The organism is Ruegeria sp. HKCCA6707 (assembly GCF_013033515.1).
In the GTDB taxonomy this organism is placed as follows: Bacteria; Pseudomonadota; Alphaproteobacteria; order Rhodobacterales; family Rhodobacteraceae; genus Ruegeria.
On the sequence record NZ_WQEG01000011.1, the window covers coordinates 1 to 94,546 of the forward strand.

101 protein-coding genes are annotated in these 94,546 nt (G+C 57.5%); 58 read left to right on the plus strand and 43 right to left on the minus strand.

The features are described 5' to 3' along the window. Positions 1-264: 264 nt before the first annotated feature. The gene (locus tag GOW40_RS19065; protein WP_171097763.1) at positions 265-675 is read left to right on the plus strand and encodes an ester cyclase; all 411 of its coding nucleotides are present in this window, start codon (positions 265-267) and stop codon (positions 673-675) included. A 119-nt stretch (positions 676-794) separates the two neighbouring features. Here GOW40_RS19065 and ilvD read toward each other — a convergent pair whose 3' ends face one another. After that, entirely contained in the window at positions 795-2,627 is a 1,833-nt protein-coding gene (gene ilvD / locus GOW40_RS19070; RefSeq protein WP_171097765.1) for a dihydroxy-acid dehydratase, read from the minus strand. Between the two features lie 107 nt (positions 2,628-2,734). Between ilvD and GOW40_RS19075 the strand changes: the two genes are divergently transcribed. The 4 genes from GOW40_RS19075 to GOW40_RS19090 all read left to right on the plus strand — a co-directional run bounded on the left by GOW40_RS19075 (position 2,735) and on the right by GOW40_RS19090 (position 5,682). After that, entirely contained in the window at positions 2,735-3,316 is a 582-nt protein-coding gene (locus tag GOW40_RS19075) for a helix-turn-helix domain-containing protein (RefSeq protein ID WP_171133556.1), read from the plus strand. Next, on the plus strand, positions 3,300-3,572 hold the full coding sequence (locus tag GOW40_RS19080; protein WP_171133557.1) for a hypothetical protein: 273 nt from the start codon (positions 3,300-3,302) through the stop codon (positions 3,570-3,572). Before GOW40_RS19075 ends, GOW40_RS19080 begins: the two co-directional genes overlap by 17 nt. Positions 3,573-3,643: 71 nt before the next feature. Further along, the gene (gene sseA / locus GOW40_RS19085) at positions 3,644-4,498 is read left to right on the plus strand and encodes a 3-mercaptopyruvate sulfurtransferase (protein WP_171133558.1); all 855 of its coding nucleotides are present in this window, start codon (positions 3,644-3,646) and stop codon (positions 4,496-4,498) included. After that, a complete protein-coding gene (locus GOW40_RS19090; protein WP_171133559.1) occupies positions 4,498-5,682 on the plus strand; it encodes an amino acid aminotransferase in 1,185 nt (394 codons plus the stop codon). Before sseA ends, GOW40_RS19090 begins: the two co-directional genes overlap by 1 nt. A gap of 74 nt (positions 5,683-5,756) precedes the next feature. On the opposite strand, the gene GOW40_RS19095 is transcribed toward GOW40_RS19090, so the two are convergent. The 3 genes from GOW40_RS19095 to GOW40_RS19105 all read right to left on the minus strand — a co-directional run bounded on the left by GOW40_RS19095 (position 5,757) and on the right by GOW40_RS19105 (position 8,267). After that, complete coding sequence (locus GOW40_RS19095; RefSeq protein WP_171136455.1) at positions 5,757-6,446, minus strand: aspartate/glutamate racemase family protein; 690 nt, start codon at positions 6,444-6,446, stop codon at positions 5,757-5,759. Positions 6,447-6,583: 137 nt separating this feature from the next. Next, complete coding sequence (locus GOW40_RS19100; protein WP_171133561.1) at positions 6,584-7,894, minus strand: ammonium transporter; 1,311 nt, start codon at positions 7,892-7,894, stop codon at positions 6,584-6,586. A 34-nt stretch (positions 7,895-7,928) separates the two neighbouring features. Beyond that, positions 7,929-8,267 (minus strand): P-II family nitrogen regulator, encoded by a 339-nt coding sequence (locus GOW40_RS19105; RefSeq protein ID WP_039525370.1) that lies wholly within the window; start codon positions 8,265-8,267, stop codon positions 7,929-7,931. 259 nt (positions 8,268-8,526) lie between these two features. Here GOW40_RS19105 and GOW40_RS19110 point away from each other — a divergent pair, with 259 nt between their 5' ends. Then, positions 8,527-10,710 (plus strand): transglycosylase domain-containing protein, encoded by a 2,184-nt coding sequence (locus GOW40_RS19110; protein ID WP_171133562.1) that lies wholly within the window; start codon positions 8,527-8,529, stop codon positions 10,708-10,710. Between the two features lie 83 nt (positions 10,711-10,793). On the opposite strand, the gene leuB is transcribed toward GOW40_RS19110, so the two are convergent. Next, entirely contained in the window at positions 10,794-11,897 is a 1,104-nt protein-coding gene (leuB, locus tag GOW40_RS19115) for a 3-isopropylmalate dehydrogenase (protein WP_171133563.1), read from the minus strand. A gap of 90 nt (positions 11,898-11,987) precedes the next feature. Here leuB and GOW40_RS19120 point away from each other — a divergent pair, with 90 nt between their 5' ends. Then, the gene (locus GOW40_RS19120) at positions 11,988-12,515 is read left to right on the plus strand and encodes a redoxin domain-containing protein (protein ID WP_171133564.1); all 528 of its coding nucleotides are present in this window, start codon (positions 11,988-11,990) and stop codon (positions 12,513-12,515) included. A gap of 74 nt (positions 12,516-12,589) precedes the next feature. On the opposite strand, the gene GOW40_RS19125 is transcribed toward GOW40_RS19120, so the two are convergent. Continuing rightward, positions 12,590-13,525 carry a hydrogen peroxide-inducible genes activator gene (locus GOW40_RS19125; RefSeq protein ID WP_171133565.1) on the minus strand — a complete coding sequence of 312 codons (936 nt, stop codon included), beginning with the start codon at positions 13,523-13,525 and terminating at the stop codon, positions 12,590-12,592. Positions 13,526-13,629: 104 nt separating this feature from the next. Here GOW40_RS19125 and katG point away from each other — a divergent pair, with 104 nt between their 5' ends. Further along, entirely contained in the window at positions 13,630-15,810 is a 2,181-nt protein-coding gene (gene katG, locus GOW40_RS19130; RefSeq protein ID WP_171133566.1) for a catalase/peroxidase HPI, read from the plus strand. 77 nt (positions 15,811-15,887) lie between these two features. Here katG and GOW40_RS19135 read toward each other — a convergent pair whose 3' ends face one another. From GOW40_RS19135 to GOW40_RS19170, 8 genes are all read right to left on the minus strand, one after another. Next, positions 15,888-16,913, minus strand: coding sequence for an endonuclease/exonuclease/phosphatase family protein (locus tag GOW40_RS19135; RefSeq protein WP_171136456.1), 1,026 nt, complete (start codon positions 16,911-16,913; stop codon positions 15,888-15,890). Continuing rightward, positions 16,910-17,725 carry a hypothetical protein gene (locus GOW40_RS19140; RefSeq protein ID WP_254444515.1) on the minus strand — a complete coding sequence of 272 codons (816 nt, stop codon included), beginning with the start codon at positions 17,723-17,725 and terminating at the stop codon, positions 16,910-16,912. Before GOW40_RS19140 ends, GOW40_RS19135 begins: the two co-directional genes overlap by 4 nt. A gap of 342 nt (positions 17,726-18,067) precedes the next feature. Next, positions 18,068-18,673 carry a 3-isopropylmalate dehydratase small subunit gene (leuD, locus tag GOW40_RS19145; protein WP_171097792.1) on the minus strand — a complete coding sequence of 202 codons (606 nt, stop codon included), beginning with the start codon at positions 18,671-18,673 and terminating at the stop codon, positions 18,068-18,070. Positions 18,674-18,715: 42 nt separating this feature from the next. Next, positions 18,716-19,270: an HdeD family acid-resistance protein gene (locus GOW40_RS19150; RefSeq protein ID WP_171133569.1), complete on the minus strand. Its 555-nt coding sequence runs from the start codon at positions 19,268-19,270 to the stop codon at positions 18,716-18,718. 36 nt (positions 19,271-19,306) lie between these two features. Beyond that, the gene (gene leuC / locus GOW40_RS19155) at positions 19,307-20,710 is read right to left on the minus strand and encodes a 3-isopropylmalate dehydratase large subunit (protein ID WP_171133570.1); all 1,404 of its coding nucleotides are present in this window, start codon (positions 20,708-20,710) and stop codon (positions 19,307-19,309) included. A gap of 47 nt (positions 20,711-20,757) precedes the next feature. After that, complete coding sequence (locus tag GOW40_RS19160) at positions 20,758-20,865, minus strand: isopropylmalate isomerase (RefSeq protein ID WP_171097797.1); 108 nt, start codon at positions 20,863-20,865, stop codon at positions 20,758-20,760. Between the two features lie 12 nt (positions 20,866-20,877). Next, entirely contained in the window at positions 20,878-21,120 is a 243-nt protein-coding gene (locus tag GOW40_RS19165) for a helix-turn-helix transcriptional regulator (RefSeq protein ID WP_171097799.1), read from the minus strand. Continuing rightward, on the minus strand, positions 21,120-21,626 hold the full coding sequence (locus tag GOW40_RS19170; RefSeq protein WP_171097801.1) for a DUF2975 domain-containing protein: 507 nt from the start codon (positions 21,624-21,626) through the stop codon (positions 21,120-21,122). The genes GOW40_RS19165 and GOW40_RS19170 overlap by 1 nt, the downstream gene beginning before the upstream one ends. 65 nt (positions 21,627-21,691) lie before the next feature. On the opposite strand from GOW40_RS19170, the gene GOW40_RS19175 reads away from it, so the two are divergent. The 4 genes from GOW40_RS19175 (at position 21,692) to GOW40_RS19190 (ending at position 23,745) form a co-directional block, all read left to right on the plus strand. Then, positions 21,692-22,225 (plus strand): hypothetical protein, encoded by a 534-nt coding sequence (locus GOW40_RS19175; protein WP_171133571.1) that lies wholly within the window; start codon positions 21,692-21,694, stop codon positions 22,223-22,225. Between the two features lie 155 nt (positions 22,226-22,380). Further along, positions 22,381-22,743 (plus strand): ribosome silencing factor, encoded by a 363-nt coding sequence (gene rsfS / locus GOW40_RS19180; RefSeq protein WP_171097805.1) that lies wholly within the window; start codon positions 22,381-22,383, stop codon positions 22,741-22,743. A 44-nt stretch (positions 22,744-22,787) separates the two neighbouring features. Further along, positions 22,788-23,258, plus strand: coding sequence for a 23S rRNA (pseudouridine(1915)-N(3))-methyltransferase RlmH (gene rlmH / locus GOW40_RS19185; protein WP_171133572.1), 471 nt, complete (start codon positions 22,788-22,790; stop codon positions 23,256-23,258). 1 nt (position 23,259) lies between these two features. Then, positions 23,260-23,745, plus strand: coding sequence for a flavodoxin family protein (locus GOW40_RS19190; RefSeq protein WP_171133573.1), 486 nt, complete (start codon positions 23,260-23,262; stop codon positions 23,743-23,745). Between the two features lie 3 nt (positions 23,746-23,748). Here the strand turns inward: GOW40_RS19190 and GOW40_RS19195 are convergent, their stop codons facing one another. Both GOW40_RS19195 and GOW40_RS19200 read right to left on the minus strand, forming a co-directional pair. Continuing rightward, entirely contained in the window at positions 23,749-24,096 is a 348-nt protein-coding gene (locus GOW40_RS19195; RefSeq protein WP_171133574.1) for a hypothetical protein, read from the minus strand. 35 nt (positions 24,097-24,131) lie between these two features. Further along, complete coding sequence (locus tag GOW40_RS19200) at positions 24,132-24,842, minus strand: DUF599 domain-containing protein (protein WP_171097813.1); 711 nt, start codon at positions 24,840-24,842, stop codon at positions 24,132-24,134. Positions 24,843-24,924: 82 nt separating this feature from the next. Here GOW40_RS19200 and GOW40_RS19205 point away from each other — a divergent pair, with 82 nt between their 5' ends. The 7 genes from GOW40_RS19205 (at position 24,925) to GOW40_RS19235 (ending at position 31,867) form a co-directional block, all read left to right on the plus strand. Beyond that, positions 24,925-26,364: an FAD-linked oxidase C-terminal domain-containing protein gene (locus GOW40_RS19205; RefSeq protein ID WP_171136457.1), complete on the plus strand. Its 1,440-nt coding sequence runs from the start codon at positions 24,925-24,927 to the stop codon at positions 26,362-26,364. Between the two features lie 63 nt (positions 26,365-26,427). Continuing rightward, positions 26,428-27,528, plus strand: a complete 1,101-nt coding sequence (glcE, locus tag GOW40_RS19210) for a glycolate oxidase subunit GlcE (protein ID WP_171231125.1) — start codon at positions 26,428-26,430, stop codon at positions 27,526-27,528. Positions 27,529-27,532: 4 nt separating this feature from the next. Next, positions 27,533-28,855 (plus strand): glycolate oxidase subunit GlcF, encoded by a 1,323-nt coding sequence (glcF, locus tag GOW40_RS19215; protein WP_171133577.1) that lies wholly within the window; start codon positions 27,533-27,535, stop codon positions 28,853-28,855. Between the two features lie 132 nt (positions 28,856-28,987). After that, the gene (locus tag GOW40_RS19220) at positions 28,988-29,728 is read left to right on the plus strand and encodes a serine protease (RefSeq protein WP_171097822.1); all 741 of its coding nucleotides are present in this window, start codon (positions 28,988-28,990) and stop codon (positions 29,726-29,728) included. 23 nt (positions 29,729-29,751) lie between these two features. Continuing rightward, a complete protein-coding gene (locus GOW40_RS19225; RefSeq protein WP_254444516.1) occupies positions 29,752-30,534 on the plus strand; it encodes a serine protease in 783 nt (260 codons plus the stop codon). A gap of 121 nt (positions 30,535-30,655) precedes the next feature. Next, entirely contained in the window at positions 30,656-31,123 is a 468-nt protein-coding gene (locus tag GOW40_RS19230) for an Hsp20 family protein (protein WP_171097826.1), read from the plus strand. 306 nt (positions 31,124-31,429) lie between these two features. Further along, on the plus strand, positions 31,430-31,867 hold the full coding sequence (locus tag GOW40_RS19235; RefSeq protein ID WP_171133578.1) for a CBS domain-containing protein: 438 nt from the start codon (positions 31,430-31,432) through the stop codon (positions 31,865-31,867). Here the strand turns inward: GOW40_RS19235 and GOW40_RS19240 are convergent. The 3 genes from GOW40_RS19240 to GOW40_RS19250 form a co-directional block, all read right to left on the minus strand. Then, positions 31,845-33,095 (minus strand): Hsp70 family protein, encoded by a 1,251-nt coding sequence (locus tag GOW40_RS19240; protein ID WP_171133629.1) that lies wholly within the window; start codon positions 33,093-33,095, stop codon positions 31,845-31,847. The genes GOW40_RS19235 and GOW40_RS19240 overlap by 23 nt on opposite strands. Before the next feature lie 113 nt (positions 33,096-33,208). Then, a complete protein-coding gene (locus tag GOW40_RS19245) occupies positions 33,209-34,195 on the minus strand; it encodes a hypothetical protein (protein ID WP_371731873.1) in 987 nt (328 codons plus the stop codon). A 342-nt stretch (positions 34,196-34,537) separates the two neighbouring features. Further along, complete coding sequence (locus tag GOW40_RS19250; RefSeq protein WP_171231127.1) at positions 34,538-36,721, minus strand: esterase-like activity of phytase family protein; 2,184 nt, start codon at positions 36,719-36,721, stop codon at positions 34,538-34,540. 266 nt (positions 36,722-36,987) lie between these two features. Here GOW40_RS19250 and GOW40_RS19255 point away from each other — a divergent pair, with 266 nt between their 5' ends. From GOW40_RS19255 to GOW40_RS19295, 9 genes are all read left to right on the plus strand, one after another. Beyond that, positions 36,988-38,067, plus strand: a complete 1,080-nt coding sequence (locus GOW40_RS19255) for a hypothetical protein (protein WP_171133581.1) — start codon at positions 36,988-36,990, stop codon at positions 38,065-38,067. A gap of 278 nt (positions 38,068-38,345) precedes the next feature. Next, on the plus strand, positions 38,346-39,464 hold the full coding sequence (locus GOW40_RS19260) for a hypothetical protein (protein ID WP_171133582.1): 1,119 nt from the start codon (positions 38,346-38,348) through the stop codon (positions 39,462-39,464). 57 nt (positions 39,465-39,521) lie between these two features. Continuing rightward, positions 39,522-41,453, plus strand: coding sequence for an ATP-binding protein (locus GOW40_RS19265; RefSeq protein ID WP_171133583.1), 1,932 nt, complete (start codon positions 39,522-39,524; stop codon positions 41,451-41,453). Positions 41,454-41,554: 101 nt separating this feature from the next. Beyond that, positions 41,555-41,785, plus strand: a complete 231-nt coding sequence (locus tag GOW40_RS19270; protein ID WP_171133584.1) for a hypothetical protein — start codon at positions 41,555-41,557, stop codon at positions 41,783-41,785. Then, the gene (locus tag GOW40_RS19275; protein WP_171133585.1) at positions 41,782-42,078 is read left to right on the plus strand and encodes a hypothetical protein; all 297 of its coding nucleotides are present in this window, start codon (positions 41,782-41,784) and stop codon (positions 42,076-42,078) included. The genes GOW40_RS19270 and GOW40_RS19275 overlap by 4 nt, the downstream gene beginning before the upstream one ends. A gap of 39 nt (positions 42,079-42,117) precedes the next feature. Beyond that, a complete protein-coding gene (locus GOW40_RS19280) occupies positions 42,118-42,453 on the plus strand; it encodes a hypothetical protein (protein WP_171231128.1) in 336 nt (111 codons plus the stop codon). Next, positions 42,450-43,787, plus strand: coding sequence for a DUF6638 family protein (locus GOW40_RS19285; RefSeq protein WP_171133587.1), 1,338 nt, complete (start codon positions 42,450-42,452; stop codon positions 43,785-43,787). Before GOW40_RS19280 ends, GOW40_RS19285 begins: the two co-directional genes overlap by 4 nt. Before the next feature lies 1 nt (position 43,788). Beyond that, entirely contained in the window at positions 43,789-44,055 is a 267-nt protein-coding gene (locus tag GOW40_RS19290) for a hypothetical protein (RefSeq protein ID WP_171097844.1), read from the plus strand. 10 nt (positions 44,056-44,065) lie between these two features. After that, a complete protein-coding gene (locus GOW40_RS19295; protein ID WP_171133588.1) occupies positions 44,066-44,710 on the plus strand; it encodes a DUF1523 family protein in 645 nt (214 codons plus the stop codon). Between the two features lie 38 nt (positions 44,711-44,748). On the opposite strand, the gene GOW40_RS19300 is transcribed toward GOW40_RS19295, so the two are convergent. The 4 genes from GOW40_RS19300 to GOW40_RS19315 all read right to left on the minus strand — a co-directional run bounded on the left by GOW40_RS19300 (position 44,749) and on the right by GOW40_RS19315 (position 48,440). Further along, on the minus strand, positions 44,749-45,846 hold the full coding sequence (locus GOW40_RS19300; RefSeq protein ID WP_171133589.1) for a flagellar basal body P-ring protein FlgI: 1,098 nt from the start codon (positions 45,844-45,846) through the stop codon (positions 44,749-44,751). Next, positions 45,843-46,565: a transglycosylase SLT domain-containing protein gene (locus GOW40_RS19305; protein ID WP_171136461.1), complete on the minus strand. Its 723-nt coding sequence runs from the start codon at positions 46,563-46,565 to the stop codon at positions 45,843-45,845. The genes GOW40_RS19300 and GOW40_RS19305 overlap by 4 nt, the downstream gene beginning before the upstream one ends. 72 nt (positions 46,566-46,637) lie before the next feature. Continuing rightward, on the minus strand, positions 46,638-47,066 hold the full coding sequence (locus GOW40_RS19310; protein ID WP_171133591.1) for an Lrp/AsnC family transcriptional regulator: 429 nt from the start codon (positions 47,064-47,066) through the stop codon (positions 46,638-46,640). 54 nt (positions 47,067-47,120) lie between these two features. After that, a complete protein-coding gene (locus GOW40_RS19315; protein WP_171133592.1) occupies positions 47,121-48,440 on the minus strand; it encodes an MFS transporter in 1,320 nt (439 codons plus the stop codon). 168 nt (positions 48,441-48,608) lie between these two features. On the opposite strand from GOW40_RS19315, the gene GOW40_RS19320 reads away from it, so the two are divergent. The 7 genes from GOW40_RS19320 to GOW40_RS19350 all read left to right on the plus strand — a co-directional run bounded on the left by GOW40_RS19320 (position 48,609) and on the right by GOW40_RS19350 (position 53,398). Next, positions 48,609-49,223 carry a ribonuclease D gene (locus GOW40_RS19320; protein ID WP_171097855.1) on the plus strand — a complete coding sequence of 205 codons (615 nt, stop codon included), beginning with the start codon at positions 48,609-48,611 and terminating at the stop codon, positions 49,221-49,223. After that, positions 49,220-50,188 carry an SIS domain-containing protein gene (locus tag GOW40_RS19325; RefSeq protein ID WP_171231129.1) on the plus strand — a complete coding sequence of 323 codons (969 nt, stop codon included), beginning with the start codon at positions 49,220-49,222 and terminating at the stop codon, positions 50,186-50,188. Before GOW40_RS19320 ends, GOW40_RS19325 begins: the two co-directional genes overlap by 4 nt. Continuing rightward, positions 50,188-50,799: an LPS export ABC transporter periplasmic protein LptC gene (gene lptC / locus GOW40_RS19330; protein ID WP_254444517.1), complete on the plus strand. Its 612-nt coding sequence runs from the start codon at positions 50,188-50,190 to the stop codon at positions 50,797-50,799. Before GOW40_RS19325 ends, lptC begins: the two co-directional genes overlap by 1 nt. A gap of 3 nt (positions 50,800-50,802) precedes the next feature. Next, on the plus strand, positions 50,803-51,297 hold the full coding sequence (locus GOW40_RS19335; protein WP_171133594.1) for an LptA/OstA family protein: 495 nt from the start codon (positions 50,803-50,805) through the stop codon (positions 51,295-51,297). After that, entirely contained in the window at positions 51,297-52,055 is a 759-nt protein-coding gene (gene lptB, locus GOW40_RS19340) for an LPS export ABC transporter ATP-binding protein (protein WP_171133595.1), read from the plus strand. Before GOW40_RS19335 ends, lptB begins: the two co-directional genes overlap by 1 nt. A 253-nt stretch (positions 52,056-52,308) precedes the next feature. Continuing rightward, the gene (gene hpf, locus GOW40_RS19345) at positions 52,309-52,872 is read left to right on the plus strand and encodes a ribosome hibernation-promoting factor, HPF/YfiA family (protein ID WP_171097863.1); all 564 of its coding nucleotides are present in this window, start codon (positions 52,309-52,311) and stop codon (positions 52,870-52,872) included. A 61-nt stretch (positions 52,873-52,933) separates the two neighbouring features. Next, positions 52,934-53,398: a PTS sugar transporter subunit IIA gene (locus tag GOW40_RS19350; protein ID WP_171133596.1), complete on the plus strand. Its 465-nt coding sequence runs from the start codon at positions 52,934-52,936 to the stop codon at positions 53,396-53,398. A gap of 51 nt (positions 53,399-53,449) precedes the next feature. On the opposite strand, the gene GOW40_RS19355 is transcribed toward GOW40_RS19350, so the two are convergent. Continuing rightward, positions 53,450-53,965 (minus strand): CAP domain-containing protein, encoded by a 516-nt coding sequence (locus tag GOW40_RS19355; protein WP_171097867.1) that lies wholly within the window; start codon positions 53,963-53,965, stop codon positions 53,450-53,452. Positions 53,966-54,135: 170 nt separating this feature from the next. Between GOW40_RS19355 and GOW40_RS19360 the strand changes: the two genes are divergently transcribed. Both GOW40_RS19360 and GOW40_RS19365 read left to right on the plus strand, forming a co-directional pair. After that, positions 54,136-54,735, plus strand: a complete 600-nt coding sequence (locus tag GOW40_RS19360) for a L,D-transpeptidase (protein WP_171133597.1) — start codon at positions 54,136-54,138, stop codon at positions 54,733-54,735. Between the two features lie 139 nt (positions 54,736-54,874). Continuing rightward, positions 54,875-55,057, plus strand: coding sequence for a hypothetical protein (locus tag GOW40_RS19365; protein ID WP_171097871.1), 183 nt, complete (start codon positions 54,875-54,877; stop codon positions 55,055-55,057). Between the two features lie 65 nt (positions 55,058-55,122). On the opposite strand, the gene hemH is transcribed toward GOW40_RS19365, so the two are convergent. Both hemH and GOW40_RS19375 read right to left on the minus strand, forming a co-directional pair. Beyond that, positions 55,123-56,172: a ferrochelatase gene (gene hemH / locus GOW40_RS19370; protein ID WP_171133598.1), complete on the minus strand. Its 1,050-nt coding sequence runs from the start codon at positions 56,170-56,172 to the stop codon at positions 55,123-55,125. Between the two features lie 57 nt (positions 56,173-56,229). Further along, entirely contained in the window at positions 56,230-57,060 is an 831-nt protein-coding gene (locus tag GOW40_RS19375; RefSeq protein ID WP_171133599.1) for a methyltransferase domain-containing protein, read from the minus strand. Between GOW40_RS19375 and GOW40_RS19380 the strand changes: the two genes are divergently transcribed. Genes GOW40_RS19380 through GOW40_RS19395 form a run of 4 tightly spaced genes read left to right on the plus strand, consistent with a single transcriptional unit; the run spans position 57,041 to position 59,386 of the window. Beyond that, positions 57,041-57,805 carry a ComF family protein gene (locus GOW40_RS19380; protein WP_254444518.1) on the plus strand — a complete coding sequence of 255 codons (765 nt, stop codon included), beginning with the start codon at positions 57,041-57,043 and terminating at the stop codon, positions 57,803-57,805. The genes GOW40_RS19375 and GOW40_RS19380 overlap by 20 nt on opposite strands. 38 nt (positions 57,806-57,843) lie before the next feature. Beyond that, the gene (gene grxC, locus GOW40_RS19385; RefSeq protein WP_171133600.1) at positions 57,844-58,101 is read left to right on the plus strand and encodes a glutaredoxin 3; all 258 of its coding nucleotides are present in this window, start codon (positions 57,844-57,846) and stop codon (positions 58,099-58,101) included. Then, the gene (locus tag GOW40_RS19390) at positions 58,101-58,931 is read left to right on the plus strand and encodes a carbon-nitrogen hydrolase family protein (RefSeq protein ID WP_171133601.1); all 831 of its coding nucleotides are present in this window, start codon (positions 58,101-58,103) and stop codon (positions 58,929-58,931) included. The genes grxC and GOW40_RS19390 overlap by 1 nt, the downstream gene beginning before the upstream one ends. Before the next feature lie 14 nt (positions 58,932-58,945). Further along, on the plus strand, positions 58,946-59,386 hold the full coding sequence (locus GOW40_RS19395; protein WP_171133602.1) for a MarR family winged helix-turn-helix transcriptional regulator: 441 nt from the start codon (positions 58,946-58,948) through the stop codon (positions 59,384-59,386). Between the two features lie 2 nt (positions 59,387-59,388). On the opposite strand, the gene ubiG is transcribed toward GOW40_RS19395, so the two are convergent. Further along, complete coding sequence (ubiG, locus tag GOW40_RS19400) at positions 59,389-60,135, minus strand: bifunctional 2-polyprenyl-6-hydroxyphenol methylase/3-demethylubiquinol 3-O-methyltransferase UbiG (RefSeq protein ID WP_171133603.1); 747 nt, start codon at positions 60,133-60,135, stop codon at positions 59,389-59,391. A 48-nt stretch (positions 60,136-60,183) separates the two neighbouring features. On the opposite strand from ubiG, the gene pip reads away from it, so the two are divergent. From pip to infB, 6 genes are all read left to right on the plus strand, one after another. Next, positions 60,184-61,161 (plus strand): prolyl aminopeptidase, encoded by a 978-nt coding sequence (pip, locus tag GOW40_RS19405; protein ID WP_171133604.1) that lies wholly within the window; start codon positions 60,184-60,186, stop codon positions 61,159-61,161. Further along, positions 61,158-61,979, plus strand: coding sequence for an ABC transporter substrate-binding protein (locus GOW40_RS19410; protein ID WP_171133605.1), 822 nt, complete (start codon positions 61,158-61,160; stop codon positions 61,977-61,979). Before pip ends, GOW40_RS19410 begins: the two co-directional genes overlap by 4 nt. A gap of 174 nt (positions 61,980-62,153) precedes the next feature. Beyond that, positions 62,154-62,744, plus strand: a complete 591-nt coding sequence (rimP, locus tag GOW40_RS19415) for a ribosome maturation factor RimP (protein ID WP_170386826.1) — start codon at positions 62,154-62,156, stop codon at positions 62,742-62,744. Continuing rightward, on the plus strand, positions 62,744-64,357 hold the full coding sequence (nusA, locus tag GOW40_RS19420; protein ID WP_171133606.1) for a transcription termination factor NusA: 1,614 nt from the start codon (positions 62,744-62,746) through the stop codon (positions 64,355-64,357). Before rimP ends, nusA begins: the two co-directional genes overlap by 1 nt. Before the next feature lie 22 nt (positions 64,358-64,379). Then, positions 64,380-65,003, plus strand: a complete 624-nt coding sequence (locus tag GOW40_RS19425) for an RNA-binding protein (RefSeq protein ID WP_171133607.1) — start codon at positions 64,380-64,382, stop codon at positions 65,001-65,003. A gap of 8 nt (positions 65,004-65,011) precedes the next feature. After that, the gene (gene infB / locus GOW40_RS19430; RefSeq protein WP_171133608.1) at positions 65,012-67,486 is read left to right on the plus strand and encodes a translation initiation factor IF-2; all 2,475 of its coding nucleotides are present in this window, start codon (positions 65,012-65,014) and stop codon (positions 67,484-67,486) included. 204 nt (positions 67,487-67,690) lie between these two features. Here infB and GOW40_RS19435 read toward each other — a convergent pair whose 3' ends face one another. From GOW40_RS19435 to GOW40_RS19445, 3 genes are all read right to left on the minus strand, one after another. Next, complete coding sequence (locus tag GOW40_RS19435; RefSeq protein WP_171133609.1) at positions 67,691-68,176, minus strand: GNAT family N-acetyltransferase; 486 nt, start codon at positions 68,174-68,176, stop codon at positions 67,691-67,693. Between the two features lie 9 nt (positions 68,177-68,185). After that, positions 68,186-69,139, minus strand: coding sequence for a homocysteine S-methyltransferase family protein (locus GOW40_RS19440; protein ID WP_171231130.1), 954 nt, complete (start codon positions 69,137-69,139; stop codon positions 68,186-68,188). 181 nt (positions 69,140-69,320) lie between these two features. Next, positions 69,321-70,760 (minus strand): aldehyde dehydrogenase family protein, encoded by a 1,440-nt coding sequence (locus tag GOW40_RS19445; protein WP_171133611.1) that lies wholly within the window; start codon positions 70,758-70,760, stop codon positions 69,321-69,323. Positions 70,761-70,982: 222 nt separating this feature from the next. Here GOW40_RS19445 and GOW40_RS19450 point away from each other — a divergent pair, with 222 nt between their 5' ends. Next, on the plus strand, positions 70,983-71,633 hold the full coding sequence (locus tag GOW40_RS19450) for a peroxiredoxin (protein WP_171097899.1): 651 nt from the start codon (positions 70,983-70,985) through the stop codon (positions 71,631-71,633). A 73-nt stretch (positions 71,634-71,706) separates the two neighbouring features. On the opposite strand, the gene GOW40_RS19455 is transcribed toward GOW40_RS19450, so the two are convergent. From GOW40_RS19455 to GOW40_RS19500, 10 genes are all read right to left on the minus strand, one after another. Beyond that, positions 71,707-72,450 (minus strand): glycosyltransferase family 25 protein, encoded by a 744-nt coding sequence (locus tag GOW40_RS19455; protein ID WP_371731874.1) that lies wholly within the window; start codon positions 72,448-72,450, stop codon positions 71,707-71,709. Between the two features lie 42 nt (positions 72,451-72,492). Next, positions 72,493-73,182, minus strand: a complete 690-nt coding sequence (locus GOW40_RS19460; RefSeq protein ID WP_171133613.1) for an outer membrane protein — start codon at positions 73,180-73,182, stop codon at positions 72,493-72,495. Between the two features lie 154 nt (positions 73,183-73,336). Then, positions 73,337-73,831 (minus strand): LuxR C-terminal-related transcriptional regulator, encoded by a 495-nt coding sequence (locus GOW40_RS19465; protein WP_171133614.1) that lies wholly within the window; start codon positions 73,829-73,831, stop codon positions 73,337-73,339. A 23-nt stretch (positions 73,832-73,854) separates the two neighbouring features. Next, positions 73,855-74,127 carry a PepSY domain-containing protein gene (locus GOW40_RS19470; RefSeq protein WP_171133615.1) on the minus strand — a complete coding sequence of 91 codons (273 nt, stop codon included), beginning with the start codon at positions 74,125-74,127 and terminating at the stop codon, positions 73,855-73,857. 265 nt (positions 74,128-74,392) lie between these two features. Further along, positions 74,393-74,947: a putative glycolipid-binding domain-containing protein gene (locus tag GOW40_RS19475; protein ID WP_171231131.1), complete on the minus strand. Its 555-nt coding sequence runs from the start codon at positions 74,945-74,947 to the stop codon at positions 74,393-74,395. 167 nt (positions 74,948-75,114) lie between these two features. Further along, entirely contained in the window at positions 75,115-75,942 is an 828-nt protein-coding gene (locus GOW40_RS19480) for an alpha/beta hydrolase (protein ID WP_171133617.1), read from the minus strand. A gap of 72 nt (positions 75,943-76,014) precedes the next feature. After that, positions 76,015-77,043: an L-threonine 3-dehydrogenase gene (tdh, locus tag GOW40_RS19485; RefSeq protein WP_171133631.1), complete on the minus strand. Its 1,029-nt coding sequence runs from the start codon at positions 77,041-77,043 to the stop codon at positions 76,015-76,017. Between the two features lie 19 nt (positions 77,044-77,062). Beyond that, positions 77,063-78,013, minus strand: a complete 951-nt coding sequence (locus tag GOW40_RS19490; RefSeq protein ID WP_171231132.1) for a cysteine synthase family protein — start codon at positions 78,011-78,013, stop codon at positions 77,063-77,065. Next, positions 78,010-79,197: a glycine C-acetyltransferase gene (locus tag GOW40_RS19495; protein WP_171133619.1), complete on the minus strand. Its 1,188-nt coding sequence runs from the start codon at positions 79,195-79,197 to the stop codon at positions 78,010-78,012. Before GOW40_RS19495 ends, GOW40_RS19490 begins: the two co-directional genes overlap by 4 nt. A gap of 109 nt (positions 79,198-79,306) precedes the next feature. After that, a complete protein-coding gene (locus tag GOW40_RS19500; RefSeq protein WP_171097917.1) occupies positions 79,307-79,873 on the minus strand; it encodes a helix-turn-helix domain-containing protein in 567 nt (188 codons plus the stop codon). A 111-nt stretch (positions 79,874-79,984) separates the two neighbouring features. On the opposite strand from GOW40_RS19500, the gene GOW40_RS19505 reads away from it, so the two are divergent. Further along, positions 79,985-81,160: an acetyl-CoA C-acyltransferase family protein gene (locus GOW40_RS19505; RefSeq protein WP_171133620.1), complete on the plus strand. Its 1,176-nt coding sequence runs from the start codon at positions 79,985-79,987 to the stop codon at positions 81,158-81,160. Between the two features lie 98 nt (positions 81,161-81,258). On the opposite strand, the gene ubiB is transcribed toward GOW40_RS19505, so the two are convergent. Beyond that, positions 81,259-82,788 carry a 2-polyprenylphenol 6-hydroxylase gene (gene ubiB / locus GOW40_RS19510; RefSeq protein WP_171133621.1) on the minus strand — a complete coding sequence of 510 codons (1,530 nt, stop codon included), beginning with the start codon at positions 82,786-82,788 and terminating at the stop codon, positions 81,259-81,261. Continuing rightward, complete coding sequence (ubiE, locus tag GOW40_RS19515) at positions 82,789-83,541, minus strand: bifunctional demethylmenaquinone methyltransferase/2-methoxy-6-polyprenyl-1,4-benzoquinol methylase UbiE (protein WP_171133622.1); 753 nt, start codon at positions 83,539-83,541, stop codon at positions 82,789-82,791. An 86-nt stretch (positions 83,542-83,627) separates the two neighbouring features. Here ubiE and mutM point away from each other — a divergent pair, with 86 nt between their 5' ends. The 7 genes from mutM (at position 83,628) to recF (ending at position 90,236) form a co-directional block, all read left to right on the plus strand. Next, on the plus strand, positions 83,628-84,479 hold the full coding sequence (mutM, locus tag GOW40_RS19520; RefSeq protein WP_171133623.1) for a bifunctional DNA-formamidopyrimidine glycosylase/DNA-(apurinic or apyrimidinic site) lyase: 852 nt from the start codon (positions 83,628-83,630) through the stop codon (positions 84,477-84,479). A 66-nt stretch (positions 84,480-84,545) separates the two neighbouring features. After that, a complete protein-coding gene (locus GOW40_RS19525; protein WP_171097926.1) occupies positions 84,546-85,322 on the plus strand; it encodes an enoyl-CoA hydratase in 777 nt (258 codons plus the stop codon). Between the two features lie 229 nt (positions 85,323-85,551). Continuing rightward, the gene (rpsT, locus tag GOW40_RS19530) at positions 85,552-85,815 is read left to right on the plus strand and encodes a 30S ribosomal protein S20 (protein WP_171097928.1); all 264 of its coding nucleotides are present in this window, start codon (positions 85,552-85,554) and stop codon (positions 85,813-85,815) included. Positions 85,816-86,008: 193 nt separating this feature from the next. Further along, on the plus strand, positions 86,009-86,200 hold the full coding sequence (locus GOW40_RS22075) for a hypothetical protein (protein WP_217352328.1): 192 nt from the start codon (positions 86,009-86,011) through the stop codon (positions 86,198-86,200). Between the two features lie 151 nt (positions 86,201-86,351). Further along, positions 86,352-87,728 (plus strand): chromosomal replication initiator protein DnaA, encoded by a 1,377-nt coding sequence (dnaA, locus tag GOW40_RS19535; RefSeq protein ID WP_171133624.1) that lies wholly within the window; start codon positions 86,352-86,354, stop codon positions 87,726-87,728. A 229-nt stretch (positions 87,729-87,957) separates the two neighbouring features. Further along, positions 87,958-89,079, plus strand: a complete 1,122-nt coding sequence (gene dnaN / locus GOW40_RS19540) for a DNA polymerase III subunit beta (RefSeq protein WP_171133625.1) — start codon at positions 87,958-87,960, stop codon at positions 89,077-89,079. Between the two features lie 59 nt (positions 89,080-89,138). Further along, positions 89,139-90,236 (plus strand): DNA replication/repair protein RecF, encoded by a 1,098-nt coding sequence (gene recF / locus GOW40_RS19545; RefSeq protein WP_171133626.1) that lies wholly within the window; start codon positions 89,139-89,141, stop codon positions 90,234-90,236. Here the strand turns inward: recF and GOW40_RS19550 are convergent. After that, positions 90,233-90,799 carry a carboxymuconolactone decarboxylase family protein gene (locus GOW40_RS19550; RefSeq protein ID WP_171136463.1) on the minus strand — a complete coding sequence of 189 codons (567 nt, stop codon included), beginning with the start codon at positions 90,797-90,799 and terminating at the stop codon, positions 90,233-90,235. The genes recF and GOW40_RS19550 overlap by 4 nt on opposite strands. Before the next feature lie 99 nt (positions 90,800-90,898). Between GOW40_RS19550 and GOW40_RS19555 the strand changes: the two genes are divergently transcribed. Together GOW40_RS19555 and gyrB are read left to right on the plus strand one after the other, a co-directional pair. Further along, positions 90,899-91,471 (plus strand): TetR/AcrR family transcriptional regulator, encoded by a 573-nt coding sequence (locus GOW40_RS19555; RefSeq protein WP_171097939.1) that lies wholly within the window; start codon positions 90,899-90,901, stop codon positions 91,469-91,471. A gap of 102 nt (positions 91,472-91,573) precedes the next feature. Further along, positions 91,574-93,991, plus strand: coding sequence for a DNA topoisomerase (ATP-hydrolyzing) subunit B (gyrB, locus tag GOW40_RS19560; protein ID WP_171133628.1), 2,418 nt, complete (start codon positions 91,574-91,576; stop codon positions 93,989-93,991). The last annotated feature ends 555 nt before the right edge of the window (positions 93,992-94,546 follow it).

Below are 94,546 nucleotides of genomic sequence, written 5' to 3' on the forward strand. Positions count from 1 at the left end.
AACACTCCATCTTTGCTCTCAAAGTGAAGTGTTGCGGCGATCCATTGAGACCGCCCCGCAAAGCAGACATTCGCCGCGATTTGGCGAACGTTTACACGAGCCCAAAGCGGTCTTTGCAATGTTCAGATTGGAACCTTTCCCATCGGCACGTTAGCAATGTGTAGCCTCTAGTTTTTGGGCATACGACCGACTTTCGTGTACACTCGCCACACTGCTCTGTCGAAAAGCTGAATAAAGCAATCAACTTCCTTGGGGGGAGAAACTATGTCAATCGAAACGACCGCACGAGAATTTTTTGAGGCTTGCGAGACTGGTAAGGGTTGGGAAGGGTGCAAAGGCTATTGCCATGAAGACGCTACATTCTCTGCTCAGGCAGATGCGTTAGCTGACGTACCTACGCTGGAGGGGTATGCGGAGTGGATGAAGGGTTTGCTGACACCCGTCCCAGATGGTCACTACGAGTTGAAGTCATTCTCGACCGATGCAGATCGTGGCGTTGTAACAGCATTTGCCGTGTTTCACGGAACCCACTCGGTAGACGGGCCAGTGCCCGCGACCGGAAATAAGGTTGCGGCAGATTACGTCTATGCGATGGAGTTTGACGGTGACAAAATTAAGCACATGACCAAGATTTGGAATGACGTTCACTCGTTAAAGCAACTCGGCTGGGCATAACCGCTGTAGGATGATTTGTGCGTAAGCGGCCTGAATTGGCGGTGGCCCCTTTGTCCGCACAGCAGAACAAAAAACAGCCCACCGGGTAGGTGGGCTGTTTTTGTTGAGCGGTTACTTACTCAAAGTTGACGCACGGCTCCTTTCGCGGCGCTGGTGGTCAACTTGGCGTAGGCTTTCAGCGCTGTCGACACTTTGCGCTTGCGGGGCTCTGCCGGTTCCCAGCCTTTTGCGTCCTGCTCGGCGCGGCGGGTGGCCAGCTCTTCCTCGGACACCGCCAAGTGGATCGTGCGGTTGGGGATGTCGATCTCGATCCGGTCGCCGTTTTTGACCAACCCGATCTCACCGCCTTCGGCCGCCTCGGGTGAGACATGGCCGATCGACAGGCCCGATGTACCCCCCGAGAAACGCCCATCCGTCAGTAGGGCACAGGCTTTGCCCAGGCCTTTGGATTTCAGGTATGACGTCGGATACAGCATTTCCTGCATCCCCGGACCACCGCGTGGGCCCTCATAGCGGATCACCACCACGTCGCCCTCTTTGACCTTGCCGGTCAGGATGTCATTGACCGCCTGATCCTGGCTTTCGCACACATAGGCCGAGCCGGTGAATTTCAGGATGTTCTCATCAACGCCTGCGGTTTTTACGATACAGCCGTCGCGCGCTATGTTGCCGAAGAGAACCGCCAGACCACCATCCTGGCTGAAGGCGTGTTCTTTCGCACGGATCACGCCGGTTTCGCGGTCTGTATCCAGCTCTTTGTACCGGTTCGACTGGCTGAAGGCCTGCGTTGTCCGCACACCGCCGGGCGCGGCTTTGAACAGATCCTGCGCCTTTGGGTTGTTGGCAACCTTGATGTCCCAATTGGCAATCGCCTCACCCATGGTGGCCGAATGGACGGTGCAGCAGTCTTCATGCAGAAGGCCTGCGCGGCTCAGTTCACCGAGGATCGAGAAGATGCCGCCGGCGCGGTGGACGTCTTCCATATGTACGTTCTCGGTATTGGGCGCGACCTTGCAGAGGCACGGAACCTGTCGGCTGAGCCGGTCCATATCGGACATGGTGAAATCGACACCGCCCTCGCTGGCGATGGCCAGCAGATGCAGCACCGTGTTGGTTGAACCACCCATGGCGATATCCAGGCTCATTGCGTTTTCAAACGCGTCAAACGTGGCGATCTCGCGGGGCAGGAACCCTTTTTCGTCCAGCTCATAATGCCGCTTGGTGATCTCGACGATGCGGCGACCGGCCTCCAGGAACAGCTCTTTGCGGTCGGAATGAGTCGCCAGGGTCGAACCGTTGCCGGGCAGCGCCAGACCCAGCGCCTCGGCCAGGCAGTTCATAGAGTTCGCCGTGAACATGCCCGAGCACGACCCGCAAGTCGGGCAGGCGTTTTCCTCGATATGCTTGACCTGTTCGTCGGTGTATTTGTCATCTGCTGCGGCGACCATCGCGTCGACCAGATCGATCTTTTTGACATCCAGATCGGCGATGTCGATCTTACCTGCCTCCATCGGTCCACCCGAGACAAAAATCGCTGGGATGTTCAGGCGCATGGCGGCCATCAACATACCCGGCGTGATCTTGTCGCAGTTCGAGATACAGACCATCGCATCAGCACAATGGGCGTTGACCATATATTCGACCGAATCCGCGATCACTTCCCGCGAGGGCAGGGAATAGAGCATACCGTCATGGCCCATGGCGATCCCGTCATCCACCGCAATCGTGTTGAATTCCTTGGCCACACCGCCTGCGGCCTCAACCTCGCGCGCGACCATCTGGCCCAGATCTTTCAGGTGCACGTGGCCGGGGACAAATTGGGTGAACGAGTTGACGATAGCGATGATCGGCTTGCCGAAATCGTCATCGCCCATACCAGTGGCGCGCCACAGGCCACGCGCGCCCGCCATGTTGCGGCCATGGGTAGAGGTTCTGGATCTGTACAATGGCATGATGCTGTTTCCCTTTTGCCTCGGGTTGCATGTTCGAAGGATTGTGCGTTATAGCGCACGTATCACATGTGCGCTATAACGCACAAGAGGATTCGGAAGGCCGGGATATGGCACCAGACGAGATTACACTGAAACTTCGGGACGTGCGGGCCGCATCGGGGTTGAGCCTGTCGAAAGTGGCCGAGATGACGGGTGTCAGCAAAGCGATGCTAGGCCAGATCGAACGCGGTGAATCCAGCCCGACCATCGCGACGCTTTGGAAGATTGCCAAAGGGTTTCAATTGCCGCTGAGCGCTTTGATCGGGCCATCGGCGCTGCGTGATCCGGCCAATTCGGGCGTGTTCCAGACAGTGACCTTCCCCGGCAGTATCGAGGTCAAGATTGTCTTTCCTTTTGATCCCGCACTTGGCGCCGAAACCTTTCACGTCCAGCTTGCTCCGAACCAAAGCCACGAGTCGCCGCCTCATGCAGCAGGGGTGACCGAAGAGGTCTTTGTGCTGAGCGGTCACCTGGAAATCCTGCGCAATGGCGACTGGCTGCCCTTGCAAACCGGCCAGGGCCTGCGCTTTGCCGCGGATCAGCCGCATGGCTACCGCGCCGGAGCAGACGGGGCTGCGTTCCTCAACATGCATCACTATGCGCAAAACCCTGAGGTTTCTGAACGGGTATCCCATGACCGCACTGCTTGACAGCCTGACTATCGTGGACGCCATCGGCTCTTTCGGGGCGCTGATCGTGGTTGCAGCCTATTTCGCGACGCAGATGCGGATGATGAACTCCGACGATCTGGCCTTTCCGGTGGTGAATCTGCTGGGCTCGGTGCTGATCGTCTATTCGCTGGTCTACAACTTCAATCTGGCCTCGATGCTGATCGAAGGGTTCTGGATTCTGATCAGCATTGTCGGGATCGTGCAGCATTTCAGGTTGCGCCGGTCGGCAGAATAGGCGCTATCCAGCCTTGAACCACCATGCCGCCGGGTATAGGGAAAATTCAAGCTCGCTTAGGAGATGCTAAGATGCAGGATGATCCCAAAACCCTTGTATCCACGGATTGGCTGGCCGCTCATATGAAAGACCCGGATCTGCGGATTTTGGATGGGTCGTGGTACCTGCCGTCGCAGAACCGTGACGCCAAAGCCGAATATGATGCGGGCCATATCCCGGGTGCGCGGTTTTTTGATATCGACGATATATCCGACCACCGTTCGGACCTGCCGCATATGGCGCCTCCGGTGGAAAAGTTCATGTCGCGGCTGCGCGCGATGGGTGTGGGCGACGGGCATCAGGTGGTGGTCTATGACGGGGCCGGGTTGATGTCAGCTGCGCGGGTTTGGTGGTTGTTCCGCCTGATGGGGCAGGAGAACATTGCTGTTCTTGATGGCGGGCTGCCCAAATGGCAAGCTGAGGGGCGTGAGATCGAAGATCTGCCGCCCGTTATCCGCGACCGCCACATGACGGTGCGGGTTCAAAACCATCTGGTGCGCGATGTCACTCAGGTCTCGGCTGCGTCCAAACTGGCGGATCACGAGATCATCGATGCGCGCGCCGCCGCGCGTTTTGCCGGTACCACGCCCGAGCCGCGCGAAGGGTTGCGTTCGGGCCATATTCCCGGGTCACGCAACGTACCCTTTACCGATTTGCTGAATAAGGACGCGACGATGAAGTCGCGCGACGCGTGCCGCGCCGTTTTTGAGGCTGCTGGCGTTGATCTGTCGAAACCCGCCATCACCTCTTGCGGGTCGGGCGTGACCGCCGCGATCCTCAGCCTTGCGCTGGAACGCATGGGCAAGAAAGACCATTCGCTTTATGACGGCTCCTGGGCGGAATGGGGTGCCTTCCCGACCCTGCCCGTCGCAACCGGAGAGACCTGATGTTCGAGAACCTCAAACCGCAGCCCGCCGACAAGATCCTGGCTCTGATGCAGATGTATCGCGAAGACCCGCGAGACCAGAAGATTGATCTGGGTGTTGGTGTCTACAAAAACGCCGAGGGCGTGACCCCGGTGATGCGCGCGGTCAAAGCCGCCGAGAAACGTATTTGGGAAGAGCAGGACAGCAAAGCCTATACCGGTCTGGCCGGTGATCCGGCTTTTGCAGACGCAATGATCGGCCTGATCCTGGGCAGCGCGGTTCCGCGCGCCAATATCGCCGCTGTGGCAACCCCCGGCGGTACCGGCGCATGTCGTCAGGCGTTCGAGATGATCCGGATGGCCAACGCGTCTGCGCGCGTATTTGTGTCGAACCCGACATGGCCCAACCACCTTTCGATCCTGAACTATCTGGGTATCGAGACGGTTCAATACCGCTATTTCGACAGCGAAACCCGCGGCGTTGATTTCGACGGTATGATTGCCGATCTGAAGACGGCCGAGCCCGGCGACGTGGTCCTGCTTCATGGATGCTGCCACAACCCTACGGGTGCCAACCTGAACATGGTGCAGTGGCAAGAAGTTGTGAACATCATCAACGCGCAAGGCCTCGTGGCGATGATCGACATCGCCTATCAAGGCTTTGGCGACGGGCTGGAGGAAGACGCGCAAGCAACCCGTCTGGTGGCCTCATCCGTCAGCCGCTGCCTGATCGCGGCGTCCTGTTCGAAGAACTTTGGCGTCTACCGTGAGCGCACGGGTCTGTTGATGGCCATCAGCGACAAAGCCGAAGAAACAGCGCTGAGTCAAGGCACGCTGGCGTTTCTCAACCGCCAGAATTATTCCTTTCCGCCCGATCACGGCGCACGGGTCGTGACCACGATCCTGAACGATGATGCCTTGCGCGCCGATTGGGCTACTGAGTTGGAAGAAGTGCGTCTTTCCATGCTGGGGCTGCGTCAACAACTGGCCGATGAGCTGCAACGTCTCAGCGGGTCCGACCGGTTTGGATTTGTTGCCCAACATCGCGGCATGTTCTCACGCCTCGGTGCAGCCCCGGAACTGGTTGAGCAGCTGCGTAACGAACATGGTATCTACATGGTCGGCGACAGCCGGTTGAACATAGCGGGTCTGAACGCAAATACCGTGCCGATACTGGCGCAGGCGATCGTCGACGTTGGCGTCTGAGACACTGGCGAGAAACACAAAAGGCTGCGCGAAACCCGCAGCCTTTTTTGTCGCGATAAGATGAAGACCTGATCCTAGGCCAAGGCCATTTCCAAGGCCTTTGCGCAGTGAATGCGTGTGGTGTCGAAAACCGGGTAGGAAACGTTTTCGGGGTTCAGCAGCATTCCAACTTCGGTACAGCCAAGGATCAGGCTGTCTGCTCCGGCGTCAGACAGACGTTGCGCAATCTCGACATAGGCGGTTTTGCTGTCCTCTGTAACAATGTCTTTGCACAGCTCTTCGTAAATGATGCGGTGCGTGGTGTTTTGATCGGCTTCGGTGGGCAAAACAGGCGTCAACCCAGCCGCATGCAGACGATCGGTGTAAAAACTCTGTTGCATTGTGAAGGCCGTTGCCATCAGGCCAGGAGACGTCAGGCCCGCGGATTGGATAGCGTCCGCTGTGGCGTCGGCAATATGCACAAAGGGAATGGAAACGCTGTCCATCATCTGATCGGCCAGCTTGTGCATCGTGTTGGTTGCAAGCACCAGAAGATCTGCACCACCCCGTTCCAGTGCCTGGGCTTCGCGATTCAGAATGTTACCGGCGCCGTCCCAGTCGCCCTTGCTTTGCAGAACCGCAATTTCAGCGAAATCCAGTGACCGGATCAAAAGCTGAGGGGAATGCAGACCGCCAAGACGCTGCCGGGTCAGATCGCAGAGCAGGCGATAGTAGATTTGTGTCGAGGCAGCGGACATGCCGCCGAGAATACCGATTGTTTTCACCCAGACCTCCCGAACCCGCACAATCGCGGTACTTCTGAGATGTCGCGGACTGCTGATCCGGTCAAGCAGCAGTATTGTATCAAACACAAAAAAGCCGGGCGCGAACGCCCGGCTTTCGGATCTTGATGGATCAGCTCTTAGCCTTTGGAGAACTCGGGGTAGGCTTCCATACCCAGCTCTGCCATATCCAGACCGTTGATCTCGTCCTCTTCGCTGACGCGGATGCCCATTGTGGCCTTCAGGATGGTCCACAGGATCAGTGCGCCGACAAAGGTGAAGACACCGTATGCAACGATACCGGTCAGCTGCGTAACCAGGCTGGCTTCGCCATAGAAGATCACGGCGATGGTGCCCCAGATACCGGCACACAGGTGAACCGGGATCGCGCCCACAACGTCGTCGATCTTGAACTTGTCCAGCATCGGGACCGCGAGGACCACGATGATACCGCCCACAGCTCCGATCCACAGTGCACCGAACAGGGTCGGGGCAAGCGGTTCAGCTGTGATCGACACCAGGCCAGCCAGAGCGCCGTTCAGCACCATGGTGAGGTCAGGCTTTTTGTACATGATCTGGGTCATCAGCAGGGCTGCAACAGCACCGGATGCGGCGGCCATGTTGGTGTTGGCAAAGATGCGCGACACGTCGGATACGTCACCCACGGTGCCCATCGCCAGCTGCGAGCCGCCGTTGAAGCCGAACCACCCCAGCCACAGGATGAATGTACCCAGTGTGGCCAGTGCCAGATTCGAACCGGGCATCGGGTGTACTTTGCCGTCTTTGTACTTGCCGATACGCGGGCCAAGGATCAGACAGCCCGCCAGAGCCGCCCAGCCGCCGACCGAGTGCACGATGGTCGAACCGGCGAAATCCGAGAAGCCAGCTTCGGACAGCCAGCCACCGCCCCACTGCCAGGAGCCCGAGATCGGGTACATGATGCCTGTCAGCACAACGACGAAGATCAGGAAGGGCCACAGCTTGATACGCTCGGCCACGGCACCCGATACGATCGACGCGGTTGCAGCGACAAAGACCAGCTGGAAGAAAAAGTCCGAGCCGATCGAAGCGTAGTCCAGAGCAGCCTCGGCAGGGTCAACACCAACCGGATCAAGCACGGTTGGACCGCCAAGGGCAAAGAACCCGTTGAAGTCGCCCGGATACATCGTGTTGAAGCCGACCAGCCAGTACATGATGGCGGCAATGGAAAACAGCGCGATGTTCTTGGTCATCTGCATGGCCACGTTCTTGGAACGCACCAAGCCACCTTCCAGCATGGCAAAGCCTGCCGCCATGAAGAAGACCAGGAAACCCGCCATCAGGAACAGCAGGGTGGTAAAGATATATTGGGTATGCAGCGCGGCCTCGCCCTCGGCAGCCTCTTGCGCCAGACCCATCTGCGGCAGCGCAACGATCGCAGCGGCAGGGATGAGTGATTTCATCAGGTTCATTGTCAGTCCTCGAATGATGTGAGTTCGGGGCGCTTTACAGCGCTTCCTCGTTGGTTTCCCCGGTCCGCACGCGCAGTGCCTGCTCGACATCGAGGACAAAAATCTTGCCGTCGCCGATCTTGCCGGTCTTGGCGGTGTTGGTGATGGTCTCGACGATCTGGTCGGCCATGGTCGCGGGTACCACGATTTCGAGTTTGATCTTCGGCACGAAATTCACAGCGTATTCAGCGCCGCGATAGATTTCGGTGTGACCGGATTGCGAGCCAAAGCCCTTGATCTCAGTCACCATCATGCCGCGCACGCCCGCTTCGGTCAGTGCTTCGCGCACCTCCTCGAGCTTGAACGGCTTGATTGTCGCAATGATGAGTTTCACGTTCGTCCCCTCTGCTTCCCCGGTTAGACCGGCCTATTTGCACCTGCAGAAAAAGACCGTAACGAAAGGACCATGGGAACGATTCCGGGCCTGAAACCTTTGGGAAAATCCTAAGAAGTTGCACATTTTTTGCACAAATCGGGGTGTTTGATTAAATATTAGTCAAATTGAAGAGTGGAGATTTCCGAATTTCACACCTCTACATGACATTGAGGGCAGGCTATGGTGTGGCAAAAGAAAAAACGGGCAGAGTTAAAGCATGGCTGAGTCCAAGCGCCGAAAGTCGCCGCTGGTTGCGGACAAGCGCTATCCGTCGAAGGGGCGAAAGCCTTCGGCGAAAAAGCGCGTTGCGAAACCGGCGGGTAAGAAGGCGACAGCGCGAAAAACGACAACGCGGCGCACCACGCGCAAGCGATCCACTCGCAAACGTGGTGGTGGCGGTGGCTTTTTCCGACGCCTGTTCCGCTGGATTTGGCGGATGATCTGGGGTCTAACCTGGCGCGTTGGAGCGGTATCGGCCTTGCTGCTGGCCCTGGCTGTTGGTGTCGTCTATTCCTCTTTGCCCGAAGTCGACGCGCTGATGGATGGCCGCGCGAAGGGCTCGGTGACACTGCTGGACCGGGACGGCAAGGTCTTCGCCTGGCGCGGGGACCAGTTTGGTGGGGTTATCACGGCTGACACGGTCTCACCCCATCTGAAACACGCGGTCGTCGCAACTGAGGATAAACGCTTTTATCGTCATTTCGGGGTAAGCCCCCGCGGTGTGGCAAGCGCGGTGCGCATCAACCTGCGAGAAGGACGCGGGCCGCTTTCGGGCCATGGTGGATCGACGATTTCGCAACAAACCGCCAAGCTGCTGTGCCTTGGAGTGGTTTATGAGCCGGACCAATGGGAATCCGAGGCTGCGTATGAGGCCGATTGCCGACAGGGGTCTTTGTGGCGCAAGGCGAAAGAGGCGATCTATGCGATAGCGATGGAGGTCAAGTACTCCAAGGACGAGATTCTGACGATTTATCTGAACCGGGCCTATCTGGGCTCGGGCGCGCGCGGGTTCGAAGCTGCGAGCCAAAGGTATTTCGGCAAATCCGCCGCCGAAGTTGCCCCTGCCGAGGCGGCCATGTTGGCCGGGTTGCTGGTGGCACCGACGCGGTTTGCGCCAACGAACAATCTGCAACGCTCGCAGGATCGGGCGCGGCTGGTAGTTGGGCTGATGGAGGAACAGGGTTATCTGTCCGCAGCGCAGGCCAGCGAGGCGCGCAGCCGTCCGGCGCAACTGTCCGAGGCCGCGGCGGCGCGGGCGGGCGGGTATTTCGCCGATTGGGTTATGGCCAGCGGGCCCGAGTTCTTCACGCGCAACACCACCGAAGATGTGGTGATCCGCACAACGCTGGACCAACGCTTGCAAAGTTCGGCAGAAGACGCGTTGAAATACATCTTTGAGGAAAAGGTGCGCGAGGGCTCCAAAGCGCAGGCCGCGATCGTGGTGATGTCTGCCGATGGTGCGGTTCGGGCAATGGTCGGCGGGCGCAAGACCCGCGTTTCCGGCGCATTCAACCGTGCCACCCAGGCGCTGCGCCAGACCGGGTCTTCGTTCAAACCGTTTGTTTATGCCACGGCTCTTGAACTGGGCTATTCGCCTCTGGATACCGTGATGGACGAGCCCTATTGCGTCGACATCCCCGGCTCGGGCCAGTGGTGCCCCAAGAACTATACCAACAAGTTCTACGGCCGCGTGACGCTGGCGGATGCGCTGATGAACTCTTTGAACATTCCAGCGGTAAAAGTGGCCGAGATTTCGGGGCTTGAGAATGTGCGCACCGTGGCCAGTGGATTTGGCATCGCCAGCGATCTGGCCCAGGGACCAGCGTTGGCGCTGGGTGCGTCGGAAAGCACGCTGATCGAGATGACGGGCGCCTATGCCGGTATCTTGAACGGCGGGTCTGCGGTTGAACCTTATGGTCTGACCGAATTGAAGCTGCTGGGGGACGAAACCCCCGTCATGGTGACCACAACAGGGATCGGTGAACGGGTGATCAATGACAAGGCTGCCCGCGAACTCACCTGGATGATGGAACGCGTGGTGTCGGAAGGCACCGGCGGTCGCGCCAAATTGCCGGGTTGGCAGGTTGCGGGCAAAACCGGCACCACACAGGCCGCGCGGGATGCCTGGTTCATCGGGTTTACCGCAGATTACGTGGCCGGTGTCTGGATGGGCTATGATGACAACACGCCGCTGTCAGGCGTCACAGGCGGCGGTCTGCCCGCCGAGATCTGGCGCGAAACCATGTTGCGTATCACCGATGGGATGACACCGACTCCTTTGCCCATGTCAGCACCCGAACCTCCGGTTCAAACGGCTCAGCCGCAACGACAACAGCGCCGCCAGCAAGGCGGTTTCGCGCAGGACATCAACAACCTGTTGAACAGTATTTTTGGGAACTGATTGGGTCCGACGTCGGTTTTCGACAAACGATCCTAAGGAGCAAAGACCCCACCTATCTGTCGATCGGTGGGGTCCTTTTACGTTCAGAGGCTTTCGTCCAGCGCTTTCAGAATCGCGTCGCCCATTTCTGTTGTCGAGACGGGTGTGACACCTTCGTCTGCCAGCAGATCTCCGGTGCGAACGCCGTCAGCCAGAACCTTTTCAATCGCAGCTTCCAGGCGGTCAGCTTCGGCGCCTTGGTCAAAGCTGTAGCGCAGCGCCATGGCGAAGCTGAGGATACAGGCGATCGGGTTGGCCTTGCCCTGACCCGCGATGTCGGGGGCCGAGCCGTGGACGGGTTCATACATGGCCTTGGGGCGACCATTCTCCATCGGTGCACCCAGGCTGGCCGAGGGCAGCATACCCAGCGACCCGGTCAGCATCGCGGCACAGTCGGACAGAATATCGCCGAACAGGTTATCGGTCACGATGACGTCAAACTGTTTCGGAGCCCGCACCAGCTGCATCGCGCCGTTGTCGGCATACATATGCGTCACTTCAACCTCGGGATAGTCCTTTGCCACACGATCCACGACCTCGCGCCAGAGGATGCCCGATTCCATGACGTTGGCTTTCTCCATCGAGCACAGCTTTTTGTTCCGGCGCATCGCCAGTTCAAACGCTGAGCGCGCAGCGCGTTCGATCTCGGATTCGGTATAGCGTTGGGTGTTGATCCCCACGCGCTCGTTGCCTTCTTCGAAAATGCCCCGCGGCTCACCGAAATAGACGCCCGAGGTCAGTTCGCGCACGATCATGATGTCGAGGCCGGCCACGATATCCTTTTTCAGCGACGAAAAATCCGCCAGTGCGTCGAAGCATTGTGCCGGGCGCAGGTTGGAATACAGATCCATTTCCTTGCGCAATCGCAGCAGCCCGCGTTCGGGTTTCAGGCTGAAATCCAGATCGTCGTATTTCGGGCCACCAACAGCGCCCAGCAGAACGGCATCTGCCGCTTGCGCTTTGGCCATGGTTTCATCCGAAAGCGGTTTGCCATGGGCGTCGTAAGCCGCACCGCCTACCAGATCCTCGCTCACGTCAAAGTGAAGGTCCCGGTTCGCACCGAACCAATCGATGATTCTGCGCACTTCGGCCATAACTTCCGGGCCAATTCCGTCTCCGGGCAGGATAAGGAGCGAAGGGTTGGACATGAAGGATCTCCTTGCGTTTCGTTGCACAGGCCCTAGCGTTTGCGGCGCATCGGGTCAATGAGATGGCCCTTCAATCCATAAGGAAAACACATGCTGACATCTGGAAATCCGGTTCCCGCGTTGAAAATCGATACTGTCGCTCATGGCAGCTTCGATCTGGATGCCGACAAGGGCGAAAATGGAACGTTGGTGATTCAATACCGCGGGTTGCATTGCCCCATTTGTCTAAAGCAAATGGCCGAAGTCGAAGGGGTGCTGGATGAGTTCGCCGAACTTGGGATCGAAGTGATCATGATCACCACAGATACTGCCGAGCGAACCGCAGAGGCAGTCGAAAAAGCAGGAGTCTCGCGTCTGCGGGTTGGGCATGGTCTGCCAATGTCTGAAGCACGCGACGCCTGGGGCTTGCAGATCTCAACCGCGCGCGAAGGCAGCGCCGAACCGGACTTCTTTGCCGAACCCGGCCATTTCTACGTGGCTCCGGACCGGACGCTTTATTACGCTTGGCAGCAAACCACCCCGTTCGGGCGTCCTGCGATGTCAGATATTATTGGTGGTCTGAAATTCACACAGAACAACAATTACCCGCCGCGCGGCACCTATACCGGCGCGTTGTAACGCCAAATTCCCGGCGATGCGCTGAACAGAGCGTCATGCGCATCGCCGCTTTGGTTTGGCATGGCCCGACTCTGTTACAGGCTCCGCGCCCAGCCGCTTTGATCGGCATGCAAGGCAAGATGTGCCTCGGCCGTTTTGCGGATGACCGCCCCGATCTGCAGGATCTCGGCGCTGAGCGGGCTGCTTTTGCGCCAGATTAGTCCCACACTGCGCGACGGTGCCGGAGAAGGAAATCGGGCCACGGACACCTCGGCCGAGCGGATTTCCAGCGACAGCGCCATTTCGGGGATCAAAGTGATGCCGATCCCGGCGCCCACCATTTGCACCAGTGTCGAAAGCGAACTGCCCTCCATGATCTGCTTGGGTCGGGCATTTGCCGGGTCGCAAAACGACAAAGCTTGATCGCGGAAACAGTGCCCTTCCTCTAGCAGCAGCAGATCCATGGCAGACAGTTGCGACGGGCTGGGGATCGGGTTGCCAGCATCCCTGGCGGAGCGGACCAACAGAAACTCTTCTTCGAACAGCGCAAATTCCTGCAACGTGGGTTCCGAGATCGGAAGCGCGACGATGGCCAGGTCCAGTTTCGACGCGGTCATTTCGCTAAGCAGTGTCTCGGTTACCGTCTCTTTGGGTTCCAGTGTCAGATTCGGGAATCGGGCCGCCAGTGCCTGAATGACTGTCGGTAGCAAATAGGGCGCGATGGTCGGGATCATCCCGATCCGCAAGCGCCCAGAAAAGGGCGCAGCTGCCCTGCGCGACAGGTTTCCCAGGTCGTCCACGCGTTCCAAAATATCCTGCGCCCGTTCCAATATATCCTCACCAAACGAGGTCAGGCGGATCTCGCGCGCAGCACGTTCGACCAGGGGGCGGCCCATGATTGCCTCCATTTCTTTGATCTGAACGGACAGTGCGGGTTGCGAGATTGAACAGGCATCAGCCGCGCGCCCGAAATGCCCATGAGAGGCCAATGCGGTGAAATATCGAAGGTGTTTCAGGGTCAGGCTTTTCATAGCTAGAGATTATCAAAACTATTAGAAGTTCCAATTGGAATTTATAGTAGAAACGTTCTAAGTTTTGCCCATAAGCCCCTCAGACACGACTCAGGAGAATTCAGATGGATGGAAATCCGACAAACCACAAAACAGGTGGTTGCCCGGTCATGCATGGTGGAAACACCGGTATGGACAATTCCGTTACCAAATGGTGGCCGGATGCTTTGAACCTCGACATTCTGGCGCAGCATGACACGCGCACCAATCCAATGGATGCGGATTACAATCACCGCGATGCGGTCAAAGGCTTGGATTTCGCCGCTGTTCGCGCTGATGTCGAAAAGGTTCTGACCGAAAGCAAAGATTGGTGGCCTGCGGACTGGGGTCACTATGGTGGTCTGATGGTTCGTTTGGCCTGGCACTCTGCCGGGTCTTACCGGTTGGGTGACGGCCGTGGTGGCGGTGGTAAGGGCAACATCCGCTTCGCGCCTTTGAACTCATGGCCGGACAACGCCAGCCTGGACAAAGCCCGCCGCCTGTTGTGGCCGGTCAAAAAGAAATACGGAAACGCACTGTCGTGGGCTGACCTGATCTTGCTGTCGGGCACGATGGCTTACGAGTCGATGGGCTTGAAGACATTTGGGTTTGGTTTCGGTCGCGAAGATATCTGGGGTCCTGAGAAAGACGTCTATTGGGGATCGGAAAGCCAGTGGCTGGCCCCGTCCGAGAACCGTTATGGCGATCTGGAAACGCCCGAAACGCTGGAAAACCCGCTGGGCGCGGTCCATATGGGCCTGATCTATGTGAACCCCGAAGGTGTCAACGGCAACCCCGATCCCGCCAAAACCGCTTTGCACATCCGCGAGACTTTTGGTCGGATGGCGATGAATGACGAAGAGACCGCAGCCTTGACCTGCGGCGGTCATACTGTCGGTAAAGCGCACGGCGCGATGGCCGGCGACAATATCGGCGCCGAGCCCGAGGGCTGCCCAGTTACAGGGCAGGGCCTGGGTTGGTCCAACCCCGATCAGCATGGTAAAGCAACCAACGCTTTCACCTCGGGTATCGAAGGCGCTTGGACCAAAGAGCCGCTGAAATGGGATATGGGCTATTTCGACTATCTGTTTGGCTATGAGTGGGAGCTGGGCAAGTCCCCGGCGGGTGCACATCAGTGGCAGCCGATTGATATGCCAGAAGACGAAAAGCCGGTTGATCCCACCGATCCGTCGGTACGCCGCATGCCTGTGATGACCGATGCCGATATGGCGATGAAGGTTGACCCGATCTACAATGAGATCTGCCAAAAGTTCATCGCTGATCCCGACTATTTCGCCGATACCTTTGCCCGCGCCTGGTTCAAGCTGACCCACCGCGACATGGGCCCTCGGGCGAACTATTATGGCCCGGACGTTCCGGCAGAAGATCTGATCTGGCAGGATCCGATCCCGGCTGGTGCAACCGATTATGACGTGGATGCGGTCAAAGCCAAGATTGCGGCCAGCGGGTTGAGCGCGGTCGAGATGATCACCACCGCCTGGGACAGCGCGCGGACTTTCCGTGGCTCGGACAATCGCGGCGGGGCCAATGGTGCCCGCATCCGCCTGGCGCCGCAGAAGGACTGGGCCGGAAACGAGCCCGAGCGTCTGGCCAAGGTTCTGGGTGTCCTGGAGCCGATTGCTGCCGAAAGCGGCGCATCGATTGCTGATGTGATCGTTCTGGCCGGTAATGCCGGTCTTGAACAGTCGATCAAGGCAGCCGGGTTCGACGTAGAGGTTCCGTTTGCACCGGGTCGTGGTGACGCGACCGATGAGCAAACCGATGCGGACAGCTTCTCGGTGCTGGAGCCGCTCGCAGACGGGTTCCGCAACTGGCAGCTCAAGCCCTACGCTGTATCGCCCGAAGCGATGATGCTGGACCGCGCACAGTTGCTGGGTCTGACCGCATCCGAAATGACCGTACTGGTCGGCGGCCTGCGGGTTCTGGGTGCAAACCATGGCGGTTCGCAGCACGGTGTCTTTACGGATCGTGTGGGCCAGCTGACGACAGACTTCTTCGTCAACCTGACCGATATGGATCTGGCCTGGGCGCCTGCTGACGATGGCACCTATGAGTTGAAAGACCGCGCTTCTGGTGAGGTCAAGTTCACCGCAACCAGCGCGGATCTGGTGTTCGGCTCGAACTCGATTCTGCGAGCCTATGCCGAGGTCTATGCTCAGGACGACAATGCTGAGAAGTTCGTGCGTGACTTTGTGGCCGCCTGGGACAAGGTCATGATGAACGACCGGTTCGATTTGCTGGCCTAAGCCGGTTCGAACGCAATGATATGGCCGGGCAGGGGTATCCTTGCCCGGCCTATTTTGTGCCTTGAGGCTCAAAAGCGCTATTTGGTCAGATCAACCCAAACAAGCCGATGGCGACTGGCTGCCCTTGCCGCGTCACCGGGGGCGGTGTCTGGTGCGGGCCAGTGAACACCCGCATCCAGAACGGTCCAGTCGGTGGATGGCAGCACATAATCCACACGCATCTCTCCGACCGCTTTCCACTCGACAGTGGCGATGTCGCCCTCGGGCGTTGTGGGCAGAGGGTCTTGCAGCTTGGGGTGCTCCAACAGATCGCGCATGGCCTGTCTGTGGCCATCTCCTGCGTTCGGGTCCAGATTGGCATCACCCGCGATCACAAACGGAACTGTGGGCGGCTCCCCGAATTCTCCGTCCAACAGCAGCGACCACAGCCGGGTTTCGTCACGATTGCGCAGCCCGTTGCGATCTTCGGGGCCGTCAAAAACCGGCGGTGTGGCATGGTAGGTCAAAAGATTGATCCGCCCCAATGGCGTGTCAATCGGTACGATCCAATGGGCGGAAGAAGACAGGCGTTGTATTTCCTGTGCTTGGGCCGAAGGAAAGGGCATCCCATCTTGCGTTGGCAGGGTCGCGCCGGGAAGATCCTTCCACAACAGGTCCGAGAAATCGCGGATGTCTTCGGTTTGGATCGGGTGGCGCGACAGGACGGCCAGCCCTCCGTTTCCGGTAAACCGCCCCCATCCTTGTGCATCCCCGGGCTGCTGCATACGCCCGTCGCCATCCATGTCCAGATCGGTCGCCATCCCGGAATTGGGCTGCGCGCTGAACCAATGCGGATAGGACAGGCCATCTGAGCCGAGCGCATCAATCAGGGCTTGTACCGCCAGCCCGTCCAGATCCCAATCGATGCTCTGCAGTGCGACGACGTCGGGTCTGGTTTCCACAAGAACCGCGACAATAGCCGCAACTTGGGGATCCTGCCGCTGGATGTCTTTCAGCAACAGGCCCGGTCCTTCCCGGCTGAGCTCGGTGTTGAAACTGGCAACCCGGATCGCCTCTGCCTGTGCCGCAAATGGCAAAAGCAGCAGGGTAAGGCTGCGGATCATGCGGTTTGAGTGGTCTCGGATGTGGTGTAGGCGCGCCGCTTGTCTACGATCAGAGCGGCGATGCGCAACGTGGCCATGCCCCGCATGATCATACTGGCAGGAAGAAAGGCCCAAGCGCTTAGCGTCCAGATCAGCGTCTGGGGATTGGCCAGGCTGATCGGCATGACGAAAGACGAAAGCAGCTTGATCATCGCAGGGATCAGGAAGGGCAGCAAAATACCGATTGAGATGTTCAGACGTCCGTCGCGCTGCAAACGTGTGACCACATCAACGCCTTTGGTGGGATCAAACAGCGGCAGGTTGGTCCAGACATTGAAAGCGCCGTTTCCGGTCGGCCAGCCGCGCATTTTCACCGCGTAGAAGAAGCTGGCGATTGTGACCAGTGCTGCGACATAGGCGATACTGGCACAGATCCGGACAAGTTCGATCAGCGCGACACTTGCGTCGTTGGGCAGCACGAGAACAACCAAACGCACCGGCGAATAGGGGAAATCAGCCACGTTGGCGACCGCGAGCCCCATCGCGTAAAACAGATTTGTCAATTCGGTCGGGCTGTACATGTCCTTGCAGATCAGCGTCAGGAACGTCACCATTGAGGTGAGCCCGACAAAGCGCAGGCGGTTCACCGGCGGCGCGTCACGGAATTCAATGAAGCTTGGGAACGCCGAGTTGTACTCGGAGAAGGTCAGAATAAAGGCCAGAATCGCCAAGAAAACGACGATCTCGGTGCCGTTCAGCGTCGAAACCGGAAGATACAACGCAGGGGTGAGCACCATGAGCGCCACCAATAATCCCCGAATTGCCGCTCCCATCGTGCGTGCAATCACTATCCGTACCCTTTTTCAAACCGGATTAGTCGATTCTACGCCGACCTATTTCCAACTTGTGCCAGCCGCTCTTCTTTGACCGATGCCTCATTCGGATCAACAGTGGCGGCATTGAACTGACTGCTCAAGCCAAGCTGCAGAAAACATGTCGTTTAGGGCAAAAAGATGGCGAAACTGGTGCGGCTTTGCATCATTTCCGACGCAAATTCGACGTGTATCTTAATCCACACGCTACATGTTGTGGTTGCTGAGCTTGATGCACCTATAAATTTAATAAGGGGTGCTACTGCACCCCTTTAAGTTGATTCGCACAGAATCACTCTGAGCCTAGACCCAAGGCCGTGCCTGACTCGCATGTTCCTCGAACTTGTCGATGTGATGATCCTTTTCCATCGTCAGCCCGATATCGTCCAAACCGTTCAGCAGGCAATGCTTGCGGTGCGGGTCGATGTCGAACGCGATTTCCACGCCATCCGAGGTGGTGATCGTCTGATCTTCGAGATGCACGGTCATGCGGGCGTTTTCACCCTTGTGTGCGTCTTCCATGAGAACGGCGTGATGCTCTTCTTCAACAACGATAGGCAGGATGCCGTTCTTGAAGCAGTTGTTGAAAAAGATGTCGGCAAAGCTGGTCGAGATCACAACCTTGATGCCAAAATCCTTGATCGCCCAAGGCGCATGTTCACGCGACGAACCGCAGCCGAAATTGTCGCCAGCGACCAGAATCTCGGTGTTGCGATATGCTGGCTTGTTCAGAACGAACTCTTCGTTTTCTCCGCCATGATCGTGATAGCGCATCTCGTCAAACAGAACGACGCCCAGGCCGGACCGTTTGATTGTTTTCAGGTGTACTTTGGGGATGATCATATCGGTGTCGATATTGATCAATGGCATTGGGGCGGCCACCCCGTGGACTTTTTCAAACTTTTCCATGTCTACACTCCTGCGAGAGAGGGCCGCGCCCAAATCCCGCGTTTAAGCTTCTTTCGCTTCGGTTGTTTCGTCCTTGGGTGCGTTCTTGACGAAGAACGCCATGAAGACCAATCCAAACCCGTTGAACAGCATCTCGATGCCCAGGAAAATCCCCAGAATGCTCAGCAGAGCAGCCGGCTCTTTGCCCACATAAGTCCAGATGATACCGGCGAGGACGATCGACAAGATGCCCGAGATCATCGTGGGCCAGAAAAACTGTGTTCCTTTCATCTGGAACGACAGAATGACCCGCGCAATGCCGCCTGCCATGAACAGGATCAGCATCACGGTCGCCAAGGTTAGCGTGCCTTGCAACGGGTGATCCAGGAAGGACCAGCCCAGGAACAGCATGACCGCACCCATGATGAGTGACAGGATCTTGTTACCGGCGCCTTCAACAGTGAAGCCACCAACAATCTGCAACCCGCCCGCAATCAGCAGCAACACACCGGTCACCACTGTTACGGCAACGGATGCAACCACCGGTGCGCCCAGCACAAACACGCCGAACGCTATGGATAGAAGCCCCAGCAGAAGCCATTTGATCCAGTCACTCATGATTCAATCCCTCAAATATCTAGATATGAGCGGACCTTACATCAATTCACGCACGTCTGTCAGCCGTCCTGTGATTGCCGCTGCGGCAGCCATCGCCGGGCTGAGCAGGTGGGTACGCCCACCGCGTCCCTGACGGCCTTCAAAGTTGCGGTTCGATGTGGCGGCACAGCGTTCGCCCGGCTGCAACTGGTCAGGATTCATTGCCAGACACATGGAACACCCCGCCAGACGCCATTCGAAACCGGCCTCTTTGAAGATATCGGCCAGGCCTTCCTCTTCGGCCTGAAGCCGCACGAGGCCCGAGCCCGGCACGACCATCGCACGCATACCGTCCTTGATCTTTTTGCCTTTCAGGATCTCAGCCGCTGCGCGCAGGTCTTCGATGCGCCCATTGGTGCAGGACCCGATAAAGACAGTGTCGATCTCGACGTCACTCAGCTTTTGACCGGCTTCAAGCCCCATATATTCCAGCGAGCGGCGGGCCGCATCGACCTTGCCGCCTTCGAAATCGTCCGGGTTGGGCACGGATGCGGTGATGGGCAGAACATCCTCGGGGCTGGTGCCCCAGGTTACGACAGGGGCGATATCTTCACCTCGGATGGTGACAACTTTGTCGAAATGCGCACCTTCGTCAGTATATAGCGTCTTCCACCATTCCATCGCCGCTTCCCATTGCGCACCTTTCGGAGCGTGCGGGCGGCCTTTGACATATTCGAACGTGGTCTCATCCGGGGCAATCAGGCCCGCACGTGCACCGCCTTCGATGGCCATGTTGCACACGGTCATACGGCCTTCCATCGACAGGTTGCGGATCGCCTCGCCGCAGTACTCGATGACATAGCCGGTGCCACCAGCAGTGCCGGTTTCACCAATCACGGCCAAGGTGATGTCTTTGGCGGTCACACCGGGCTGCAGCTTGCCGGTGATCTCGACCTTCATATTCTTGGATTTCTTCTGGATCAGAGTCTGCGTGGCCAGAACATGCTCGACCTCGGATGTCCCGATGCCGTGGGCAAGCGCGCCAAACGCGCCATGGGTGGCTGTGTGGCTGTCGCCGCAAACCACAGTCATACCAGGCAGGGTCCAGCCCTGTTCCGGACCGACGATATGCACGATGCCCTGGCGCACGTCATGCACCGGGTAATAGTGAATGCCGAAATCCTTGGCGTTTTTGTCCAGCGCTTCGACCTGGATGCGCGATTCCGGGTTTTCGATCCCGTTCACGCGGTCAGCCGTAGTGGGCACGTTGTGATCCGGTACAGCGATGGTTTTTTCAGGCGCGCGCACTTTGCGACCCGCCATGCGCAGCCCTTCAAAGGCCTGCGGGCTGGTCACTTCATGTACCAGATGGCGGTCGATATACAGCAGGCTGGTGCCATCTTCGGCCTCGTGGGCGACATGGGCATCCCAGATCTTGTCATAGAGTGTTTTGGGGGACATGTGTCCTCTCCCGTTTTTTTGGAATGAGAATTGGCTGGCGAGGTGGCTTAGGCCGCGGATAGGCGGGCCAGAACAGTGCGGGCAGCCCCATAGAACCGTTCACGCAAGCGCGCGCGATCTTCAAGGTTCTGAATCTGGGCCACTGATAGTCTCATGGCCCCCAGATACTATCCGTTGGTGCTTGGTTCAAGGGAAATGGGTGGGTCGTCTGGGACGGCCTCGAGCAAGTCGGAAGGTTGGCAGTCCAAGGCTTCGCACAGCTTGGCGAGAGTTTCGAATCGAACACCTTTGACTTTTCCTGACTTCAGCAAGCTCAAATTTTGCTCGGTGATGCCGATCGAGTGCGCCAGGTCTTTGCCTTTGATTTTGCGTCTAGCCATCATGACATCCAACCGAACTACGATCTGCATCATACGAATTCCCGGTTCTCGCGATCTATCAACACGGCTTCAGCAAAGATCCAACCAATCAGATAAACCAACCCTGCGCAAAGCAGCATAAGCAAGTCTGATGAGCCAATACTGATAACGAGGCTGCGTTCGCCCTGGGCTTTTCCAATATTTTCGGCAAGGCCGATCAGCGTATCGTCTAGGGTTTGAAAGGCAGCAAGCGCAAGAACGACTTTGCCCAGCCGTTGAATGTTCTTTGCTGTTTCGGGAACAAGCACAGCACCACCCGCGCAATCTTTTAGGATCGTGCGCAGGATCCAAAGCACCCAAATCAGCAGGGCCAGACCAAGCATCGCGATAAGAGTGAGTGCAATCGTACCGCTGAGCGGCATGTTGGATGAAGATATCGCAAACGCAGGGACTTCGCCGCTGAGTATTGCGTAAACTACGAGCGTTGGAATGATAACCACGGCACCGGTGGTGAACCAATAGAGCCGTTTCGACATTTGAATAATGCGTTGCTTCATATCATTGCCTTTCTGCAATTAATAATTATCGTATAACAATAATAAATGATTCGAAAGGGTGAATAATGAAATTTGTAGCTCCAGTGGTTTTCCTGCTTTTCATAGGGTGTAATAGCGTTGTTCCAGGCACTGTTCGGCAACTGACGGATGTCGATCCGTTAACGGCTCGCCCATCCAACATTGCCCTGAAGTTCGAATTGCCAAGCGCGTTGGGTGTCCGACCGGATTCTGGGCGCATTGAACTTTCAGGACATGGTGCCGATGGCTCTATTTCTGAGCGTTTTGTGCTGCATGAGGTTGATGACGGTGTTTTTCTGATTGCAGATCAGGACATTGAAAGGTTCCAGTCCGTGCAACAGGAGATCAGCAGGATGAAAATAGAAGATCCGGAAGGGACAAAAGGCAGCTTGTCATTGAGCTTTGGTCCCTGCCTAAATCACCCAACCGATATTGATCAGGAACGACTGACCGTAGCCATTCGACTGAGCCAAGAAGGTGAATTCCTGCCATTACTTGTAGATGTTCCAGCGCGGACTGTTATGAACAATGTCGTTTCCTCGGAGCTTCCGGAGTGCGCCGATGCATCAACCAAAATTTGATCTGGGGTCACTGCTGCGTCTTCATTGAAATGTCATAAGGTGCTTGTTACTTTACATATACCCCTGCGCCCGGGATGTGGCGGCGCGCAACAAAGGAGGACTATGTCCTGTCTCTACATACCCAGGCGGGTTTGCCCGCCGATGACCGGGCCAGCATGATGGCCCACTCTCAGTCCATCAGCGACAAGCTGCTTGAACGAATCCTTTCCTCACTTTCCGACGATAAGGCCGAAGATGTCGTGCAGATTAACCTGCAGGGCAAATCCTCGGTTGCTGATCACATGGTGATTGCGTCGGGTCGCTCGACCCGTCAGGTCTCGGCCATGGCGGAAAAGCTGACGGATCGCATCAAGCAGGAATTCGGGTTCACCTCGAAGGTCGAAGGCAAGGATGCCGGCGACTGGGTGTTGATTGATACGGGCGACGTGATCGTTCATATCTTCCGCCCCGAAGTGCGTGAATTCTATCAGCTGGAAAAGATGTGGCTGCCTGCGGGTGGCAGCGCCTCGGCGAACTGAGGCGCTATTCCGGCCTGTATTGAAAGGTCGGAGGCGAGAGACATATGCGTATCAGCATAGTTGCGGTCGGGCGATTGCGCGCTGGACCCGAGAAGTCACTGCTTGACGACTACCTGACCCGTTTTGACCGGACCGGCCGTGGCCTGGGCCTTGGTCCTGCGCGGGTGATCGAGGTTGAAGACAAGAAGAACGCAGGCATGGGCGCCGAAGCCGCGCTGCTGCGCAAAGCCCTGCCCAAAGGGGCGGTGATCTGCACACTGGATGAGCGCGGGCGGGTGATGTCCTCTCCTGATTTCGCGCAGAAACTTGGCGGGTGGCGCGACGCCGGGCGACAGGATCTGGCGTTGATCATTGGCGGTGCGGACGGAATAGACCCTAATCTGCGGGCCGAGGCGGATTTTTCCATCTCGTTCGGTGCAATGGTCTGGCCCCATATGCTGGTCCGTGTGATGCTGGCTGAACAGCTTTACCGGGCCGCAACAATCCTGTCGGGCGGCCCATATCACCGGGTCTGACATGGCGCAGCTTTTGATCGTTTACCATTCGCGCACCGGCGGGGCGCGGCAAATGGCCGAGGCCGCCGCTGAGGCGGGGCGCGACGAGGCTGATGTCGTCTTGAAACCGGCGGATCAGGCAGGGCCAACGGATTTGCTCGCGGCAGATGGCTATATCTTTTGTGCGCCCGAAAATCTGGCGGCACTTTCGGGTCTGATGAAGGAGTTCTTTGACCGGTCCTATTACCCGGTGCTGGGCAAGATCGAAGGTCGGCCCTATGCGCAGATGGTTTGTGCCGGGTCAGACGGCGAAAACGCGGTGCGTCAGATGGCCCGGATCGCCACAGGCTGGCGCTTGAAAGAGGTGCAGCCGCCCTTGATCCTGTGCACCCACGCGCAGACACCCGAAGCGATTCTGGCCGAAAAGACCATCCCAAATGACCAGCTTGAGCAATGCCGTGAGATCGGCGCTGCAATGGCCGCCGGGCTTAGTCTTGGGGTGTTCTGACCCTCAGTTCAGATCAAATATCGTGGTGTCGTCGCTCCACCCGCCCACATTGTCACGGGCCTGGATCTGCACCTGCGTCGTCCCGGCGGGTATCACCACACCACCCAGCGAACGTGTAAAGGGTTGTTCATCCACATGCGGGTGATGCAGCACGCGCATGCCCAGTTCATTGCCGTCCATATCCAGCACCCGCCAGCCGTCGGCATAGTCATCCCAGCCGGTGTCGGGGTGGCGAATCGTGACGTCGAATCGCCAGGTGTCGCCGCTGCGACTCGCCGCGATGTTTTCGATGGTGGGCGGATCGGCCAGCACAGGCGTGGCCAGAAAAGCAAAGAGAATCAGATAACGCATAGAGAAACCATAGAATGCCAGAGTTTGAATTGGGATCACGTCTTGGTGTCGCCGGGCAGGGTTAGCAGGATTGATCGCGATTGCGATGCAAACTCGCGCCGATAGAGCACGCCGAAGGTGATCGCCGCGCCAAGGATCAAGGTGATCGGCCCAAGAAACCAGGCCAAAGAGGCCAGCGCGAAATAGGTCGCCCGCAGCGCCCTGTTGAAACTGCGCGCGGCGGTGACGCAGATTTCGCCAGCTTGGGCGGCGCGGGGATAGGCTTGGGGGTCTTCGGGCTCATTGGGAACGGCTGCCATCAGTACAGCGCAATAACCAAACAGGCGATGGGCCCAAACATATTTCAGGAAGGAATTGGCCAACAGCAGTATGACGACCAGGATCTTGATCTCCCACACCAAAGCGGGGGCCATGCCGATAGCCAGATCGCTGGCGACACCTGCCAGTTTCTCGGTATTGCCCAGTAAGGCCAAACCGCCGCCAATGGCAATCATGGTGGTCGAGGCAAAAAAGGTGCTGCCTTGACGCATCGCACCCACCACCTGCGCATCAAAGACACGCGGTTGCCGCGTCACCATCTCGCGCATCCAGCCGCGTCGGTATTCATCCATCAGCATTGCAACCGACGGGCGTTTTCGTGACGGATGTTCGATCATCCAGCCAATGGCCTGCCACGCACCGATCAACACGAGGACGGCAACAAAATCCAGGGGAGAGAAAACCAGAGCGCGATCAATCCAAGTCATGGCCGCGACATTAGAGCCCGTTTAGAGGACTTGCCAGACTGAAGAATTGGTAATATTATTTTACCAAATTGGAGGATCAGCAATGGAAATGCCACGGCCAAATCCCGATGTGCTTGCGAAAAAGCGCAATGTCATGACGCGATTGCAGCAGGTCCTGCCTGTTGATGCGGTGATTGATGATCCAGCCGAGACGCGCGCTTATGAATGCGATGCGCTGACCGCCTATCGCTGCCCACCCATGCTGGCGGTGTTGCCTGCCTCGACGCAGGAGGTGTCGGACGTTTTACGCATCTGCCACGAAGAGGGCGTGCCGGTGGTTCCGCGCGGTTCGGGCACGTCATTGGCCGGTGGCGCTTTGCCGACGGCGGATTGTGTCATCCTTGGCATTGCCCGGATGAAAGACGTGCTCGAGACGGATTACGACAACCGGTTCATCCGCGTTCAAACCGGGCGCACCAATCTGAGCGTAACCGGAGCCGTCGAAGAAGAAGACTTTTTCTATGCGCCGGATCCCTCATCTCAGCTGGCCTGTGCCATCGCCGGCAATATCGCGATGAATTCCGGCGGGGCGCATTGTTTGAAATATGGCGTGACCACGAACAACTTGCTGGGCGTCACCATGGTCATGATGGATGGCAGCGTTGTCGAAATTGGCGGCGCCTACCTTGATTCAGGCGGGTTGGACCTTTTGGGCGTAATTTGCGGCTCGGAAGGTCAATTGGGCGTGGTGACCGAAGCAACCTTGCGCATTCTGCGTAAGCCCGAGGGTGCGCGTCCGGTTCTGATGGGGTTCGATGACAATGAGGTGGCCGGGCAATGTGTCTCTGACATTATCAAATCTGGTATTTTGCCCGTTGCGATCGAGTTTATGGACAAGCTGTGTATTCAAACCTGCGAGAACTTTGCGCAGGCCGGGTATCCCGATTGCGAAGCGCTGCTGATTGTCGAGGTCGAAGGGTCAGAGGCCGAAATTGACAGCCAACTCGCCAAGATCGTCGAGATCGCCAAGCGCCACAACCCGGTTGAACTGCGCGAAAGCCAGTCGCCCGAGGAAAGCGCTCGGATCTGGTTGGGTCGCAAGTCGGCCTTTGGGGCGATGGGTCAGCTAAACGACTATATGTGTCTGGACGGAACAATCCCTGTCTCGGCTCTGCCTGCGGTTTTGCGCCGGATTGGTGAGCTGAGTGCAGAATATGGCCTGCCAGTTGGCAATGTGTTCCACGCCGGTGACGGCAATATGCACCCGCTGATCCTGTTTGATGCCAACAAACCGGGTGATCTTGAGAAATGTGAGGCGTTTGGGGCGGAGATCCTGAAGCTTTGTGTGGATGAAGGCGGTTGTTTGACTGGCGAGCATGGGGTTGGCATCGAAAAGCGCGACCTGATGCATCATCAGTACACACCAGCCGATCTTGAAGCGCAAATGGTGGTCAAGGATGTGTTTGATCCAAGCTGGTTGCTGAACCCGGCAAAAGTGTTCCCCCTGGACGTGTCCGAGAGGCGGCGGATAGCGGCGGAATAGGGGGCTCTGCCCCCGTCGCGCAGGCGCGACTCCCCCGAGTTATTTTTGAACAGAAGAAGAGATATGGACCCTCAAACAGAAGCGGAACTGGCCGAACGGGTGGCCGGGTTGCAGGATCCGGTGCGGATTGTTGGCGGTGGAACGCGCGGCATCGACGGGCCTGAGACGGAGTTGAGCACGCGTGGCCTGAGCGGGATCACCCTTTATGAGCCTGGTGCGCTGACACTTGTGGCAAAAGCCGGGACACCGGTGGCCGAGATTGAGGCTGCGCTGGATGCGGAAGGGCAGCAATTGGCATTTGAGCCAATGGATCATCGCGGAGTGTTGGGCACGCGAGGGGAGCCTACGATCGGTGGAGTAGTTGCCGCGAACATTTCGGGCCCGCGCCGCATTCACGCGGGGGCGTGCCGCGATTTCCTTTTGGGGGTACGTTTTGTCGATGGGCGCGGTCAGGTAATCAAAAACGGCGGGCGGGTGATGAAGAATGTCACCGGCTATGATCTGGTCAAGTTGATGGCCGGGTCCTGGGGAACTTTAGGGGTTTTGACCGAAGTATCGTTGAAGGTTTTACCCAAGCCCGCGGCTGTGGCGAGCCTGTCGCTTGCGATATCTGATGCGGCAACAGCCGTCTCGGCCATGTCGCAAGCGCTGAGATCTCCGTATGAAGTGAACGGTGCCGCTTTTGACCCAACCGCACAAAAAGCCTTGTTTAGGATCGAAGGGTTCGCGGATTCAGTTGCCTATCGCACCGATCAGCTTGCTGAGACGCTCAGGGGATTTGGTACACTTGTCGAAGAGCCAGATGCCGTATCCACTTGGGCAGAGATCCGCGATGTTCGGGCGTTTGGCCAAGGCGGGGGTGATGTTTGGCGGCTTTCGGTCAAGCCCAGCGATGCGCCGGATATTGCCGACAAAGCCGGGGCTGATCAGCTTTTGTTCGATTGGGGCGGGGGGCTGGTGTGGCTGCGGGTTCCGGCGGGCACAGATTTGCGCCAAAGACTTGGTACCTATTCAGGTCACGCGACACTTGTACGCGCAGAGCGTTCGACCATTGACGCGCTCGGTCGTTTTCAGCCTGAAAATGCAGCAATTGCGGCTCTGACACAGGGGCTTCGCGCCAAATTCGACCCGCGCGGGCTGTTTAATCCGGGGCTCATGAGGTAAAGCGATGCAGACGACATTTACCGAAAAACAGTTGCAGAATCCGGCAATCCAGCGCTCGAATGAGATTTTGCGCAGTTGTGTGCATTGCGGGTTTTGTACCGCGACCTGCCCGACCTATCAGGTCTTGGGCGATGAGTTGGACAGTCCCCGCGGGCGTATCTATCTGATCAAAGACATGCTGGAGAATGAGCGTGTGCCCGACGAAAAGACGGTCAAACATATTGATCGCTGCCTTTCGTGTCTGGCTTGTATGACAACCTGCCCTTCGGGTGTGCATTACATGCATCTCGTGGATCACGCGCGCGAGTATATCGAGGCGAACTACAAGCGCCCCTTGACCGACCGTGTCTTGCGGTGGGTATTGGCGCAAATACTGCCCTATCCGATGCGGTTTCGCTGGGCGTTGATCGGGGCCAAGCTGGGGCGACCGTTCAAGTTTTTGATGCCCGATGCACGATTGCGGGCGATGCTGGACATGGCGCCAAAATACATTCCTCCGGTCAGCCGCAACGATGATCCGCAGAGCTTTCCGCCCAAGGGGCAGCGGAAAAAGCGGGTCGCGTTGATGACGGGTTGCGCTCAAAAGGCGCTGAATACCGATATCAACGATGCCACGATCCGCTTGCTGACGCGGTTGGGATGCGAGGTTGTAGTGGCTGAAGGGGCAGGATGTTGCGGTGCACTGACCCATCATATGGGCAAGACAGCGCAAAGCCATGCAACGGCGGCCGCGAATATCAAAGCCTGGACGCGCGAGATGGATGATGACGGGCTGGATGCGATTGTGATCAATACATCAGGCTGCGGCACCACGGTGAAGGACTATGGCCATATGTTCCGCAACGAAGCTTTGGCCAAAGACGCTGCGCGTGTATCCGAGATCGCCATGGATATCAGCGAGCTACTGATGCAGTTGGATCTGCCTGATGGCGCTCAGAAGGATATGGTTGTGGCCTATCACGCAGCCTGTTCCCTACAGCACGGTCAGAAGATCAAAACCTATCCCAAAGACTTGTTGAAAAAGGCCGGATTCACCGTGTTAGAGCCTACTGACAGCCATCTGTGCTGTGGCAGTGCCGGTACCTATAACCTGATGCAACCCGAGATCTCTGCCAATCTCAAGCAGAGGAAAGTTCAGACGTTGGAGGCGAAGAAACCCGACGTGATCGCAGCGGGAAATATCGGCTGCATGATGCAGATTGGGTCGGGTACAAAACTTCCTGTTGTCCATACTGTCGAACTGTTGGATTGGGCGACCGGCGGGCCCGAGCCGCGCAGTTTGAAAGAAGACACAATGCCAGGGTCTGCGGTTCCGATCCTGCGTTAACGCTAAGGTACCGTTTTTGCCCTAATTTCGACAAACGCACGGCTTACCACCTGTGTCCGGGGTGGAGAGCCGGAGTTACGCGTGCGCAGTTGGATTTTCTCATTTATTTGTGCGGTTCTACCCGCGGCCGTCATGGCGCAGGACACAGGGTTGAAGCGTCTGGATACAACGGATGCCGGGCGTCAGTGGATGGCGGTCGGGCGGCTGGATATCAAGGGCGCGGGGTTTTGCACCGGCACGCTGATTTCCCCAACACATGTGCTGACTGCCGCGCATTGTCTTTTTGACAAGGCGACACAAACGCGGATTGATCCGGCGCGCATTCAGTTTCTCGCAGGTTGGCGATTGGGCCGTGCTTCGGCATATCGGGCTGCGCGCCAGACCGTTATTCATCCCGACTATGAATACCACCACGAAACGACCGCTGCGCGGGTCCAAAATGACATCGCCTTGATCGAGCTTTGGCAACCGGTTCGCAATACAGCGGTTACACCCTTTGATACCGGTCAACGTCCTGCGCAGGGTCAAGAAGTTGGCGTTGTCTCTTATGCTCAGGACCGCGCTGAAACACCTTCATTGCAAGAAGTGTGTTCGGTCATGAGCGGGTTGGGGGGCATTCTTGTTATGTCCTGTGACGTGGAGCTGGGCGCGTCGGGTGCGCCGGTGTTCTCGTTTTTGGGTGAGCAGCCGCAGATTGTCTCGATCGTCGCGGCCAAAGCCGAAATCAGAGGACAGCGTGTTGCTCTGGCGACCCCGGTCGACGACGCGTTGGAGGTCTTGCACGATGAATTGTCGGCTGGCCGGGGTTTGAAAGCATCATCCCAAGGTTCTGAAACTGACCGGAATATCGGAGCGAGGTTTATTCGACCGTGATAAGATTTCTTTTTTCCATTTTGTTGACCCTGAACGCTTCAATTGCTTTGGCCCAAAGCGACAAGCGCAAGCTGACCGATCGGAGCGACCTTTACGGATGGGAAGCTGTCGGTCGGTTGGATATTGGCACTCGCTCGTTCTGCACCGGTACGTTAATCGCGCAGGATCTGGTTTTGACCGCTGCACATTGCGCTTTGGATCGTAAGACTGGAAATCCTTATTTGCCCGGTGAAGTTACCTTTCGCGCAGGGCTTAGCAATGGATCGGCGCTTGCGGATCGTAAGGTCGTGCAAATTGTTGCGCACCCCGACTATGGAACCAATGCACCGCTTTCGCCCGCAAGTGTTCGTACGGATGTGGCTCTGATGCGGTTGGATGAGCCAATTCCCTATTCAATTGCAAATCCCTTTGCACTGCATGATGGGCAGGCGTTGTCGGATGAAGTCAGCATCGCCTCATATGGCCGCGGACGCGCCGACGCGATAACGCGCGAAAGGTCATGCAACATATTGGACCGAGTACAGGGCCTGATCCTGTTCAATTGTGACATTACCTTCGGGTCTTCCGGTTCTGCGCTTTTGGCGCGCAAGGGATCGCGTTGGCAGATCCTGTCAGTTGTGTCGGCTGTCAGCGTAGATGAACGTGGCAAGATCGGATTTGGGATGGAGTTATCCGGCATTGTATCGGAATTGCGCAGCACCATGCGCAAACGGGCGCCGCAGCCCAAGGCCGAAATTCGTCGTTTGCGTGTCGGCTCAGGCAAGTCAGGTTCGGGTGCCAAATTCATTCGTCCGGACGGGTCTTGAACACACCACAAAGGCTTCCCATCTGAATCTTACCGGATCGCCACAACGGGGTCCGGAACACTCAATCGCCCGTCCGAATGGAGGGCTTCGACATAAATCGCTCTGAAAGAGGATTGCACCTATGCGTACATTTGACTTTGCACCGCTGCATCGCGCCACCATTGGTTTTGACCAGATCGCCGACGTGATGGATCGTGTGTTGACCAAAGATGTGGCTCAGCCCACATACCCGCCCTACAACATCGAAAAGACCGACGCTGACACCTATCGTATTTCGGTGGCTGTTGCCGGGTTTTCGGAAAATGATCTGTCGGTCGAAGTGAAAGAGAATTCACTGGTCGTCTCTGGCAAGAAAGCGGCGGACGAAAAAGAACGCAGCTATCTGCACCGTGGCATCGCCACCCGCGCATTCGAGCGCCGTTTTGCACTGGCGGATCATGTGCGCGTCACCGGCGCTAGCCATGAGAACGGCATGCTGAACATCGACCTGAAGCGAGAAGTGCCTGAAGCGCTGAAACCGCGCCGGATCGAGATCTCTTCGTCCAAAGCGATCGAAAAAGACGTCGTTGACGCCAAGGCCGTAAACTAAGGCCCTTTTGAACCCGCGATAATCTCCTCCTCCCGTATTATCGCACCACACGCCCCGCGTTCCTCCAGACGCGGGGCGTTGTGATTTTAGAGCACCCCGTAGAATCAGAGCGGGATCGCCGCTGCGTTGAAGCGCAGAAACGGGGACAATATCTCTGGTTGAGCGGTACTTTCCTGTGCAAAAAAGCGGATTGTTTCGCATTTTAGGAAATTCTGGGGCTGTAAACGGCTCGATCTGTGAACCAGTTCACTCAAGCCACCTCATTTCCATGCTAGCCCGGAAGAGTTTTGTTTTAGGGGGTAATACATGGTTGTTCATTCGGTTGCAGAAATTGTAAAGACGCGCACGCTTCCACAAAGCGGTCCTGACATTACGGTCAGCGAGGCCTGTGGTGTTTTGGATGACCTTAATGTGGGCGCCTTGGTTATCATCGAAGACGATGCGCTGATCGGCATTCTGAGTGAACGCGATGTAATCGAGAAATGTATATATCCGAAGAAATCGACCGGTCAGACTCGCGTGCGTGAAATCATGACGCCCAGCCCGTCAGTCGCTCATGCGACCTGCAGCCCTGCAGAGGCCATGAAGCTGATGGTCGAGGGCGGGTTCAAACATTTGCCGGTCGTCGATGGGCCGCGGGTTGTCGGGCTGTTGTCGATGCAAGATGTACCGTCCGAGTATCAAGTGATGCTGGAACAGTTCACCGAAGCGCAATCTGCCCCTAGCTACGGTTTGCAGCAATAGACAGGCCGTCAGCTACAGCGGTGAACACCTCCGAAAATCGGTGCTCTGCGTCAGGAAAAACCGACTTCATGGATGCTGTCACAGTGCTCATCAGGCTTGATCCGCCAACATAGACAATACAATCCACCTTATTCGTGGCGATGCCCCCCTGTTTGAGTGTCTCGCGTGCGGCCTCTGACAGTTTGTGCTCAAACGGGTTGAGCGACGGAGCCAAGCGCGTCATCGATACCGGGACACACAAGTCGCGTTCTATTTGAGCCAGCGAGATTTCGGCGTCAGAGCTTTGCGTGTTGGCCGCGATCTTGCCGCGTTCGACCGCGAAGGCCAGATCGTGGCCCAGCTCGTCATGCAGAACTGTTGACAGCCGCGCCAGCTTCTTGGGCTCTTCCGCCAGGCGCGCCATCTCGTCGACCATCCGTCGATTTTGTGGCGTATAGAGGAACGGGATCTTTTCCCAAGTCGCCAAGTCGTTGAAAATTGCTGCAGGCGTTGGTGAGGTGCCGGGGCCCATCACTTTGCGCAGTTTGGTGCCTTTGCCCAATAGGGGCATCACCAAATCCACGTTGATGGCTCGGTCGAAATCCGTGCCACCAATACGCACCCCGTGATTGGCCAAAATCTCAACCTGCGCCGCGTGGGTCCGAAACAGCGAAAAATCCGAGGTTCCGCCGCCGATATCAACGATCAACCCGATTTGATCCGTCTGCCCCAATGCCCCGCTGGAAATCGCCGCCGCGACGGGTTCGGGCATGAAATCCACTTGGCTAAACCCGGCCGCCAAATAGCATGCGCGCAGGTCGGCCTCGGCCTGTTCTTCGCGTGGGTCTGCGGTGGCGTGAAACACGACGGGGCGACCTGACAAAGCTTGATCAATTGTTGCCCCGCACTGTGCTTCGGCCCGCTCTTTGATGCGGGCCAGAAAGCGCGAGATGATATCGACGAAGGTTACGCTTTCATTCAGGATCTGACGCTTCTCATGCATCAGACTGGTGCCCAATACCCGTTTCAGCGCCCGCATGAATCGCCCCTCGGCCCCGTTCAACAGCGCCGTGTTTGCGGGCTCGCCAATCAGGGTCTCGCGGGTGTCGAAGTCGAAGAAGAATGTGGTGGGCGGGGTTGTTTGCCCGGGCGCCATCTCGACCAGCTTGGGCTTTCCGTTTTCCAGAAACCCGGCAGCGGAGTTTGACGTGCCGAAATCAATACCGAATACGGGGCCATGAGGTGCCATGCCCAAAACTTTCTCGAAAATGCGCAGAAGGTGGTGCACCTAATGTTTCACAGACAGCGGGTCAAGCAGGTACCTCGACCTGGTTGCATTGGTCTGGTCACTGGCGCAAAAAACTATGTAGCTTCCTGACCTCTTGCCACAGATTTCCGATGCGTTTTTTTGCCAATCAATAATACCGACAGAGTGCTCGGCAACCTGAGTGCAACTTTATAGAGGATCGATCCGCAGAACAGTGCTATCACCGGCGCTCCAAGGAAGAAAAGCACATATATCGGCTGGTTTGGATCTAATCCAATGTGCACCAATATTTGATACAAGGTAGAGATAACTATCGCGTGGCTAAGAAACGCGGGGTAAATAAATGGCTCGCGCTTAACGAAGAAGCCTGAGAAGTGTATTTTCACAGCTACAAGGCTGAGTGCCAAGAAACCAAAAACAAGTGCAAGCCGTTTGAAAAGATTACTTGCAAGGTGGACTACGTTTTGGATTTGGCTTGAATCCGGTTGCGTTTGCGACATGACGAGCATCAGCGCAAAAAACGAGATAAAGGCAGGTATGGCAATCTTGAGATCTGCCATCTGCGCTAGCGATACGCGCTTGTGACGCAATACAAAGCCAAAAAGCATAAATAGCAAAATGCTCTCGCGAAAGACCAGTGGTTCCAGGCTGTCGGTAAAGTAGGCGGCTAAACCGACAACAACGCTGACCAAGGGAAAGGCGACAATCAAAGGTCGTGCGAGCGCGATAATGCACGAGGAAACAAACAAATCGCGCAGAAAGAAAAGAGGAAGGCCGAGCGTTTTGTCAAACAGTCCGGTCACGTTATTCAATAGGTCCAACTGGGACCCTGATTTGAGGATCTCGGCTGTTGTTGTCGATATCCCAGCGGAAAGAGCCAAAAGTGCCAAAGCAATCGTGATGACGTTCCAAGTGATCATGGGAACACATAAAACGATAAATCGATCTTTTATGGATTTCAGCAAGCCACGAATAACCGTGTCGTATAAGAGAAAGCCGCTGATCATGCTTAATGCCGCAACGCTCGCGCGGCCGCTCATCTCAATCAAGAGCCAGGCAAGAATCTGATAGTCCCCTGTCATCACCGCGCTTTCTTGGTGAGATCCAGGGTTCACATGAACGTACATCATGCAGAAAATGCATAGAAATCTGGTAACAGAAATAATCTGAGAGTCGGTCGACAGTCGGTTCATTTGTTCACTCGTTAAAGGGGCACCGAATTAATATTCAGTACTTAAGATATAATACGGTAGTGCGCGAAATAAGAAAACCAAATTAATTTAATGCACTCCAACTTCGGCCACAATGCCGCAATAATCGTCGTATTGTTTCGCTCGGCCCTATCGGAATTCGCGACTTCGGTCGTATTAACATTAAATAAGCTCCGCGAAGTCAGACGCGAAGCTTGTGCTTTCAGAGCTGGATCAATTGCCCGCGTTCACAGATCCGATCGACCAGAACATCGTCTCACCCGAAGCGTCGTCGACACCGTCATTGTCGGTCATCACAAACGCCTCGCCCGAGGGCAGGATCGCCAAACCTTCGATCTTGTCCAGAACATAGCCGCCAGTTGAGGTCAAGTCGGGCAGAAGGTCGCGGACCTCTTGCTTGCTGACCACGGGCAGGGGGCTTCCCAACGGGGCAGGGCTCATGTCCGCCAGCGGGATGCGATAGATCTTTTTGGTCACCGCGCGGTGGTCGTGCTGGTTGTCGCGTTCAATGACATAGACATGGTCACCAAAGGCCACGATTTCCGACAGGCCGACCCAGCCGGTTTCGGGATCCGCTTTGGGATAGTGCACCGCACCCCATTCACCGCTGTCCAGATTGTAGGAGACCAGTTTCACATGGTTTTCCGGATCGTCCTTCCATTCCCGCTGAACCGCCATCCACAGAGTGTCGCCGACCTTGGTAATGCCTTCAAAGCCAAAGCGTTTCTCGACCGCCATCAGCTCGGCTGGCAAGCCGATCTCACCCTTGCGGTCCTTTATCAGACCGTCGGCCGACACGTGATAGATCGCATGCGGGATAACCCGGTCGGTGCGACCTTCTGAGGCGACGTAGAAGCCGCCATTGCCGTCCAGAGTGATGCCCTCAAGGTCCAGCTTTTGCGCCGGGTTGCCGTCTTGGCGGTGGATGCGGATCACGTCCACGATGCGAGCGGGCTGCTGGCTGGGGTCGATCTTGAAGATCGAAGGCTGGAAGCCATAGAAGCTGTCATTGACCGCATAGATCATGCCATCTTCGTCCGCGACCAGCCCGGACAGGGCGCCCCAGCCGATCAGCTCATCCGCGCCTTCTGACGTCAGATGCGGATAGGCGGCAGGCGCATCCTGATATTCGAAGATTGACACATGCGCGCGCGGGCCGCCATCTTCGATCAGGTCTTTTTCATTGGCCGAGATCAGCAGGTTGCGCTCGGGGATCGCTACATAGCCTTCAGGGCCAACGCCTGAGGGTAGCAGCTGTTTCAGCACCGGGTTCGCCGGATCAGTGGCGTCATAGACGCCGACGACCGAGGCGCGCTCGGCCCCCACAAAGATCATCGGAGTGCCACCAAATGTGGCTGCGGTCACGCTTTCGGGTTCAACCCCTTTGCTGTCCGAGCGTTTGTCGGGGTAATGACCGATCTGGATAATGGCTTTCTCGAAATCGGTGCCGTTTTCGTAAACAACACTGCCGTCTTTGTGAAAGATCGTCCAGCCGCGCGAACCGCCTTCGTAATCGCCCTCATTGGCCGTGGCGAAGTGGTTGTCATCGATCCATTTCACCGCGTCTGGCTCACGCAGGCGACCCGGCTGGCTTTCGGTAAAGATCAGTGCACCGCGCTCATCGGTCGCGTCGATGCCTTCCAGATCCACGCTGCCAGCCGAGAAATGGCTGACTACGTTGCCATCCTTGTCGACCACCGCGATGTGGTTGTTTTCCTGCAAGGTGATGACAGTTTCACCCAGGCTGTTGATGTCAACAAACTCAGGCTCGGGGTCGGTGGGCGCAACCTCGGCCAGACCGGTCAGGGTGGCCAGTATCATGCCCGCGCAATCCAGTGCGCCATCCTTCAGCGGCACCAGAGCCAGAGACCCGGCAGGCAGCTGCGGGATGATGCCATCGTTCAGGTCTTCGTCGCGCTCATTTTCAATGGCCACAGCAACAAAACTGCCATCGGGTGCGATGGCAACGCTGTCGGGCTGGCCGCCCAGATCGCAGGCGCCGGTTTTCACCTTGCTCGCGATGTCAACCGAGATCAGCTTGCCCGACGGTGCGGTATAGCTCTCGGATGTGTTCACACCGACAAACGCGGTCGCACCAACGATGCCGACCGAAGTGGGCTCACCACCCACATCCATCGCGCCCAGCGGGGCCGGCTTTGCGGGGTTGGTGATGTCGATCATCCCGATCACACCCAGCGGGCTGTCGGTATAGACCAGTGTCATGCCATCGGCCGAAGCGGCGATGATCTCGGGCGAGGTTTCGCGGGTGGTATCGGCCCCTTCGCCCATGTTTTTAACAACAGGGAAAGACGCAATCCGGTTGAAATTCATCTCTGCCAGGCCCTGACCAGCGGTCAGCGCAAGGGCAGATGTCAGGCAGGCAAAGCGCAGTGACATCCTGTGGTATCCTCTCTCACTAGAACGTCGAGTGGCATGGACCGGGTTTATTGCGTGACCATGACGGTTTTGTTTCAGTTTGATGACAAAGGGCGGCGGCGTTGCAGGGAAAGCGCGCGTACCCAAATCCACGCGCCAAATGGGTGTTGCCGCTATCTTTTGGCGGGTGAATTTGTCAGTCTTTTCTGGAATTTATCACCCGAGGGGATGTAAAAGGCCGTAACATCACCTATCTATAGGGTATATAACGAAAAAAGGGATAGAAGATGTCGAACCAGCAGTTTGAATCATTGATTCAGGAAACCCAGACCAAAGTCCGCGAAAGCCAGTCACAGATCGAAAGCCTGACCTCGCGGATCGAGGCCGTACGGGCCAAGATCGGCACGGCTGAGGCCGATATCGACATCGAAAATGCGACGTTAGAGGATGTGCACGCCCATACCGAGGTGATGAACGCCAATATCGCCGAGCTGATCATGGGTCTGGACGACGTGACCAGCGCCTTTTCCAAGGATTTCGACGAGATGCGCTCCAAAACCGGGTGGGAGAGCTTTGTCGGCATTTTCGCCAAGGGCAAATCCGAGTCGATGCGGCAGGAGCGGATGCGCACCGCCAATATTGACGACAAGCTGCAAGACCTGATCGCCAAATCCGATGTGATCGTGAAGCTGCTGGAAGGGCAGTTGGCGGTGCTGGAAGAACAGCGGGTGAAGGTCGAACAGAACCTTTCCGTCACGCTGGATGACCGTGAGGCTACCGTAGCCGAACTGGAGGCATTGCGTGCCGAGATTCAAGGCATGGACCCGACGATTATTACTCTGGAAAACAAGATCAGCGTCGAACAGGACGCTGCCGCGCGCACCCAATTAGAGACTGAATTGGCCGAGCTGAATACGCAATACAACGCCAAGGTTCAGGAAGAACAGGTCAAGCTGGCCAAAAGCCAGACGCTTGAGCGCTATATCGAAAAGGGCAAAACCTGGGTCGATTCACTGCAAAATCAGGCGGCGACGCAGATGGTGCTGATCAACAAGCTGCAAACAGACACGCAGCAGCGCGTGGTGCTGTATGACGCCCTGACCAAATCGTTGAAAACCGCGCAGCAGCAGGACGTGGCGCACCGCATCAACGAGATCGGCGTGCAGACAGACCAAGAGGCGCAAACTGCCATGGCGGCTATCGGCACCGCGACGAACCAGAAAATGGCCGACATGCTTGAAGCGCATGAGGACCACATGGTCTTTGCCCGTGATGTGTTGGAGAAAAAGGCCAAGGCGGACGAACGCTTTGCCCGTCGGTTCGCGTCGATTGTGGAGAAGCATGATAAGAATTTGTATGGGGGTTAAACCTCTATGGTTCGATCGGGTCGGACTAGCTCGATCCTTAAACTCTTGGCGTCGTTCTTGGGGCTTAGCGCCATCGGAATGCTCTTTTGCGTAGCATCATGTGTGATCGCAATAAGAGTTTTTGGTTCGGATGCTTTGATTGCCGAGGTCGTCTTAGTCTCGACCAGCATGGCGTTCATTGTCTATGGTGTTTGGTTGTTCACTTGGTTTCGCACAAAGGGGAACGAGCTTGATCGAAAATACCGCCCTTGGGCCTACGACAAGTTTGGTAACCCAAAATGACTAACCCCACCCAAGACCATGTCGGCCTGACCGACACCTTCGCCTCGCGCCGCTATTTCCGCAAGTTTGAGGTGATCACCGTCCACCTGTTGCGCGTGGCTGCAACGATGGAGGCTGAGGGTGCGATCAGCAAGCAAGAGGTGCGGATCGTGTCGCGGTATCTTTCGGGGCTGCTCTACACCTTTCGCGCGCTATCCATGAAATACCTGCTGGTCGGGCGCGATACGGGGCGGTTCTTTGGCAGTCTTGCGATGGACAAGCGCGACAGCGGGTTTCCGGTGGCGGCCGAGTTGCTGACCATGGCGAATGACGCGCAGCAGGCGCAAGTGCATCTGGCGAATATGCCCTCAGCCGATGAGCTGAAAAACGACATGGTGCGGACGATTATTGGCGATCAGGAGATCCCCACCAAGCTGCAATTCGCGCTGTCGCAAAGGCTCTATTACGAGGAATTGCTGAGGGGAGAGCTGTTCTGGGCGCGTAACGATCCCGAATGTCACTGGATCGAGAATGAAGGCGATCGCCGCAAGTTCCTGCTGCACTGGGCGGTCTATGACAGTCAGATCAACCTGCCAGTTCTATACATGATGCAGTTGGAAGACAGCGGCAAGACAGCACTGCCCAAGGACCAACGCCGCTGGCCCGAGGTGCAGGCACATCTTATGGCGCAGTCTTTGGGCGGGTTGAAGCTGGTGACCATCGCCAAAGGGTTCGATCAGGATTTCGACGATCTGCATCCCAAACTCGTACGCCGTATCCATGTGGGGCCGATGTATTCCTCGGCCTATACCGAGCAATCCGGGCCATTGCGTCGGATGCTGGAAGATGCGCAGGCCCCTGAGGGTCAGGATTGGGCCATGGCCTGGACCATCGAGGAGTTGCAGAGCGAGGACGTGGTGCAGGAACGCGCAGGCTGGTTCGGCACGGTCGACCGCGAGGTTTTTGCGCTGGACCCGTTTGGCGGGCAGGGGGCCGAAACCGGGGCAACACGCACGCAGCGCTCGATCATCCTGCCTCAGCGCCCGTTTCAGGTGCTGGCTGAGCGTAACCCGCCGGGTTTTGGGGATGTGCGTAAATTCGTGGTCAGCAAGGCAGGGCAGGTGTTGCGCTATTAGATTTCATGCCTCCGGCGGAGGTATTTTTGAACAGAAGAAGCAGGGGCGGGTTTTGAGATGAGTTTGACGTCAGATCAGATGGAATTGCGCGAGGCCGATATTCGCAAGCATTACCCGGCGGCGACCGCTTTGCTGAGCGGGTTCGAGCATGCTCCGCGGATTGCCAAACCGGTTGAGGCAGCGGTGGAGCGGTCTCCGGGTGTCACAACAGGGCGGCGATTTCGGTCGACGACGCCAGGGTTGGTGACGCGGCGGGTGGCGCGGGCGGATGGGGTGCATCTGGTCGAGCGGATTGAGGCGTCGGATGATGGCGATGCGCTGGTATCGCCGCCGCAGGCGACGGTGCAGCAGAGTATTCGCCGGGCCATCGCGATTGCTCTGGCGGTGGCTGAGGCTTATGCCGAACAGACCCCGCTGGCCGATTTGAAACGTGCCAATCTGGCGGGGGATTTGCCTGCGGCGCGGAAGAGTGAATTTTCGCAATTGCTGACGGCTGAGGCGCTGATTACGGGCCATGTGTTTGGCAACTCGCTGGCTTACCTCATGTCCTCGCATCTGGGCGAAACCACGGTAGATCTGGGTGAGATCGAAGAAGTTCTGACCGATAATGGCCAACTCGCTCTGCATGGCGCGCTGTGGGAGTTGGATCAGATATTGGCCAAACATGCGCCCGATGATGCGCATCTGATCGCGGCCGCCAGTGCCTATGCCGAGCAGTTGATGGACAAGGTTGCATTGCGCGTGAAATCAGCGGGCCATTTGAGCCCGTTTCAGACTGCGTCCTGGCATATCGAGACGGATGATCTGACGATCCGGGGGTTTGAGCCAGCGTCCAAGGCCAAATCCACCACGCTTACCATGACGTTCAAGAAGCCGAATGAGGTGGTGGGCAACCATATCGCCAAATATCAGGCGATGAAGCTGGCCAAGATGCTGATGGCCTATGATTTCGACCGCCGCCTGAACCCGTTTGCCGAGCTTGGCGGGTTCATCTTTACCTTCATGGGCGATGGCAAACCGGGCACCGGGAAAACCACTCTGATCCAGATGATGGCCGGGCTGATCAATGACTATTGCCAGAACGCGGGCTACCCGTTCCGCTATCAGAACCTGAGCACCGACAATATCGACAGCTATCAGGGCAAATCCGGCCAGAACGCCAAGGCGTTTATCAACACGATCATTGACCCCTCGGTCATCGGCTTTGGCACCATCGACGATATCGACCAATTGGCGGGTAAGCGTGGTGATCGGCAGTCCAGCGCCGGACAGTTGGAAATCACCGCAGTCCTGATGGAGAGCTTCGCCGGGGCCAACACCGTTGTGCGCGGCAATTGCACCTTTGGCATGTTCTCGAACTACCCCGAGAATGTGGATGACGCCCTGCGCCAACGGGCCGGTGCGCGGTTCCTGGTGGACGGGCCGCAAACGCGTGAGGACTATATCGACATCCTGCACCTGCTGATGGGCCGCAACCACGACATTCCGCTGGGTGAACACGAAGCCTATGCCGCGCAGGAGATCAAGAAGGCCGTCGCCGCCAGTTTCGAAAGCCATTCCCGCCCGCATGAGGATGCTTTGTTGCAGGTTTACGACCGGGTATCGGCTCAGATCGGCCAGCTGGACACGATTGCCAAGCTGGGCACCTACCTCAAGGCGATTCAGGCCGCAGATGAACGGTTCACCGGTCGTGCGATCAAGAACATCACCGACGCGGTCAAGGTGCGCGCGATGGATTTCGAACTGCCAGATGAGTGGATGGAGAACCCCGAGCTGTTCCTGTTCCGTGACTATGACACCAAAAAGGCCATGATCGCTGACCTGCGCCAGCCGATCACGGTCGAGATGGTGATCCAGGAAATCAACCGCTACGCCGACAGCGAATTCCGCTATGCCGACAAGAGCGACGAGGTCGCGATTGAGAACGCGGTGCGTGAGATGGGCCGAATGGAGGAGGCCAAACGCCGGTATCTGGAGGGGAAAGGGTGAGCGGCGGGCTGTTCCTGATTTTGGCGTCTCTGGTTGCGGCGTGCCTCTGCGTGGGTATTTGGGTTGCCCGTTGTCGAAATGCATCGCGCAGGGCTGTGGCGATGCTTGCGCTTATCGTATTTGCGATCACCTATATCTGGAGCAGCCTGTTCGAGATTTGGATCAATGGTGCCTCGGTCTTGCGTCCTCAGTCTCTGTTGCACGCATTCGGACCTGGTGAAATGCCTTCACATTTTCTTGGCCAGTCGTTGTTCTGGTATGCTCCGGCGATGATCTTTGCAGGTGGCGCGTATGCAACAACGCGTCGTCGTTCAAAGGAGGCAAAGACATGATACTGACACTTGCAATCACCGCAGTAGCCCTGGTTTTGGGTCTCATTCTGCCATTGCGCTGGGGCGTAGTTGGCTTTCTGGGGGCTGTGGCGGTTCTCTATCTGATCCAGTTCGGCATCAATACCAGCCGCGGGTTCGAGGGTGCCTCGTGGGAAGAGACGCTGATCCTGTTTGAGGGCAGCGTGGTGTCTTACATCGGCTTCAATTTGCAGATTACCGCGCGGTCCTTTGCGTTGCCTTTGCTGGTGTTAGCGGCTGTGGTTGTGGGGCGGTTCAGGAGGGGAGTAAGCTGAGTTGAATATAAGCTCGAACTGTTTTGCGGGAGAGCCTGAGTGCTAGATATCATCTTCCTGATGACCTGTACTCTTCTTGCCTATATTGGCATTAAGTTCGTCCTTTGGGTGATAAGGCGTCTTTTGCCTGTTCCAAAGGGAGCGTTCATGTGGTTGCGTTTCTTTGTTTGGTGGACCGCAAATTTGGGTTTTGTAGTTGCCATATACTCCGGCGTTATCGCTTTTTCTGGTGTTCTTGTTTTGGAAATTTGGGGTTTGGGTCAGCGTCTAGAGCCCTCCGTACTCCTGATGGGGGGGCTCATTTTGTCGGCACCTTATTGGGTCGGCTTGGCCAAAGTAATTGATCTTCAAGTTGCGCATAGGTTGTCGTCATGATCCGCCTCATCGAAAAAGGCCTGATGTTTGGCAATCTTGTCCACATCTCCAGCCCGGCTCTGGTCGAGCGGTATAATCGCGCGCTGCAGCATCTGTCGGGTAAGACCACCGCGCTGACGGATTTTCATATCGATATCTCGGGCTATTCCCCCGAGATTGGGCAGGAACTGGGTGACCCGCTTTACCTCAACCCCAATGGGGTCAATCGGCAGTTCATCCTGCTGACGACCGAGCAGAAACGCGCGCCTCTGCTGAATGTCAAATTCTCAACCTCGCGCGACATCTTGCGCGACTTTATCGAACAGAACGAAGCGCAGCTGTTTGCTCTGACCGCAACGGATGCGGTGGCCGGAGAGCTGGTGAACTCGGTCTTCAAGCTCACCACGCCGGCTGATCTGCTGACGCTCAGCAAGATCGAGATTGAAGCGGATACAGTGGGTGGTACCCTGCGAAAGGCCGAGCAATTGGCGGGTATGGTCGAGCAGTTCAAAACCGAAGAGGACGCCTGGTTCGACGATGTTCTGATCGCCAGGATGATCGAAACAGCCAAAGATACAGGCGATGTGACACGCAACCCTGTCCGTTTGCGCCATACCGCGTTTGATCAACCGAACTTCTGGACGGCGCATTATGGCGGGCTTTATCTGTTTCCTGACCTTGAGCATCCGGCTGCGATTTATGCGGGTGAACGGCCAGACGGCTTGCCGCTGGACTATGTGTTTCACATGTCGCAGCACAATCAGATCGCCAAATTTCTGAACTATAACAAGCTCGTGGAAACCATCATCGAGGCGCGCGGCGTGGATTCTGCTGCCATTTTGCAGCAAAAAATGGATTTTCTGACGGTGTCGGCGGCTGCGCATGCCGATGTTGACCTGAAAGGCTTGGACCGCCGGGACCTGCGCCATCTTGCGCGCCGTCATGTGGACCAATTGCCTGAGGCCTATCACGGGCTGGCGCAGCTGCTGCGCTGGGCAACGGATGGCGGGCGGTGGCCGCGCATAACCTCGGATCACCCGGCCTATTTCTATACTCTGCGGGCGGCCAACACGCCGCATCGGGATTTGGTAAACATGTTGCTGACCGAGCTGGCGCCACTGGACCCGCGCCAGATGTTCATTTGCCACAAAGAGCTGTTCTATGCGACCTACGCCCAGTGGCCTGAAAGCAAAAAAGCCTATGTTGCCGATTTCCTTGCCCGCGAGTATCAGCTGGACAAAGCAGGTGCACGGGCGGCCTTGTTCGGGCATGAGCCTGATATGAGCGGTGACGATCGGATCAGTGACGATCTGATTGCTCGTGTCGGGCCCTGGGGTTCTGTAAGGAGGGATTGAAATGCTCGGAGCGCTACGACTATTTCTGATCCTTTTGTTTTTACAGACGGTTGCATATTTTGCGCTGTCTCTTTACTCGCGCGGTGTCCGGCGGCAAAAACTGGAAAGCTGGTGGGACGAGAAAGGCAAAACCGGTGACAAGAACGCGTTTGTTGAACGCGGATTGCACGTCTATGACAATTCTTTCCGGCGCAAGTTGATACTCGCGGTCTACATTGTGCCCTGGATCGCTGTTGGCGCACTGATCTATATCGTGAATTACATGTGAGGGATAAGACATGGCTTATCTGAAATGGGGTTTCATTCTTGTCTTCTGGATCACGCTTGGCACGATCCTCCAATATGCGCTGCCGCAACATGATGTCGTGCGGATCGTTAACACTTATGAGGAACGTCAGGATCTGAACGATTGGACGCGGATCTTCTGGTCTGAACCCGAGGATCAATCGACCAGCTTGTCGAACCGCGACGTTCAATTCATTCAGGCGGTGCGCGCCAACGGCAAACCCATCGTGTATCGCAACGAAGATACGGGCTGGGGTTGGCCGCCCTATTTCAAATTCGACACGGCGAACCTTTATACCGAAGCGAATGATGCAAAGTCGACAAAAGAGGATCCGGATTGGGTTGTGGTCACCCATTATGGCTGGCGGAACGAGTTTATGTCGATCTTCCCTAACGCAATTTTTATTCGCCATGTCGAAGGCCCGGATGTTCGTATCATCCCTTGGTTCAATATCATTTTCCTGACCGTGTTTGTGGCCATCGTTTGGGCTCTGTGGGTTCGGTGGCGCCGTTTCCGGCAAAGACGGATCGATCCTGTTTTGGAAAATGTCGAAGACGGCTTGTATGCCGCAGGCGACGCGATTGACGAAAAGCGCAAGGGATTCAGACGGTGGCTGGACAGTTGGAAGTCGAAGTAAGATCGAACAGGGCCCTTCGGCTATTCCATTGCCGGTTTTTACCTGACAACAAATTCTGCATGTAGCGCGCCAGCCGCCTTGATCGTTTTCAGGATGTCGATCATGTCGCGTGGCGACACACCCAGGGCGTTCAAACCGGCCACCACTTCGGACAAAGTTGTTGCCTCGGGGATTTCGGCCAGACCAGTGCCTTCCTCTTCTTCGATGCCTGCAATTGTACGTGGGACAACAACGGTTTCACCCCGTGCAAACGGGTTTGGTTGAACCGCGATCGGGGCTTCTTCGACCGTCAGGGTCAAATTGCCTTGCGAGACGGCCACGCGTGAGATTCTGACATCCCTGCCCATTACGATCGTGCCCGACCGCTGATCGACCACGACCCGGGCCTTGGTTTCAGGCTCAACCAGAATGTTTTCGATCCGGCCGATTGCATGCGCAGTCGACACCGCGCGGGTGGCCTCTATGTTGATCTCAACGGTGCCGGAGTCGCGCATGATAGCCACGACCCGGTTGAACTCGGTATTGATTGCCGCCTCAATGCGCCCGGCAGTTGTAAAGTCCGGCTCGCGCAGGGCCAGTCTGAGTTGGGTCAGCGATGACAGTTGAAAGTCAATCTCACGTTCAACGCGAGCGCCCGAAGGGATAACGCCCGACGTTGGAACGCCCTGCACGACCGAGGCCGCCTCTCCTTCTGCGACCGCGCCGCCGGCCAAAACAGTGCCTTGGGCCACCGCGTAAATCTGGCCGTCCGCGGCATTCAGCGGGGTCATGATCAAGGTGCCACCCAACAGGCTTTTGCTGTCGCCAATAGCGGAAACGGTAATGTCGATCTGACTGCCCACACGCGAAAACGGAGGCAAAGTGGCTGTAACCAGAACCGCTGCGACATTTTTGGGCCGAAAGTCTTCGCCGTTCACACTAACGCCCAGACGTTCGAGAATGCTGGACATGATCTCTTCGGTAAAGGGCGAGTTTCGCAGCCCGTCTCCGGTGCCGTTCAAACCGACAACAAGGCCATAGCCGACAAGATCGTTGCCGCGCACGCCGTCGAAATCCACCAGATCCTTCAGGCGAATGGTGCCAGCGCTGGCCAGGCTCGGCAAAAGCAAAAGGATCAGGGCAAGGAGGCGGATCATAGGAAGTTCACCAGAGACAGACCCGCGTTGCGCACGGTGACGGAGTAGAGGCTTTCCAGTTGGAACTGGACGGTTTGCAATTGTGTGGCCGTTTCATACGGGTCCGCTGCGATCAGTTGATTGCGTGCAAACTCGATGCTGGTCATGGCCGCCGCGTTGCGCGTTGCGGCCTGTTCGATGCGCGCCTCGGCCGCGCCAATCTGCGCCAGCACGGTTTGGAAGCGGCTGGTATAGGCTTGGGCCAGGTCTGGGGTTCTGGAATGATAGGCTCCGGCAGCGGCGGGCCAGCTTCCCAGTTCCGCGTATAGCTGTTTCAAAAACCGCGCGGCGTATTCTGCGTTTTCATGGGGGTCGAACATGGCGTCGATCGAGCGGAACGCGTTTCCATGCCAGCGATAGTTTATCTGGAAACACCCGACATCGAAACTGTGCGTGCCGGACTTGAAGATCTTGAAGACATAGGCCTTGGCTTCAGCTTCGGACCCGAACCAATAGCCTTGGCCTTCGACATTGACGGCCCAGGGCCAGGGGATCAGCTGCCCGTCTTTGGCGCGCCCGGTTTCCACCCGTGTGATGGCACGTAGGATGTCAATCGGTACCCCTTCGGCCTGCGCTGCATGTCGCGCGGCCTGATCACAGACCGAAGCCTGCGCCACCGCACCAATGAAAGCAAAAACAAGCGCCCACGGCGCAAGGATCAAGTTGAAAGGATTGGGCATTCTGCCGGTCCGGGATTCTTTTGGTCCGGGTCAAGCTAGCGGGGTTTCTCTTTACAGAGGGTTAGCGCCGCTTCAGTTTCGATCAATCCGGCGGCCAAAGACAACGCTTGTATTGGTCCGCAACACGCCCGGGATTTTCGCCAGTTCATCAACCAGAATATCCAGATCCTCAAGCCGAGGCGCCTCGGCTGACAGCATAAGGTCGAAATCTCCGTTGATCGAGAGGCAGAGTTTGACTTCGGGATAGGCCTCAAGCCGTTTCACAATACGTGTGGTCTCATTCTGCTGCACCTCCAGCATCACGATGACCTGCACTTTGGGCGTATCTTCGGTCGCCCCCAAACGCACTGTATAGCCCGCGATCACGCCGCGTTCTTCCATGCGATTGATGCGCTCGTGGACGGTTGTGCGCGCCACGCCCAAGGCACCGGCAATCTGCGTGGTCGAGGCGCGGGCATTAGCCTGCAGAGCGGCGATAATACGACGATTCAGCTGATCCATTGGGGCTCCGGTACAGGGCGCATGTATTTGGTTATGGCAGATTTGCCCGTGGTCTCAAGCCTGCCGAGGGACCTTTGGATGCAGGTCGTCGATGATGATGGGATGGGCGTGGGGCAGACCCCCTGCCAGATGTGGGTGGTCGGGCGGCAGGTTTGGGTGATCGTGCTGGATGGGATCCTGGTCCTTGCGCGGCCAGAGGCCAAATGCAGCGACAATCCCCAAGACAGAAAGCGCCGCCATGCTACCAAGCGCGACTGCGGCGCCTGACACGGTCATCAACCAACCTGACAGTGGATAAGTCACCAGCCAGCACCCGTGCGACAGGGTGAATTGCGCGGCAAACACGGCAGGACGGTCTTCGGGATGCGCGGATCGGGTCAACAGACGGCCTGATGGTGTCAGCGTGGTGGAATAGCCGAACCCGGTCAGCGCCCACAGCGCGACCAGTAGTCCAAGCGTTAACGGGACATGGGCTGCCAAGATCGCAGCACAGGCCATTGTCGTAGCACCCAGAATTGCTCCACCCAGCATGACGCGGCGATCTTCGATTCGGTCCAGCAGGCGGGGCAGCATGAAGGCGGCGAGCATTGATCCACCGCCAAACCCGGCCAGCGCAATGGCCACCGCGCTTTCGGACAACCCAAGATCAGATCGCACAATCACAACCGTATTCACGATGACCATGGCGCTCAGCGCTGCTGCGCTTGCGTTCAGCGCAAGCAGACCGCGCAGCCGGGGTGTTTTGAGATAGATTTTGATGCCGCGTGTCGTGCGGTCATAGATCCCGCGGGGCCTGCTGGGTTTGGGCGAGGGCAGGGCGAGCGACACGACTAAGAGGGCCGACGCTACAAAGCCCAAGGCGGTCCCCCAAAACAGGCTGTTGAAGCTGACCAGTAACAATAAAGCAGCTGCAAAAACCGGGCTCAGCAGGCTTTCCAGATCGTAGGCCAGTCGCGATAGCGATAGCGCGCGGGTATAATCCGCCTCGTCGGTCAAAACATCTGGTATCGTGGCCTGAAATGCCGGCGTGAACCCGGCCGAGGCGGATTGCAGAACAAAGATCAGAACATAGACCTGCCAGACCTCGGTCACGAAAGGCAGGCAGAGCGCCACGGCGGCGCGGATCAGGTCGAGAACAACCAGCATCTTGCGGCGATCCAAACGTTCGGCAAATGCCGCAGCCAACGGTGCCACGATGACATAGGCAACCATCTTGATCGTAAGCGCGGTGCCAAGGATCAAACCAGCGGCGTCACCCGCCAAATCATATGCGAGCAAGCCCAGAGCAACCATCGCAAGGCCGGTGCCGGTCAGGGCAACGATCTGTGCGGCCAGCAGGTGGCGATAGGTTCGGTTTCTGAGAACGTTCAACATCGGAATTCAGCCTTCGACATGCGTCCCAGCTTTTGTGGCTTTCAACAAAAAGGCAATGGCTTTGACAGCTTGGGTTTGGCACCGCTTGGCCGATGCCCCTTAGATGGCGTTGAGTTTATGGGGCAAACCTCTTATCTCGGGGGCAATATCGCTCAAAGGATTAGTTGCGTGGCGAACCATCTTTACAAAAACGACCTGCCAGACGGCTTGGACCTGGGGCCTGTTGTGGCCATCGACTGTGAAACCATGGGGTTGAACCCGCATCGTGACCGGCTCTGCGTGATCCAGATGTCGGGAGGCGACGGTGACAGCCATATTGTTCAGGTCGAAAAAGGCCAGACCGAGGCGCCCAATCTGTGTGCCATGCTGGAGAACCCGGAGGTTTTGAAACTGTTCCATTTCGGACGGTTCGATATCGCGGCGATGTATCACGCATTTGGCGCTTTAGCGGCGCCGGTTTATTGCACCAAGATCGCCAGTCGTCTTGTGCGCACCTATACAGACCGGCACGGGCTGAAGAACCTCTGTCAGGAACTGATCGGCGTCGATATCTCGAAACAGCAGCAGATGAGCGACTGGGGGGCCGAAACCCTGACCGACGCACAACTGGACTATGCCGCGTCTGACGTTCTGTATCTGCACCGCTTGCGGGATGCGCTCAACGGGCGTCTTGCCCGCGAAGGTCGGACCGAAATGGCGCAGGCGTGTTTTGACTTCCTTCCCATGCGTGCCAAGCTGGACCTGGCAGGTTGGCCCGAAACGGATATCTTTGCGCACTCATGACCGATAACGAAGCATTCCTGAAAACGGCCCGGCAGGTCGTAACCGACGAAGCCCGAGCGCTGGACGTGCTGGCCGACGGTCTGGATGAGCACTTTGCCGAAGCCGTGCACATGATCCTGCAGGCATCAGGCCGTTTGATCGTCAGCGGCATCGGCAAATCGGGACATATTGGTCACAAGATAGCCGCCACTTTGGCCAGCACCGGAACACCTGCCTATTTCGTGCACCCGGCCGAGGCCAGCCATGGTGATCTGGGTATGGTGTCAAAAAGCGACGTGGTCCTGGCAATCTCCAACTCGGGCGAAGCGCCCGAACTTGCCAATCTGTTGGCCTTCACGCGCCGCTTTGGCATTCCGTTGATTGGCTTGTCCAGCAAGCCCGAAAGCTCGCTGATGAAACAGGCCGATGTGCATTTGCTGATCCCGTCATTGGGCGAAGCCTGCGGGTTCGGCATGGTACCGTCGATCTCGACCACCTTGACCCTGGCGATGGGTGATGCGCTGGCCATTGCCCTGATGAAATACCGCGATTTCAAGCCCGAGAATTTCCGCGATTTCCATCCCGGTGGCAAATTGGGCGCGCAGCTGAGCAAGGTGCGCGACTTGATGCATACCGATATTCCGGTTGTGCTGTTCGATACCCCGATGAGCGAAGCATTACTGGTCATGAGTCAGAAGAGCTTTGGCGTGGTTGGGGTCACGGATGCCGACGGACGCCTGTTGGGGATCGTGACCGACGGGGATTTGCGCCGTAACATGGATGGGTTGCTGGAGAAGGCAGTCGAAGAGGTCATGACTCGAAACCCACGCACAATCGGACCCGAAGAGCTGGCAGAAAGTGCAGTTGCTCTCATGACAATGCAGGCGCCAAAAATCACGTGTTTGTTTGTGGTCGATCCCGAAGGGGATGGACGGGCTCAGGGTATCCTTCACATCCATGACTGCTTGCGCGTCGGGTTGGGCTGATGCGCAATACCATGGATCGCTATTCCCGGATGGTGCAGTTCCTCAAGGTGCTGCTGCCATTGGCGGCGATCCTGCTGTTGGCCTCGGTCTTTCTGCTGTCGCGCAGCATCGAAACGGATGTCTCGGTGCCCTTCACAGCCGAAGCGATTGACGAACGGCTGGCCGATCAGGTGGTGACGATGCCTGACTACAAAGGGGTGACGCGCAACGGCGAGGAGGTTCGGGTAGAAGCGATCCGTGCGGCCCAGGGCACTGACCGGGATATGCCCACAGCAACGGAATTTCACGGCACTTACAATCTGCACAACGGTGGCGTCATCACGCTTGACTCGAATACCGGCACTATTAGGCCCGACAAAGGCACAGCTACCTTTGAAGGCGATGTCGTGATCCTGACGGCTGACGGTATTCAGGTGACCACCGATCTGCTGAACACGTCGCTGGATGAAATCCGCGGCGATACGCCAGGGCAGGTCGATGGTGTTGGTCCGATTGGAGAATTTACAGCCGGGCGCATGACCTTTGGAACTAAAAAAAAGGATGGCCCGGTCCATATTCTTTTTACAGATGGGGTGAAACTGATATACGAACCCCCAAAAGCAGAAAGATAACTCGTGATTGATTTGCGCGCCGCCCTTGTATCCATTGCCCTCAGTTTCACGGCAATACCTGTTGCGGGGCAAGAAGCGCAGGTCGCGTTCGGGTCGCCAAATGCTGACCCTACACTTCCGGTCGAAGTCACCTCGGAAACCTTGAACGTCAACCAGGAAGACGGCTCGGCCGAGTTCATCGGCAATGTGATCGTTATTCAAGGCGAGATGCGTCTGACGGCTGAGCGGGTTCTTGTGATCTACAATCAGGAACGTTCGGCCATTGAACGGATGGAAGCGACCGAAGATGTGGTGCTGGTCAGTCCGCCGGATGCGGCAGAAGGCGACTGGGCAGAGTACACGATCGATACCGGTGTCATCAACATGCGCGGGAATGTGCTTTTGACCCAGGGGCCCAGCGTGATCAGCGGCGACGAGATGGAAGCGAACCTGACCACAGGCACCGCGACCATGAGCGGCAATGTCAAAACCATATTGCAGCAGGGTGGCGGCAACTGATGGCGAAACCCAAACTTACGGTTGCAGAAGGCTCATCTGGTCTGAGGATCGAAAAGCTTCGTAAATCCTATCGCAAGAAAACCGTCATCCGCGACGTCTCGATGACTTTGGATCGTTCCGAGGTGGTGGCGCTGTTGGGCCCTAACGGATCGGGCAAAACGACGACCTTCTATTCCGTTGCAGGTCTGGTGTTCCCCGAGGCCGGTACGGTGACAATTGACGGTCAAAACGTGACAACCCTGCCGATGTATCGCAGGGCCCGGTTGGGCATCGGGTATCTTCCGCAGGAAATGTCGATCTTTCGGGGTATGAGCGTTGAAGACAATATCGCCGCCGTTCTGGACATTACCGTTGACCACGTTCACCGCCGCAAAGAGCGGTTGGAAGAGCTGCTTTCGGATTTCTCGATCGAGCATCTACGCCGCGCACCCGCCTTGGCCTTGTCCGGGGGTGAACGGCGGCGCGTCGAAATAGCGCGCTGCTTGGCTGCAGATCCCAAGTATCTGTTATTGGACGAGCCTTTTGCAGGGGTCGATCCGATCAGCGTCGGCGATATCCGTCATCTGGTGGCCGATCTGAAGAAGCGCGGGATCGGTGTTTTGATCACAGACCATAACGTGCGGGAAACGCTTGAGATTGTCGATCGTGCCTACATCCTGCATGACGGGCAGATGCTGATGTCCGGCACTCCCGATGAAGTTGTGGAAAACGAAAACGTGCGGCGTGTTTATCTGGGTGAAAATTTCAAGATTTCATGACGTTGCGCGGAAAGACGCCAAATTGTTAGGCGAAATCGCGTATATACACGACCTGTTTTGATTGACTCTTCGGCTGTCTCTTGCCTCAATTGGCACATGGCATTTCTTCGGTTCCAATCTGGATCAGGATGCCCCTTCTTTGAAGGGTGTGATCTCAGACAACCCCGGGACATGCCGCTATCCCCCACCCGATAAAAACAGGCACGTTGCGCGACGCAATGTCAGAATGGGTGTGAATTGTGAAGGAGACCACATGCGTTACCAAATCAGCGGAAAACAGATCGACATCGGTGCGGCTCTGCAGACCCATGTGCAGACCGAGCTGGGCGAGGTTGTGGGCAAATATGCTCAAAGACCGACCGACGCCAATGTCGTGTTTTCCCGTTCGGCGCATGAATATGTGTGTGAAACCACTGTTCATTTGTCCACAGGGCTGACGGCGCAGGCCAAAGCCCACGCAACCGAAATCTATGCAGCTTTCGAGGCGTGTTGTGACAAAATGGAAACGCAATTACGGCGGTACAAGCGCCGTTTGAAAGACCATCACAAGGACCGGGTCGAACCGGTTGAACTCTTTGGTGCGTCCTCTTATATCCTCGCGTCTGACGATTCGGACGTGGCAGACGAGCCAGAAACGCTGCAGCCCATGATTGTGGCTGAAATGGAAACAAAAATTCCATCTCTCAGCGTGGGCGAGGCCGTTATGCAAATGGAACTTGCGGGCGCACCTGTTTTGGTGTTCCGAAATGAAAACAAGGATGGATTGAATGTCGTTTATCGTCGCGATGACGGTAATATCGGTTGGATCGATCCGTAACAGGCAAGGATACTAAGACGAACTTTCGCGATTGCGATTGTTGCGTCATTGGAGCGTGATCATGGAGCTTTCGAGCATATTGAAGCCCGAGGCGGTACGCATTCTATCTGCGGCCTCTAGCAAGAAGAGATTGTTTCAGGAAATCGCAGACGTTGCGTCTGCGGCGCTGAGCATGGATGCGCAGGCCATTGTCGAAAGCCTATTGGAGCGAGAAAGCCTGGGCCCTACCGGAGTAGGCCATGGTGTCGCCTTGCCGCACGCGAGGCTGCCAGACATTGACTCTGTCACTGGCGTTTTCGTGCTTTTGGAAAAGCCGATTGATTTCGGTTCGGTCGATCGTCAGCCGGTCGACCTAGCCTTTTCGTTGTTTGCGCCAGAAGATGCAGGTGTTGACCATTTGAAGGCTTTGGCCCTTGTATCGCGGACACTGCGCGAACAGTCCGTCTGCGCTAAGCTGAGAGCCAATCCGGACCCGGTCAAAATCTACGCAATCCTGACCGAAGCACAGTCGGTTCAGGCCGCGTGATACAAAAAAGCCCCCGGAAAAACGGGGGCTTTTGAATGAGACAGGCTGCGCTCAGCCGCCGGTGCCCATTTCCAACGTCCACCAGATCTTGCCGTTGTTTTCCTGATGCCACGCGAATCCCATTTGCGTGGCGCGCGGATCCATGATCACGGATCGCGGCCCGGGCTCTTGCATCCATGCGGCCAGCGTTTCGGTTTCGGTCTCAAACGTCTCCGAGATCGCCTCGCCGAGGAAGGTCCCGAAATAGCCGACCCGCGCGGCACGATCCAATGGTGATGAACCATCGGACCCGAAATGCCAGGGCCGGTTCTGGCGGGCCATGTCCTTGGAATGCGTGGCAGCTGCAGCGTTGAGTTGCGCATTCAGTTGTACAGGTTGCAGGCCAGAGGCCTGACGCAAAGCGTTCACCGAATCAACCATGCGGAATTGCAGCTTTTCCGGGTTGCCGCGGATTTTGTAGACCGTCGGCAACGGCCTGCCATCGGTGCCCAAAGTGGTCGTCGCCGAATCAGTACAAGCCGCCAGAGCGACCAAACAAATCAACAGAAAGGGAAGAATACGCGTCATGATGGGTCCGAAATTTGTGTCCTCACCGGAAATAGCTTGCGAAAGCCTAGGGGGCAAACATGCAATGAGAGAATGTTGCGTGAATCTGCCGGTTTGGTTTGCGACTGAAGCATTATCGCCATAAAATACCATAGATATTCGCATTTGTGCTTGGAAAAGGACCGTATCCGATGGTCAAGAAACCAATTTCGAACACCACGCGCCGGGGATTTTTGGCTGGTGCCGCTGTAAGTTTGGCCTCGCCCGCGGTCGCGCAATACATCCCAGGCGATCCTTTGCGCCCAGCACCGGAACCCGAGCCCGCTGTGCGCCGCAATATCTCGGGTTTCCGGGCGTTGGACTGGCAGCCTTACTTTTCAAACACCAAAAACGGCGCGATCCTTGTCGATACGGTCTCGCGTGCGCTGCATTATTGGTCAGATGATCAATCCGTGTACAAACTCTACCCGTCTTCGGTGCCTTTGACCGAAGAAATGACCCGCCGGGGACGGACCAGCGTGATCCGCAAAGTCGAAGGTCCCAGCTGGGCACCAACCCCTTCGATGAAAAAGCGGAACCCCGAATGGCCGGACTTCATTCCGCCTGGACCGGATAACCCATTGGGAACACACGCTTTGTACCTCAGCTGGAAGTATTATCGCATCCACGGAACACATGACACGCGCAAAATCGGCCGCAGGTCGTCGAACGGATGCATTGGTTTGTTCAACGAAGACATCGCCGAGCTGTTTTCGATGACCAAAGTCGGCACGCAAGTGTTGCTAATATGACGACATTTTCGCGCAGCGCGCGGGCTGAATCGCAAGTTGCAATTGCATTCCTCGGGCATTGCTGATTAGAAAAACTCACGAGGTAAGTCTTAGATGTGCGGTTTCGCTAATTGGAATCGTGCAAATTCTGGAGGTTAATATGAAGAAACTCGTTCTCGCCGCTGCACTGACCGCCGCTGCTTCGACCGCTTATGCGGGTAACCTGGAAGAGCCGGTCGTTGAAGCGCCGGTTATCGTCGAGGAAACTCAAGGTTCTTCGCAGGGCATCATCCTGCCGCTGATCCTGCTGGTCGTTGTTGCTGCTGCTGTTGCCGCAAGCTAATTCGATACAGAATTCCTGAAAAAGGCGGTGGATCGTTCCACCGCCTTTTTTGTTTGAGGCGCTGGTTACTCGAGCCAGCCGCGTAGGTTGTCTTGAATGACCTTCCCCAACGCCGCGATATGGGCGTCTTGGTCGTTTAGGCATGGGATATAGGTAAAGCTTTCTCCGCCAGCCTCTTCAAAACTCTCTTTGATCTCTTCATTGATCTCTTCCAGCGTTTCAATGCAATCGGCTGAAAAGGCCGGGGCAATGACCGCGATGTTCTTTTTGCCCTGTTTTGCAAGGTCAGCCACATGATCGACGGTGTAGGGCTTTAGCCACTCTTCCGGGCCAAACCGCGACTGGAAAGTTGAAACAAGCTGATCATCTGCCCAGCCCAACCGTTCTTTCAACAGACGAGAGGTTTTGGCGCATTGGCAGTGATAGGGATCGCCTTGCATCAGATAGCGTTCCGGCATGCCGTGATAGGAACAGACCAGTACATCCGGTTTGGTCTCCATCGCGGCATAGGCGGCCTCTACTGACCCGGCCAAAGCGTCGATATAGGCCGGCTCGTCGAAATAGGCGGGCACGGTGCGGCTGGCGGGTTGCCAGGCCTCGTCCATCAAGGCGCGGAAGAACTGGTCGTTGGCCGTGGCCGTCGTAGCCCCGGCATATTGCGGGTAAAGCGGGAAAAACAGGATGCGGTCACAGCCTGCCTCGACCATTTCGCGCACTTTGGATTTGGTCGATGGGTTGCCATAGCGCATACAGAAATCGACCACCACCTGATCTCCGTACCGATTGTGCATCGCATCGCGCAGCTTGGCGGTCTGATCCTTGGTGATCGTCATCAATGGGCTTTCACCCTGGTCATGGTTCCAGATCGACTTGTAGGCCTCGCCCGAGCTGAAGGGCCGCTTGGTCAGGATTATCCCCTGCAGGATCGGCTGCCATTTCCATTTGGGATAATCGATGACGCGCTGATCCGACAGGAACTCATTCAGATACCGGCGCATGGGCCAATAGGTATAGTCATCCGGCGTCCCCAGATTGGCCAGCAGAATCCCAACGCGCCCCATTTTGACATTGGGATGGTCGGCGGGGGCATGGGCGGGGCGAGTGGCATCAAACATATCGGGCGTCCTGACTTTCTTTTGTTCCGGCCTGAGATAAGGGGATTCAACCCGGCGTCAATCAGGCAGTTTGCCTTCTTCGGTCCGCAATGCATCCGCCAGCCGCATTTGTGCTGATCCCGGGCGCAAGGGTTTGGGTTGGCTGTCATCGGGCGACCAGCCGGTCAGGCAGATCATCTCGAAGGAGGCTGCCAAACGGCCCGAAGCGGTTGGGAAATGTTCTGCGTAAATCTGCTGAGCGGTGTCAAATACGGCGCGCCGGGTTGGGTATTTCAACCGTGCCGACAGCGTGTTGGTCTCTCCCATTTCGCGCAGGTCCCGCATCAGATGCCAGATATCGCGATATTCCGCGGTCAAGGGCACGGCATCCGCAACCGGCAGAGCAAGCCCGGCCCGTTGCAGGAGCCCTCCCAAGTCTCGCAGCTCGGCCATGGGTGCGACGCGGGGGCTGAGGCCTCCGGAAACCTCGATCTCGGCCTGACCCAGAGCGGCGCGCAGCTGATGCAGGGTTTCTCCGCCCAGGCAAAGCACCAGAAGCAACCCGTCTGGTCGCAACGCGCGACGGCATTGGATCAGCTGCCCCACCGGATCATTGGCCCAGTGCAGCGCCATGGCGTGGATCACCAGGTCATGGGCGCCGGATTGCAGAGCAAGCATCTCGTCATCGCTGGCGGTGATGGCGCCGGGCAAGACATCGGACCAGACATGCGGAAACGGGGTCACAATCGCGGGTGCCGTAAAGGTTTTGTTAACCATGGAGAGCCGATCCTGCACCTCGTCGATCGCGGCGCGGTGCAGAAACAGCGCTTCGTCCCGCGCACGCGCGCGGTGTCGCAGGATGGCCGTGCGGTCAAACAAAGAGGGTGCGTTGGGTTCAGTCAGTTTCATAGCGCGCAAGTATCGCATCACGCAGCGGATTCAAACAGCTGTTGCGCTGATCTATCCGCCGCGCTGCATGGGCTGCGGTGCGTTGACCGAGTCCGATTTCGGTCTGTGTGGCGCGTGCTGGCGCGAGACGCCGTTTATTGGTGGAGCCGTCTGTGACAGCTGTGGTGTTCCGGTGATGGGTGAAGAGGATGATCATCGCATCGAATGTGACGATTGCCTAAAGACTGCACCCCCTTGGCAGGCGGGTCGCGCTGCGATGTTGTATGACGGCAAAGCGCGATCCTTGATCCTGGCCCTTAAACACGGTGATCGGCCCGAGCTGGCCCGACCAGCGGCAAGATGGCTGGCGCAGGCAGGGCAAGGGCTGTTTCGCCCGAACATTCTGATCGCGCCGGTGCCATTGCATTGGTCACGCTTGCTCAAGCGGCGCTATAACCAGTCGGCCCTTCTGGCGCAGAACCTTGCGCGTGAGGTCGGGCAGGAATGCATCCCGGATCTGTTACTGCGAAAGGTGCGAACGCCAGTTCTGGACGGTAAAACCGCTGGCGAGCGCGCGGACATATTGGACGGTGCCATTGCCGTGCATCCCAAACGGGGACACCATATCAAAGGGCGCGATGTCCTGCTGATCGATGATGTCATGACCTCGGGCGCGACTCTGGCGGCGTGTACCCGTGTGTGTCAGGCCGCAGGGGCAAATCATATTTTCGTGTTGGCTCTGGCGCGCGTTGCCAAGGATGCCTAATTAGCTCAAGATTGCGCGAAACCCGAAGGAAACGGAAAATGAAACCGGTTGAGATCTATACATCGCCGCTTTGTGGCTTTTGCCACGCGGCCAAGCGTTTGCTGAAACAAAAGGGTGTCGAGTTCAAGGAAGTCGACGTTCTGATTCACTCAAAACGCAAGCCCGAGATGATCAAGCGTGCGGGTGGTAAACGCACTGTACCTCAGATTTTCATCGGCTCGCAGCATGTGGGCGGCTGCGACGATCTTTATGAGCTTGAGCGCCAAGGCAAGCTGGACAGTTTGCTCGCGGCCTGATGAAAACAGCCCTGCTGCAGATCACCTCATCGGACGATCCGGCCGAAAATCTGGACATGGTGCGCGCGATGATGACTGACGCGGCCGCGCAGGGTGCGCGCTTTGTCCTGACGCCCGAGGTGACGAATTGCGTCTCGACCAGCACCACGCGGCAGCGCGCGGTTCTGCAGCATGAAGAAGACGACATCACTTTGGCAGGTCTGCGTGCGCAGGCCGCCGAGCTGGGCATTTGGCTGCTGATCGGCTCGTTGGGTATCAAGACGCATGATGCGGATGGCCGCTTTGCCAACCGGTGTTTCATGATCGACCCGCAGGGTCAGATCGTGGCGCGGTATGACAAGATCCATATGTTCGATGTGCAGGTTACCGAATCCGAAACCTTTCGCGAATCGAAGAACTATCGCCCGGGCGAAACAGCGGTGATTGCCGAGACGGATTTTGGCAAGGTCGGGCTGACGATTTGCTATGACATCCGTTTCCCGCATCTTTACGCCGCGCTGGCGCAGGCAGGGGCGCGGATATTGACGGTTCCGGCGGCTTTTTCTCCGGTCACTGGTGCGGCCCATTGGGAATCGCTGTTGCGGGCGCGGGCGATTGAAACCGGGTGCTGGGTGCTGGCCCCGGCGCAAACCGGCACGCACTCGAAGACGCGCGGAAAAACCCGCCAGACCCATGGGCACAGCCTGGTTGTCGCCCCGTGGGGAGAGGTGCTGATCGACGCAGGCACCGATCCGGGCATTCACATTTTCGATTTGGATGATAGTTCTGTGTCAGAGGCGCGCCACCGCGTGCCCTCATTGACGCATGTTCGGCCTTTTACAGGGCCCTGATCCAGAACCGAGATATGACGGACGAACAAAATGCCCTGGCGGTCACGCTGTTCAGCGAGATCCTGACCGCCGATCAACTGTTGCGTAACCGGCTGAGCCGGGTGCTGCCCAAGGGCATGGAAATCTCGCATTTCTCGGTGCTGAACCACCTGGTGTTTGCGGGGGATGAGCGGACGCCAGCGCAGCTGGCCAGCACCTTCCACGTCACGCGCGGCGCAATGACCAACACCTTGGCCAAGCTGGAATGGGCCGGATACATTCACATCCGCCCCGACTGGGACGACGCCCGCCGCAAAATGGTCGCCATCAGCCCCGCCGGCCGCCGCGCCCGCGATCAGGCGATTTCCTCGATTGCCCCCCTGATCAACCGCGTGGTCCGAGAGCTGGGGCTGGAGCGCGTCCGCAGCACGTTGCCCGTACTGCGGGATTTGCGGTTGCAGTTAGAGGGGGAGTAACCCTACCCAGGCTTCACACTCGCCGTCACATAATTCACGCTCAGATCGCGGTCCGAGATCGACCAGCTCCACAGGATCGGGTTGAACACGAAGCCCTTGCGGTCCACCGGCTCCAGCCCGGCTTGGCGCAGCAGGTCAAAGAGCTCATCGGGGGTGATGAACTTGTTCCATTCATGCGTTCCGCGCGGTAGCCAGCGCATGACGACCTCGGCCCCAAAGATGGCCATCGCATAGGATTTCGGGTTGCGGTTGATGGTGGAACAGACCTGCAAGCCGCCGGGTTTCAGCAGCTGTTGCGTGGCGGTCAGATAGCCCAAGGGATCGGCCACATGCTCGACGACTTCCATGTTCAGCACCACGTCGAACTGTTCGCCTGCGGCGGCCATGTCTTCGGCGGTGGTGTGGCGATAGTCGATCTCAAGCCCTGATTGCTCGGCATGGATACGCGCGATGGGTAGGTTGCGCTCAGCCGCGTCCGCGCCCACGACCTCGGCCCCCAAACGCGCCATCGGTTCGCTCAGCAATCCGCCACCACAGCCGATATCCAGCAGGCGCAGGCCCGCAAAGGGATTCGGCGCGGTCAGGTCACGATCAAACTCACCGGCGATTTGCTGCGTGATATAGTCCAGACGGCACGGGTTCAGCATGTGCAAAGGTTTGAATTTTCCGTGAGGATCCCACCATTCTGCGGCCATAGCCTCGAATTTTGCGATCTCGGACGGGTCCACCGTGTTCGGATGCGCTTGCATTCCTGTCTCCGTGTGCTCTTTTACGCTTAAGGACTATATAGGGCCATAATGGACAAGTACCCGGACCAAAAGCGCGCAGTTCAATATCTGTATCCGCCGATCGACCCGTTTGATCAGCGTATGGTGGATATGGGCGATGGGCATCGTATCTATGTGGAGCAATGCGGCAATCCCAAAGGGATACCGGTTGTGGTTTTGCATGGTGGCCCCGGGGGCGGGTGCAGCCCCGCGATGCGGCGCTATTTCGACCCGCAGGTCTATCGGGTGATTCTGTTTGATCAGCGCGGCTGCGGGCGGTCTCGGCCCACGGCGTCGGTGGAAAACAACACAACCTGGCATCTGGTCGAGGATATCGAACAGCTGCGCATGCTTTTCGACATCGAGGATTGGATCGTCTTCGGCGGCAGCTGGGGCGCGACGCTTGCGTTGATCTATGCGCAGACGCACCCGGACTGTGTCACCCATCTGGTGCTGCGCGGCGTCTTTCTGGCCACGCAATCCGAGCTGGATTGGTTCTATGGTGGCGGCGCGGGCAAGTTCTGGCCCGAGCAATGGGCCAAGTTCACCGCGTTGCTGTCCGAGGCCGAGCTGAAGGATACCATTGGGGCTTATAACAAACGCCTCTTCTCGGGCGACCGGGCGACGGAAATCCTCTATGCGCGGGCCTGGTCGCATTGGGAGAACGCGCTGGCCTCGGTTCACACCAATGGTTCGGTCGGGGAGAGCCCCGGGGAATATGCCCGTACCTTTGCGCGGCTTGAGAACCACTATTTCATCAACAAGGCGTTCCTGGAAAAAGATGGCCAGATTCTGGATCAGGTAGATCGGATAGCGGATATCCCCGGGTATATCGTGCAGGGGCGCTATGACATGATCTGCCCGCCACAAGCTGCTTGGGAACTGGCAGAGCGCTGGCCCAATGCCGAGTTGAAGATGGTGCGCAATGCCGGGCATGCCTTGTCGGAGCCCGGTATCAGCGCCGAGCTGATCCGCATCATGGATCGGATCGCCGAGGGCCTGTCATGACCCGGATTGACCGCCGTGCCTTGTTTGCCTCAGGTGCCGCCGCAGCGTTGCTGGCGGCCACCGGCGCGACCTTGGCGGATACGCCGAAACAGGGCGGGACCCTGCGTCTGGCGGTGCCGCGTGATGACAGTCTGGATCAGGTCGCGCGAGGGGCCGTCTTTGACACGCTGACCGAGATTGCACCCGACGGCACCTTGCGCGGTGAGCTGGCGACAGGCTGGCATACGGATGCCGAGGCGCGCGTTTGGACCTTTGATCTGCGTCAGGACGTGCTGTTTCACGATGGGGCTGCGCTGGACGTGACCGATGTGCTGGCTGTTCTGGCGCGCGTTGGCCAGGCCGAGGCCCTGTCACCCTTCCAACTGCGGTTGGAGCTGGCCGACAGCAACCCCGGTTTGCCGTTTCTTCTGGCCGACAGCCCCTTTGTGATTACCGGCGCCGGGCAAGAGGTCTCGCCTCTGCACGCGGCCAATGGCACTGGCTGTTATCGGGTTGAGCGCGCCGAAGACAATCGTCATTTCCTGGGCCGCCGCGTGGACAATCACTATAGGGCCGGAACCGCCGGTTGGGCCGATGCGGTTGAGGTGATCGTGATCCCCGATCCCTCCGTGCGCGCCGAGGCGCTGCGCGATGGTTACGTGGATGTTGCGGCCTTGCCTGATGCCGCCGGGCTGAAGGGCGTGCGCGGATTGCGCTTTCACCCGTCCGAATCGGACATGGCGCTTGCGGTGGCCTCGATGGTTGGTTTGCCGCGCCAATTGGGTCAGTCCCGCGCGTTGGATGATGGGCGATTGGCCGAAAGATGGTGGATCGCCTAAGGCGAAAAAGATCGCCTTGATCACATTCTCAGACAATCGTCTTGCAGACTCGGGCCATCCTGCGTATATGCCTTCGTAACAGCGGCGTGTCGGGCGAAGGTCTGAGGCTCCACCGGAAAGTTCGACGGGCCGCGCGCCCGTTTTTTTGTGCCCGACCGAAGGGTAGAGAACCTGATGACAAATGACTTGATAGCCAAAGCTGCCATTGACCGGCGACTGGCCGAGATCATCACCCCCGTGATCGAGGATCTGGGGTATGAGCTGGTGCGCATCCGCTTGATGAGCGGTAAGCAGACCACGTTGCAGATCATGGCAGACAAGCCCGATGGTGGCATCGAAGTGGATGACTGCGCCGAGATTTCGAACGCGGTCAGCGCCACGCTGGATGTCGAGGATCCGATTTTGGACGCCTATACGCTTGAAGTGTCCAGCCCGGGGATCGACCGTCCCCTGACCCGTCTCAAGGACTTTGAGACTTTCGAAGGCTATGAGGCCAAGATCGAGACCGCAGAATTGATCGATGGACGCCGCCGGTTCAAAGGTGAGTTGGCCGGGATCGAAGGGGACGAGGTTTTGATCAACATCCCCGAAGGGTCCGAGACGATCACAATCGGTCTGCAGTTTGACTGGCTGAGCGATGCCAAGCTGGTTCTGACCGATGATCTGATCAAGGAAATGCTGCGCCAGCGCAAAGATGCCGGTGCCCTGAACGAAAACGCTTTCGACGAGATTGAGACCGAAGGGTCCGAAGAGGAGACGAACTGATGGCAATCACCTCAGCCAACCAACTGGAGCTGTTGCAGACCGCCGAGGCCGTGGCCCGCGAAAAGATGATCGACCCCGGTCTGGTTGTCGAAGCGATGGAGGAATCGCTCGCCCGCGCCGCCAAGAGCCGTTACGGCGCCGAGATGGACATCCGCGTGTCCATCGACCGCAAAACCGGCAAGGCGACCTTTACCCGCGTGCGCACCGTGGTCGAGGATGAAGAGCTTGAGAATTATCAGGCCGAGTTCACTGTCGAACAAGCCAAGCAATATATGGAAAACCCCGAGGTCGGTGACGTCTTTGTGGAAGAAGTTCCTCCGGTCGAAATGGGCCGTATCGCCGCGCAATCTGCGAAGCAGGTTATCCTGCAAAAGGTGCGTGAGGCCGAGCGGGATCGTCAGTACGAAGAATTCAAGGATCGCGCAGGCACCATCATCAATGGCGCCGTGAAACGCGAAGAGTTCGGCAATGTCATCGTTGATCTGGGCGGTGCCGAGGCCGTTCTGCGCCGCAATGACAAGATTGGTCGCGAAAGCTATCGCCCAAATGACCGCGTGCGCGCCTATATCAAAGAGGTCCGCCGCGAAGTGCGCGGCCACCAGATCTTCCTGTCGCGGACAGCGCCGGAATTCATGGCCGAGCTGTTCAAGATGGAAGTCCCCGAGATCTATGACGGCATTATCGAAGTCAAGGCCGTGGCCCGTGACCCCGGTTCGCGTGCCAAGATTGCCGTGATCTCATATGACGGTTCTATCGACCCTGTCGGCGCTTGCGTTGGTATGCGCGGCAGCCGGGTGCAGGCCGTTGTGAACGAGTTGCAGGGCGAAAAGATCGACATCATCCCGTGGAACGAAGATCAGCCGACGTTCCTGGTGAACGCGCTTCAGCCTGCCGAGGTCTCCAAAGTGGTTTTGGACGAAGAGGCTGGCAAGATCGAAGTTGTGGTGCCTGAGGAACAGCTGAGCCTCGCCATCGGTCGTCGTGGTCAGAACGTGCGTCTGGCCAGCCAGCTGACCGGTCTGGATATCGATATCATGACCGAAGCTGAAGAATCTGCGCGTCGCCAGAAGGAATTCGAAGCCCGCACCCAACTGTTCATGGACAGCCTGGATCTGGACGAATTCTTCGCTCAACTTCTGGTTTCGGAAGGGTTCACCAACCTGGAAGAAGTGGCCTATGTCGAGATCGAAGAACTGCTGGTCATCGACGGAGTGGATGAAGGTACCGCGCAAGAATTGCAAACCCGTGCCCGTGAGTTCCTCGAGGCGCAGGCCAAGGCCGCGCTGGATGCCGCACGTGCTCTGGGCGCCGAAGAAAGCCTTATTGAATTCGAAGGCCTGACACCCCAAATGGTGGAAGCATTGGCCAAGGATGATGTGAAGACGCTGGAAGACTTCGCAACCTGCGCCGACTGGGAACTGGCCGGAGGCTGGACCACAGTTGATGGTGAGCGTATCAAGGATGACGGTGTACTAGAGCCTTTCGGCGTAACGCTGGAAGAAGCACAAGATCTGGTGATGACCGCACGTATAATGCTGGGCTGGGTTGATCCGGCCGAGTTGGAACAGATCGAAGAAGATGGCGAAGCGACCGACGAGGAGGTCGAGGCCTGATCTCAGGCCTCGGGTGGCTTAGATGGGTCGCGGTGGCGTCCATAAGGATCGGTCGGAAGGCCCCGAGCGCAGGTGCATCGCCACAGGCGAGGTTCAGCCCAAACACGGGCTGGTCCGCTTTGTGACGGGGCCGGACGGTCAGGTCTATCCCGATGTCGCGGCAAAACTGCCGGGACGCGGGGTCTATGTGGCGGCTGACCGCGATGCGCTGGCCACTGCGGTGGGCAAAAAGCTGTTCGCGCGCGGGTTCAAGGCGCAGGTGACTGTGCCCAAGGATCTGGTGGACGAGGTCGAAAAACAGGTTTCGCGACGGGTGATCGAACTGATCAGCCTTGCGCGCAAGTCCGGTGATGCGGTCGCCGGGTATGAAAAGGTCAAGACGTGGCTGGACCGGGATGAGGCCCAGGTGCTGATTCAGGCCAGCGATGGATCGGGACGCGGCAAGTCGAAACTGAGCACGCCGCATTTCGGGAAATACATCGGATGGCTGACTGCGGATGAATTAGGACAGGCATTTGGGCGCCAAACCGTGATTCATGCGGCGCTGGCCTCTGGCGGACTCGCCAAACGTGTTGTAGAGGAAGCGCAGCGCCTGCGTGGCTTGCGCGAAACGGATGACGGCGGCAAGGGCCGCTCGGAAGGGTAAGAAGCTTTATGAGCGATAGTGACGGCAAAAAGACATTGGGTCTTCGTGGCGGGGCACGCCCCGGGAATGTGAAACAGAGTTTCAGCCACGGACGCACCAAGAATGTCGTGGTGGAAACCAAACGCAAACGCGTCGTGGTCCCCAAGCCGGGCGCAAGCAAGCCGGGTGGCGGAGCTGCGCCTTCGGGTGATCCGTCGCGTCGCCCAGCGGGTATTTCTGACGCGGAAATGGCGCGCCGGATGAAAGCGCTGCAAGCGGCCAAGGCCCGCGAGGTCGAAGAGGCCGCTGAGCGTGAAGCGGCTGAAAAGGCGCGCGAGGAAGAGCGCGCCCGTCGTCGTGCGGAACAGGAAGCCAAAGAGCGTGAACAGCGCGAGGCCGAAGAACGCGCCCGCGCGAAGGCCGAAGAAGAAGAGCGCAAACGTCAGGAAGCGGAAGAAGCTGCTAAACGTGCTGCTGCTGCCCCCGCGCCGGAAGAGGCCAAGCCCGCGCGCGGCCCGGCCAACAAACCTGCACCCGCAGCCACCCCGCGCAAACAAGACCGTGAACGCGAGCAGCGTGGTCGTGGCAAAGGCCGTGATGACAACCGTCGTTCGGGCAAACTGACACTGGGTCAAGCCACCGGTGGCGAAGGCAATCGCCAGCGCTCGATGGCGGCGATGAGGCGTAAGCAAGAGCGCGCGCGCCAGAAAGCCATGGGCGGCCCGGTTGAACGGGAAAAGGTGATCCGCGATGTGCAACTGCCCGAGGCCATCATGGTCTCGGAACTGGCCAACCGAATGGCTGAACGCGTGGCCGATGTGGTCAAGTCGCTGATGCAAATGGGCATGATGGTGACGCAGAACCAGACCATCGACGCCGATACCGCAGAACTGATCATCGAAGAATTTGGCCACAAGGTCACCCGCGTCTCGGACTCGGACGTTGAAGACGTCATCAAAGAGGTCGAGGATACTGACGAAGATCTGAAATCGCGCCCGCCGGTCATCACCATCATGGGTCACGTTGACCACGGTAAAACCTCATTGCTGGACGCAATCCGCGACGCGCGCGTTGTGGCTGGCGAAGCGGGTGGGATCACCCAGCATATCGGTGCCTATCAGGTGAAAACCGATGGCGGCACCACGCTGACCTTCCTGGATACGCCGGGCCACGCGGCCTTTACCTCGATGCGTTCGCGCGGGGCTCAGGTCACGGATATCGTGGTTCTGGTTGTGGCCGCCGATGACGCGGTGATGCCGCAGACGGTTGAGGCGATCAATCACGCCAAAGCCGCCGGTGTTCCGATGATCGTGGCGATCAACAAGATCGACAAACCCGAGGCAAACCCGGACAAGGTGCGTACTGACCTTCTGCAACATGAAGTGATCGTCGAAAAGATGTCGGGTGAGGTTCAGGACGTCGAGGTTTCGGCCATGACCGGCCAGGGCCTGGACGAACTGCTTGAGGCCATCGCGCTGCAAGCCGAGATTCTGGAGCTCAAAGCCAACCCCGACCGCGCTGCCCAAGGTGCCGTGATCGAAGCGCAGCTGGATGTGGGCCGTGGTCCCGTGGCCACCGTTCTGGTTCAGAATGGCACGCTGCATCAGGGCGATATCTTCGTTGTCGGTGAGCAATACGGTAAGGTCCGCGCACTGATCAATGACAAGGGTGACCGCGTCAAAGAAGCGGGCCCCTCGGTTCCGGTCGAGGTTCTGGGCCTCAACGGCACGCCCGAGGCCGGTGACGTTCTTAACGTGACCGAAACCGAAGCGCAGGCGCGTGAGATCGCGGAATACCGCGAGAAAGCCGCCAAGGACAAACGCGCTGCTGCTGGTGCTGCGACAACGCTTGAGCAGCTGATGCAGAAGGCCAAGGAAGACGAGAACGTGGCCGAGCTGCCGATCCTCGTCAAAGCCGATGTGCAGGGCTCTGCCGAAGCCATCGTTCAGGCGATGGAAAAGATTGGCAATGACGAGGTCCGCGTACGCGTGCTGCATTCAGGCGTTGGGGCGATCACCGAAACCGACGTGGGCCTGGCCGAAGCCTCTGGCGCACCGGTCTTCGGGTTCAACGTCCGCGCCAACGCATCGGCGCGGAACACGGCGAACCAGAAGGGTGTCGAGATCCGGTACTACTCGGTCATCTATGACCTTGTGGATGACGTGAAAGCTGCCGCATCCGGCCTGCTGAGCGCCGAGATCCGCGAAAAGTTCATCGGGTACGCCGAAATCCGCGAAGTCTTCAAAGTTACCGGCGTCGGCAAGGTTGCTGGCTGTCTGGTCACCGAAGGCGTTGCCCGCCGCTCCGCCGGCGTCCGCCTGCTGCGCGACAACGTGGTGATCCACGAAGGCACGCTGAAGACGCTGAAACGCTTCAAGGACGAAGTGGCCGAAGTTCAGTCAGGCCAGGAATGTGGTATGGCGTTTGAGAACTACGACGACATCCGTCAGGGCGACGTGATCGAAATCTTCGAACGCGAAGAGGTTACGCGCACACTGGATTGATCCGGTCTGGTGAGTGAATTGAAACGCAGCGGCCCGTTGGGCCGCTGTTTTTTTGTGGGGTGCCGGGTGCTGGCTAGCCTTTGGACGAGTCGAGCACTGGAGCAAATGAACTGAAGTCTAGGCCTTGGGCTGATTTGCGGATTTTGCTGCCGTTCGCTCTCTTGCTTCAAATGTCTGCTTTCGCGCTCAAAACTAGTTCAAAACTCAAAGGCGCATGCTCATCTCATGCCAAGTCAATCCTCCGTGGGTTGAGGCAGACTGTCTCAAATATAGATAACCAAGCTTCTCATAGAGCGGTACGTGATGCTCTTTACACATCAAGTAAATCATTTTTTTGTCCATCTCGCGCATTCGGCCGATGAACTCATACATCAGCGCCCGAGAGTGACCCCTTCCTTGCGCGGCAGGGTCGACGACCACGGACATGATGACAACATTCGGTGCATCGGGATCATGGCCGATGAGTTCCTTGAATTCCTCGTCTGACATTTCGACGTTATGCGCGCATCCACAATTGATGAAACCACATATCTTATTGTCTAATTCAAGGATCAGAAAACCCTCCGGGTAGGTCTCGATACGTTTGGAGATCTTCGCATGGGTCGCAGCTTCGTCTCCTTCATATGCGGCGGTCTCGATCTCGAAGCAGCGATCCGCATCGGCAAGCTGTGCGATTCGAAAGGTGATCATACAGGTCTCTTATGCTGCAACTGATTTCCGAGCCTCGCTGACTTGCCTGGCGATTTGCCCGATGTGGCGACCGTCAGTGCCGCAACACCCACCCCAAACGTGCACATGTGGAAACCGTTTGGAAAGTGCCGCCATTTGCCCTCCCAATTCTTCCGGATCGCCATCCTCAAGGTGACCAAGGCTGCAAAGAGAGAGCAATTCCATTGCAACGGCATTCGGCAGAAAGCCTCCGAGTCGGTTGGTCCAATCGCCTTCGGTCAATCCAGGCTCGAACTCGGTCGGGTGGGCGCAGTTAACCATGTAGTAGAGCGGCGCGTTGCCCGTGGCGGCATCAATGCTTGTCACCGCATCGGCCAGCGCCGAGCCGTCGTTAAGTCTTCCACCCTTCGCAATCATTGAAACGACGCTAGGGATGTCGGCAGCTTTCGCAGCGCGCGCAAATCCGATAGCTTCTTCAACACTTGAGAATGTCGCGGCGGTAACAAAGTCGGCCCCGGCGTCCCTGAGTGTAATGATCTGCTCTGAATGATAGTCTTCGGCTTCAGCGGCATTTTCTACCCGACCGGTTTCATAGGCGTCTCCACGTGGCCCAATGCTACCGCCAATCAGCATAGGCGTTGTGTCGCTCTGATACTCGCGAGCGAAGTCCTTGTAGAACTCGATCCCACGAATATTGATTTCTGCGAGGGCTTCTTTTGAAAAGCCGATCAGTTCCCCCCAGTCACGGCTGGCTCGATAATGAAGGCCGTCGTTTATGACGCCGAACCCATTTTCGACAGCCGCCTCAACCAGCCTCCGGTGGTAGTCGGTCAGGCAAGCGAGGCCCCGCTTGTCATTCAACAGTTCAAATGCGCAAAAGTGACGAAGTTCGCAGCCGTCCTTGTATTGGAGCCAAGTCTCGAAACCCCAGCCACAGGCCATGTCTTGTCCGCTTTGTTGCGGAAGAGCTTGTTGTTGCGCCATGTCCGTCCCCCTTTTGGTTGGAGGTAGACTAGCCAAATTTCTTACGATTGTCTCGGATCGTCATTTCCTTGATCGGGCATTCATCCGCTGCGCAGCATCCGTCATGATGGGCTCCAAGCAACATTGCGATATCTCGGATCGCGCCAGCTGCGAAAAGTCGCACCGGTACGCGCGACCCAGGCTATTCCGCGGCCCAGCCTCCGACGGCTTTGACCTCAAGGAAGTCTTCCAGACCCCAGACCCCGCCTTCGCGGCCGTTGCCGGATTGTTTCATGCCTCCGAACGGCGCACCTGCGCTGCGGGATTGGCCGTTCATTTCGACCATGCCGGACCTTAGGGCGCGGGCCATGCGGTTGGCGCGGTCCCCGTCTTGGGTCTGCACATAGTTTGTCAGCCCGTAGGGCGTGTCATTGGCGATCTCGATGGCCTCTTCTTCGGTGTCAAACGGGATCATGGTCAGGACCGGGCCAAAGATTTCTTCTCGGGCGATGGTCATTTGGTTGGTGGCGTCGGCAAAGACGGTCGGGCGCACGTAATAGCCTTTGTTCAGACCGTCAGGGCGACCGGTGCCTCCGGCCACAAGCCGCGCGCCCTCGTCGATACCTTTCTGGATCAGGTTCTGAATTTTGGTCCATTGCAGCTCATTTACCACCGGGCCGATATGGCGCCCTTCGTCCGAGGCCGGACCGACCGAGACCTTATTGGCCACCTGCGCGGCGGTCTCGACGGCCTGATCATAGATTGGGCGCTGGACCAGCATGCGGCTGGGGGCATTACAGCTTTGGCCGGTGTTGTTCATCATATGTAGCACACCGCGTTTCACCGCCTTTTCATCGGCATCGGCAAAAACCACATTTGCGCCTTTGCCGCCCAGTTCCAGATGCACTTTTTTCAGTGTATCTGCGGCATTTTTGGAGATCGCGGTGCCTGCCCGGGTCGAGCCGGTAAAGCTGATCATGTCCACATCCGGGTGTGCCGAAAGCTGTGAGCCAACACCCGTGCCATCACCATTCACAAGGTTGAAGACGCCCGCGGGGAAACCGGCCTCATCCATCATTTCGGCAAAGATCATCGCGTTGAGCGGGCTTTGTTCAGAAGGTTTCAGCACCATAGTACAGCCCGCAATGGCCGCTGCTCCGACCTTGAGCGTGATCTGGTTCATCGGCCAGTTCCAAGGCGTGATCAGAGCGGCCACGCCCACCGCCTCGTAGATGATCCGGTCATTGGGCGCATGATCGCCCAACGGGCGTTCGAAGGGGAAGGCTTTGGCCGCGCGAATGAAGTTTTTCAGGTGATAGATGCCCGCGCCCGACTGCTGGTTGCGGGCCATGTCGATGGGCGCGCCCATTTCCAGGGACATGGCTTGGGCCAGATCCTCGGATCGGGTTGCGTAGATATCGACCAGCTTTTCCACCAGCGCGATCCGGTCTTCGACCGGTGTGGCCATCCAGCCCGGCAAAGCGGCTTTGGCTGCGGCGACCGCGGCATCTGTGTCCGCTTGACCACCCAGAGAGATCACAGCGCAGGGCTCTTCAGTAGACGGGTTGATCACTTCGAAATCTTGAGACACCGACGGGGCCACCCAGGCACCATTGATATAGAAGTCACGCTTTTCGATCATGGTCAGTCCTCCTGATCCGAGATTTAGCCGACCATACGGTCGGTTTTGCGGGCTACTCTGTCAGGAGACCCTGGGGCAGGCAAGATGAAATCGGAGAGGTGTTTCACTTTCACTGATGCCTGAAATTTGACCGTGGGGTGGGGATCAATGGTTTAACCTGTGGTCAAAGTGATTAAGTTTGCGGCATCCGACTCGCCTTGCGTCTCAAGAAAGGAGAACACCATGGGTTTGCGTATCAACGACACCGTCCCGAATTTCACAGCCGAAACGGACCAGGGGACCATTCAGTTCCACGACTGGATTGGTGATAGCTGGGCCATTTTGTTTTCGCACCCAAAGGATTTCACCCCTGTCTGCACCACCGAGTTTTCGGCGGTAGCGCAGTTGAACGATGAATGGGCCGCGCGCAACACCAAGGTGATTGGCGTGTCGGTTGACGGTGTCGAGGACCACAAGAAGTGGAAGAAAGACATCGAAGCCTATGGCAATGCCAATCCGGGCTTTCCGATCATTGCCGATGATGGCTTGGCTGTGTCCAAGGCCTTTGACATGCTACCCGCCGAGGCCTATTTGCCCGACGGCCGCACCCCTGCCGACAGTGCGACGGTTCGGTCGGTCTTTATCATCGGGCCAGACAAACAGCTGAAACTGTCGATGACCTATCCGATGACTGTAGGTCGGAATTTTGCCGAAATCCTGCGTGCGCTGGATGGGTTGCAGATGTCGTCCAAAGGCGTTGCGACCCCGGCCAATTGGGTTCCGGGCGAGGATGTGATCATCCCGCCTGCGGTGTCGAACGAAGATGCCAAAGCCAAGTTTGGCGAGTTCGAGACGATCTTCCCATATCTGCGCAAGACCAAGGCGCCGTCGTAAAGGTCGGTCCGGGTCAGGGGGGCTGTCAGCCCCCCATCGCGCCCAGCAGGCGCAATCCCCCCTGAGGATATTTTTAGTTAGATGAAGCAGCTGGGCGTTGCGGATGCAGGTGGAGCTTTGCCCTGTACAGCGCGCGTTTGACTTCGCGAGTCAGCTTGTCTGACATCGGCGGTTTGGTTTGAATCGTCGAGCCGCCGATCTCTTGCGCGACTTCCCTGTTGCCGCTGCCTTGCAACGCGTGAATGGGTTGACCAGTGATCCAGTGCATTTGCAGGAACGTGTCGACCGGGCGGTCGATCTGATCTGTAGCGGCCAGCAGGCGTTCGGCGGCACGGCGGCCAACCAATTGGCACACGCATTGCAGACCGATCACCTTGGGCAGGATCAGACGCAAGTCATCTTTCTCAGCCAGGACTTCAGCAGGTACTTCGCGTTGTTTCACCGGAATTCGAATATAATGATCAGGCGTTGCAATCGGGGTCAGCAGGTCAAGCGCTTTAGCCAAACGACCAGGGTCTAACCCCAAGTCATCTTCCGTGATGACGGCCAGATCGATGTGATCTTCGACCATCTTGCGCCAAATGGCACGATGGCTTTCGAATACACCGATTTCCGCAGGTCTCAGCGGAAACGGGTAGTGCGGGCGGTGGAGTGTTCCGGGAAATACATCCACGCCTGCAATCTGTTGTGGGTCCCGTCCATTCACAGCCTCAAACAGCTCCGCGTTCGGCAGTTGCGCGCACAGGCGATCAGCATTGGCGCGACGTGCGGTGCTGGAAGACATATGGATGACGAATGAGCGCATGCCCCCGTGCATAAAACACGGGGGCAGAGGAGGGAAGTCGCCTTGTTGTCGGGTTCAGAAGTTGTAGCGCAGGCCGAAATTGATGCTGAACGTGTCCAGATCATCCTCGACCGAGCCGGTGGATGCGCCGTTCGGGGCGAGACGTTGGGATGAAACATCGAAAGCGCGGGCATAGCGGGCATCCACGGTGAACGCGGTTGTGGCCGAGATGTCGTAGGCGACACCGGCGATCAGCTGGGCTGCGAAATTGGTGTCGCTGTCATCCAGCGAAACACCTGGGCCATAGTTGATGTCGATATCGGAATAGGTCGCGCCCAAGCCAAATCCTGCATAAGGCGTCCAGTCGCCTTCGCGCTTAAAGTCAAACAGGACGTTGGCAAAAAGCGAGGTTTGCGTGATGTCGCCTGACACATTGCTTTCACCGGCCGGACCGTTGCCGGAAAAGTTGACGCCGTCGACATCATTGTCACGGTAGGACAATTCCAGTTCGATCCGCGTGCCAACCGTTTCGTTTGACCATTGCGGTATTTCTTTGCCGATGGCAGCGCCGAGGCCAAAGCCCGGGTCAAAATCGGTGTCGACAGATTGGCTTACGCCGTTGACTGAGCCTTTGAAGATGCTGTCCTGCAGCTGGCTATAGCCCAAAAAGCCCTGAACATAGAGCCCATCATTCAAGCTTTGCGCTGCAAGGGCAGAGGCGCTGAGCGAAAGGACACCTGCGGTCAGAAGAATTCGAGAGATCATGTTCACGTCCTTTATTCCATTGGGCTTTCCCCTCAGATGGGGGATGGCGAAGCCATAGGAAAGACGCGCGGGATTCACGTTGTGTCACAGGTTGTTGGGCCGGTGTGAGGGCACGAATCCGTGACTGATCTTGACCAGGATTTGCTTAAGGATGTCACTGGCTTGAAACGGTGTCCGGCAGCAACTCTTCAACGAAAAAACTGAGGAGCTGCAAACGGCCAGTGACACCGGCTTTGCGATAAACCGCGGCGCTTTGGGCTTTGATTGTGCCCTCTTTGGTTTGCCGCAGGTGGGCGATCTCGGCAATCGAGAGACCTTTGAGCGACAGCATCGCCACGTCTCGCTCGGCGTTACTGAGCTTCCACTCGGTAAATTGCGCTTCGATGATCTGCGCGAAGGCACCCTGGGCCACACCCAATTGGCGCTGCAGGTCGCGGACGCGTTTGGCCTGTTCCCGGATCAATGTGACGGTGGCCATCAACCCTGCGATCAGAGCCAAGGATAGAAACAGTTCGAACCCGTGCAAATGGCGAAAGCCAGGGCTTTCGCCTCCGGTCCAGTCCATCGCGGCATCGGTCAGGAAGAAGGTGGCGCAGACCGCCTGCACCACCAGAAGGAGCCAAAGCAAAGACGTTTGCGAGATCTTCATAAGGCCCCTTTTTCAACATGCGTTCAGTCGTCGTCCTGCTCCAACTCGATGGCGGTCACGACACCTTCTGTTTCGGACAGAACCAGTTCAGTTTCCACACCATCTTTGCTGAGTTCAACCTCGATCTCGCCATCTTCGAACTCGATCTCTTCGATGACATAGCCTTGCGCTTCCAGCGCCGCACGAATTTCGGCCTCATCCGTTCCCAGCTTGTCGCCGAGCCCGACATTGGCCAAAGCCAGGGCGGGGACGGCTGCAATCAATCCGGCAAGTGTCAGCATTTTCAGGTTTTCCATATCGCATCTCCGTTTTTGCGTTTCGATGCGGTTGAGCTGGGGGCGGGGCAGGGCGGTTGCGATTGGATTTTGGTTGAAATGAGCCGGATTGGACTAAGGTTTATGTCGGTTTTCATTCCAACCGCTGCCCGAGTAGGAGATTGGAAGACTCTTGATGTTCAGTATAACATATTGTTATTTTAAGATTTATCGGCTTTGGGTTTCATGTGGCGGTGGCTATGTTCCGCGGCGTTTTTGATTAGATCCCGTCCTGCGGACAAAGCTATCATTGCTCGCAAGTCCAGAAGCCCGGATAGTCCGTCACCAGACCACTACTGTTAGTTGTGAGGTCCGAACGAAACTGATGAGCTGGCGAGCCGTATTCATACGAAAACTGAGACCGTCTCAGGTAATATTGCTCAAGAGGCTTGAGCTGCCAATCAGCAGTATCCAGCCAGGCTGCTACTCCTTGCGCTTTTTGGCCCATTTCAAGGTTTAGCCGCCTAATTGCTGTGGTGTTCGTTGCGGGTGTAAATCCCAGATCAATATCTATGGAACCGCGAACACTTTCGGCGACGCTTCCATTGAGAATCCATGTGCCGCTGGCCTCGCGCATAATTTCAATGCTCAGGTTGGTCTCACCGGCCCAGCCTGAAACGTAAACCGCTTGCGTTTTCCAATCCTGATCATGGCGCACTTCAAAATTAATACTGGTCGCGGTTTTCTTCTCTAAGAAAACTGTCGCCCCTCTCAACGCCCATCCATCATCCAATTTATCAAGACGACAGGCATCATGACCTCGAACATCCAATCTTTGCCAAAGTATGCAAGCAGTGCGCATATGCCGAACCTTTGTAACCGTGCCTTCGAATCCAAATAATGTTGGCACGCTCTATTATGGGCGACAACAGCGGCAGTTCGGGCCATCTCACGGCGCCACGCGAACACGCGATTTGTTGTATCTTTGGCGCGTGAGTTAGTGGCAAAATCGCCCAACCCTAATACCGCCTACCGCGTGCCCGACAAAAACGTCTTCGGGTGCATGATGATGTCGAAATGCTGCATGCCGCGTTGCAATTCGAAACTCACCGAATGCCCGGCCTTGCGCAGGGCTTCGGCGTAGTCACGGCTTTGGCGGATGAATTCGGGTGTGTCGTGTTCGGCCACCGTCACGTGATAGTGTGGGCCGGGGGTGGGGAGGCGCAAAATCGGAGACAGGTCGTGAATGTCGACGGGCGTCAATTGCAGGGGCTCGTTCACTGACACAAGGCTGATCGGTTCCAGATCAAAAACGCCGCTGATCAGAATAACCTCGCGCAACCGCAGCCCTGCTTTGGCGAGCGCGTCGGCGGATGTGGCCATCACCATGGCGGCCAGATGCGCGCCGGCGCTGTGGCCCGACAGGGTGATCCTGCGCGGGTCTATGCCCAGCGCCTGAGCCTCTTGGGCGAGCCAGAGCAGAGCATCGCGACATTCCGAGATCATCTGAGGCAACCGCGCATCGGGGGCCAGCGTATAGTTCAGTGTCGCAAAACACTGCCCGGCGTCCACAATCGCCGGGGCCATCACGGCCGAGTCGCGCTGGCTGAGCGCGCGCCAATAGCCACCATGTATGAACACGTGTAACGGCGCATTCGCATCGCGCGCTGGAAAGAAGTCAAGAACCTGCGTGGGCGCGTCGCCATAGCGCAGATTTTCGCGCACTGTATTGTCTGCCCGGGCCTGCGCGCTGAGGGCGGCATAGCTGGCCAGATAGGGGGAGATGTCGCCCCCAACCATCGAGCTTGGGGAATAGGCCTGTTCAAGTTCGTCTTGCGAAAATCCGCGATACAGCATGGGGTGATTTTGGCTCCGCTGGGTTGCCCTGTGCCCTATGTTTAGAGGGCAATTCAGGGGTTTGCCAACCGCTTAGCGCCAGTCCAGAACCACCTTGCCCGATTGGCCGGACTTCATCGCTGCGAACCCTTGGGCGAAATCATCCACGGCAAAGCGATGGGTAATGACCCGGCTGACATCCAGACCGTTCTGCAACATGGCGATCATCTTGTACCAGGTCTCAAACATCTCGCGGCCATAGACGCCTTTGATGGTGATGGCCTTGAACACGATCTGCGACCAATCCACCGGCGACGTGCCGGGTGGGATCCCCAGCAAGGCGATCTTACCGCCCATGACAAGGGCTTCGACCATCTGGTCGAGCGCCGCTTGTGAGCCTGACATCTCAAGCCCGACATCAAAGCCCTGCGTCATGCCGAGTTCCGTGATGACGTCGAGCAGTGCTTCTTTCGCCACATTCACGGTGCGCACGGTTGGCACCACGTGTTCGGCCAGGGTCAGGCGGTCGGCGTTGATATCGGTGATCACCACATGCCGCGCCCCGGCATGGCGAGCCACGGCGGCGGCCATGATCCCGATGGGGCCGGCACCTGTGATCAGTACATCCTCACCCAGCAGATCGAAACTGAGCGCGGTGTGCACAGCGTTGCCCAGCGGATCAAGGATTGCTCCGATCTCATCAGGAATGTCATCCGGCAGTGGGACAACGTTAAAGGCTGGCAGCTTTAGATATTGCGCAAAGGCGCCTTGTTCGTTCACACCGATGCCGCGCGTACCCGGGTCAAGGTGGAACTTGCCCGCGCGGCTTTGACGGCTGTCCGGAGTGATCAGATGCCCCTCGCCCGAGCAGCGCTGGCCAATGTTCAATCCGGTGACGTTGCGCCCGATCTCGACAATCTCACCGGCGAACTCATGTCCGGTGATCATCGGCACAGGAACGGTTGCGGCGGCCCATTCATCCCAGTTCCAGATGTGGATATCGGTGCCGCAGATCCCGGTTTTGTTGACGCGGATCAGAACCTCATCCGGTCCGATTTCGGGCACTGGAGCCTGTACCATCCACAGACCTTCTTCGGGCTTGGACTTTTCGAGCGCTTTCATAGTGTTGGGTTTCACGGAGTCACTCCCACAGATCGGTGGACAGGTATTTCAATCCGCTGTCACACATGATGATGGCAACGCAGCCGCCTCTTTCTGGCCCGCGCAGCAGTTGAATTGCGGCGGCAAGGTTGGCCCCGGCGGAATAGCCTGCGAAAATGCCTTCGGTCCGGGCCAGCAGCCGGGCGCAGTCCCGGGCTGCGTCGCCAGAAACAGAGAGGTGACCGGCCAAAACCGTTTCATTCAGATGCGCCAGTTCGCTCATCGCGTAACCGCCGCCTTGAGTGGGATGATCGGGCGCGCTGACGGGTTCTCCGGCCAGTGCGCGGGCCCCTTCCGGCTCAACCGCATAGCAGTTCACGCCGCGTGGTGTCAGGTATTCCGCTGCTCCTGCCAGTGTGCCGCCCGAACCGGCGAAGTCGCAGAAGGCGGTGACAGCGCCACCCGATTGGTCCCAAATCTCGGGCCCGGTGCCTGTTGCGTGGGCCAAGGGGTTTCCGACATGGCCAAACTGATCTGCGCGAAAGGCGTTCCGTTCCTGCGTGATCCGTTGTGCCGCCTCGTCCACCAGGGCCAGATCAGCGCCCGAAACTTCGCCGGGTTTGCTGCCATCGGCCTGCGGTACGATCACAACCTCGGCCCCCAAGGCGCGCATCATGCGGGTGCGTTCGACCGAGTTTCCCGCGCTCATCACCGCGATGAAGGGATGGCCCAGAATGCCGCAGACAATCGCCAGACCGGTTCCCATATTGCCCGAGATCAATTCGACCACGGTTTGCCCCGGGGCCAATGTGCCGTCCGCGCGCACCATTTCGATGATCGCTTTGGCGGCACGGTCCTTCTTGGAAAATCCTGGCAGCAAATAGTCGAGCTTGGCCAGAATGCGGCCGTCTAGGACAAGCTGCTGGCTCAACCGTGTCAACTCGACAAGCGGCGTGTTTCCAATTGCGTCGATGACAGAGGGCAGGATCACGAGATCACACCAAGCGCTTTGCCAACCTTGCCAAAGGCCGCCAGGGCGCGGTCCAGTTCATCTTGAGTCAAAGCGGCGTTCATCTGAGTACGGATCCGGGCCTGCCCGCGTGGAACAACCGGGAAGAAAAAGCCCGACACATAAACGCCCTCGTCAAACAGGCGCGAGGCCATTTCTTGCGCCAGCGTTGCTTCGCCCAGCATCACTGGGATGATGGGGTGTTCACCAGGCAAAAGGTCAAAGCCCAGGGCCTCAAGCCCCGCGCGCCAATATTTTGCATTGTCGAACAGCTGCGCGCGCAACTGCTCACCGTGTTCAACCAGTTGGATCGCCTCCAGCCCGGCAGCAACGATCGAGGGCGGCAGCGAGTTCGAAAACAGATAGGGCCGCGCCCGCTGCCGCAGCAGGTCGATCACTGGCTGCGGCCCTGCGATATAGCCGCCGATTGCTCCCCCCAGTGCTTTGCCCAAGGTTCCCGTCAGAATGTCGACGTCCACGCCGAAGTGATCTGGAGTTCCTGCGCCGCGCGGCCCCATGAAACCAGTGGCGTGGCAATCATCGACCATGACAACCGCGTCATATGTGTCGGCCAGTTCGCGGATCTTGGGCAGATTGGCCAAATAGCCATCCATCGAAAACACGCCGTCCGTGGCAATCATGATATGCCGCGCACCGTCAGAGCGCGCTTGTTTGAGCCAGGCTTCGAGGTCGTTCATGTCATTGTTCATGTAACGATACCGTTTGGCCTTGCACAGGCGCACGCCGTCGATGATCGACGCATGGTTCAGACTGTCCGAAATGATCGCATCTTCCGGGCCTAACAAAGGCTCGAACAGACCTCCATTCGCATCGAAACAGGCAGCAAAGAGGATCGCGTCGTCCTTGTTGAGAAACTGCGCCAGCTTCTGTTCCAACTCACGGTGAATATCCTGCGTGCCGCAGATGAAGCGGACCGAGGCCATGCCGAACCCTTTGGGTTCCATCGCGCCCTTGGCCGCGTCTATCAACGCCGGGTGATCGGCCAGACCCAGATAGTTGTTGGCGCAGAGGTTGATTACGCGACGGTCGCCCACCGTGATCTCTCCGCCCTGGGGCGAGGTGATCATGCGTTCGTGTTTATAAAGCCCCTCGGATTCGATTTGCACAAGGGTGTCCGCAATGTGGGACAGGAATGCATCTGCCATGACGATCTCCGTTTATCTGAGTCGCGTATCTAACATAACGGAGGAATTTCCCAAATAGGGGATTTTCGTAATTACGGAAAAGTTTCCGTGAAGGCGGAAATCTGCCGTGTCAGGCGTTCTTGACGATCAGAAAGACCCGCGCCGGGCCACCAAGTGATGCGATGGAGTGGGCAACATCCGCATTATAACGGGCAGTGTCGCCTTGCGTCAGTTCTGAGGTTGCGTTGCCTGAAGTGACGCTCACGTCACCTTCCAACACAGTCAGCTGTTCCTGCGCGCCTCGCATATGCGGTTGGCTGTGCAACGCGCCACCTGTGTCGAAACGGATGTCATAGACCTCGTGCCCCCCCGCTTCTTCGGGGGGTGAGAGAATGCGGATCCGACAGTTCTGCCCCATATTGTCGATGCTGGGCACTTCGGCTTTTCTGAGCACCTCGATCTGGTCTTCGGCTTTGGTGCCATCCAGCAGCCCGGCAAAGTCCACTTGCAAGGCGCGTGTCAGGTTCCACAATGTCGATATCGTCGGGCTGCTTTCACCGCGCTCGATCTGGCTGACCATCGAGCGTGAGACGCCGCTGAGATTTGCAACCGCCTCAAGGGACAGCCCTTTGGCGCGGCGCGCCTCTTTTAGTCGGGCGGGCAAAAGGTTCAGGATATCGTCTGTGTCTTCCGTCATGGCGGAATCCATGCGTGTTGCGTAACGTAATGTCAATTCCGGTCGTGACAGCCCATGGAATATGCAGATCATGTTGCAAGAGCAAAACGCGCAGAGTTTGGAGGAGAAAACATGACGGATGTAGTAATTCTGGATGGTGCGCGGACCGCCATCGGCACGTTTGGGGGCGCTTTGTCTTCGACAGCCCCGATTGATCTGGCGACAGTCGCGACCGAGGCAGCACTGGAACGGTCTGGTGTTGAAGGCGCGCAGATCGGGCATGTTGTATTCGGTCACGTCATCAATACCGAGCCGCGCGATATGTACCTGTCGCGGGTTGCTGCGATGCAGGCGGGCATTCCCAACGGAACGCCTGCAATGAATGTGAACCGGTTATGTGGATCGGGCGCGCAGGCGATTGTTTCGGCGGTTCAATCGTTGATGCTAGGCGATGCCGAGTTTGCCGTGGCAGGTGGGGCCGAAAGCATGTCGCGCAGTCCATATATCGTGCCGCAGGCGCGCTGGGGCGCAAAGATGGGAGATGTTACCTCATTGGATATGATGCTGGGCGCGTTGAACTGTCCCTTTGGCACTGGCCATATGGGCGTGACGGCAGAAAATGTCGCGGACGAGCATCAGATCAGCCGGGAACAGATGGATGCGTTTGCGCTGACCAGTCAGAGCCGGGCAGCGGAGGCGATTGAGGCCGGGTATTTCGACACCCAAATCGCGCCGGTGCAGGTCAAGGTCAAACGCGACATGATTGATTTCAAGGTGGATGAGCATCCCAAAGCGACCACGGCTGAGGCACTGGCCGGTTTGCGTCCGGTGTTCAAGAAAGACGGGCGCGTGACTGCGGGCAATGCATCGGGCATCAACGATGGTGCGGCAGCGATGGTTCTGGCCACGGCGGATGCGGCAGAGAAGGCCGGTTTGAAACCCAAAGCGCGCATTCTCGGTTATGCCCACGCGGGCGTTCGGCCCGAGGTGATGGGCATTGGTCCGGTTCCGGCGGTACAGAACCTGTTTGCCAAGACCGGCTTGTCCGCCGATGATTTCGATGTGATCGAAAGCAACGAGGCCTTTGCCGCGCAGGCTTTGGCGGTCAATCAGGAACTTGGACTGGACGCTGCCAAAGTGAACCCGAACGGGGGTGCGATTGCCTTGGGGCATCCGGTTGGTGCGACCGGCGCGATCATCACCTTGAAGGCTCTGTATGAACTGGAGCGTATCGGTGGCTCAAAAGGGCTGATCACAATGTGTATTGGTGGTGGTCAGGGGATTGCGATTGCCATGGAGCGACTTTGATCCGCCTGTTTAGGAAGGGGGCTGTCCGCCCCCCTTCACGCTGAGGGAGTGTTTCCCCGCGAGGATATCTTCTGCCAGACAAAGCAAACGGGTCGGGTTTATCCGAGTGTCATGATCAACAGTGTTGCGACGACGCCCGCGGCAGCGCCGATGACAGCCGGTAGCAGGGTCGCGCCAAGCCCCTTGCCGCTGGGGTCGTCTTTTTGGGTTTGGGCGATCAGGGCGTCTTCGACCAGCGCAGGCAGGCGTGGGCCGAACCGAGCCAGTACCAAAGCGGTTTTGCCGAAATCGCGGAGCGCCGCGCGCGGGCCTATCGACTGTTTGATATAGTCTTCGACCACAGGGCGCGCGACCTCCCAGATGTTGATATGGGGGTCCAGCGAACGGGCGACGCCTTCGACCACCACCATCGTGCGTTGCAGCAGGATCAGCTCGGTGCGGGTCTCCATGCCGAAACGCTCGGTGACCTCGAACAGATAGTTCAGAAGGCGGCCCATCGAGATATGGGTGGCGTCCATGCCAAAGATCGGCTCGCCCACCGCGCGCAGGGCGCGGGCAAATTCGTCGACATCCCGGTCGGCGGGGACATATCCGGCCTCGAAATGTACTTCGGCCACGCGTTTGTAATCGCGGCGGATGAAGCCAAAGAGGATCTCGGCATAGACCCGACGCGTATATTCGTCGATATGGCCCATGATGCCATAGTCATACGCAATGATATCCCCATTGGCCGCGACCTTGAGGTTGCCTTGGTGCATATCGGCGTGGAAATAGCCATCGCGCAGGGCATGCAGCAGGAACAGCCTTAGAACGCGTTGGGCCAGGTCGTGGCGACTATGGCCAGCCGCATCCAGGGAGTCATTTTCGCCCAACGGGATGCCATCTGCCCAGCTGAGTGTCATCACCCGGCGAGCAGAGAGGGACCAGACCACCGGCGGTAGCCAGAACCCTGCATCATCCTTGGTGTTTGCGGCGTATTCCGAGGCAGCCGCACTTTCCAGGCGTAGGTCCAGCTCACCTCGGACCACGCCGTCGAAATGCTCGATCACTTCCATCGGGCGCAGGCGGCGGGCCCCGGGGGCGCAAAGCTGAACGATGCGGGCAGCGAAATAGAACGCGTCGACATCTTTGCGGAAGGCGCGTTCGATGCCTGGGCGCAGCACTTTGACCGCGACATCTTCGCTGGTGCTGACCAGCTTGGCCTTGTGCACCTGCGCGATCGAGGCGGCTGCGATGGGTTCGCTGAACTCGCTAAAGATGTCCGAGACGGGCTGACCCAGCTCTTTCTCAACTTCGGCCATGGCCTTGGCTTTGGAGAAAGGAGGCAGCTTGTCTTGCAACACGCGAAGTTGTTCAGCCAGTTCATCCCCGACCACATCGGGACGGGTCGAGAGCACCTGGCCGAATTTGATGTAGGCCGGGCCCAGAGCCGTGAGCGCGCGGGTGGCTGGAGGCATTGACGGGTCGCCTTTGTAGCCCAGCCATTGGAACGGTTTGCCCAACGCATGCGCCACGATCCGCAAGGCGCGCGGGGCCTCGAACGCGTCCAACACCACGTTCATGGCGCCGGTGCGCTCGAGCGTGGCGCCTGTGCGGATCAGGCGGATGATGTTGTGGGGGCCGCGCATTCAGATCTTCCAACCGGAATGCAGCGCCGCGATGCCCATGCTGAGATTGCGGTATTTGGCGTTTTCAAAACCAGCGGCTCGGACCATACCCAAAAACGTATCCTGGTCGGGGAATTTGCGGATCGATTCCACCAGATACTGATAGCTGTCATAGTCATTGGCGATCAGTTTGCCCATGCGGGGAATGACGTTGAAGCTGTAGAGGTCGTAGAGCTTTTGCAGTCCATCATTGGGCAGTTGGCTGAACTCCAGCACCATCAGGCGGCCACCGGGTTTCAGAACGCGATATGCCTCGTTCAGAGCCTCTTGCGGGCGGGTCACGTTCCGGATGCCGAAAGAAATCGTATAGACGTCAAAGCTGTCGTCGTCGAAGGGCAGGGCCATCGCGTCGCCGACCACCCAGTTCAGGCTATCGGCCATCTGGTCGGCTTCGGCGCGCTGGCGGCCTTCGACCAGCATGGGCTCGGTCAGGTCCAGAACGGTGGCGTGGCCGTGGCCCGCGCGTTTGAGAAAGCGGAAGGAAATGTCACCAGTGCCGCCTGCCACATCCAGCAGGTGCTGGCCGGGGCGCGGGGCCAACCAATCCATCATGGCGTCTTTCCAGACCCGGTGAATGCCCATCGACATGACATCATTCATCACGTCATATCTCGAGGCGACCGAGTTGAATACGCCTTGCACCCGCCCGGCCTTTTCAGCCTCGCGCACGGTTTCGAACCCGAAATGAGTGGTCTTGTCGTTGCTGTCGGACATTTGCCTTGCCGTTTGTCGAATTTCGCCTCTGTTATAGGGCCATAACAGGCGGGCACAATGCGGCCCTTTGGAACAGGAGCCAAGTCATGCCCGAATTACCCGAGGTCGAGACAGTCAGGCGCGGTCTGATCCCGGCGATGGAAGGGGTTGTGATTGCGCGGGCTGACGTCAATCGCCCAGATCTGCGCTGGCCTTTCCCGGACCGTATGGCCCAACGGCTGACAGGCAAGCGGGTGGAGCGGTTGCGGCGACGGTCGAAATATATTCTGGCCGATCTCAGTAGTGCAGAGACATTGCTGATCCATCTGGGCATGTCGGGGCGGATGACGGTTTCGGGGGATCCATTGGGGCAGTTTGTGCATGATCACCCCGCCAAGCAAAAGCATGACCATGTGGTGTTCCACATGGCCAATGGTGCGCGCATCACCTTCAACGACCCGCGTCGCTTTGGTGCAATGGATTTGTTGCCGACCGCAACGGCGGAGCGGCACAAGCTACTGTCGGTTCTGGGGCCTGAGCCTTTGGGCAATGATTTTCACGAGCAGCATCTGATTGAGGCGTTCAAAGGTAAGAACATGCCGATCAAATCGGCTTTGCTGGATCAGGGAATCGTTGCGGGTTTGGGGAATATCTACGTCTGCGAAGCCCTTTTTCGCGGCAAGGTGTCGCCACGTCGTAAAGCAGGGCAGATTTCTGCGGCGCGCGTTACGGCACTTGTGCCGATCATCCGGCAGGTGTTGCAGGATGCCATCGAAGCGGGCGGATCGTCCCTGCGCGATTTCCGCCAAGCTGATGGAGAGCTTGGATATTTTCAACACAGCGTTGATGTGTATGGGCGCGAAGGTGAACCCTGCCGCACCGCAGGATGCGGTGGGACGATCAAGAGAATCACCCAGTCTGGTCGCTCATCCTTCTATTGTACGCAATGCCAAAGATAACTTGATCCGACGAAATCAGATGATAAGGAATCGTATCTGAACGGAACAACCGGAAGCTTTTACCTCATGGCTTTTGAGACGATCATCGTCGAAATCGAAGACCACGTCGCCCTCATCAAACTTGACCGTCCAGATGCGATGAACGCGCTGAACACCCAGTTGCTGGGGGAATTGTGCGATGCGCTGGAAGACGCGGATAAGAATGACAAGGTGCGCTGCATCGTCATCACCGGCTCGGACAAAGCGTTTGCCGCTGGTGCGGACATCAAAGAGATGTCCGAGATGAGCTTTGTTGACGTGTTCAACGTTAACCTCTTTGCCGATGCCAATGACCGTGTGTCTGCCATTCGCAAGCCGATCATCGCCGCCGTTGCGGGCTATGCGCTGGGCGGTGGGTGTGAACTGGCGATGCTGTGCGATTTCATCATCGCTGCTGATACGGCCAAGTTTGGTCAGCCCGAGATAAATCTGGGTGTCATCGCCGGCCTTGGTGGAACACAGCGCCTGACGCGGTTCGTGGGTAAATCCAAAGCGATGGATATGAACCTGACAGGGCGTTTCATGGATGCCGAAGAAGCAGAACGTGCTGGTCTTGTCAGCCGGGTGGTGCCTGCCAAAAAGCTGATCGAAGAAGCCGTGGGTGCCGCACAAAAGATTGCAGAAAAATCGCAGCTGAGCACAATTGCGGCCAAAGAGGCTGTGAACCGCAGCTATGAACTGCCGCTGAGCGAAGGTATGTTGTTCGAACGTCGGGTTTTCCATTCGATGTTTGCCACCGAAGATCAAAAAGAAGGCATGGCCGCGTTTCTGGAAAAACGGGCCGCGCAGTTCCGCGATAAATAGGCCGGTGTCTGAACACAACGATCAGGCGGGCCAATGCCCGCCTTTTTTCTGGGCGCTGGTTACGATCAAGAATCCGCTTGGCAAAGCCGGACAACTTGGATAGTAACCGCCGTCATACATGCGCGTGCGGCCCGCTTGGCCCGACTCACACTCGTGATTTCTGATCCGGTGCGGATAATTCCGTGGCGCGCAACCCTAGATAACCGTACCGAACAAAGGTCAGAGACACATGGCAAATTCGCCCCAGGCAAAGAAGCGCGCGCGTCAGAACGAAAAGCGTTTCGCAGTCAACAAAGCACGTCGTTCGCGCATCCGTACTTTCCTGCGCAAAGTAGAAGAAGCAATCGAATCCGGTGACAAGGAAGCTGCATCCGCAGCATTGCGCGCAGCTCAACCCGAACTGATGCGCGGCGTCACCAAAGGCGTTTTTCACAAGAACACAGCGTCTCGCAAAATGTCGCGCCTTTCGGCGCGGGTGAAAGCGCTGGGTTAACTTGACGTTAGCCAAAATCAGCAAATGCTGCTAAGCATGGGCGTCGCATTGCGGCGCCCTTTTTTGTTGTTGCCAGAATGCCGCGCCCTCACGAAACCGAGAGATTCTTTCGCTCTCAGACCCGAGTCAATATCAGAGTTTCGTTGCCCGAAGCGCCCGGCTCTTGCTACCACTGATTCAGCGATTCACTCGCTTGGGGGGACAGGCTGTTCCAACGATCTTGCTGACGGGCATTGGCTGGATCACATGGGACGAATGTTCGAAAGCCGGTTTATGCCGGATGGACGATCTGCTCTGGGTCTCGGGTTTGCCGACGATCTTAGCCCTGTCAAAATTGAAGCGTGATGCGCCTACCGATCTGGGCTGCCCTGCTGCGGGGTATTGAGAGGTATTGCGTTGAACGACGGAAAACCAAACCGCCAGATCTCTTGGTCTGGCGATAGGGTTCCTGTGTGTGTGAATTCCGCGATCCGGGGGACCGGGCGACATGAATAAGGCCGACAGGCCAATAAAGAATGGGATGCGTGAGGCGCTTAATGACACAAGAGAAATGGGGACTACTGCGTAACAAGTTGCTGAAGGCCATTGGACAGAACAATTTTACGACCTGGATCGAGCCTTTGGAGTTTCAAGAGTTGAAGGATGGCGTTGCCGTCTTTTCGGCACCGACCAATTTTATGGGTAACTACGTCAGCCAGAATTTTGCTGATCTGATATTGTATGAATTGAATACCGCAGGCGAGACTGTACAACGCCTGTCGTTCCGCACGGCGGCAAATTCTCCGGTGCGTCCGTCGGACACCACTGAAAAGCCGGATATGTTAAAGGCTGATCCACCCGTCCATGCACCTGCGCAGGGCCAGATGGAATCGCTGCAGGCAGCACCGCTTGATGCACGCTTTACTTTTGACAGCTTTGTTGTGGGCAAACCCAACGAGCTGGCTCATGCGGCAGCGCGTCGGGTCTCCGAAGGTGGGCCGGTCACGTTTAACCCGCTGGTGCTGTATGGTGGTGTTGGGCTTGGTAAAACTCACCTGATGCACGCCATCGCGTGGGAGCTGAAAACCAAACATCCGGAACTGAATGTCCTGTATCTGTCGGCCGAGCAGTTCATGTATCGCTTTGTTCAGGCACTGCGCGAACGTCGGATGATGGATTTCAAACATCTGTTCCGGTCTGTCGATGTGCTAATGGTGGATGACGTGCAGTTCATCGCCGGCAAGGATTCTACTCAGGAAGAGTTCTTTCACACCTTCAATGCCTTGGTTGATCAGAACAAACAGATCATTATCTCGGCAGATCGCGCACCGGGTGAGATCAAGGATCTTGAGGACCGCGTGAAATCCCGTTTGCAATGTGGTCTGGTCGTGGATCTGCATCCAACCGACTATGAGCTGCGTTTGGGCATCCTGCAGAACAAGGTACAGCAATACAGCAAAACCTATCCTGATCTGGTCATAGCGGATGGCGTTCTGGAGTTTCTGGCCCACCGCATCTCGACCAATGTGCGCGTGCTGGAAGGCGCATTGACCCGCCTCTTCGCCTTCGCCTCATTGGTCGGGCGCGAGATTGACATGGAACTGACGCAGGATTGTCTGGCGGATGTGCTGCGCGCGTCCGAGCGCAAGATCACGGTTGAAGAGATCCAGCGCAAGGTCTCGGAATATTACAACATCCGTATCAGTGATATTGTCGGCCCCAAGCGTTTGCGGTCTTACGCCCGTCCGCGCCAAGTGGCCATGTATCTGTGCAAGCAGCTGACCAGCCGATCGCTGCCCGAGATCGGGCGTCGTTTTGGCGGGCGTGACCACACAACAGTCATGCATGGGGTCAAACGCATCGAAGAGTTGAAACTGACCGATGGTCAGATTGCCGAAGACGTGGAGATGCTGCGCCGCGCTTTGGAAGCCTGAGAGATAAAGCCAGCCACTCACAGAACGCCTCGGACCTGCAGGTTCGGGGCGTTTTCTTGTGCATAATTGTCCACGATCCATTGTTAACTGTCTTGGATCGTGCACGCGCCCCTTGACGCTTTGGGTATTCCGACCCAGAAAACCGTAAAAACTCCTTGTGCCCGCGGGCTGAGACGCTAACGTGCCAGTCCCGCCCATTTTTGGCACTCAAGTCAGAGGAATAGAGGGTATGAAGATCAGCATCGAACGCGGCACCCTTCTCAAGGCCGTTTCTCAGGCCCAATCCGTTGTGGAGCGTCGCAACACTATCCCGATACTGGCCAATGTGCTGATTGAGGCTGAAGGCGATCAGGTGCAGTTCCGCGCGACCGATCTGGATATTGAAGTGGTGGACAAGGCGCCAGCGCAGGTCGAAAAGTCAGGCGCAACAACGGTTGCGGCCACAACCCTGCATGAGATCGTGCGCAAACTGCCAGACGGGGCGCTGGTGACCCTGACCGCTGACAGTGCGGCGGGTCGGTTGACGGTTGAAGCTGGTCGGTCGAATTTCTCGCTTGCGACGCTGCCGAAAGAGGATTTCCCGGTGATGGCGTCCTCGGAATACCAGTCGAACTTTGCAGCATCAGCCGCGTTGCTGCGTCGGTTGTTCGACAAGTCGAAATTTGCGATCTCGACGGAAGAAACACGCTATTATCTGAACGGCGTCTATATGCATGTGGCAGATGGATCGGATGGTGGCAAAGTGCTGCGCTGTGTGGCGACCGATGGACACCGGCTTGCGCGTATTGATGCCGATCTGCCGGAAGGCGCAGCGGATATGCCGGGCGTCATTGTTCCGCGTAAAACAGTGGGTGAGCTGCGCAAGCTTCTGGAAGATGACGAGATGGACATTGCGGTGTCTGTCAGCGAAACAAAGGTGCGTTTTGCAACTCCAGAGATTACCCTGACTTCGAAAGTCATCGACGGGACTTTCCCCGATTACACACGCGTCATTCCGCAGGGCAACACCCGCAAGCTCGAAGTGGATGCGGCGGAATTTGCCCAGGCCGTGGATCGTGTGGCGACCGTCTCGTCAGAACGCTCGCGGGCGGTGAAATTGCAGCTGGACGGGGACCGTTTGATCCTTTCAGTCAATGCGCCTGACAGCGGCGCCGCCGAGGAGGAGCTGGCCGTGGCCTATGGCGACGAGCGGCTGGAAATCGGGTTCAACGCCAAATATCTGCTGGAGATCGCCAGTCAGGTGGATCGCGAAAACGCGGTGTTCATGTTCAACTCGGCGGGTGATCCGACCTTGATGCGTGAAGGCAATGATCAAAGCGCGGTTTATGTGGTCATGCCGATGCGCGTCTGATCGCGCTGACGCGCGATGCCTCCGGCGGAGGTATTTTTGAACAGAAGAAGGGAGGGGTCATGGGATTGGCCCTGACCGAGCTTACGGTCTCGCATTTTCGGTCGCACAAACTGGCACGCTTGTCTTTGGATGGGCGACCGGTGGCGATCCATGGGCCGAACGGGGCAGGCAAGACCAATATTCTTGAAGCGGTGTCACTGTTTTCACCCGGGCGCGGGATGCGGCGGGCGAGCGCGGCCGAAATGACTCGTCGCCCCGAGGCGTTGGGGTGGAAGCTGTCGGCGGTTTTGGATGCGCAGGGTCAACGCTATGAGATCGAGACCTGGTCTGAAGGCGGCGCGGCGCGACAGGTTCGGATTGACGGCAAGGCGGCGAGCCAGATTGATCTGGGCAAGCTGGCCCGCGTCGTGTGGTTGATGCCATCGATGGATCGTTTGTGGATCGAAGGTGCCGATGGGCGGCGGCGGTTTCTGGACCGAATTGCGCTGAGCTTTGATCCATCTCATGCCGAGGCCTCGCTGAGTTATGAAAAGGCCATGCGTGAGCGTAACCGGTTGTTGAAAGAGCAGGTGCGGGACGCGCATTGGTATGCGGCCCTGGAAGCGCAGATGGCCGAGACGGGGCACCGGATCCACGAGGCGCGTGTGGCGGCTCTGGAGCATCTGCGCGCAGCGCAGGCACAGGCCGAAACCGCATTTCCTTCGGCAGAGTTGGAGTTGATCCAGACCGAAGGCGCGATGCCTGAAACAGCAGCGGATCTGCGCGAGGCGCTCAGTGAAAGCCGGTTCCGCGATTTGGCGGCGGGGCGCACGCTGGTCGGGCCGCACCGGTCGGATCTTTATGGGGTATTTGCAGCCAAGGGCGTGCCCGCACGGGATTGTTCGACAGGTGAGCAAAAAGCGCTGTTGGTGTCGCTGATCCTGTCGAATGCCCGGGCTTTGGCACGCCTGATTGGCGCACCCCCAATTGTTCTATTGGATGAGGTGGCCGCGCATCTGGATGCGGGTCGGCGGGCGGCGCTTTACGACGAGATTTGCGCGCTGGGTGCTCAGGCCTGGATGACGGGCACCGGGCCAGAGCTGTTTGCGGAATTGGAAAGCAGAGCCCAGATGCTGGTTGTGACCGAAGGCACCGAAGGCTCAACCGTGGCCGGCTAGGCAGGTTCGCTGACTTTGCGTTCCCACAGGAAGCCGCGCATGACCTCGTCTACGGGTGTTTGGGCCATGTGGTTGACATAGTTCGACATGGTTTTCTGCGCCAGACCTAGAACAACATCCAGAACCGCGCGGTGCGAATAGCCTGCGTCGAAGAAGGCCTGAAGCTGCGCTTCGGTCGGGTTGCCGCGGGTTTCCATCACTTGCAGTGTGAAGGTGCGCAGCGCTTCGAGCTTGGCCGACGGCAATGGCGTTTCATTGCGCAGAGCTTCGGAGATTTCGTCCGAAACTTTCATCATCTTGGCGATGCCCGTGTGGGCGGGGACGCAATAGTGGCACTCGTTCTCGACGTTGATCGTCTGCCAGACAACGGTTTTTTCATCATTGTCGAAATCGGTCTGCATGAAGAGGCCGTGCAGTACCTGATAGCCTTCCAGATGCTGGGGGCTTTCCGCCATGACCTTGTGCAGGCCGGGCAGCCGCCCAAAAGCAGCTTGAGATTTTTCCAACAGCGGTTTGGACGCTTCGGGTGCGGTGGTGAGGTCGTGTGACGGGAAATCGGCCATATCAAAACTCCTGTTTCTGGCGGGATGAGTCGTATTTAGGCTTTATTGAGCGATCACTCAAGTATATATTTGAGCGAACGTTCAAGAAATGGTGATCCCATGCCCCGCAAACCGTCCTATGACCGAGACGCGCTGATCGCACAGGCGCGTGATATCTTTTGGCGTTATGGTTGGGCCGGGACGTCGCTGAAAGATCTGGAGCGCGAGTTGAAGCTGAAGCCCGGCAGCTTTTACGCGGCCTTTGGGTCAAAGGACGCGCTTTATGCCCTGGCGCTCGAGCGGTATGCGCAGGACGGTGTAACCAACATGATGGACATGGCGCAAGAGTTAGGGCCGCTTGGAGCGCTCAAGGCTCAGCCGTTGCGTGTGATCGAAGCTGCGGACATTCCGACCAAGGCCTGTATGCTGTCAAAGACCTACGCCGAGTTGCAGGCCCGGGATCACGAATTGGCAGCTCAGGCGCGGGCGCATATGGTTGAGATGAAGGCGTGTTTTGCAGAACTTTTTCGGCGCGCTCAGGAAGCGGGCGAAATAGGTACAGACCATGATCCTGATCGGCTGGCCGCGCGTTATCAATCTGACCTGTTGGGGCTGCGACTGTCGGCTGAACGTGATGACGTGAATGGTGTTGAAATCGCCAATGAAATCGCGGCTGATTTGGATCGGCTTTGATCCACAAAAAAACATCCAATTCCACACAAAATATTGGGGGATCGCGTGACATTCCCTACCAGAAAACGTATAAAATACGAAAATAATATAGGTACTGACTGAATGTCCGAAGACGCACAGGCACCCCAGGAATACGGCGCGGATTCCATCAAAGTTCTCAAAGGCTTGGAGGCGGTCCGAAAGCGCCCCGGGATGTATATCGGGGACACCGATGATGGCTCGGGTCTGCACCATATGGTGTATGAGGTTGTTGATAACGGGATTGACGAGGCGCTTGCCGGTCACGCCGACCATGTGACCGTAAAGATTCATGCGGATTCCAGCGTGTCGGTGAGTGACAATGGGCGTGGGATTCCAGTGGATATTCACCCCGAAGAAGGTGTCTCGGCAGCCGAAGTCATCATGACGCAGCTGCATGCGGGTGGCAAATTCGACAGCAACTCTTACAAGGTGTCGGGCGGTCTGCACGGCGTGGGCGTTTCGGTAGTAAACGCATTGTCGGATTGGCTGGAGCTGCGGATCTGGCGCAACGGACAAGAGCATGTGGCCCGCTTTGAGGGCGGCGAGACGGTAGAGCATCTGAAAGTCATTGGTGAGTGCGGCGATCGTACTGGGACAGAGGTGCGGTTCCTGGCTTCGACCAACACGTTCTCGAACCTCGAATACTCCTTTGAAACTTTGGAAAAACGGCTTCGCGAACTTGCCTTCCTGAACTCGGGTGTGCGGATCATCCTGATCGACGAACGCCCGGCGGAGCGGCTGGAAACCGAGCTGTTCTATGAGGGCGGGGTCAAGGAATTCGTCAAATACCTCGACCGGTCGAAAACTCCGGCCATGCCCGAGCCGATCTATATCAAGGGTGAGCGCGACGAGATCGGGGTCGAGATCGCGATGTGGTGGAATGACAGCTATCACGAGACGGTTTTGCCCTTTACCAACAACATCCCGCAGCGCGATGGCGGTACCCATGTGGCGGGATTCCGAGGTGCGTTGACCCGGACAATCAACAACTATGCGCAATCCAGCGGGATCGCGAAGAAGGAAAAGGTCAGCTTTACCGGCGACGATGCACGCGAGGGTTTGACCTGTGTGTTGTCGGTCAAGGTACCTGACCCGAAATTCTCATCCCAGACCAAGGACAAACTCGTCAGCTCCGAGGTGCGCCCGGCGGTTGAAGGGCTGATGAACGAAAAACTGGCCGAGTGGTTCGAAGAGAACCCCAATGAGGCCAAAACCATCGTTGGCAAGATTATCGAGGCCGCGCTGGCCCGGGAAGCTGCCCGTAAGGCGCGTGAACTGACACGACGCAAGACGGCGATGGATGTGAATTATCTGGCCGGAAAGCTCAAGGACTGTTCCGAGAAAGACCCGTCAAAGACCGAAGTGTTTCTGGTCGAGGGGGACTCGGCCGGGGGCTCGGCCCAGACTGGCCGGGATCGGTTGACACAGGCGGTTCTGCCCCTGCGCGGGAAAATCCTGAACGTGGAACGGGCGCGGTTTGACCGGATGCTGTCGAGCCAGGAGATCGGCAATCTGGTCATGGCGCTGGGCACCGGGATCGGCCGCGATGAGTTCAACATCGAAAAGCTGCGCTACCACAAGATCGTCATCATGACCGATGCGGATGTGGACGGCGCGCATATCCGCACCCTGCTGCTGACCTTCTTCTACCGGCAGATGCCGGAACTGATCGAAGGCGGATACCTCTATATCGCACAGCCACCACTTTATAAGGTTTCGCGTGGTAAATCAGAGGTTTACCTGAAAGACCAAGCAGCGCTGGATGACTATCTGATCAATCAGGGCGTCGAAGGTGCGGTGCTGAAACTCGGCTCGGGCGAAGAGATCATCGGCCAGGATTTGACCCGCGTAGTCGACGAAGCGCGGCAGTTGAAACGTGTGCTGGATGCGTTCCCGACACACTATCCGCGCCACATTCTTGAACAGGCCGCTGTTGCCGGGGCCTTTGTTCCCGGCGCGGTAGATGCCGACCTGCAAGGGGTGGCCGACAAGGTTGCCGCGCGTCTGGATCTGATCGCGCTGGAATATGAGCGCGGCTGGCAGGGCCGTATCACCCAGGATCATGGCATTCGACTGGCACGTATCCTGCGCGGTGTAGAAGAGGTGCGTACACTGGACGGTCCGATGCTGCGTTCGGGCGAGGCACGCAAGACCGGCAGTTTCACCCAAAGCCTGCAAGAGATCTACAACACGCCAGCAACCCTGGTGCGCCGTGACCGGTCTCAGGTCATCCACGGCCCGCTGGACCTATTGCGCGCCATCCTCGAAGAGGGCGAAAAGGGCCTGTCGCTGCAACGCTACAAGGGTCTGGGTGAGATGAACCCCGATCAGCTGTGGGAAACCACGCTGGACCCCGATGCCCGCACGCTGCTGCAAGTGCGCGTGGATGATATGGTCGAGGCCGATGACCTCTTTACCAAGCTGATGGGCGATGTTGTCGAGCCGCGTCGCGAGTTCATCCAACAAAACGCGCTGAGCGTGGAGAATCTGGACTTTTAGAGCCTTGTACATTTGGTAATTTAGGTGCGTTGAGGCACACCCGAGACTCGGGTTCGCACGACAACACCGCATTACATTAAAAAACACGTGCAGTCTGATGAAGGCGCCCGGTTTCAGATGCCTTCTTTTGCTTGCTTACTCCAGAGTTTCGAGCGGCTGAAAAGACAATTTGCGGCCCATAGAATTCCGAGGTGTCGCGCCAGCGTAAACCCTTGAGAGCAATGAAGCCGTTGTCGATAACTATTTGACCGAATGCTTAACGGTTCAAGCATTCCACAGCATTTCCTAAATGAAATCTTCCATTATTTTGTTGGGGTCCGGTCCTCAAAAGTGCTGACTTGCCGCGCGAGACGACTAACAGCGGCTGGCAGAGGTGACACTGCCAGACGCGGGTAAACCGCCCAGAATTCGAGTGGCTCTAACGCCGGCACCGGTTCGAGTGCGATAAGTTTACCGGCCTCAATTTCCTGATGGTAAATGAGTGGCGGCAAGGGGCTAGATGTCTTTGCCCCCTAAAATTGGGCCACTACTTTGGCCGAGAAGGGGGAACAAGGG

Excerpts from the sequence above, each read along its gene's own strand:
- GOW40_RS19065 (WP_171097763.1), top strand. The coding sequence starts at position 265 with ATGTCAATCGAAACGACCGCACGAGAATTTTTTGAGGCTTGCGAGACT.
- ilvD (WP_171097765.1), bottom strand. The coding sequence starts at position 2,627 with ATGCCATTGTACAGATCCAGAACCTCTACCCATGGCCGCAACATGGCG.
- GOW40_RS19075 (WP_171133556.1), top strand. The coding sequence starts at position 2,735 with ATGGCACCAGACGAGATTACACTGAAACTTCGGGACGTGCGGGCCGCA.
- GOW40_RS19080 (WP_171133557.1), top strand. The coding sequence starts at position 3,300 with ATGACCGCACTGCTTGACAGCCTGACTATCGTGGACGCCATCGGCTCT.
- sseA (WP_171133558.1), top strand. The coding sequence starts at position 3,644 with ATGCAGGATGATCCCAAAACCCTTGTATCCACGGATTGGCTGGCCGCT.
- GOW40_RS19090 (WP_171133559.1), top strand. The coding sequence starts at position 4,498 with ATGTTCGAGAACCTCAAACCGCAGCCCGCCGACAAGATCCTGGCTCTG.
- GOW40_RS19100 (WP_171133561.1), bottom strand. The coding sequence starts at position 7,894 with ATGAACCTGATGAAATCACTCATCCCTGCCGCTGCGATCGTTGCGCTG.
- GOW40_RS19110 (WP_171133562.1), top strand. The coding sequence starts at position 8,527 with ATGGCTGAGTCCAAGCGCCGAAAGTCGCCGCTGGTTGCGGACAAGCGC.
- leuB (WP_171133563.1), bottom strand. The coding sequence starts at position 11,897 with ATGTCCAACCCTTCGCTCCTTATCCTGCCCGGAGACGGAATTGGCCCG.
- GOW40_RS19120 (WP_171133564.1), top strand. The coding sequence starts at position 11,988 with ATGCTGACATCTGGAAATCCGGTTCCCGCGTTGAAAATCGATACTGTC.
- GOW40_RS19125 (WP_171133565.1), bottom strand. The coding sequence starts at position 13,525 with ATGAAAAGCCTGACCCTGAAACACCTTCGATATTTCACCGCATTGGCC.
- katG (WP_171133566.1), top strand. The coding sequence starts at position 13,630 with ATGGATGGAAATCCGACAAACCACAAAACAGGTGGTTGCCCGGTCATG.
- GOW40_RS19135 (WP_171136456.1), bottom strand. The coding sequence starts at position 16,913 with ATGATCCGCAGCCTTACCCTGCTGCTTTTGCCATTTGCGGCACAGGCA.
- GOW40_RS19140 (WP_254444515.1), bottom strand. The coding sequence starts at position 17,725 with ATGGGAGCGGCAATTCGGGGATTATTGGTGGCGCTCATGGTGCTCACC.
- leuD (WP_171097792.1), bottom strand. The coding sequence starts at position 18,673 with ATGGAAAAGTTTGAAAAAGTCCACGGGGTGGCCGCCCCAATGCCATTG.
- GOW40_RS19150 (WP_171133569.1), bottom strand. The coding sequence starts at position 19,270 with ATGAGTGACTGGATCAAATGGCTTCTGCTGGGGCTTCTATCCATAGCG.
- leuC (WP_171133570.1), bottom strand. The coding sequence starts at position 20,710 with ATGTCCCCCAAAACACTCTATGACAAGATCTGGGATGCCCATGTCGCC.
- GOW40_RS19160 (WP_171097797.1), bottom strand. The coding sequence starts at position 20,865 with ATGAGACTATCAGTGGCCCAGATTCAGAACCTTGAAGATCGCGCGCGC.
- GOW40_RS19165 (WP_171097799.1), bottom strand. The coding sequence starts at position 21,120 with ATGCAGATCGTAGTTCGGTTGGATGTCATGATGGCTAGACGCAAAATC.
- GOW40_RS19170 (WP_171097801.1), bottom strand. The coding sequence starts at position 21,626 with ATGAAGCAACGCATTATTCAAATGTCGAAACGGCTCTATTGGTTCACC.
- GOW40_RS19175 (WP_171133571.1), top strand. The coding sequence starts at position 21,692 with ATGAAATTTGTAGCTCCAGTGGTTTTCCTGCTTTTCATAGGGTGTAAT.
- rsfS (WP_171097805.1), top strand. The coding sequence starts at position 22,381 with ATGATGGCCCACTCTCAGTCCATCAGCGACAAGCTGCTTGAACGAATC.
- rlmH (WP_171133572.1), top strand. The coding sequence starts at position 22,788 with ATGCGTATCAGCATAGTTGCGGTCGGGCGATTGCGCGCTGGACCCGAG.
- GOW40_RS19190 (WP_171133573.1), top strand. The coding sequence starts at position 23,260 with ATGGCGCAGCTTTTGATCGTTTACCATTCGCGCACCGGCGGGGCGCGG.
- GOW40_RS19195 (WP_171133574.1), bottom strand. The coding sequence starts at position 24,096 with ATGCGTTATCTGATTCTCTTTGCTTTTCTGGCCACGCCTGTGCTGGCC.
- GOW40_RS19200 (WP_171097813.1), bottom strand. The coding sequence starts at position 24,842 with ATGACTTGGATTGATCGCGCTCTGGTTTTCTCTCCCCTGGATTTTGTT.
- GOW40_RS19205 (WP_171136457.1), top strand. The coding sequence starts at position 24,925 with ATGGAAATGCCACGGCCAAATCCCGATGTGCTTGCGAAAAAGCGCAAT.
- glcE (WP_171231125.1), top strand. The coding sequence starts at position 26,428 with ATGGACCCTCAAACAGAAGCGGAACTGGCCGAACGGGTGGCCGGGTTG.
- glcF (WP_171133577.1), top strand. The coding sequence starts at position 27,533 with ATGCAGACGACATTTACCGAAAAACAGTTGCAGAATCCGGCAATCCAG.
- GOW40_RS19220 (WP_171097822.1), top strand. The coding sequence starts at position 28,988 with ATGGCGCAGGACACAGGGTTGAAGCGTCTGGATACAACGGATGCCGGG.
- GOW40_RS19230 (WP_171097826.1), top strand. The coding sequence starts at position 30,656 with ATGCGTACATTTGACTTTGCACCGCTGCATCGCGCCACCATTGGTTTT.
- GOW40_RS19235 (WP_171133578.1), top strand. The coding sequence starts at position 31,430 with ATGGTTGTTCATTCGGTTGCAGAAATTGTAAAGACGCGCACGCTTCCA.
- GOW40_RS19240 (WP_171133629.1), bottom strand. The coding sequence starts at position 33,095 with ATGGCACCTCATGGCCCCGTATTCGGTATTGATTTCGGCACGTCAAAC.
- GOW40_RS19245 (WP_371731873.1), bottom strand. The coding sequence starts at position 34,195 with ATGACAGGGGACTATCAGATTCTTGCCTGGCTCTTGATTGAGATGAGC.
- GOW40_RS19250 (WP_171231127.1), bottom strand. The coding sequence starts at position 36,721 with ATGTCACTGCGCTTTGCCTGCCTGACATCTGCCCTTGCGCTGACCGCT.
- GOW40_RS19255 (WP_171133581.1), top strand. The coding sequence starts at position 36,988 with ATGTCGAACCAGCAGTTTGAATCATTGATTCAGGAAACCCAGACCAAA.
- GOW40_RS19260 (WP_171133582.1), top strand. The coding sequence starts at position 38,346 with ATGACTAACCCCACCCAAGACCATGTCGGCCTGACCGACACCTTCGCC.
- GOW40_RS19265 (WP_171133583.1), top strand. The coding sequence starts at position 39,522 with ATGAGTTTGACGTCAGATCAGATGGAATTGCGCGAGGCCGATATTCGC.
- GOW40_RS19270 (WP_171133584.1), top strand. The coding sequence starts at position 41,555 with ATGCTTGCGCTTATCGTATTTGCGATCACCTATATCTGGAGCAGCCTG.
- GOW40_RS19275 (WP_171133585.1), top strand. The coding sequence starts at position 41,782 with ATGATACTGACACTTGCAATCACCGCAGTAGCCCTGGTTTTGGGTCTC.
- GOW40_RS19285 (WP_171133587.1), top strand. The coding sequence starts at position 42,450 with ATGATCCGCCTCATCGAAAAAGGCCTGATGTTTGGCAATCTTGTCCAC.
- GOW40_RS19290 (WP_171097844.1), top strand. The coding sequence starts at position 43,789 with ATGCTCGGAGCGCTACGACTATTTCTGATCCTTTTGTTTTTACAGACG.
- GOW40_RS19295 (WP_171133588.1), top strand. The coding sequence starts at position 44,066 with ATGGCTTATCTGAAATGGGGTTTCATTCTTGTCTTCTGGATCACGCTT.
- GOW40_RS19300 (WP_171133589.1), bottom strand. The coding sequence starts at position 45,846 with ATGATCCGCCTCCTTGCCCTGATCCTTTTGCTTTTGCCGAGCCTGGCC.
- GOW40_RS19305 (WP_171136461.1), bottom strand. The coding sequence starts at position 46,565 with ATGCCCAATCCTTTCAACTTGATCCTTGCGCCGTGGGCGCTTGTTTTT.
- GOW40_RS19310 (WP_171133591.1), bottom strand. The coding sequence starts at position 47,066 with ATGGATCAGCTGAATCGTCGTATTATCGCCGCTCTGCAGGCTAATGCC.
- GOW40_RS19315 (WP_171133592.1), bottom strand. The coding sequence starts at position 48,440 with ATGTTGAACGTTCTCAGAAACCGAACCTATCGCCACCTGCTGGCCGCA.
- GOW40_RS19325 (WP_171231129.1), top strand. The coding sequence starts at position 49,220 with ATGACCGATAACGAAGCATTCCTGAAAACGGCCCGGCAGGTCGTAACC.
- lptC (WP_254444517.1), top strand. The coding sequence starts at position 50,188 with ATGCGCAATACCATGGATCGCTATTCCCGGATGGTGCAGTTCCTCAAG.
- lptB (WP_171133595.1), top strand. The coding sequence starts at position 51,297 with ATGGCGAAACCCAAACTTACGGTTGCAGAAGGCTCATCTGGTCTGAGG.
- hpf (WP_171097863.1), top strand. The coding sequence starts at position 52,309 with ATGCGTTACCAAATCAGCGGAAAACAGATCGACATCGGTGCGGCTCTG.
- GOW40_RS19350 (WP_171133596.1), top strand. The coding sequence starts at position 52,934 with ATGGAGCTTTCGAGCATATTGAAGCCCGAGGCGGTACGCATTCTATCT.
- GOW40_RS19355 (WP_171097867.1), bottom strand. The coding sequence starts at position 53,965 with ATGACGCGTATTCTTCCCTTTCTGTTGATTTGTTTGGTCGCTCTGGCG.
- GOW40_RS19360 (WP_171133597.1), top strand. The coding sequence starts at position 54,136 with ATGGTCAAGAAACCAATTTCGAACACCACGCGCCGGGGATTTTTGGCT.
- GOW40_RS19365 (WP_171097871.1), top strand. The coding sequence starts at position 54,875 with ATGAAGAAACTCGTTCTCGCCGCTGCACTGACCGCCGCTGCTTCGACC.
- hemH (WP_171133598.1), bottom strand. The coding sequence starts at position 56,172 with ATGTTTGATGCCACTCGCCCCGCCCATGCCCCCGCCGACCATCCCAAT.
- GOW40_RS19375 (WP_171133599.1), bottom strand. The coding sequence starts at position 57,060 with ATGAAACTGACTGAACCCAACGCACCCTCTTTGTTTGACCGCACGGCC.
- grxC (WP_171133600.1), top strand. The coding sequence starts at position 57,844 with ATGAAACCGGTTGAGATCTATACATCGCCGCTTTGTGGCTTTTGCCAC.
- GOW40_RS19390 (WP_171133601.1), top strand. The coding sequence starts at position 58,101 with ATGAAAACAGCCCTGCTGCAGATCACCTCATCGGACGATCCGGCCGAA.
- GOW40_RS19395 (WP_171133602.1), top strand. The coding sequence starts at position 58,946 with ATGACGGACGAACAAAATGCCCTGGCGGTCACGCTGTTCAGCGAGATC.
- ubiG (WP_171133603.1), bottom strand. The coding sequence starts at position 60,135 with ATGCAAGCGCATCCGAACACGGTGGACCCGTCCGAGATCGCAAAATTC.
- pip (WP_171133604.1), top strand. The coding sequence starts at position 60,184 with ATGGACAAGTACCCGGACCAAAAGCGCGCAGTTCAATATCTGTATCCG.
- GOW40_RS19410 (WP_171133605.1), top strand. The coding sequence starts at position 61,158 with ATGACCCGGATTGACCGCCGTGCCTTGTTTGCCTCAGGTGCCGCCGCA.
- rimP (WP_170386826.1), top strand. The coding sequence starts at position 62,154 with ATGACAAATGACTTGATAGCCAAAGCTGCCATTGACCGGCGACTGGCC.
- nusA (WP_171133606.1), top strand. The coding sequence starts at position 62,744 with ATGGCAATCACCTCAGCCAACCAACTGGAGCTGTTGCAGACCGCCGAG.
- GOW40_RS19425 (WP_171133607.1), top strand. The coding sequence starts at position 64,380 with ATGGGTCGCGGTGGCGTCCATAAGGATCGGTCGGAAGGCCCCGAGCGC.
- infB (WP_171133608.1), top strand. The coding sequence starts at position 65,012 with ATGAGCGATAGTGACGGCAAAAAGACATTGGGTCTTCGTGGCGGGGCA.
- GOW40_RS19435 (WP_171133609.1), bottom strand. The coding sequence starts at position 68,176 with ATGATCACCTTTCGAATCGCACAGCTTGCCGATGCGGATCGCTGCTTC.
- GOW40_RS19440 (WP_171231130.1), bottom strand. The coding sequence starts at position 69,139 with ATGGCGCAACAACAAGCTCTTCCGCAACAAAGCGGACAAGACATGGCC.
- GOW40_RS19445 (WP_171133611.1), bottom strand. The coding sequence starts at position 70,760 with ATGATCGAAAAGCGTGACTTCTATATCAATGGTGCCTGGGTGGCCCCG.
- GOW40_RS19450 (WP_171097899.1), top strand. The coding sequence starts at position 70,983 with ATGGGTTTGCGTATCAACGACACCGTCCCGAATTTCACAGCCGAAACG.
- GOW40_RS19455 (WP_371731874.1), bottom strand. The coding sequence starts at position 72,450 with ATGCACGGGGGCATGCGCTCATTCGTCATCCATATGTCTTCCAGCACC.
- GOW40_RS19460 (WP_171133613.1), bottom strand. The coding sequence starts at position 73,182 with ATGATCTCTCGAATTCTTCTGACCGCAGGTGTCCTTTCGCTCAGCGCC.
- GOW40_RS19465 (WP_171133614.1), bottom strand. The coding sequence starts at position 73,831 with ATGAAGATCTCGCAAACGTCTTTGCTTTGGCTCCTTCTGGTGGTGCAG.
- GOW40_RS19470 (WP_171133615.1), bottom strand. The coding sequence starts at position 74,127 with ATGGAAAACCTGAAAATGCTGACACTTGCCGGATTGATTGCAGCCGTC.
- GOW40_RS19475 (WP_171231131.1), bottom strand. The coding sequence starts at position 74,947 with ATGCGCACTGCTTGCATACTTTGGCAAAGATTGGATGTTCGAGGTCAT.
- GOW40_RS19480 (WP_171133617.1), bottom strand. The coding sequence starts at position 75,942 with ATGCTGTATCGCGGATTTTCGCAAGACGAACTTGAACAGGCCTATTCC.
- tdh (WP_171133631.1), bottom strand. The coding sequence starts at position 77,043 with ATGAAAGCGCTCGAAAAGTCCAAGCCCGAAGAAGGTCTGTGGATGGTA.
- GOW40_RS19495 (WP_171133619.1), bottom strand. The coding sequence starts at position 79,197 with ATGGCAGATGCATTCCTGTCCCACATTGCGGACACCCTTGTGCAAATC.
- GOW40_RS19500 (WP_171097917.1), bottom strand. The coding sequence starts at position 79,873 with ATGACGGAAGACACAGACGATATCCTGAACCTTTTGCCCGCCCGACTA.
- GOW40_RS19505 (WP_171133620.1), top strand. The coding sequence starts at position 79,985 with ATGACGGATGTAGTAATTCTGGATGGTGCGCGGACCGCCATCGGCACG.
- ubiB (WP_171133621.1), bottom strand. The coding sequence starts at position 82,788 with ATGCGCGGCCCCCACAACATCATCCGCCTGATCCGCACAGGCGCCACG.
- ubiE (WP_171133622.1), bottom strand. The coding sequence starts at position 83,541 with ATGTCCGACAGCAACGACAAGACCACTCATTTCGGGTTCGAAACCGTG.
- mutM (WP_171133623.1), top strand. The coding sequence starts at position 83,628 with ATGCCCGAATTACCCGAGGTCGAGACAGTCAGGCGCGGTCTGATCCCG.
- GOW40_RS19525 (WP_171097926.1), top strand. The coding sequence starts at position 84,546 with ATGGCTTTTGAGACGATCATCGTCGAAATCGAAGACCACGTCGCCCTC.
- rpsT (WP_171097928.1), top strand. The coding sequence starts at position 85,552 with ATGGCAAATTCGCCCCAGGCAAAGAAGCGCGCGCGTCAGAACGAAAAG.
- dnaA (WP_171133624.1), top strand. The coding sequence starts at position 86,352 with ATGACACAAGAGAAATGGGGACTACTGCGTAACAAGTTGCTGAAGGCC.
- dnaN (WP_171133625.1), top strand. The coding sequence starts at position 87,958 with ATGAAGATCAGCATCGAACGCGGCACCCTTCTCAAGGCCGTTTCTCAG.
- recF (WP_171133626.1), top strand. The coding sequence starts at position 89,139 with ATGGGATTGGCCCTGACCGAGCTTACGGTCTCGCATTTTCGGTCGCAC.
- GOW40_RS19550 (WP_171136463.1), bottom strand. The coding sequence starts at position 90,799 with ATGGCCGATTTCCCGTCACACGACCTCACCACCGCACCCGAAGCGTCC.
- GOW40_RS19555 (WP_171097939.1), top strand. The coding sequence starts at position 90,899 with ATGCCCCGCAAACCGTCCTATGACCGAGACGCGCTGATCGCACAGGCG.
- gyrB (WP_171133628.1), top strand. The coding sequence starts at position 91,574 with ATGTCCGAAGACGCACAGGCACCCCAGGAATACGGCGCGGATTCCATC.